The organism is Nonomuraea thailandensis, from assembly GCF_024172165.1.
Taxonomy (GTDB): domain Bacteria; phylum Actinomycetota; class Actinomycetes; order Streptosporangiales; family Streptosporangiaceae; genus Nonomuraea; species Nonomuraea thailandensis.
Genome location: NZ_JAMZEB010000002.1, coordinates 8144455 through 8255283, shown reverse-complemented (window position 1 = coordinate 8255283; position 110829 = coordinate 8144455). Strand labels below are relative to the sequence as shown.

115 protein-coding genes, 1 tRNA gene and 2 riboswitches (1 of these 118 only partly in view) are annotated in these 110829 nt (G+C 71.0%); of the genes, 72 read left to right on the top strand and 44 right to left on the bottom strand.

All coding sequences use genetic code 11. From position 1 onward, the window contains the following. The first annotated feature begins 32 nt into the window (after positions 1-32). The 12 genes from HD597_RS41695 (at position 33) to HD597_RS41640 (ending at position 9628) form a co-directional block, all read left to right on the top strand. The gene (locus tag HD597_RS41695; RefSeq protein ID WP_253750431.1) at positions 33-1322 is read left to right on the top strand and encodes a glycosyltransferase family 4 protein; all 1290 of its coding nucleotides are present in this window, start codon (positions 33-35) and stop codon (positions 1320-1322) included. Positions 1323-1452: 130 nt separating this feature from the next. Next, positions 1453-1875: a Cg1360 family ATP-synthase-associated protein gene (locus tag HD597_RS41690; protein ID WP_253750427.1), complete on the top strand. Its 423-nt coding sequence runs from the start codon at positions 1453-1455 to the stop codon at positions 1873-1875. A gap of 65 nt (positions 1876-1940) precedes the next feature. Then, positions 1941-2156, top strand: coding sequence for an AtpZ/AtpI family protein (locus tag HD597_RS41685; RefSeq protein WP_253750424.1), 216 nt, complete (start codon positions 1941-1943; stop codon positions 2154-2156). Between the two features lie 67 nt (positions 2157-2223). After that, a complete protein-coding gene (gene atpB, locus HD597_RS41680) occupies positions 2224-3018 on the top strand; it encodes a F0F1 ATP synthase subunit A (protein WP_253750421.1) in 795 nt (264 codons plus the stop codon). A 72-nt stretch (positions 3019-3090) separates the two neighbouring features. After that, positions 3091-3321: an ATP synthase F0 subunit C gene (gene atpE / locus HD597_RS41675; RefSeq protein ID WP_103955992.1), complete on the top strand. Its 231-nt coding sequence runs from the start codon at positions 3091-3093 to the stop codon at positions 3319-3321. A gap of 34 nt (positions 3322-3355) precedes the next feature. Then, on the top strand, positions 3356-3910 hold the full coding sequence (locus HD597_RS41670) for a F0F1 ATP synthase subunit B (RefSeq protein WP_253750418.1): 555 nt from the start codon (positions 3356-3358) through the stop codon (positions 3908-3910). Continuing rightward, positions 3910-4719 carry a F0F1 ATP synthase subunit delta gene (locus HD597_RS41665; RefSeq protein WP_253750415.1) on the top strand — a complete coding sequence of 270 codons (810 nt, stop codon included), beginning with the start codon at positions 3910-3912 and terminating at the stop codon, positions 4717-4719. The genes HD597_RS41670 and HD597_RS41665 overlap by 1 nt, the downstream gene beginning before the upstream one ends. 23 nt (positions 4720-4742) lie before the next feature. Next, a complete protein-coding gene (atpA, locus tag HD597_RS41660) occupies positions 4743-6392 on the top strand; it encodes a F0F1 ATP synthase subunit alpha (protein WP_253750412.1) in 1650 nt (549 codons plus the stop codon). 3 nt (positions 6393-6395) lie between these two features. Next, positions 6396-7298 (top strand): F0F1 ATP synthase subunit gamma, encoded by a 903-nt coding sequence (locus tag HD597_RS41655; protein ID WP_253750409.1) that lies wholly within the window; start codon positions 6396-6398, stop codon positions 7296-7298. 1 nt (position 7299) lies between these two features. Then, positions 7300-8748, top strand: coding sequence for a F0F1 ATP synthase subunit beta (atpD, locus tag HD597_RS41650; RefSeq protein ID WP_253750407.1), 1449 nt, complete (start codon positions 7300-7302; stop codon positions 8746-8748). A gap of 67 nt (positions 8749-8815) precedes the next feature. Next, on the top strand, positions 8816-9217 hold the full coding sequence (locus tag HD597_RS41645) for a F0F1 ATP synthase subunit epsilon (RefSeq protein ID WP_080042501.1): 402 nt from the start codon (positions 8816-8818) through the stop codon (positions 9215-9217). Positions 9218-9262: 45 nt separating this feature from the next. Beyond that, positions 9263-9628 carry a DUF2550 domain-containing protein gene (locus HD597_RS41640; RefSeq protein WP_253750404.1) on the top strand — a complete coding sequence of 122 codons (366 nt, stop codon included), beginning with the start codon at positions 9263-9265 and terminating at the stop codon, positions 9626-9628. A gap of 13 nt (positions 9629-9641) precedes the next feature. Here the strand turns inward: HD597_RS41640 and HD597_RS41635 are convergent, their stop codons facing one another. Beyond that, a complete protein-coding gene (locus HD597_RS41635; protein ID WP_253750401.1) occupies positions 9642-10232 on the bottom strand; it encodes a cob(I)yrinic acid a,c-diamide adenosyltransferase in 591 nt (196 codons plus the stop codon). A gap of 127 nt (positions 10233-10359) precedes the next feature. Here HD597_RS41635 and HD597_RS41630 point away from each other — a divergent pair, with 127 nt between their 5' ends. Genes HD597_RS41630 through HD597_RS41615 form a run of 4 tightly spaced genes read left to right on the top strand, consistent with a single transcriptional unit; the run spans position 10360 to position 13887 of the window. After that, entirely contained in the window at positions 10360-11256 is an 897-nt protein-coding gene (locus tag HD597_RS41630; RefSeq protein WP_253750398.1) for an ABC transporter ATP-binding protein, read from the top strand. Then, on the top strand, positions 11253-12362 hold the full coding sequence (locus HD597_RS41625) for an ABC transporter permease (protein WP_253750395.1): 1110 nt from the start codon (positions 11253-11255) through the stop codon (positions 12360-12362). Before HD597_RS41630 ends, HD597_RS41625 begins: the two co-directional genes overlap by 4 nt. Further along, positions 12363-13529, top strand: coding sequence for a sensor histidine kinase (locus HD597_RS41620; RefSeq protein ID WP_253750392.1), 1167 nt, complete (start codon positions 12363-12365; stop codon positions 13527-13529). Positions 13530-13569: 40 nt separating this feature from the next. Then, on the top strand, positions 13570-13887 hold the full coding sequence (locus HD597_RS41615; RefSeq protein WP_225272131.1) for an STAS domain-containing protein: 318 nt from the start codon (positions 13570-13572) through the stop codon (positions 13885-13887). Positions 13888-14008: 121 nt separating this feature from the next. On the opposite strand, the gene HD597_RS41610 is transcribed toward HD597_RS41615, so the two are convergent. The 5 genes from HD597_RS41610 to nucS form a co-directional block, all read right to left on the bottom strand. Further along, on the bottom strand, positions 14009-14551 hold the full coding sequence (locus HD597_RS41610) for a TetR/AcrR family transcriptional regulator (protein WP_253750388.1): 543 nt from the start codon (positions 14549-14551) through the stop codon (positions 14009-14011). A 144-nt stretch (positions 14552-14695) separates the two neighbouring features. After that, entirely contained in the window at positions 14696-16168 is a 1473-nt protein-coding gene (locus tag HD597_RS41605) for an aldehyde dehydrogenase family protein (RefSeq protein ID WP_253750385.1), read from the bottom strand. A gap of 38 nt (positions 16169-16206) precedes the next feature. Further along, entirely contained in the window at positions 16207-16755 is a 549-nt protein-coding gene (locus tag HD597_RS41600; RefSeq protein ID WP_253750382.1) for a GNAT family N-acetyltransferase, read from the bottom strand. 5 nt (positions 16756-16760) lie between these two features. Further along, positions 16761-18059, bottom strand: coding sequence for a carotenoid oxygenase family protein (locus tag HD597_RS41595; protein ID WP_253750379.1), 1299 nt, complete (start codon positions 18057-18059; stop codon positions 16761-16763). Positions 18060-18165: 106 nt separating this feature from the next. Continuing rightward, a complete protein-coding gene (gene nucS, locus HD597_RS41590; protein WP_253750376.1) occupies positions 18166-18828 on the bottom strand; it encodes an endonuclease NucS in 663 nt (220 codons plus the stop codon). A gap of 104 nt (positions 18829-18932) precedes the next feature. On the opposite strand from nucS, the gene HD597_RS41585 reads away from it, so the two are divergent. The 4 genes from HD597_RS41585 (at position 18933) to HD597_RS41570 (ending at position 24249) form a co-directional block, all read left to right on the top strand. After that, the gene (locus tag HD597_RS41585) at positions 18933-19223 is read left to right on the top strand and encodes an Rv1322 family protein (protein ID WP_080042489.1); all 291 of its coding nucleotides are present in this window, start codon (positions 18933-18935) and stop codon (positions 19221-19223) included. Between the two features lie 12 nt (positions 19224-19235). Further along, complete coding sequence (locus tag HD597_RS41580) at positions 19236-19940, top strand: alpha/beta hydrolase (RefSeq protein WP_253750361.1); 705 nt, start codon at positions 19236-19238, stop codon at positions 19938-19940. A 222-nt stretch (positions 19941-20162) separates the two neighbouring features. After that, positions 20163-23372, top strand: coding sequence for a LamG-like jellyroll fold domain-containing protein (locus HD597_RS41575; RefSeq protein WP_253750358.1), 3210 nt, complete (start codon positions 20163-20165; stop codon positions 23370-23372). Between the two features lie 118 nt (positions 23373-23490). After that, a complete protein-coding gene (locus HD597_RS41570) occupies positions 23491-24249 on the top strand; it encodes an SDR family NAD(P)-dependent oxidoreductase (RefSeq protein ID WP_253750355.1) in 759 nt (252 codons plus the stop codon). On the opposite strand, the gene HD597_RS41565 is transcribed toward HD597_RS41570, so the two are convergent. Then, positions 24250-24732 carry a CAP domain-containing protein gene (locus HD597_RS41565; RefSeq protein WP_253750352.1) on the bottom strand — a complete coding sequence of 161 codons (483 nt, stop codon included), beginning with the start codon at positions 24730-24732 and terminating at the stop codon, positions 24250-24252. A 219-nt stretch (positions 24733-24951) separates the two neighbouring features. On the opposite strand from HD597_RS41565, the gene HD597_RS41560 reads away from it, so the two are divergent. Continuing rightward, positions 24952-25695 carry an alpha/beta fold hydrolase gene (locus tag HD597_RS41560; RefSeq protein ID WP_253750349.1) on the top strand — a complete coding sequence of 248 codons (744 nt, stop codon included), beginning with the start codon at positions 24952-24954 and terminating at the stop codon, positions 25693-25695. 29 nt (positions 25696-25724) lie between these two features. Here the strand turns inward: HD597_RS41560 and HD597_RS41555 are convergent, their stop codons facing one another. The 3 genes from HD597_RS41555 to mce form a co-directional block, all read right to left on the bottom strand. Continuing rightward, the gene (locus HD597_RS41555; RefSeq protein ID WP_253750347.1) at positions 25725-26861 is read right to left on the bottom strand and encodes an AI-2E family transporter; all 1137 of its coding nucleotides are present in this window, start codon (positions 26859-26861) and stop codon (positions 25725-25727) included. Positions 26862-26998: 137 nt separating this feature from the next. Beyond that, the gene (locus tag HD597_RS41550) at positions 26999-28291 is read right to left on the bottom strand and encodes a DivIVA domain-containing protein (RefSeq protein WP_253750344.1); all 1293 of its coding nucleotides are present in this window, start codon (positions 28289-28291) and stop codon (positions 26999-27001) included. A 201-nt stretch (positions 28292-28492) separates the two neighbouring features. Beyond that, the gene (gene mce, locus HD597_RS41545) at positions 28493-28918 is read right to left on the bottom strand and encodes a methylmalonyl-CoA epimerase (RefSeq protein WP_253750342.1); all 426 of its coding nucleotides are present in this window, start codon (positions 28916-28918) and stop codon (positions 28493-28495) included. A gap of 86 nt (positions 28919-29004) precedes the next feature. Here mce and HD597_RS41540 point away from each other — a divergent pair, with 86 nt between their 5' ends. Beyond that, positions 29005-30192, top strand: coding sequence for an acetyl-CoA C-acetyltransferase (locus HD597_RS41540; protein ID WP_253750339.1), 1188 nt, complete (start codon positions 29005-29007; stop codon positions 30190-30192). Between the two features lie 24 nt (positions 30193-30216). On the opposite strand, the gene HD597_RS41535 is transcribed toward HD597_RS41540, so the two are convergent. Next, positions 30217-30615, bottom strand: coding sequence for a nitroreductase family deazaflavin-dependent oxidoreductase (locus tag HD597_RS41535; protein ID WP_253750336.1), 399 nt, complete (start codon positions 30613-30615; stop codon positions 30217-30219). A gap of 95 nt (positions 30616-30710) precedes the next feature. Between HD597_RS41535 and HD597_RS41530 the strand changes: the two genes are divergently transcribed. From HD597_RS41530 to HD597_RS41520, 3 genes are all read left to right on the top strand, one after another. Further along, positions 30711-31364, top strand: a complete 654-nt coding sequence (locus tag HD597_RS41530; protein ID WP_253750333.1) for a TetR/AcrR family transcriptional regulator — start codon at positions 30711-30713, stop codon at positions 31362-31364. A 217-nt stretch (positions 31365-31581) separates the two neighbouring features. Further along, on the top strand, positions 31582-33003 hold the full coding sequence (locus tag HD597_RS41525) for a PI-PLC domain-containing protein (RefSeq protein WP_253750330.1): 1422 nt from the start codon (positions 31582-31584) through the stop codon (positions 33001-33003). A 165-nt stretch (positions 33004-33168) separates the two neighbouring features. Continuing rightward, a complete protein-coding gene (locus HD597_RS41520; RefSeq protein WP_253750327.1) occupies positions 33169-34257 on the top strand; it encodes a terpene synthase family protein in 1089 nt (362 codons plus the stop codon). Positions 34258-34436: 179 nt separating this feature from the next. Here HD597_RS41520 and HD597_RS41515 read toward each other — a convergent pair whose 3' ends face one another. The 3 genes from HD597_RS41515 to HD597_RS41505 all read right to left on the bottom strand — a co-directional run bounded on the left by HD597_RS41515 (position 34437) and on the right by HD597_RS41505 (position 37084). Then, the gene (locus HD597_RS41515; protein ID WP_253750325.1) at positions 34437-34589 is read right to left on the bottom strand and encodes a hypothetical protein; all 153 of its coding nucleotides are present in this window, start codon (positions 34587-34589) and stop codon (positions 34437-34439) included. A gap of 154 nt (positions 34590-34743) precedes the next feature. Continuing rightward, positions 34744-35415 carry a DUF4230 domain-containing protein gene (locus HD597_RS41510; RefSeq protein WP_253750322.1) on the bottom strand — a complete coding sequence of 224 codons (672 nt, stop codon included), beginning with the start codon at positions 35413-35415 and terminating at the stop codon, positions 34744-34746. Positions 35416-35443: 28 nt separating this feature from the next. After that, positions 35444-37084, bottom strand: a complete 1641-nt coding sequence (locus HD597_RS41505; protein WP_253750319.1) for a hypothetical protein — start codon at positions 37082-37084, stop codon at positions 35444-35446. Between the two features lie 229 nt (positions 37085-37313). Here HD597_RS41505 and HD597_RS41500 point away from each other — a divergent pair, with 229 nt between their 5' ends. From HD597_RS41500 to HD597_RS41475, 4 genes are all read left to right on the top strand, one after another. Then, positions 37314-37865 (top strand): MarR family winged helix-turn-helix transcriptional regulator, encoded by a 552-nt coding sequence (locus tag HD597_RS41500; RefSeq protein ID WP_253750317.1) that lies wholly within the window; start codon positions 37314-37316, stop codon positions 37863-37865. Next, on the top strand, positions 37849-38790 hold the full coding sequence (locus HD597_RS65130) for a tetratricopeptide repeat protein (RefSeq protein WP_276083152.1): 942 nt from the start codon (positions 37849-37851) through the stop codon (positions 38788-38790). The genes HD597_RS41500 and HD597_RS65130 overlap by 17 nt, the downstream gene beginning before the upstream one ends. 9 nt (positions 38791-38799) lie before the next feature. Next, positions 38800-39429 (top strand): cytidylate kinase-like family protein, encoded by a 630-nt coding sequence (locus tag HD597_RS41480; protein WP_253750314.1) that lies wholly within the window; start codon positions 38800-38802, stop codon positions 39427-39429. A 77-nt stretch (positions 39430-39506) separates the two neighbouring features. After that, positions 39507-40916, top strand: coding sequence for an NAD-dependent malic enzyme (locus HD597_RS41475; protein WP_253750311.1), 1410 nt, complete (start codon positions 39507-39509; stop codon positions 40914-40916). Here HD597_RS41475 and HD597_RS41470 read toward each other — a convergent pair. From HD597_RS41470 to HD597_RS41455, 4 genes are all read right to left on the bottom strand, one after another. Further along, a complete protein-coding gene (locus HD597_RS41470) occupies positions 40913-41407 on the bottom strand; it encodes a hypothetical protein (RefSeq protein WP_253750307.1) in 495 nt (164 codons plus the stop codon). The two genes, HD597_RS41475 and HD597_RS41470, sit on opposite strands and share 4 nt — an antisense overlap. A 79-nt stretch (positions 41408-41486) precedes the next feature. Then, entirely contained in the window at positions 41487-43037 is a 1551-nt protein-coding gene (locus HD597_RS41465; protein WP_253750304.1) for a glycerol-3-phosphate dehydrogenase/oxidase, read from the bottom strand. 5 nt (positions 43038-43042) lie between these two features. Continuing rightward, positions 43043-44521 carry a glycerol kinase GlpK gene (gene glpK, locus HD597_RS41460; RefSeq protein WP_253750301.1) on the bottom strand — a complete coding sequence of 493 codons (1479 nt, stop codon included), beginning with the start codon at positions 44519-44521 and terminating at the stop codon, positions 43043-43045. Between the two features lie 74 nt (positions 44522-44595). After that, a complete protein-coding gene (locus HD597_RS41455) occupies positions 44596-45342 on the bottom strand; it encodes an IclR family transcriptional regulator (RefSeq protein WP_253750283.1) in 747 nt (248 codons plus the stop codon). Positions 45343-45434: 92 nt separating this feature from the next. Here HD597_RS41455 and HD597_RS41450 point away from each other — a divergent pair, with 92 nt between their 5' ends. Beyond that, the gene (locus HD597_RS41450) at positions 45435-46061 is read left to right on the top strand and encodes a TetR/AcrR family transcriptional regulator (RefSeq protein ID WP_253750279.1); all 627 of its coding nucleotides are present in this window, start codon (positions 45435-45437) and stop codon (positions 46059-46061) included. A 160-nt stretch (positions 46062-46221) separates the two neighbouring features. Here HD597_RS41450 and HD597_RS41445 read toward each other — a convergent pair whose 3' ends face one another. Then, entirely contained in the window at positions 46222-46749 is a 528-nt protein-coding gene (locus tag HD597_RS41445; RefSeq protein ID WP_253750263.1) for a hypothetical protein, read from the bottom strand. A 110-nt stretch (positions 46750-46859) separates the two neighbouring features. Between HD597_RS41445 and HD597_RS41440 the strand changes: the two genes are divergently transcribed. Next, positions 46860-47438, top strand: a complete 579-nt coding sequence (locus HD597_RS41440; RefSeq protein ID WP_253750261.1) for a YqgE/AlgH family protein — start codon at positions 46860-46862, stop codon at positions 47436-47438. Positions 47439-47506: 68 nt separating this feature from the next. Here the strand turns inward: HD597_RS41440 and HD597_RS41435 are convergent, their stop codons facing one another. After that, positions 47507-48115, bottom strand: a complete 609-nt coding sequence (locus HD597_RS41435) for a TetR/AcrR family transcriptional regulator (RefSeq protein WP_253750258.1) — start codon at positions 48113-48115, stop codon at positions 47507-47509. A 159-nt stretch (positions 48116-48274) separates the two neighbouring features. Here HD597_RS41435 and HD597_RS41430 point away from each other — a divergent pair, with 159 nt between their 5' ends. The 8 genes from HD597_RS41430 to HD597_RS41395 all read left to right on the top strand — a co-directional run bounded on the left by HD597_RS41430 (position 48275) and on the right by HD597_RS41395 (position 56832). Then, entirely contained in the window at positions 48275-49870 is a 1596-nt protein-coding gene (locus HD597_RS41430; RefSeq protein WP_253750255.1) for an MFS transporter, read from the top strand. A gap of 89 nt (positions 49871-49959) precedes the next feature. After that, entirely contained in the window at positions 49960-50220 is a 261-nt protein-coding gene (locus HD597_RS41425; RefSeq protein WP_253750252.1) for a DUF3039 domain-containing protein, read from the top strand. A gap of 78 nt (positions 50221-50298) precedes the next feature. Then, positions 50299-51393: a zinc metalloprotease gene (locus HD597_RS41420; protein ID WP_253750249.1), complete on the top strand. Its 1095-nt coding sequence runs from the start codon at positions 50299-50301 to the stop codon at positions 51391-51393. Between the two features lie 27 nt (positions 51394-51420). Further along, on the top strand, positions 51421-52806 hold the full coding sequence (locus HD597_RS41415; RefSeq protein ID WP_253750247.1) for an MFS transporter: 1386 nt from the start codon (positions 51421-51423) through the stop codon (positions 52804-52806). Between the two features lie 82 nt (positions 52807-52888). Further along, a complete protein-coding gene (locus HD597_RS41410) occupies positions 52889-53983 on the top strand; it encodes a hypothetical protein (protein ID WP_253750230.1) in 1095 nt (364 codons plus the stop codon). Positions 53984-54107: 124 nt separating this feature from the next. Then, the gene (locus HD597_RS41405; RefSeq protein ID WP_253750227.1) at positions 54108-55859 is read left to right on the top strand and encodes a DEAD/DEAH box helicase; all 1752 of its coding nucleotides are present in this window, start codon (positions 54108-54110) and stop codon (positions 55857-55859) included. Between the two features lie 130 nt (positions 55860-55989). Beyond that, on the top strand, positions 55990-56271 hold the full coding sequence (locus HD597_RS41400; protein WP_253750224.1) for a hypothetical protein: 282 nt from the start codon (positions 55990-55992) through the stop codon (positions 56269-56271). A 183-nt stretch (positions 56272-56454) separates the two neighbouring features. Beyond that, positions 56455-56832 (top strand): STAS domain-containing protein, encoded by a 378-nt coding sequence (locus HD597_RS41395; RefSeq protein WP_253750221.1) that lies wholly within the window; start codon positions 56455-56457, stop codon positions 56830-56832. A gap of 17 nt (positions 56833-56849) precedes the next feature. Here the strand turns inward: HD597_RS41395 and HD597_RS41390 are convergent, their stop codons facing one another. The 3 genes from HD597_RS41390 to HD597_RS41380 form a co-directional block, all read right to left on the bottom strand. Further along, positions 56850-57398 carry a hypothetical protein gene (locus tag HD597_RS41390; RefSeq protein ID WP_253750218.1) on the bottom strand — a complete coding sequence of 183 codons (549 nt, stop codon included), beginning with the start codon at positions 57396-57398 and terminating at the stop codon, positions 56850-56852. Between the two features lie 126 nt (positions 57399-57524). Then, entirely contained in the window at positions 57525-58094 is a 570-nt protein-coding gene (locus HD597_RS41385) for a nicotinamidase (protein ID WP_253750215.1), read from the bottom strand. 15 nt (positions 58095-58109) lie between these two features. Continuing rightward, positions 58110-59393 (bottom strand): nicotinate phosphoribosyltransferase, encoded by a 1284-nt coding sequence (locus HD597_RS41380; protein ID WP_253750213.1) that lies wholly within the window; start codon positions 59391-59393, stop codon positions 58110-58112. Positions 59394-59439: 46 nt separating this feature from the next. Between HD597_RS41380 and clpS the strand changes: the two genes are divergently transcribed. From clpS to HD597_RS41355, 5 genes are all read left to right on the top strand, one after another. Further along, a complete protein-coding gene (gene clpS / locus HD597_RS41375; protein ID WP_253750210.1) occupies positions 59440-59733 on the top strand; it encodes an ATP-dependent Clp protease adapter ClpS in 294 nt (97 codons plus the stop codon). Positions 59734-59770: 37 nt separating this feature from the next. After that, positions 59771-60295, top strand: coding sequence for a DUF2017 domain-containing protein (locus HD597_RS41370; protein ID WP_253750207.1), 525 nt, complete (start codon positions 59771-59773; stop codon positions 60293-60295). Between the two features lie 9 nt (positions 60296-60304). Beyond that, the gene (locus HD597_RS41365; protein WP_253750204.1) at positions 60305-60706 is read left to right on the top strand and encodes a M67 family metallopeptidase; all 402 of its coding nucleotides are present in this window, start codon (positions 60305-60307) and stop codon (positions 60704-60706) included. A gap of 141 nt (positions 60707-60847) precedes the next feature. Next, the gene (locus HD597_RS41360) at positions 60848-61120 is read left to right on the top strand and encodes a MoaD/ThiS family protein (RefSeq protein WP_253750202.1); all 273 of its coding nucleotides are present in this window, start codon (positions 60848-60850) and stop codon (positions 61118-61120) included. A gap of 1 nt (position 61121) precedes the next feature. Further along, on the top strand, positions 61122-62069 hold the full coding sequence (locus HD597_RS41355) for a PLP-dependent cysteine synthase family protein (RefSeq protein ID WP_253750199.1): 948 nt from the start codon (positions 61122-61124) through the stop codon (positions 62067-62069). Positions 62070-62129: 60 nt separating this feature from the next. On the opposite strand, the gene HD597_RS41350 is transcribed toward HD597_RS41355, so the two are convergent. After that, complete coding sequence (locus HD597_RS41350; protein WP_253750196.1) at positions 62130-64037, bottom strand: DUF3352 domain-containing protein; 1908 nt, start codon at positions 64035-64037, stop codon at positions 62130-62132. 85 nt (positions 64038-64122) lie between these two features. Further along, the gene (locus HD597_RS41345; RefSeq protein ID WP_253750193.1) at positions 64123-64449 is read right to left on the bottom strand and encodes a hypothetical protein; all 327 of its coding nucleotides are present in this window, start codon (positions 64447-64449) and stop codon (positions 64123-64125) included. Between the two features lie 102 nt (positions 64450-64551). Between HD597_RS41345 and HD597_RS41340 the strand changes: the two genes are divergently transcribed. The 3 genes from HD597_RS41340 to HD597_RS41330 all read left to right on the top strand — a co-directional run bounded on the left by HD597_RS41340 (position 64552) and on the right by HD597_RS41330 (position 67035). Beyond that, entirely contained in the window at positions 64552-65343 is a 792-nt protein-coding gene (locus HD597_RS41340) for a thioesterase family protein (protein WP_253750190.1), read from the top strand. A 118-nt stretch (positions 65344-65461) separates the two neighbouring features. Then, positions 65462-66286 (top strand): glutamate racemase, encoded by an 825-nt coding sequence (murI, locus tag HD597_RS41335; RefSeq protein ID WP_253750187.1) that lies wholly within the window; start codon positions 65462-65464, stop codon positions 66284-66286. Beyond that, positions 66283-67035 carry an MBL fold metallo-hydrolase gene (locus HD597_RS41330; RefSeq protein ID WP_253750184.1) on the top strand — a complete coding sequence of 251 codons (753 nt, stop codon included), beginning with the start codon at positions 66283-66285 and terminating at the stop codon, positions 67033-67035. Before murI ends, HD597_RS41330 begins: the two co-directional genes overlap by 4 nt. A 7-nt stretch (positions 67036-67042) precedes the next feature. Here the strand turns inward: HD597_RS41330 and HD597_RS41325 are convergent, their stop codons facing one another. Beyond that, complete coding sequence (locus HD597_RS41325; RefSeq protein ID WP_253750182.1) at positions 67043-68281, bottom strand: MFS transporter; 1239 nt, start codon at positions 68279-68281, stop codon at positions 67043-67045. Between the two features lie 68 nt (positions 68282-68349). Between HD597_RS41325 and rph the strand changes: the two genes are divergently transcribed. The 5 genes from rph (at position 68350) to HD597_RS41300 (ending at position 72658) form a co-directional block, all read left to right on the top strand. Further along, the gene (gene rph / locus HD597_RS41320) at positions 68350-69069 is read left to right on the top strand and encodes a ribonuclease PH (protein WP_253750179.1); all 720 of its coding nucleotides are present in this window, start codon (positions 68350-68352) and stop codon (positions 69067-69069) included. Next, positions 69066-69656 carry an RdgB/HAM1 family non-canonical purine NTP pyrophosphatase gene (gene rdgB / locus HD597_RS41315; protein ID WP_253750176.1) on the top strand — a complete coding sequence of 197 codons (591 nt, stop codon included), beginning with the start codon at positions 69066-69068 and terminating at the stop codon, positions 69654-69656. The genes rph and rdgB overlap by 4 nt, the downstream gene beginning before the upstream one ends. Positions 69657-69703: 47 nt before the next feature. Continuing rightward, positions 69704-71461 carry a molybdopterin-dependent oxidoreductase gene (locus tag HD597_RS41310; protein WP_372513470.1) on the top strand — a complete coding sequence of 586 codons (1758 nt, stop codon included), beginning with the start codon at positions 69704-69706 and terminating at the stop codon, positions 71459-71461. Positions 71462-71585: 124 nt separating this feature from the next. Then, positions 71586-72392 carry a toxin glutamine deamidase domain-containing protein gene (locus HD597_RS41305; RefSeq protein ID WP_253750172.1) on the top strand — a complete coding sequence of 269 codons (807 nt, stop codon included), beginning with the start codon at positions 71586-71588 and terminating at the stop codon, positions 72390-72392. Continuing rightward, positions 72389-72658: an SUKH-4 family immunity protein gene (locus tag HD597_RS41300; protein ID WP_253750169.1), complete on the top strand. Its 270-nt coding sequence runs from the start codon at positions 72389-72391 to the stop codon at positions 72656-72658. The genes HD597_RS41305 and HD597_RS41300 overlap by 4 nt, the downstream gene beginning before the upstream one ends. A gap of 215 nt (positions 72659-72873) precedes the next feature. On the opposite strand, the gene HD597_RS41295 is transcribed toward HD597_RS41300, so the two are convergent. The 4 genes from HD597_RS41295 to HD597_RS41280 form a co-directional block, all read right to left on the bottom strand. Then, the gene (locus HD597_RS41295; protein ID WP_253750166.1) at positions 72874-75354 is read right to left on the bottom strand and encodes an ABC transporter permease; all 2481 of its coding nucleotides are present in this window, start codon (positions 75352-75354) and stop codon (positions 72874-72876) included. Position 75355: 1 nt separating this feature from the next. Next, positions 75356-76108, bottom strand: coding sequence for an ABC transporter ATP-binding protein (locus tag HD597_RS41290; RefSeq protein WP_253750163.1), 753 nt, complete (start codon positions 76106-76108; stop codon positions 75356-75358). A 107-nt stretch (positions 76109-76215) separates the two neighbouring features. After that, complete coding sequence (locus HD597_RS41285; RefSeq protein ID WP_253750159.1) at positions 76216-76872, bottom strand: response regulator transcription factor; 657 nt, start codon at positions 76870-76872, stop codon at positions 76216-76218. Further along, a complete protein-coding gene (locus HD597_RS41280; protein ID WP_253750156.1) occupies positions 76873-78042 on the bottom strand; it encodes a sensor histidine kinase in 1170 nt (389 codons plus the stop codon). Between the two features lie 166 nt (positions 78043-78208). Here HD597_RS41280 and HD597_RS41275 point away from each other — a divergent pair, with 166 nt between their 5' ends. After that, positions 78209-78706: a hypothetical protein gene (locus HD597_RS41275; RefSeq protein WP_253750153.1), complete on the top strand. Its 498-nt coding sequence runs from the start codon at positions 78209-78211 to the stop codon at positions 78704-78706. Between the two features lie 6 nt (positions 78707-78712). Here HD597_RS41275 and HD597_RS41270 read toward each other — a convergent pair. Next, a tRNA-Leu gene (locus HD597_RS41270) sits at positions 78713-78795 on the bottom strand. 118 nt (positions 78796-78913) lie between these two features. Continuing rightward, positions 78914-79387 (bottom strand): thioredoxin-dependent thiol peroxidase, encoded by a 474-nt coding sequence (gene bcp / locus HD597_RS41265; protein WP_253750150.1) that lies wholly within the window; start codon positions 79385-79387, stop codon positions 78914-78916. 146 nt (positions 79388-79533) lie between these two features. Between bcp and HD597_RS41260 the strand changes: the two genes are divergently transcribed. Then, positions 79534-79866 carry a DUF3618 domain-containing protein gene (locus HD597_RS41260; protein WP_253750146.1) on the top strand — a complete coding sequence of 111 codons (333 nt, stop codon included), beginning with the start codon at positions 79534-79536 and terminating at the stop codon, positions 79864-79866. Between the two features lie 47 nt (positions 79867-79913). Here HD597_RS41260 and HD597_RS41255 read toward each other — a convergent pair whose 3' ends face one another. Further along, positions 79914-81101: an amino acid deaminase/aldolase gene (locus HD597_RS41255; RefSeq protein ID WP_253750143.1), complete on the bottom strand. Its 1188-nt coding sequence runs from the start codon at positions 81099-81101 to the stop codon at positions 79914-79916. A 137-nt stretch (positions 81102-81238) separates the two neighbouring features. On the opposite strand from HD597_RS41255, the gene HD597_RS41250 reads away from it, so the two are divergent. Together HD597_RS41250 and HD597_RS41245 are read left to right on the top strand one after the other, a co-directional pair. After that, the gene (locus HD597_RS41250) at positions 81239-81838 is read left to right on the top strand and encodes a DUF6286 domain-containing protein (RefSeq protein ID WP_253750123.1); all 600 of its coding nucleotides are present in this window, start codon (positions 81239-81241) and stop codon (positions 81836-81838) included. A gap of 108 nt (positions 81839-81946) precedes the next feature. After that, positions 81947-82441 carry a hypothetical protein gene (locus HD597_RS41245; RefSeq protein WP_253750120.1) on the top strand — a complete coding sequence of 165 codons (495 nt, stop codon included), beginning with the start codon at positions 81947-81949 and terminating at the stop codon, positions 82439-82441. On the opposite strand, the gene HD597_RS41240 is transcribed toward HD597_RS41245, so the two are convergent. Genes HD597_RS41240 through gcvT form a run of 3 tightly spaced genes read right to left on the bottom strand, consistent with a single transcriptional unit; the run spans position 82438 to position 85339 of the window. Beyond that, positions 82438-83814 carry an L-serine ammonia-lyase gene (locus tag HD597_RS41240; RefSeq protein ID WP_253750117.1) on the bottom strand — a complete coding sequence of 459 codons (1377 nt, stop codon included), beginning with the start codon at positions 83812-83814 and terminating at the stop codon, positions 82438-82440. The genes HD597_RS41245 and HD597_RS41240 overlap by 4 nt on opposite strands. A 53-nt stretch (positions 83815-83867) precedes the next feature. Then, entirely contained in the window at positions 83868-84257 is a 390-nt protein-coding gene (gene gcvH, locus HD597_RS41235) for a glycine cleavage system protein GcvH (protein ID WP_253750114.1), read from the bottom strand. Then, entirely contained in the window at positions 84254-85339 is a 1086-nt protein-coding gene (gene gcvT / locus HD597_RS41230; protein ID WP_253750111.1) for a glycine cleavage system aminomethyltransferase GcvT, read from the bottom strand. Before gcvT ends, gcvH begins: the two co-directional genes overlap by 4 nt. A gap of 34 nt (positions 85340-85373) precedes the next feature. Next, positions 85374-85469: riboswitch (glycine riboswitch) on the bottom strand. Further along, positions 85470-85567, bottom strand: a riboswitch (glycine riboswitch). A gap of 124 nt (positions 85568-85691) precedes the next feature. Here gcvT and HD597_RS41225 point away from each other — a divergent pair. Further along, positions 85692-86486 (top strand): hypothetical protein, encoded by a 795-nt coding sequence (locus tag HD597_RS41225; protein ID WP_253750108.1) that lies wholly within the window; start codon positions 85692-85694, stop codon positions 86484-86486. Between the two features lie 25 nt (positions 86487-86511). On the opposite strand, the gene HD597_RS41220 is transcribed toward HD597_RS41225, so the two are convergent. Genes HD597_RS41220 through HD597_RS41205 form a run of 4 tightly spaced genes read right to left on the bottom strand, consistent with a single transcriptional unit; the run spans position 86512 to position 90704 of the window. Next, complete coding sequence (locus HD597_RS41220) at positions 86512-87198, bottom strand: gamma-glutamyl-gamma-aminobutyrate hydrolase family protein (RefSeq protein WP_253750106.1); 687 nt, start codon at positions 87196-87198, stop codon at positions 86512-86514. 9 nt (positions 87199-87207) lie between these two features. Next, on the bottom strand, positions 87208-87972 hold the full coding sequence (locus tag HD597_RS41215; RefSeq protein ID WP_253750103.1) for a 3-oxoacyl-ACP reductase: 765 nt from the start codon (positions 87970-87972) through the stop codon (positions 87208-87210). 8 nt (positions 87973-87980) lie between these two features. Next, positions 87981-89324: an aldehyde dehydrogenase family protein gene (locus HD597_RS41210; protein ID WP_253750100.1), complete on the bottom strand. Its 1344-nt coding sequence runs from the start codon at positions 89322-89324 to the stop codon at positions 87981-87983. Positions 89325-89333: 9 nt separating this feature from the next. Then, positions 89334-90704, bottom strand: coding sequence for a glutamine synthetase family protein (locus HD597_RS41205; RefSeq protein ID WP_253750079.1), 1371 nt, complete (start codon positions 90702-90704; stop codon positions 89334-89336). Between the two features lie 124 nt (positions 90705-90828). Here HD597_RS41205 and HD597_RS41200 point away from each other — a divergent pair, with 124 nt between their 5' ends. The 4 genes from HD597_RS41200 to HD597_RS41185 are packed head-to-tail and all read left to right on the top strand — an operon-like array spanning position 90829 to position 93350. Next, positions 90829-91533, top strand: a complete 705-nt coding sequence (locus HD597_RS41200; RefSeq protein WP_253750075.1) for a FadR/GntR family transcriptional regulator — start codon at positions 90829-90831, stop codon at positions 91531-91533. A gap of 45 nt (positions 91534-91578) precedes the next feature. Next, on the top strand, positions 91579-92331 hold the full coding sequence (locus tag HD597_RS41195) for a hypothetical protein (protein WP_253750072.1): 753 nt from the start codon (positions 91579-91581) through the stop codon (positions 92329-92331). Positions 92332-92334: 3 nt separating this feature from the next. After that, positions 92335-92658 carry a hypothetical protein gene (locus tag HD597_RS41190; protein ID WP_253750069.1) on the top strand — a complete coding sequence of 108 codons (324 nt, stop codon included), beginning with the start codon at positions 92335-92337 and terminating at the stop codon, positions 92656-92658. Then, positions 92658-93350: a nucleotidyl transferase AbiEii/AbiGii toxin family protein gene (locus tag HD597_RS41185; RefSeq protein WP_253750065.1), complete on the top strand. Its 693-nt coding sequence runs from the start codon at positions 92658-92660 to the stop codon at positions 93348-93350. The genes HD597_RS41190 and HD597_RS41185 overlap by 1 nt, the downstream gene beginning before the upstream one ends. Here the strand turns inward: HD597_RS41185 and HD597_RS41180 are convergent. From HD597_RS41180 to HD597_RS41170, 3 genes are all read right to left on the bottom strand, one after another. Further along, positions 93347-94888: a nickel/cobalt transporter gene (locus HD597_RS41180; protein WP_253750062.1), complete on the bottom strand. Its 1542-nt coding sequence runs from the start codon at positions 94886-94888 to the stop codon at positions 93347-93349. The two genes, HD597_RS41185 and HD597_RS41180, sit on opposite strands and share 4 nt — an antisense overlap. Next, positions 94885-96084, bottom strand: a complete 1200-nt coding sequence (locus HD597_RS41175; protein WP_253750059.1) for a tetratricopeptide repeat protein — start codon at positions 96082-96084, stop codon at positions 94885-94887. The genes HD597_RS41180 and HD597_RS41175 overlap by 4 nt, the downstream gene beginning before the upstream one ends. 156 nt (positions 96085-96240) lie before the next feature. Continuing rightward, positions 96241-97617 carry a DUF4331 domain-containing protein gene (locus HD597_RS41170; protein WP_253750056.1) on the bottom strand — a complete coding sequence of 459 codons (1377 nt, stop codon included), beginning with the start codon at positions 97615-97617 and terminating at the stop codon, positions 96241-96243. Positions 97618-97834: 217 nt separating this feature from the next. On the opposite strand from HD597_RS41170, the gene HD597_RS41165 reads away from it, so the two are divergent. The 10 genes from HD597_RS41165 (at position 97835) to HD597_RS41120 (ending at position 108755) form a co-directional block, all read left to right on the top strand. Further along, positions 97835-99556 (top strand): ABC transporter ATP-binding protein, encoded by a 1722-nt coding sequence (locus HD597_RS41165; RefSeq protein ID WP_253750053.1) that lies wholly within the window; start codon positions 97835-97837, stop codon positions 99554-99556. A gap of 159 nt (positions 99557-99715) precedes the next feature. Continuing rightward, positions 99716-101365: a urocanate hydratase gene (hutU, locus tag HD597_RS41160; protein ID WP_253750050.1), complete on the top strand. Its 1650-nt coding sequence runs from the start codon at positions 99716-99718 to the stop codon at positions 101363-101365. A gap of 76 nt (positions 101366-101441) precedes the next feature. After that, positions 101442-102245: a MurR/RpiR family transcriptional regulator gene (locus HD597_RS41155; protein WP_253750047.1), complete on the top strand. Its 804-nt coding sequence runs from the start codon at positions 101442-101444 to the stop codon at positions 102243-102245. 10 nt (positions 102246-102255) lie between these two features. Next, positions 102256-102942: an SDR family oxidoreductase gene (locus HD597_RS41150; protein WP_253750044.1), complete on the top strand. Its 687-nt coding sequence runs from the start codon at positions 102256-102258 to the stop codon at positions 102940-102942. Positions 102943-102974: 32 nt separating this feature from the next. Next, entirely contained in the window at positions 102975-104141 is a 1167-nt protein-coding gene (locus HD597_RS41145; RefSeq protein WP_253750041.1) for an allantoate amidohydrolase, read from the top strand. After that, positions 104132-105457 (top strand): formimidoylglutamate deiminase, encoded by a 1326-nt coding sequence (locus tag HD597_RS41140; protein ID WP_253750023.1) that lies wholly within the window; start codon positions 104132-104134, stop codon positions 105455-105457. The genes HD597_RS41145 and HD597_RS41140 overlap by 10 nt, the downstream gene beginning before the upstream one ends. Continuing rightward, the gene (gene hutI, locus HD597_RS41135) at positions 105454-106602 is read left to right on the top strand and encodes an imidazolonepropionase (RefSeq protein WP_253750020.1); all 1149 of its coding nucleotides are present in this window, start codon (positions 105454-105456) and stop codon (positions 106600-106602) included. The genes HD597_RS41140 and hutI overlap by 4 nt, the downstream gene beginning before the upstream one ends. Before the next feature lie 106 nt (positions 106603-106708). After that, the gene (locus HD597_RS41130; RefSeq protein ID WP_253750017.1) at positions 106709-107650 is read left to right on the top strand and encodes a sigma-70 family RNA polymerase sigma factor; all 942 of its coding nucleotides are present in this window, start codon (positions 106709-106711) and stop codon (positions 107648-107650) included. Between the two features lie 101 nt (positions 107651-107751). Continuing rightward, positions 107752-107973: an alpha/beta fold hydrolase gene (locus HD597_RS41125; RefSeq protein ID WP_253750014.1), complete on the top strand. Its 222-nt coding sequence runs from the start codon at positions 107752-107754 to the stop codon at positions 107971-107973. Between the two features lie 20 nt (positions 107974-107993). Continuing rightward, positions 107994-108755: an MOSC domain-containing protein gene (locus HD597_RS41120; RefSeq protein WP_253750011.1), complete on the top strand. Its 762-nt coding sequence runs from the start codon at positions 107994-107996 to the stop codon at positions 108753-108755. Positions 108756-108895: 140 nt separating this feature from the next. On the opposite strand, the gene HD597_RS41115 is transcribed toward HD597_RS41120, so the two are convergent. Beyond that, positions 108896-109822, bottom strand: a complete 927-nt coding sequence (locus tag HD597_RS41115; RefSeq protein WP_253750008.1) for an ABC transporter substrate-binding protein — start codon at positions 109820-109822, stop codon at positions 108896-108898. 210 nt (positions 109823-110032) lie between these two features. On the opposite strand from HD597_RS41115, the gene HD597_RS41110 reads away from it, so the two are divergent. Continuing rightward, positions 110033-110829, top strand: the 5' portion of a protein-coding gene (locus HD597_RS41110; protein ID WP_253750006.1) for an ammonium transporter. 556 nt of this gene lie beyond the right edge of the window; only the first 797 of its 1353 coding nucleotides appear in the window; it begins with the start codon at positions 110033-110035; its stop codon lies off the right edge, out of view.

Sequence of the window (110829 nt, the reverse complement as noted above, 5' to 3'; positions counted from 1 at the left end):
CAGCTGGCCGGAGCATCCGGGAAACTAGGTTCGTGCGCGAATACCTCTTCATGGCGCTCATCTCAGCGGCGGTCACGTATCTGCTGGTCCCGCTGGTGCGTCGCTTCGCCATCCGCATCGGCGCCATGCCCGAGGTCCGCGAGCGCGACGTGCACACCACGCCGACGCCCAGGCTGGGCGGTCTGGCGATGTACGGCGGCCTGGTCATCGGTCTGCTGACGGCCAGCCAGCTCACCCACACCGGCGAGGCGCTGGCCGGGTACGACGCCGACGTGGTCACGGGATTGATCGTGGCCGGGGGCCTCATCACGGTGACGGGGTTCCTCGACGACTGGTGGGGCATGGACGCCTTCATCAAGCTCGGCGGGCAGATCGCGGCGGCGGGCGTGCTGGTCTTCTTCAACCTGCGGCTGCTCTACATCCCGCTGCCCAAGGACTGGGGCGGCTCGATGAGCCTCGACTACACGCTCAGCACGGTGATCACCATCCTGGTCGTGGTCGTGACCATCAACGCGGTCAACTTCGTCGACGGGCTCGACGGGCTCGCGGCCGGCATCGTGTGCATCGCGGCCATGGCCACCTGGGCGTACTCCATCTTCCTCGCGCAGAGCATGAGCGCGGGCAACATCACCACGACGGCCGCCATCGCCGCCGTCCTCATCGGCACCTGCCTGGGGTTCCTGCCGCACAACTTCCATCCGGCGAAGATCTTCATGGGTGACACCGGGGCCATGCTGATCGGCCTGGTGCTCGCCTCCTCCATCGTGACGGTGACCCCGCTCGACCCGGCCGCCATCGACGACATGAACAAGGTCGGTGTGCTGGTCCCGCTGATGCTGCCGGCCGCGGTGCTGGTCCTGCCGCTGGTCGACCTGATCACGGCCGTGGTGCGGCGCACCTCGCAGGGCCTCTCGCCGTTCGCGCCGGACCGCGGCCACCTGCACCACCGGCTGCTCGACATCGGCCACTCGCAGCGGCGGTCCGTGCTGATCATGTACGCGTGGGCGTTCCTGTTCGCCTTCGGTGTCGTGCTGATGTCCCGCGAGGGTGTGCCGGTGCTGCTGTTCCCCGTCGTCATCGTGCTGGCGCTGGCCGTGCTCGTGCTGATGGCGGCCCCGCGCTGGCGCGGCAGGGGCGGCGCGCACTCGGCGCCGCGGCGCAAGCAGCCCGACAACGACGACGGCCCGCCCACGGGCCCGATGCCGCCCATTTTGCCGGATACGCAGGTCAGACCTCAGATGCCCCCGACCGATGGTCCGTCACGCGAACGCGCGACGGCCGAAGGGAATCCGGTCATTCCCGTCTTTCCGAGCCGTTCTTGATCGCGAACTAGAAACGGCAGGTAAAAGCGGTCTTCCGTGAGCTTGTGATATCTTTCACGAGCAGGGACTCCAGACTTACCGGTTCTGGAGGTAGCAAACGCTCGCTTGATAACTCGCTGATGGAGCACCGATGCAGGCCAACGACGTGCGCGTACTCAAGAGCGCCGCGATTCCGACCGCACTGGTTGGACTGGTCACCGTGGTCGTGGCTTTCCTCACCGCAGCGGGCAAGGGAGCGCTGGGCGCGGCCATCGGCACCTTGCTGGTCGGGGTTTTCTTCAGCATCAGCGTGGTAGCGGTGTCCTATGCCGCCCGCGTCTCACCGCAGATGATGGCGATCGCCGCGATGCTGAGCTACCTCGTCAAGGTTGTCGCCATCATGATCGTGCTGAGCGTTTTCGGTGACACGACCGCCTGGAACTCCAAGGCTTTCGCCTGGTCGGTCGTGGTCTGCACGCTGGTGTGGACGGCCTTCGAAGTGCGCGCCTTCATCAAGACCAAGATGCTTTACGTCGACCCCGAAGCCAAGGTCCCCGGTAAGGGCGACTCATGAGGCTGGTTCACGGACGGGGTCCGATATGACTAGTCCTCTACTCGCCTGCTATCGTCGGGGCCGCGATGAGCGCACAGGAACGCCGACCGGAAGAAGACGGTCGCGACTTCGCCGATGCCATGTGGTCGATTCCCAGTCATTTGCTCGCGGGGATGGCCATCTACGGTGGCATCGGCTGGTTGCTGGACCGCTGGCTCGACACGTCCGCGTTCTTCCCCATAGGCACCGTCCTGGGGCTGGTGCTTGCCGGCTATCTGGCCTACCGGAAGTTCTCTCGCTAGTCCGACGTAGCGAAAACTTCGCCGAGGAAACCCTTGTGATCCACTACGACGTTGAAGGGAACGCCGCGTGATTACGCTGACGGCCCCAGCCCACGGCGACGAGTTCACCGCGCCGACGCCGAACGAGCTCTTCGACCTGGCTCCGATCATTCCCGGGGTCGAATGGTTCACCAAGCCGGTCCTGCTGGCGGTCCTCAGCGCCATCATCGTGATCGGCTTGACCTGGGCCGCCTTCTCCAAGCCGAAGCTCGTGCCCAGAGGCATGCAGAACGTCGTCGAATACGGCTACATGTTCGTCCGCGACCAGGTCGCCCGGCCCTTCCTGGGCAAGGACGCCGACCGGTTCATGGGCCTGCTGGTGACGCTGTTCTTCCTGGTCCTCGTCTGGAACCTGATGGGTGTCGTCCCGATCGCCCAGTTCCCCGTGGCCTCGCACATCGCCTTCCCGGCGGTGCTCGCGATCTCCATCTACGTGCTGAAGATCTACCTCGGCGTCAAGCACCAGGGCGCCGGCGGCTACTTCAAGAACATGATGTTCCCGCCCGGGCTGCCGAAGCCGATCTACCTGCTGCTGTCGCCGATCGAGTTCCTCTCGAACATGATCATCGCGCCGTTCACGCACGCGGTCCGACTCTTCGCCAACATGTTCGCCGGGCACATGCTGCTCGCGTTCTTCAGCATGGTCGGCTTCTGGTTCCTGTTCGAGAAGCTCACTCCGCTGGGCGCCGGTGTCGGTGTGGTCGGCGTGGTCATGACGATCATCTTCACCGGGTTCGAGATCTTCATCCAGTTCCTGCAGGCGTTCCTCTTCGCGATGCTGGCATCGATGTACATCGGTGGCTCCTTGCACGCAGAACACTGAGAACCACATACCGGAATATCCATGACCGGTGAGACTCCGCTTCACCGGCCGTCCAGTAAAGGAATAACAGTAATGAGCGTTCTCGCTGAGGTCTCCGGCAACGTCACCGCCATCGGTTACGGTCTCGCCGCCATCGGCCCCGGCATCGGCGTCGGCATCATCTTCGGCCAGGGCGTGCAGGCCATCGCCCGTCAGCCGGAGGCTTACGGCCTGATCCGCCAGAACATGCTCCTCGGCTTCGTCCTCACCGAGGCCCTCGCCCTGATCGGTCTGGTCGCGCCGTTCCTCTTCGCGAACCTCTAAAGGCCAGAAGAATCCCTGACGAAAGGCTGCACCAATGAAACTGGCAGCTACGCTCCTCGCGGCGGAGGAGGGTGAGTTCAACCCGCTCCTCCCGCACACGTACGAGCTCGTCGTCGGTATCTTCGCGTTCCTCGTCGTCTTCTTCGTCGTCGGCAGGATGCTCGTCCCGCGTATCCAGAAGACGCTGGCCGAGCGGACCGACGCGATCGAGGGCGGCATCAAGAGGGCGGAGGAGGCTCAGGCGGAGGCTCAGGCCCTGCAGAAGCGCTACTCCGAGCAGCTCGAAGAGGCCCGTCGCGACGCGGCCAGGCTGCGCGAGGAGGCTCGCGAGCAGGCCGCGCAGATCAAGGCAGAGCTTCGTGAGGAGGCGCAGGCCGAGGCCCGCCGCCTCGTCGAGGCCGCGCACGCGCAGATCGAGGCCGACCGCCAGGCGGCCTTCGCCCAGCTCCGCACCGAGATCGGTCGCCTGTCGACCGACCTGGCAGGCCGCATCGTCGGCGAGTCCCTCGAGGACGAGGCCCGCCAGAGCCGGATCGTGGACAGGTTCCTCGACGAGCTGGAGAGCTCCAACGCGCAGGCGGTGCGCTGATGCGCGGTTTGAGCAGGACCTCGCTGGCCGACGTCGAAGAGCGCTTCAACGCGGTCGCCGGTAGTGCCGACCTCGGTGCGCTCTCCGACGAGCTGTTCGCGGTCGCGGATCTGCTCGACCGCGAGCACGGCCTGCGCCGCGCCCTGTCCGACCCGGCCAGACCGGCCGAGCAGAAGGCGGGCGTCCTGCGCTCGCTGCTCGACGGCAAGGTCGGCGCCGCGGCCCTGGCCACCGCCGAGGCCGCGGTCTCGGCGAAGTGGTCGCGGGCCGGCGACCTGGCCGACGTGCTCGAACGGCTCGGCGTCGTCGCCGCCGCGGCGGAGGCGGAGAGCCAGAGCCGGCTCGACGACGTGGAGGACGAGCTCTTCCGCTTCGGCCGCATCGTCGCCGCCAACCCCGCCCTGCGCCGCGCGCTCGCCGACGCGGCCGCTCCCGAGGAGGGCAAGCGCGAGTTGCTGCGCAGCCTGCTCGAGGGCAAGGTCGCCCCGTCCAGCCTGCGCCTCATCACGCAGCTGGTGGTGCACCCGCGTGGGCGTAGCCTGGAAGTCGGCCTGGAAGAGGTCGGTCAGCTCGTGGCCCAGCAGCGCCAGCGCCTCGTGGCGGTGGTGCGCAGCGCGGTCGAGCTGACCGAGGGGCAGAAGCAGCGCCTGGAGGCGTGGCTGCGCACCTCGTACGGCCGTGACGTGCACCTGAACGTCGAGGTGGACAAGCGAGTGCTCGGTGGGTTCTCGGTCCGCATCGGCGACGAGATCATCGACACCACCATTGTGGGACGAATCGAAGAAGTCCGCCGCCGGTTGGCCGGCTAGGCGAAGAGGGAGACAGAGTAGAGATGGCGGAGCTTACGATCCGGCCGGACGAGATCCGGGACGCGCTTGAGCGCTTCGTCCAGGCGTACGAACCGGAAGGCGCCGCGCGCGAGGAGATCGGGACCGTCGTCGACGCCGGCGACGGCATCGCCCATGTCTCCGGCCTTCCCTCGGCGATGGCGAACGAGCTGCTCGAGTTCGAGAACGGTACGCGCGGCCTGGCACTGAACCTCGACACCCGCGAGATCGGTGTCGTCATCCTGGGCGAGTTCAGCGGCATCGAGGAGGGCCAGACGGTCCGCCGGACGGGCGAGGTCCTGTCCGTGCCCGTCGGCGACAACTTCCTCGGCCGCGTGGTCGACCCCCTGGGCAACCCGCTCGACGGCAAGGGCGCCATCGAGGCCGAGGGCGTGCGCGCCCTCGAGCTGCAGGCCCCCACGGTCGTCCAGCGCCAGCCCGTGAAGGAGTCGCTGGCCACGGGCATCAAGGCGATCGACGCCATGACGGCGATCGGCCGTGGCCAGCGCCAGCTCATCATCGGTGACCGCGGCACGGGCAAGACCGCGATCGCCGTCGACACCATCCTCAACCAGCGCGAGAACTGGGCCTCCGGCGACCCCGCCAAGCAGGTCCGCTGCGTCTACGTCGCGGTGGGCCAGAAGGGCTCGACCGTCGCGCAGGTGCGCGCTCGCCTGGAGGAGGCCGGCGCGATGGAGTACACCACCATCGTCGCCGCTCCCGCCTCCGAGGCCGCTGGTTTCAAGTACATCGCCCCCTACGCGGGTTCGGCGATCGGCCAGCACTGGATGTACCAGGGCAAGCACGTCCTGATCGTCTTCGACGACCTGACCAAGCAGGCGGACGCCTACCGCGCCGTCTCGCTGCTGCTGCGCCGTCCGCCGGGTCGTGAGGCCTTCCCCGGCGACGTCTTCTACCTCCACTCCCGGCTGCTGGAGCGCTGCGCCAAGCTCTCCGACGACCTGGGCGGCGGCTCGATGACGGGTCTTCCGGTCATCGAGACCAAGGGCAACGACGTCTCGGCGTTCATCCCGACCAACGTCATCTCCATCACCGACGGGCAGGTCTTCCTCGAGACCGACCTGTTCAACGCCGGTGTGCGCCCGGCCATCAACGTCGGTGTGTCGGTCTCCCGAGTCGGTGGTTCCGCTCAGGCCAAGGCCATGCGCAAGGTCGCGGGCACGCTGCGTCTGTCGCTGTCGCAGTACCGTGACCTCGAAGCCTTCGCCGCCTTCGCCTCCGACCTGGACGCCGCCTCCAAGGCCCAGCTCGAGCGTGGTCAGCGTCTGGTCGAGCTGCTCAAGCAGGCCCAGTACAGCCCGTTCTCGCTGGAGCGCGAGGTCGCCTCGATCTGGGCGGGCACGACGGGTGAGCTCGACGAGGTGCCGATCGAGGACGTGCGCCGCTTCGAGGGCGAGTTCCTCGACTACATCCAGTCGTCGCACAAGGGCATCTTCGACACCATTCGTGAGACCCGTGAGCTGGCCGACGACACGGTGACCGCTCTCAAGGACGCCATCACGGAGTTCAAGAAGGGCTTCACCACCTCCTCGGGTGAGCTGCTGGTCAAGGACGAGCCGGTGGCGCCGCTGGGAGCCGACGAAGTCGGCCAGGAGAAGATCAAGAAGGTCGTCCGTCCGGCGGCGGAGAAGTAGGACATGGGTGCCCAGCTAAGGCTGCTGCGGCGGCGGATCACCTCGGTCAAGTCGACCGCGAAGATCACGCGCGCCCAGGAGCTCATCGCCTCCTCACGGATCGTGAAGGCGCAGCAGCGGATGCAGGAGGCGCTGCCGTACGAGCGCGAGATCACTCGCGCCGTCACGGGCGTCGTCAGCAACGCTGCCAGCGTCGACCATCCGCTGACCGTGGCGAAGGAGAACCCCGCCAAGGCGGGCGTCCTCATCGTCACCAGCGACAGCGGGTTCTGCGGCGGCTTCAACGCCAACGTGCTGCGCGAGGCCGAGGCCCTGCGCGGGCTGCTGGAGGGCCGCGGGATGACCGTGGTGCCGTTCGTGACCGGGCGCAAGGGTGTCACCTGGCACACCTTCCGCAACCGCGACATGGGCGGCAGCTGGGTCGGGTTCTCGCGGAAGCCGGCCTACGCCGACGCCAAGGAGATCGCGAACACGCTGATCGACTCGTTCAAGGACGAGAACGGGATCGACGAGATCCACATCGTCTCGACCGAGTTCGTCTCGATGCTCACGCAGAACGTCGTGGTCAAGCGGGTCCTGCCGCTCGAGGTCGAGGAGACCGAGGCGACGGACTCGACGGTGATCCCGCCGTACTTCGAGTTCGAGCCGACCGCCGGCGACGTGCTGGAGTCGCTGCTGCCGAGGTACGTGGAGTCGCGCATCTTCACCGCGCTGCTCCAGTCGGCGGCCTCCGAGGAGGCCGCGCGGCGGCGCGCGATGAAGTCCGCGACCGACAACGCCAACGAGCTGATGCGGGTGCTCACCCAGCAGATGAACCAGGCTCGCCAGGCCGAGATCACCCAGGAAATCAGCGAGATCGTCGGTGGCGCCAACGCGCTCGCTGACGCCGCAGCGGGGAAAGAGTGAAATGACTGCAGAGGCTGTTGAAACTGTAGAAGCCCCCGCGGCCGGCACTGGCCGCGTGGCACGTGTCACCGGCGCCGTCGTCGACGTGGAGTTCCCCGTCGAGGCGATGCCCGACATCTATAACGCGCTCAAGGTCGAGGTGACCCTCGGCGGCGAGACCAAGACCCTGACGCTCGAGGTCGCCCAGCACCTGGGTGACAACCTCGTCCGCGCCATCTCCATGCAGCCCACCGACGGCCTGGTCCGCGGCCAGGCGGTCACCGACACCGGCGCGCCGATCTCGGTGCCGGTCGGCGACGTCGTCAAGGGCCACGTGTGGAACGCGCTCGGCGAGACGCTCGACGTCCCGACCGCGTCGCTGAAGATCGAGGAGCGGTGGGGCATCCACCGCCCGTCGCCGCCCTTCGACCAGCTCGAGTCCCGTACCGAGCTGCTCGTCACCGGTATCAAGGTCATCGACCTGCTCACCCCGTACGTGCAGGGTGGGAAGATCGGCCTGTTCGGCGGCGCCGGCGTGGGCAAGACGGTTCTCATCCAGGAGATGATCCGCCGAGTCGCCCGTAACTTCGGTGGTACGTCGTGCTTCGCCGGTGTGGGCGAGCGCACCCGTGAGGGCAACGACCTCTGGCTGGAGATGGAGGAGGCGGACGTCCTCAAGGACACCGCGCTCGTCTTCGGCCAGATGGACGAGCCGCCGGGCACGCGTCTGCGCGTGGCCCTGTCGGCCCTGACGATGGCGGAGTACTTCCGCGATGTGCAGAAGCAGGACGTGCTGCTGTTCATCGACAACATCTTCCGCTTCACGCAGGCCGGCTCCGAGGTCTCCACGCTGCTCGGCCGTATGCCGTCCGCCGTGGGTTACCAGCCCACGCTGGCCGACGAGATGGGTGTGCTCCAGGAGCGCATCACCTCGACGCGTGGCCACTCGATCACCTCCATGCAGGCGATCTACGTGCCCGCGGACGACATCACCGACCCGGCCCCGCACAACGCGTTCGCGCACCTCGACGCGCAGACCGTTCTGTCCCGGCCGATCTCGGAGAAGGGCATCTACCCCGCGGTGGACCCGCTCGACTCCTCCTCCCGGATCCTCGACCCGCAGATCGTGGGCGAGGAGCACTACCGGGTGGCCCAGGAGACCAAGCGGATCCTGCAGAAGTACCGCGAGCTCCAGGACATCATCGCGATCCTCGGTATCGACGAGCTCTCCGAGGAGGACAAGGTCACCGTCCAGCGCGCCCGCCGCATCGAGCGATTCCTGTCGCACCCGATGTACGCGGCCGAGGCCTTCACCGGCCAGCCCGGCGAGACCGTGCCGCTCGACGAGACCATCGCCTCCTTCAAGGGCCTGTGCGCCGGCGACTACGACCACCTGCCTGAGCAGGCGTTCTTCATGGTCGGCGGCATCGACCAGGCCATCGCGAAGGCCGAGGAACTCAAGCGTCGCTAATCGCCCCACGGTGGTGGTGCGGCGATGACCGCCGTACCACCACCTGATCGGAAAGGAACCTACACAAGTGGCGAAGCTACGCGTAGGGGTTGTCTCACCCGAGCGTGAGATCTGGTCGGGCGAGGCCGACATGGTGATTGCCAAGACCGTGGACGGCGAGATCGGTATTATGCCGCAACACGCACCTGTGCTCGGTGTCCTCGTCGAGGGCGGAGTGCTGCGCGTGAAGCGGGAGGGGGAGCCGGAGCTGGTGGCGGCGGTGCACGGGGGGTTCATCTCCGTGGCCGACGACGAGGTCTCCGTGCTCGCCGAGGTGGCCGAGCTCGGTTCCGAGGTCGACGTCGCGGCTGCCCGCGACGCTCTCGACCGGGCCCAGGCCTCGATCGAGGCCAACCAGGAAGACGCCGACGCGGCAATCGAGGCCAAGCGTGCCAGGGCTCGGCTGCGCGCGGCGGGCGAAGAGGTTTAATACATATCAAGCGGCGTTCAGGGGGGCGGCATGGTAGCGACGGTTGTGATTCTCGTAGTGCTGCTGGCCGCCCTCATCGTGCTGCGCGGGGTGACGCTCGCCAGATCGCGCGGCAGTGTGCCCTGTCGCCTGCGGGTGGGGGACCGCGGATGGCAGAGCGGGGTAGCCCGGTACGCCGACGGGGAGCTCCATTGGATCCCGCTGCTCGGCGTTCGACTCCGGCCGCGTCACGCAATCGCGAGACGCGGCCTTGTTGTATCCGCCCGGCGGGAGATCGAGGGCGGGCTCTACGCGGTGGACTGCACGGGGAGCACCCGCGGGATCTCGCTGGCGATGAGCGCCGATGCGATGACCGGGTTCCTGGCGTGGCTGGAGTCCGCGCCGCCCAGCGCCTATCTGGACGTCGCGTAGGCGGCCCTCGCGGTCAGCGGGTGCCGCCGGGCTTCCACAGCAGCTCGTTGCCGGCGTGAGCCACGCGGCAGGCGACGAACAGCAGGTCCGACAGCCGGTTGAGGTATCTGGCCGTCAGCGGGTTCATGTCGTCGTGGGCCTCCAGGGCGGCCCAGGCCGTGCGCTCGGCCCTGCGTACCGTGACCCGGGCCACGTGCAGCGCCGCCGTGGCGGGGTCGCCGCCCGGCAGGATGAAGCTGCGTAGCGGCTTGAGGCCGGCGTTGAAGCGGTCGATCTGCTCCTCCAGCCGGTCGATGTACGACTGCTCCACCCGCAGCGGCGGGAACTCCGGATCGGGGACGACAGGCGTGGCCAGATCGGCCCCGACGTCGAAGAGTTCGTTCTGCACCCGGACCAGGCACTGGGCCAGGTCGTCGGGGAACGTGCCGTGGGACAGCGCCAGACCCAGGTGGGCGTTGGCCTCCTCCACGTCGGCGTAGGCCGCCAGCCGGGAGTCGGTCTTGGCGGTGCGGCTCATGTCGACCAGCGCTGTCGTGCCGTCGTCGCCACCCCGGGTGTAGATATGTGAGAGAACGACAGGCTTGTCCTTGTCGGCGCGCGTCATGGTTTCAGCGTAGTGACAAATGTCATCCGAATCCTCCGCGGGATCCACATCGGGTCGGTGATTTCCACGACTACCTGGGCGAACCCGGACGAAGCCACTATTGACCCATGACGAAGGAGATGACCTGATGCTCGAGATCAGCGAGCTGCGCAAGCGTTTCGCGGGCGGCCCCGACGCCCCAGGGGGCAAGGTCGCCCTCGACGGGATCAGCTTCACGGTGCGGCCGGGTGAGATGTTCGGTTTCGTCGGTGCGAACGGCGCGGGCAAGACCACGACGATGCGCATCGTGATGGGCGTGCTCCAGGCGGACTCCGGCTCGGTGAGCTGGCAGGGCAGGCCCCTCGGCTACGACGACCGGCAGCGGTTCGGGTACATGCCCGAGGAGCGCGGCCTGTACCAGAAGATGCGGGTCGCCGATCAGATCGAGTATTTCGGCCGCCTGCACGGGCTGAGCGCGGCGGCGGCCAAGCGGGCCACCGACGACCTGCTGCAGCGGCTCGGGCTGACCGAGCGCAGGGGCGACATGGTGCAGGCGCTCTCGCTGGGCAACCAGCAGCGCGTGCAGCTCGCCGTGGCACTGGTGCACGACCCCGAGGTGCTGATCCTGGACGAGCCGTTCTCGGGCCTGGACCCGATCGCGGTGGACGCGCTGGCCACGGCGCTGCAGGAGCGGTGCAGGGGCGGCGTGCCGGTGATCTTCTCCAGCCACCAGCTCGAGCTCGTCGAGCGGCTGTGCGACTCCGTGGGCATCGTCTCCGCGGGCCGGATGGTGGCCTCCGGCACGGTGGCCGACCTGCGGGCCGCCGAGAGCGACACGCTGCGCGTGGTCGTCCGTGAGCCGGCCCCCGGCTGGGCCGACGGCCTGCCCGGCACGGTGACCGTACAGGGCGACAGGCAGATCCTGCTGACGACAGAAGGCGACGACCAGGAGATCCTGCGCCGCGCCATGAAGGCCGGCCACGTCGAGCACTTCGGCGTCCAGCAGCCTTCCCTCACCGAGATCTTCAAGGAGGCCGTGGCATGAACGGATTGTTGCTGGTCGCCCGGCGCGAGGTCAGCACGCAGGTCAGGACCAGGGCGTTCGTGATCGGCCTGCTGGTCACGGCGCTGCTGGTGGCGGCGGTGTCCTTCCTGCCCAGGATCATGGGCGGGGGCGACTCCTACACCCTCGGCCTGGTCAACTCCCAGCAGCTCCCGCTGCACACCGCCGCTCCCGACATCGAGTTCGAGTGGCGCAAGTTCGCCGACGAGGCGGCGGCCAAGCAGGCCGTGCTCGACGGCGACCTGGACGCGGCGCTGGTCGACGACGCCAGGGTGCTCACCGACGGGGAGATCGAGACCGAGCTCGGGGTGCTGCTGCAGAGCGTGAACCGGGAGTTCAAGCTGGGTGCCGCGGGCGTGGCCATCCCGCCGCTGGAGATGCAGTCCGTGGGCGCCGACACCCGGTACGAGGCCGCGCGCCAGGGCATCGCCACCGTGCTCGTGCTGCTGCTGTTCATGCTGCTCATGGGGCAGATCGTGATGGTGGCCATGGGCGTGGTCGAGGAGAAGGGCAGCCGGATCGTGGAGATCCTGCTCGCCTCGGTGCGGCCGTGGCAGCTCCTCGGCGGCAAGATCCTCGGGCTGGGCGTGCTCGGCCTGATCAACCTGGTCACGATCCTGGTGATCGGCCTGGCCGCCTCGTCGGTCTCCGGCCTGGCCGCCGACTTCCCGCCGGGCATGGTGGGGCTGGTGGTCGCGGTGCTGCTGTGGTTCGTGCTCGGGTACGCCTTCTTCGCCACGCTGTCGGCGGCGTTCGCCTCGCTGGTCTCCCGCCAGGAGGAGGTGAACAGCGTGCTGACCCCGCTCACCATGATGATCATGGCGACCTACTTCGTGTCGTTCTACGTCACCAACGAGCCCACGAGCACGCTGGCCACGGTGCTGTCGTACGTGCCGCCGTTCTCCTCGATGGTCATGCCGGTGCGGATGGCCGCGACCGAGGTGCCGATGTGGCAGGTGGGCGCCTCGATGGTGGCGATGTTGCTGGCCGTGCTGGTGGTGCTGAAGCTCGGCGCCACGGTGTACGAGCGGGCCGTCCTGCGGACGGGTGCGAGGCTGAAATTCGGCGAAGTGCTGCGCAGCCGGTAGATGAATGAGATCGAACGGGCACGGCGCTACACCTGGCACGTCCTGGTCTCGGGCATCGCCGCCACGTGGGTGGTCATCGCCATCAGCATCGGCGTCCGGCTCGAGGAGGGGCTGCTCGACTGGTGGCGCATCGGGCCGGCGCTGATCGCCGCGATCGGTTTCACCTCTCTGTGCCCGCGCATCATCCGTGCGGTCCTGGACCGCCGCTACCCCACCAGTCTGGTGGTGGTGGCGGCGGTCCTCGCGTTGGCGGCCGCCGTCCTGGGCGGGCCGGATCCCGCCGCGTGGGGCTTCGTCATCGTGGCCTGGCTGTCCATCGCCACCCTGCACATCACCCGCCGTGCCTCGCTGATGGTCGCGCTGGGCACGTGGCTGGCCTGCGTGGGGGCCTCGGCCGCGACCTGGCAGGACAACCTGTTCGCCCGCGGGCTGGAGCTGACGTTCCAGGAGGCGCTCTTCGTCAACACGCTGATCTACGGGGTCTTCTGCGTCGTGGTGCCACCGTCCAACCGGCTCTGGGTGTGGATCTGGATGCTGGCGGAGGAGGCCCACAAGGGCCGTGCGGCGCACACGAAGCTGGCCCTGGCCGAGGAGCGGCTGCGCTTCGCCAGGGACCTGCACGACCTCGTGGGGCACCAGCTCTCGGCCATCGCGGTCAAGACGGAGCTGGCCGTGCGGCTGTCGGACGTGGACGGGGACGCAGCCAAGGCCGAGATGGCCGAGGTGAACACGCTGACCAGGAAGGCGCTCAAGGAGCTGCGGCAGGCCGTGCGCGGCTACCGCGAGCTTGACTTGGCCGCTGAGGTGAATAGCGTGAAAGGTGTGCTCGAAGCGGCGGGGGTCCGCTGCGAGGTGCGCCTGCCCTACCGCGACCTGCCGCCCGGCGTCGCGCCGGTGTTCGCCTACGCGGTGCGCGAGGCGGTGACGAACGTGCTCAAGCACAGCACGGCGACGTTCTGCGAGATCACCATCCGCTTCACCGAGCAGGAGGCGGAGCTGGGCGTGCGCAACGACGGGGTGGCCCGCCGGCAGGCGGTGGATCTGGGGAGCGGCCTGGCGGGCATGGGCGAGCGGCTGGCCGCCGTGGGCGGCAAGCTGGCGGCGCATCCCACGGGCGACGGACAGTTCCTGCTCACCGCGGTCGTGTCATTGCCGCTGACGGGGTAGGGGAGTACTACGCACGTGCGTACGTGACTGAGGAGGTGGCATGCGCGTCCGGGGCAATCCGGGTGCCCAGGTGGTGCGGATCGGGGCCCGGCTCGACGCCGGCACGTCGGCCGGAGTGCGCGAGCGCCTGCACAAGGCGCTCGACTCCGGTGAGGGCGATCTGATCCTGGATCTCTCCAAGCTGGAGATGATCGACGCCACCGGCCTCGGCGTGCTCGTGGGCGCGCACAGGCGCGCGCTGAGCGTCGAGCGCCGACTCGTTCTTCGGGGGGTGCCACCGAGGATCATGCGGATACTCGCGGTGACCCGGCTGAATCGGGTGCTGCACGTGGAGGCTCCGGCAGCCGCGGTGGCCTGAGGTGCCATATCGGAGCGGGTGACGATCAGCCGTTACCCGCTCTTTCCATACTTAGACAAAATGTAGATTTCGGTTGGCCGAGTCCGCTAAACATCCGCTGAATGACAGGTGGATAACGCGTTCACCCGGTGCCGAGGCTGCGATTGAAGATGTGCACGGCCACCGCGACGAGTTCGTCGATGTCCGGCTGGTCCTCGGCCAGCAGCCATTCGATGAGCAACTCTTGTAACGCCCCAATTACTCCGAGTGCCACCAGGCGGCGATTCAGCCCGGTGCCGAGGGGGAAATCGGCGGACGCCTCCTCGACCAGCCGCGCGAACGCGGCCACCGCGCGCTGACGGGAGAGTGTCAGGACGTCTCCCGACCTGCGCACCTCGACGTGCATGATCCGGGCCCGCCGCCAGTCGGCCGTAGTGAACTCGATATAGGCGCGAATCCCGGCCTTGACTCTCCCGTCAAGCGTGTTCGGCGCCTCCTCCAGTGCCTTGGCGACGACCGACAGGCTTTCCTCCACGCAGCGCTCGTGCAGCGCCTGGAGGAGCTCCTCGCGCCCGCCGAAACATTCGTAGAAGGCGCGGTTGGAGATCCTGGCCTCCGAGCACAGCCTTTCGATGGTCGTCGCCGTGAATCCCGGCTTCGCGTATAGCGTGTACGCGGCCGTCATCAGCCGCTCGCGTCTGTCTGCCAGCCTTTGCTCAGCCGACATTCCCCGGTAAGACCGGTTCACATTCCACCCGTCCAACATGATCGTGGCCCCCAGAGCACACAATTATGGACGGATGATCCGCTTAGGAAAAGGGTAAGAAGATTATCTTTTACGTCGGCCGTGCAAGAACGTGACGAGTCTGACCAGTCGCTCAAGCTCCGCGGGCCCCCGATTGAACGATGTCAGGTTCATCCCGGGCATCGCGAAGCGCTGTCTGGCGATCGCCTTCGGCCGCGCGAACTCGCGCAGGCCGTCGGCTCCGTGGATCCTGCCGAACCCCGAGTCGCCGATTCCGCCGAAGGGCAGCGAGGGCACTCCGGCGAAGGAGATGACGGAGTTGATCGCGGTCATCCCGCTGCGCATGAGCCGCGCCAGCTCCGTCGCGCGGCGGGCGTTCCGGCTGAAGATGGTGCCGCCCAGCCCGTACGTCGAGGCGTTGGCCAGCGACAACGCCTCCTGCGCGTCGCGCGTGCGGCGCACCGTGATGGTGGGGCCGAACGTCTCCTCGCGTACGGCGGGGGAGTCCTCCGGCACGTCCTCGACGATCACCGGATCCACGAACGGCGCCCGCACCGAGTCGGGCCCGCCCGTGATCACCTTGCCCGCCTTCGTGGCGTCGTCGATGTGCCGCTTGATGATCTCCACCTGGCCCGGCATGGTGATCGGCCCGTACTGCTCGCCGGCCTTCACCTTCGTCACCCGCTCGGACAGCTCGCGCATGAAACTTTCATAGACGGCGTCCACGACGTAGACGCGCTCGACGCCGACACAGGTCTGGCCGGCGTTGGCCATCGCGCCCCACAGGCAGGCGTCGGCGGCGGCCCCCAGATCGGCGTCGGCGTCGACGATGAACGCGTCCTTGCCGCCGCACTCGGCCACGATCGGCGTGAGGTTCTCGGCGCAGGCGGCCATGACCCGCTTGGCCGTGGCGGTGGAGCCGGTGAAGGCGACCTTCTTCACCCGGGGGTCGGCCGCCAGCGCCGCGCCGGTCTCGCCCAGCCCCGTCACGGTCTGGAAGACGGGGTGCTCGGGCACCGACTCCGCGAAGAGCTCGGCCAGCCGGACGCCGACGCCCGGGGTCAGCTCGCTGGGCTTGAAGACGATCGCGTTGCCGGCCGCCAGCGCGTACGCGATGGAGCCCATGGGGGTGAAGACCGGATAGTTCCACGGGCCGATGACGGCGACGACGCCGAGGGGGAGGTATTCGAGGGTGGCGGCCAGGTTGAGGCCGATCATGCCGGTGGCCACCCGGCGGCGGCCGAGCACCTTCTGGGCGTTGCGCGCGGCCCAGTCGAGGTGCGTGAGCGTGAGGACGAGCTCCAGCGTGGCGTCACCCACCGGCTTGCCCGTCTCCTGGTGGATCAGCTCGGCCAGCTCCCTGAGGTGCTGGGTGAGGACCGCCTTGTAGTCGAGCAGCCGCCGCCGGCGCTCGGCCGGGCCGAGCGCGGCCCACCACGCGGCGGCCTCCTCGGCCCGGCCCACCGCCTGGTGGACGGCGTCGGGAGTCTGTTTGGGGTGACTGCCGACGATCTCGCCGGTCGCCGGATTGAGTGAGTCGAACGTCAGCGTCGTCATGGCGTCACGATAATCCGGTAAGGCGTCACTTACCAGAATCAGGGGGCAGGTCGCCACATTCCCCATACGGGCGGGCCGTCGGGCAGCGTGAAGCGCTCGGTGACCTGGAAGCCGTACCTCTCGTAGAACGGCACGTTCGACTCCTTGCTGCTCTCCAGGTATACCGGCCCGTCGCAGCGGGCCAGCCCCTCACGCATGAGGGCGCTGCCCACGCCCGTGCCCTGCAGCTCCGGCACCGTGCCGACCTGGGCCAGGTACCAGTGCGGCTGCTCGGGCCGGTGCCTGGCCATCGTCTCGTCGAGCGTGATCCCGTACGAGACCCGGTCACCCATCGCGGCGATCAGCCCCGGGACGGCGCTGTCCTCGTCGGGGCGGTGACCGGGCGGGTCCCAGACCGCGACGCCGGCGAGGTCGCCGGCCACGTCGGTGACGGCGTGGATGTGCCGGGCGAGCGCGACGAACATGGCCGCGGTGCCCTTCTCCTCGGGCAGCAGCCACCGGATCACCGGGTCGTCGTGGAACGCCCTGGCCAGCGCGTCGCCGATCGCCTCCGCCTCGTGCTCCCATCGAGCGGCTCTGATCTGCATCGTCCTCACTCCTCTCCCAGCCAGGACCCGTGGAAGCCGGCGGGCACGCGGCGCGGCAGCCGCACCGAGGCCACGTCGGACAGGTCGCGGGCGTCCAGCACCAGCAACCGCGAGGAGTCGCCCGCGGTGACCACGGACAGAAGCCAGCCCTCGTCCTCTGCGGACGCCCCCTCGGCGGGCACGAACACCGCCTCGCCCGTGTCGCCCCCGGTCTTCCTGACCTGCGAGCTTCCGTCGCGCTGGTCGTACTTGACCAGGCTGTCCTCGCCGACCGTGTAGAGGTAGCGGCTCTGCCGCCCGAGCAGGTCCTCGTTGAACGTCGGGAACTCCACGTTGCGGTCGTCCAGCGGCTCCTCCTTGGCCACGCCCGTCGCCGGGTCGAGCGTCCACCGGTGCAGCACGGCCGCTCCCGAGGCGGCGGCCGACGCCGCGGGGTCGGCCTCGCTGCCGATCTCATCCCACAACGGCGTGAAGCGGTCGCGGGTGTAGCGGGCCGCGTTGAGGACGATGCGCCCGTGAGCGTCCTCCCAGGCGTTCCCGACGTGGAAGACGTAGCAGGGGTCCACCTCGAACCAGCGCGTCGGCCCGCCCGCCCTGGGCGTCACGCCGATCCTGGCGCCGTAGTCGTCCTCCCACGCGTACGGCATGCCGCCGCGTTCCAGGCGGAAGACCACCGGCAGGTCGAGCCAGACGAGGTGGTGCTCGGTGACGGCGAAGTCGTGCATCATCGTCGGGCCCGGCACCTCGATCTGCCTGCTCTCCACCAGCTCGCCGCCCGCCGACAGCCGGTGGTAGGTGAGATACGGCGGGAAGAAGCCGTAGCCGAAGAAGTGCAGCTCTCCGGTGAGCGGGTCCTGCTTGGGGTGGGCGGTCATCGCCGTGGTGAGCCGCCCGCCGAAGTCCACCGGGCCGACGGTGTCCAGCTCGGGTGTCACCTCGTACGGGAAGCCGCTCTCGACCAGGGCCAGGATGCGGCCGGAGTGCCGGACGACGTGGGTGTTGGCGGAGACGGCCGCCAGGTCGACGCCGTTCTCGCCGACGAACGGGGCGTTCTCGGTGAACAGCTTCGTGCGCACCCACCGGTTGCGGTACCACTCGGCGCGGCCGTCGCGCAGCCGCACGCCGTGCAGCATGCCGTGGCCGGCGAACCAGTGGCCCGGGTCCTCGCCGGGGCGAGGGTTGGGGCCGTTGCGGAAGTAGCGGCCGGTCAGCTCCTCCGGCAGCGCGCCGTCGACGGTCAGGCCGTGGGCGTCGATCTCGTCGGGGACGGGTGCGAGGGTGCCGCTGAGGTACTTGGGGGTCATTGATCCTCCAACGTTGATAGGTCGAAGGTAAAACGTCCAGCCATGACCTGTCAACATTGGAACGTCTTGGCAGGGGTAGGGCCGTCCCGCCCTGGCGGGGGGACGGCTAGAAGAGCGTCGGGTTCTCCGGCTCGATGCCGCGCAGGGCGTCGTAGTCGAGAGTCACGCAGTCGATGCCCCGGTCGGTGGCCAGCACGCGGGCCTGGGGCTTGATCTCCTGAGCCGCGAAGACGCCGCGTACGGGCGAGAGCAGCGGGTCGCGATTGAGCAGCTCCAGGTAACGCGTGAGCTGCTCGACGCCGTCGATCTCACCGCGCCGCTTGATCTCCACCGCCACCGCCGCCCCCGTGGCGTCCCTGCACAGGATGTCCACGGGCCCGATCGCCGTCATGTACTCGCGCCGCACCAGCGAATATCCCTCGCCCAGCGTCGTGATGTGCTCGGCGAGCAACTCCTGGAGGTGCGCCTCCACGCCGTCCTTGATCAGCCCCGGGTCCACCCCGAGCTCGTGGCTGGAGTCGTGGAGGATCTCCGCCATGGTCAGGACCAGCTTCTCGCCGGTCTTGCCGTGGGTGACCGTCCAGGTCTCGCCGTCCTCCTTGAGCTTGCACGGCGGATTCATCCAGTTGAGCGGCTTGAAGGCGCGGTCGTCAGCGTGGATGCTCACGCTGCCGTCCGCCTTGATGAGGACGAGCCTCGGCGCCATCGGCAGATGTGCCGTGAGCCGTCCGATGTAATCCACGCTGCATCGCGCGATGACCAGCCGCATGACCGTCCACCTTAGTGCCTCTGGAAAACTGGACGCATGGCGTTCGAACGGGTGGGTGTGGTCGGTCCTGGCACGAGGGGCGCCGTGGGCGGGTTCCCCCGCCGATGAGCCCCCGCCGTGCCCGCCGCAGGGAGTCCTCCCGCCCCTTCGGCTTCCCGACCGGCCTGGACAAAGTGGAGGAATGGCCCGACGGGGAGTGGAAGGTGCGCATGCTCACCGGCGCCTCCTCGACCAAGAACTACCGGTGCCCCGGCTGCGACCAGGAGATCCGCAGCGGCCAGCCGCACCTCGTGGCCTGGCCCAACTGGCCGGGCGGCGACGAGGAGCGCCGCCACTGGCACCAGACCTGCTGGCGTAAGAGACTCGACCGCGGCCCCGGCCGCACCCGTTACTGAAGGGACCTATCGGTGGAGATTCGCGCGGCGACCGTGCTGCCCGCCCGGCGGGAGCCGATCGAGCTGCACACGGCCGACGGCCTGACCCTGGTCGGCGAGCTGGCCCAGCCCCTCGACCGGCCGCCGGTGGCGACGCTGGTCACCCTGCACCCGCTGCCCACCCACGGCGGGTTCATGGACAGCCACGTCTACAAGAAGGCCGCCAACCGGCTGCCCGCGCTCGCCGACCTGGCCGTGCTGCGCTTCAACACCCGCGGCACCTCCTCCGAGCGCGGCACCTCCCAGGGCGCGTTCGACGGCGGCGAGGGCGAGCGGTACGACGTGGCCGCGGCGCTGGAGTACGCCGAGTACCACGACCTGCCGCGCGTGTGGGTGGTCGGCTGGTCGTTCGGCACCGAGCTGACGCTGAAGTGGGCGCACGACCCGCTGGTGGAGGGCGCGATCCTGCTCTCGCCGCCGCTGCACAGGGCCACCGACGCCGACCTCGACGCCTGGGCGGCGTTCGGCCGGCCGCTGACGGCGCTGGTGCCGGAGTTCGACGACTACCTGAGGCCGGAGGAGGCCCGCGCCCGGTTCGCCAGGATCCCGCAGGCCGAGGTGATCGGGGTGGACGGGGCCAAGCACCTGTGGGTGGGGGAGCCGTACGTGCGGATCGTGCTGGACGAGATCGTCAGGCGGGTCAATCCGGCCGCCTCGCCGCTCCCGACGGAGGTCTGACGAAATCCTCGCGCCCATGGTGCGGTCATGAAGAAATATTTGAGCATAATGACCAGAACTATGGACCCCGCGGACGGGCCGGAGTGAGAATCCGATCGTCAACAGAAGATCGTGGAGACGCCGGGCGGCCTCTCGCCCCGGGCGTAATCCCTGCTCGGCATGGGCGAGGCACGTATGCGGGTAGTGCATGGACTGGTCGCGGCGGCGTTATCTATCACGGCATTGACGGCCCCCCAACCGGTGGCCGCGCAGGACGAACCCGAGCGGCCCGCGGCCGCTCGGCCAGCGCAGGAGCGGGCCGCGGTGGCCGCGGCGCGCACCGCGGGCAAGCCGGTCGAGGTGGAGTCGATGCGCAGCGAGACGCGCACGGTCTTCGCCCAGCCCGACGGCACGATGACCATGGAGCTGAACGTCCGGCCCGTCCGGGTGCGCAAGGAAGGCCGCTGGGTGCCTGTGGACACCACGCTGCGCCTGCGCCCCGACGGCACGGTCGAGCCGGTCGCCGCCGCGGTCGACCTGGCCTTCTCCGGCGGCGGCAGCGCCCCGCTGGCCCGCCTGTCGCGCGGCGCCAAGACGATGGAGCTGGGCTGGACCGGCGCGCTGCCCAAGCCCACGCTGAGCGGTGACACCGCCACGTATCCCGAGGTCATGCCGGGCGTGGACCTCCAGGTCACCGCCGACGTGGACGGCTTCTCACACCTGCTGGTGGTCAAGTCGCGGGCCGCCGCCGCGGGGCTGACCGAGCTGACCTACCCCCTCACCGCCGACGGCCTGACGCTGGCGGCCGACCGGGCGGGCAACCTGGAGGCCACCGACGAGAACGAGGGCACGATCTTCATCGCGCCTACCCCGAAGATGTGGGACTCCCGGGGGATCACCAGCCCGAAGGCGCTGAAGGAGGGCCGCTCGCCCGAGGCCCGCGAGGCCACGATGGGCGTGGAGCTGAAGGGCAGGAACCTGCGGCTCAAGCCCGACCTGCGGATGTTGTCCGACACGAAGACGAAGTTCCCCGTCTACCTGGACCCGTACTTCTCGGCCGCGCGCGGCTCGTGGACGGCCGTCTGGAGCAACTGGCCCAACTCCAACTACCTCAACTCCAGCGACGTCGCGCGGGTGGGCCACGTCGAGTCGCAGAAGAACCGCTCCTTCTTCAACATGGCCACGGGCTCGACCATCCACGGCAAGCAGATCATCAAGGCGACGCTGCGCACGTACGAGACGTGGGCGTACTCGTGCAGCGCCCGCAAGGTGGAGGCGTGGGGCACCGGGGCCGTCAGCAAGAGCACCACGTGGAACAACCAGCCGTCGTGGAGCAGGCTGCTCGCCACGGTGAACATCGCCAAGGGCTGGAGCTCGAGCTGCGCGCCCGGCGGCGTGGAGTTCGACGTCACCTCGTGGATCGCCGACGCCGCCGCCAAGAAGTGGACGCAGGCGACCATCGGCCTTCGGGCCACCAGCGAGACCGACGTCTACGCGTGGAAGAAGTTCAAGAACAACCCGAGCCTGGTCATCGAGTACAACTCGCTGCCGGCCGACCCGGTCGCCGCCGACGTGTGGTCGGACCCGGGCGGCCCCTGCGTCTCCGGTGACGGCCGCCCGGTCATCGCCACCGCCGCGCCCAAGCTGTGGGCCAAGCTCAAGGACTCCGACAACTCGGTCAAGGGCCGCTTCGAGTGGTACAACGCCGCCGGCGTGAAGACCGGCGAGTACGTCACCCCGCTCGGCTCCACCGGCACCGCGTTCTCCGCCACGATCCCGCAGACCCTGTACGCCGACGGCGCGCTGATCCGCTGGCGCGTCAGGGGCGAGGACGGCAAGGCCACCAGCGCGTGGAGCCCCTGGTGCGAGGCCACCGTGGACGCCACCGCCCCCGGCAGGGAGCCCGAGGTCTCCTCGCCCGAGTACGTCGAGAACGGCTGGAGCGACGGCGTCGGCCTGCCCGGCACGTTCTCCTTCGGCCCGAACGGCGTCGCCGACGTGGCCTCCTACGTCTGGGGCCTGGACTCCACGCCCACGACCGTGGTCGCCCCGGGCGCGGACGGCAGGGCCACGATCGCGGTGACCCCGCGCCACGACGGCCCGAACGTGCTGGCCGTGCGCAGCAAGGACCGCGCGGGCCAGCTCGGCCCCATCCGCACCTACGTCTTCAACGTCAACGCGGGCGGCGGCCCCAGCGGCCACTGGACGATGGACGACGGCCAGGGCGCCACGGCCGCCGACGCCACGGGAGCGCACCCGGCCACGCTCAGCGGGGCCACGTGGACCACGGGCAAGACCGGCACCGCGCTCAGGCTGGCCAACTCCTACGCCCAGACCGCGGCCCCCGTCATCGACACCGGCCGCAACTTCACCGTCACCGCCTGGGCCCGCCTGACCGGCAACGCGGCCTCCGCCACCGCCGTCACCCAGGAAGGCGGCAGGACGGGCGCGTTCGCCCTGCAGTACGCCAAGACCAACGACCGCTGGGCGCTGACCATGGCCGGCTCGGACACCGACGGCGCGCCCGCCGTGCGTGCCCTGTCGTCCGCCGCCCCGCGGCTGAACGAGTGGACCCACCTGGCCGGCGTCTACGACTCGGCGGCGCGCCAGATCTCGCTCTACGTCAACGGCCGGCTGGAGGGCACGGCCGCCGTCACCACCCCATGGAACGCCACGGGCCCCCTGACGATCGGCCGAGGGAAGGTCGGCGGGGCGGCTTCGGAGCACTGGCCCGGAGACGTCGACGAGGTGCGCGCCTACGGCCGCGCGATGTTCGCCGACGAGGTCGCCGATCTGGTCAACAGCGCTGCCACGCTGGTGGGCCACTGGACGCTGGACGAGGAGTCCGGCACGTCGGCGGCCGACTCCTCGGGCCGGGCGACCGCCGCGACGCTGTCCGGAGCCGCCTCGTGGACATCGGGCTGGCTGGACGGGGCGCTCGCGCTCGACGGCGTGAGCGGCTACGCCCAGACGAGCGCCCCCGCCGTCAACACCAGGACCGGCTTCACCGTGGCCGCCTGGACCCAGCTCGACTACCTGCCGGTCAAGGACACCGCGGCCGTGGCGCAGCCGGGGAGCCGGGCCGCCGGGTTCCAGCTCGGCTTCGACAAGGAGCAGGGGCGGTGGACGCTCGGCATGGCCGCCGCCGACACCGACACCGCGGCCCTCGTACGGACCCGCTCCGACGCCATCCCGAACCCGCTGGAGTGGACGCACGTCGCCGGCGTGTACGACCCGCTGGCCGGTGAGCTGCGCGTCTACGTCAACGGCCGCCTGTCCACCACCACCGTCACCGATCACCTGAGCACCTGGAACGCCACCGGCCCGCTGCAACTGGGCCGGACCAAGGCTGCGGGCGTCTTCACCGGCCACTGGCCGGGGACCGTCGACGACGTCCGCACCTACGACGGCGTCCTGAGCGCCGAGCAGATCGCCCAGCTCGCCGCCCAGTAGGTCGCACGGGCTTCGGCAGGAGTCACCGGCGCGGGACCTTCACGGTCTCGCGCCGGTGGCGCTTTGCGGGGAGATGTCCATAGAATCTTGTTCGGTTTTCCGGCATGGAGGAGGCGGCGTGGGCGCGTTCGATCTCGCGGGCAAGCAGGCCCTGATCACCGGGGCGTCGAAGGGGATCGGGCGGGCCATCGCGCTCGCGTACGCCGAGGCGGGGGCCGACGTGGCGCTCGTCTCGCGCTCCGCCGACACGCTGGCCGAGGTGGGCAAGGAGATCGAGGCGCTGGGGCGGCGCGCGGTCGTCGTCCCCGCCGACCTCACCGACCGCGGGGCCGCCGCCTCCGCCGTCGCCGCCGCGATCGACGGGCTGGGGCACCTCGACATCGTCGTCAACAACGCCGGTGGGTCGAACTTCCTGGTCGAGTTCAAGGACCTGCGGCTGTCCGGGTGGGACAAGCTGATGCGGCTCAACCTCGACTCCGCCGTGGCCGTCTGCCACGCCGCCGCCCCGCACCTGCTCGGCCGGGGCGACGGGGTCGTCATCAACGTGGCCTCCGTGGCCGCGCTCGGCGCGCCCCTGCTCGCCCCCTACGCCGCCGCCAAGGCCGGGCTGGTGGCGCTGACCAAGACGCTGGCCGTGGAGTGGGCGGGCTCCGGCGTGCGGGTCAACGCCCTGTGCCCCGGGTGGACGGCCACCGACCTCAACCGCAACCTGTGGGAGGACGAGGCGTCGAGCGCCGCTACGGTGGCGGGCGTGCCGATGCGGCGGTGGGGGACCGCGGAGGAGATGGCGCAGCCGGCCGTGTTCCTGGCCGGCGCGGCGTCGGCGTACATGACCGGGCAGGTGCTGTTCATCGACGGGGGCGCGACCGCTATCTGATCACTGCGGCAGCACGTTCTCCTCGAACTCGCCGTCCACGTTGCCCGCGGGCTCGAAGACGAAGACGATCACCGTCTCGTGATGGGCCCGGCCCTGACCGGCCACCCGGGCGGCGCCCATGGCCTTGCTGGCCTTCCAGACGAGCTGGCTGAAGTGGCAGGCGCGCGGATCGTTCCAGTCGTAGGCCATGCTCTGGGCGTACCAGCCGGCCACCGCTTCGGCGGCCTCGCACAGGTGCTCGCCCTCCCTCCGGTACGCGACCTCGCCGGTGCCCGCCCGCACCGGCCCGTAGCCGATGCGCCGGGACATCTCGGCCGCCCTGGTCTTGGCGTACTCGACCAGCAAGGGGTCCATGACGAGAGGCGGGACGTGGTGGCGCTCGCGGTGGGCGTTCGTCTCGCGCAGCGCCTGGAGGAGGAAGTCGGCGTTGGTGGCGTCGGGAAGTGCGGGACGGATGCCCGCCCTGCCTCTGGGACCTGTCATGCCTTGTCACCTCGGAATGCACGTCGCTGTGCCTGGATTGTGCGCGTGAATTATTCGTCGGGCAATGTCAGATTTATGGCGAACATTGGCTGAGTGTGGCTTTTGTCGGTGTAGTCGGGAGCGATCGGCATCGGCCATTGAGTGATTGTCGCCGTGAACCGGGCTACCGTGTGATCCGTGCAGCTCTACACGAGATCTGCCGGGACCGGGGTCCCGGTTGTGCTGCTTCACGCGTTCCCCCTGTCGTCGGCCATGTGGCTGGCCCAGCGGGAAGGGCTGGCCAGGGTCTGCCGGGTCATCACCCCTGACCTGCGCGGCTTCGGCGGGTCGCGGCTGGGCGAGGATGAGCCCTCGGTGGACCTGATGGCCGACGACGTCGCCAGGCTGCTCGACGAGGAGGGCATCGACAGGGCGGTCGTCGGCGGGCTGTCGATGGGCGGCTACGTGACCATGGCGTTCTGCCGCCGGCACCCCGACCGGGTGCTCGGGGTGATCCTGGCCGACACCAAGGCCGGTGCGGACCCGCCCGCGGCGCGCGACAACAGGGAGCGCATCGCGCAGGCCGTGGTGTCCGGCGGCAGCGAGGTGCTGGTCACCGAGGTGCTGCCGGCGCTCATCGGGCGGACCACCCGGGAGCGCCGGGCCATGGTGTTCGGCCGGGTCAAGGGGCTGGTGCAGTCGGCGCCGCCCGGCGCCGTGGCCTGGGCCCAGCGCGCCATGGCCGCCAGGCCCGACTCCTTCGAGACGCTGAGCGGGCTCAAGGTGCCGCTGCTGATCATCGTGGGGGAGGAGGACGAGCTGTCGCCGCCCTCCGACGCCGAGGCGATGGCGCAGGCCGTGCCCGAGGGCAAGGTGGAGATCATCCCGAAGGCGGGGCACCTCAGCGCGGTCGAGCAGCCGGAGGCGTTCAACACGGCCGTGATCCGGTTCCTCAAGGCGGAGCTCGGAGGGGCCGCGACCTGACGCCGGCGGGCCGCATCAGGTCGCGAGGATCACGCCTGGTCCTGGTGCGGCAGCACCAGCTCGCGGATGATCAGCGCGATCGCCGCGGCCACCGGGATGGCCAGCAGGGCGCCGACGATGCCGAGCAGCGCGCCGCCGAACAGCGCGGCGATCACCGTCACCGCCGGCGTCACGTTCACCGAGTGCTTCATCACCCTGGGGTAGATGAGGTAGTTCTCCACCTGCTGGTAGGCCACGAAGAAGATGGCGCACGCGATCCCGGCGGGCCAGGAGTCGAGCAGCGCGACCGCGGTGACCAGCACCGCGCCGATCGTCGCGCCCACCAGCGGGATCAGGTCCGTCAGCGCCACGACCAGGGCGAGCGCGAGCGCGTACTGCACGCCCGCGATCGACAGGAAGATCCAGGTCACCACGCCCGCGATGACCGAGATGAGCACGTTGCCCGCCACGTACCCGCCGATGCCGCGCAGGATCTCCTCCGTGATCGCGCGCGTCCGCGTCCTGCGCGAGGACGGCACCAGCTTGAGCAGGTAGTCCTTGATCGTGTGCAGCGAGCCGAGGAAGTACAGCATGAGCACCAGCAGCGTCACCGTGGTGAACACGCCGTTCAGCACCACCAGCCCCGCGCCCATGATGCCGGTGGCCAGCGACGGCCCCAGCGTGCCCGTCACGAACGTCCTGAGCTGCGGGAGGATCTGGTAGTCCTGGTCGAGCTGGCGCAGCGTGGGATGGTTGCTCAGTTCCGTGATGTAACCGGGCACCGCGTCGATGAACTCGGTGAGCTGCTTGCTGACCGGCGGCACGATCGCCAGCCCGAACAGCACGAACGCCACGATGACCCCGGCGAACACGATGGAGATCGCGCCCCGCCTGGCCAGGCCGCGCCGGTGGAGGGCCTCCACGGCCGGGTTCAGGCCGACGGCCAGGAACATCGCCACGACGATCAGGATGATCGTGCTCAACGAGGCCACGATCATCTGGGCCAGCGCGATCGCCGTCAGCACACCGAGGCCGCCGACCAGACCGAAGAGGAACGGGCCGCGGGAGAGCGGCTTGCCGGGCAGCCCGTACGACTCGGGGCCGGTCTCGTCCGGTGCCTTCGGCGCCTGGGGGCGGTCTTCTTCCTGCTTGGTCGCCGGCTCGACGTCTGCGGACAAGGGGGACACTCCAGGGGGATCGGCAACACAGCATGACGGACCCGTACCACTTCGTACACGCCCGACGGCAAAGAGAGAGCCTAGCGACCATTCGGCCGCCAGGCTCTCCCCAGCCGTCGTTCAGCCCCGTGTCGTGATCGCCGGCCTTACTCCTGCCACCACTCCGCGTCGTCGTCGGCCTTCTTGACCTCCACCTTGGGCGCGGGGGTCGTGGCCGGCGCCATCGGCTCGGCCGCGGGCGCGGCGAGCGCGGGCTTCGGCGGGGCCGCGGTGACCGCGGGCTCGGGCTCCATGCCCGGCAGCGCGGCGCCGCCGAGGAGCTGGCGGAGCTGGGCCAGGTGGCTGGTGATGCTGTCACGCTGGCGGGTGAGCTCGTCGACCTGGCGCTGCATCGCCGAACGGGTGCGCTCGGCGTCGTTCTTCGCCTCGGTGACGATCGTGTCGGCGCTGCTCTTGGCGTCGGCCACGATGGTCTCGGAGCTCTTGCGGGCGTTGGCGACGAGCTGCTTGGCGTGCAGGTCGGCCTCGCGGCGGGTCTGCTCGGCCTGCTGCGTGGCCTTCGTGGCCCGCGACTCGGCGGTGGCGGCGCGCTGCTCGGCCTCGGCGACCAGCTTCTGCGTGGCGGCCTGGGCGGTGGCGTGGCGCTCGGCCTCCTGGCGCTCGGCCTCCTCGCGGCGGGAGGCGAGCTGGATCTCGAACTCCGCCTCGTCCTGCGCCCGCTTGGCCTCCGACTCCTCCAGCACCCGCTGCGCCTGCGCGCGCATCTCGTCGGCCTGCCGCTTGGCGGTGGTCAGCACCTCGTCACGCTCGCGCTTGGTGGAGGCCCGCAGCTGGGCCACCTCGCGCTCGGTGGTGGTGCGCAGCTTGGCGATCTCCCGCTCGGCGTCGGCCCGCTTCTCCGCCACCTCGTGGTCGGCGGTGGCGCGCAGCTTGGCGGCCTCCCGCTCGGTGGTGTTGGTCAGCTCGTCGGCCTCGCGGCGCGCGGTCGAGCGGATGTCCTCGGCCTCCCGCTCGGCGGTCGTCCGCATCTCGTCGCTCTCGCGCGTGGCCTGGGCGCGCTTCTCGGCGGCCTCGGCCTCGGCGGCGGCGCGCACGTCGGCGGCCTCGACCTTGGCGGCGGCCTTGATCTCGTTGGCCTCGGACCTGGCGGCCTGGACGAGCTCGGTCGCCTGCTCCTCGGCCAGCCGGAGCAGCTGCTCGATGCGGGCGCCCAGGCCGGAGTAGGTGGGGCGCTCCTGCTCCTGGAGCTGGCGCTGGGAGTCGGACAGGTCGCGCTGGAGGCTGGCAACCTGCTCGCGGGCCTGGCGTAGCTCCCCGTCGAGCTGCTTGAGGTGATCGTGGACCTGGTGCCGGTCGTAACCCCGGAGCACCACGTCGAACTCGCGTGCGGGGGCGTCCTCGAAGAAGTTGTTGAGCTGGGCGTCGATGTCGGACTGCATGGAGGCTCGATCCTGGGTTGTCGAGACGGCTACACGGGCCGGACGGGGGGTTCGGGGCATCCGTACCAGGAGCCTGTGCCTCTCGGCAGGCCCCATGTCCGGTGGAAGGTCAAGCGTACTCCGCTGGTGCCACCTGCGAAGCCCCGTCCATCTTTATGCGTGACTAGTTACATATGAACGTTTTTTACGTTTTGTGGGGGTTTACTGTCGCTTGGCCGCTTGGACCAGCTCCGTCAGCATCCCGCCCACATCTTTCGGGTGCAGGAACGCGATCTGCGAGCCCATCGACCCGTGGCGGGGACGCTCGTCCAGCAGCCTCACACCCTTCTCGCCGATCGTGGCCATGGCCTCCTCGACGTCCGGAACCCCGAACGCCACGTGATGGACGCCTTCGCCCCGCTTAGCGAGGAATTTTCCCACAGGAGAGTCGTCGGAGAGAGGCTCCAGGAGCTGAATGTAGGAGCCCCCGCCTTCGCCGTCGGCGATGTGCAGCATCGCCTCCTTCACGCCCTGCTCCTCGTTGACCTCCCTGGCCACGACCGTGAGGTCGAACGTGCGGGAGAAGAGCTCGATCTTCTCCTCCAGGTCACGACAGGCGATCCCGATGTGGTCGATCCGCATGAACATGTGTGGCCTACCTCCATGGCGAGCGACGTCGTACTCGTGGGTATCGTGTCAAAAGACCGGACGCGCGAGCACAGGAGGCCGTTGTCATGTCCAGTTCCGTCATCGTCGCCGGAGCTCGCACCCCCATCGGAAAGCTCCTCGGCTCCCTCTCCGGCCTGCCGGCCGTCGAGCTCGGCGGCATCGCGATCAAGGCCGCCCTGCAGCGCGCCGGGGTCGCGCCCGAGGCCGTCGAGTACGTCATCATGGGCCAGGTGCTCCAGGCCGGCGCCGGGCAGATCCCCTCCCGCCAGGCCGCCGTCAAGGCCGGCATCCCCATGACCGTCCCCTCGATCACCATCAACAAGGTGTGCCTGTCGGGCCTCGACGCCATCGCCCTGGCCGACCAGCTCATCAGGGCCGGCGAGTTCGAGATCGTGGTGGCCGGCGGCATGGAGTCCATGACCAACGCCCCCCACCTGCTGCCCGGCCTGCGCAAGGGCGTCAAGTACGGCGGCTCGCAGGTCGTCGACTCGATGGCGCACGACGGCCTGTTCTGCGCCTTCGACCAGTGCGCGATGGGCGAGTCGACCGAGCGCTACAACAGCCGCCTCGGCATCGGCCGCGAGGAGCAGGACGCCGTGTCGGCCCGCTCCCACCAGCTCGCCGCCGCCGCCGTCAAGAACGGCGTCTTCGAGGACGAGATCGTCCCCGTGGAGATCCCGCAGCGCCGCGGCGAGCCGCTGATCGTCAAGGAGGACGAGGGGGTGCGCGGCGACACCACGGCCGAGACCCTCGCCAAGCTGCGCCCCGCCTTCGCCGCCGACGGCACCATCACGGCCGGCTCGGCCTCCCAGATCTCCGACGGCGCCTGCGCGGTGGTCGTCATGTCCAGGGCGAAGGCCGAGGAGCTGGGCCTGCCCTGGCTGGCGGAGATCGGCCGCCACGGCAACGTCGCCGGCCCCGACGCGTCCCTGCAGTCGCAGCCGGCCAACGCCATCAAGCACGCGATGTCCAAGCAGGGCGTCACGGCGGCCGACCTGGACCTGGTGGAGATCAACGAGGCGTTCGCCAGCGTGGTGCTGCAGTCGGCCAAGGAGCTGGGCGTGCCCCTGGACAAGGTCAACGTCAACGGAGGCGGCATCGCTCTGGGGCACCCGATCGGGGCGTCAGGGGCCAGGATCGTGCTGACGCTGGCGTACGAGCTGAAGCGGCGGGGCGGCGGGCTGGGCGCCGCGGGCCTGTGCGGAGGCGGCGGCCAGGGCGACGCCCTGCTCATCACCGTCCCCAAGTCCTGACGCGCGTCGCGCCGGCGCCTTCGATCAAGGCGCCGGCGCGGTACGCCCCTGGCCGGCGGCCAGGTCCATGCGGAGGAACTCGGTGATCCGCAGCACCTTCGGCGGCCGGGTCACCTCCTGCGGCAGAGCCCGGAAGGCCTCGTCCCTTCCGACGACCCGCGGAGAGGTCAGCTCCACCTCCTTCCCGTCGACGCTGAGCCGCGCGCTCTCCGCCGCGAGCACGTTGCGCACCCAGTCCGACCGCGACCCGTACACCAGCACGAACAGATAGCCGCCCGCGACGGGATGCGCGTCGAGAGGCGTGTGGTAGGTCGCGCCGGAGACGCGCCCGACATGGATCAGCACCGGCGACTTCCCGCGGGCGAGCGTGAGGGGGTTGAACACCCGCTTGTTCACGTGCCCCCACCACAACGGCATCGGCATCGCGATCTCCTTTTCTTACGCCCGTAAGGTGGCTTACGTCTGTAAGGCTGGCTTACGCTCGTAAGGCTGTCAACCCTTCGATGCCCGGAGCCGTCGTGTCGCCATCACCGCAGCCACTCAGCAGAGCTCTCGTGCTGGAGGCGGCGATCCGGGTCGCCGACCGTGGCGGAGCGGAGGCGATCACCATGCGCCGCGTGGCGACGGAGCTCGGCGTGGAGGCGATGTCGCTCTACCACCACGTGCCGAACAAGGACGCGATCCTCGACGGCGTGGTCGACATGGTGTTCGCGGCGATCGAGCTGCCCGGCGCCGATCACGCCGACTGGCGGGAGGCGATCCGGGCGCGTGCCTGCTCCGCGCGGGCGGTCCTGTCGCAGCACAGCTGGGCCCTCGGCCTCATGGACTCCCGCCGCAACCCGGGGCCCGCGACGCTGCGCCACCACGACGCCGTCCTCGGCGTCCTGCGCAGGGCCGGGTTCACGCTGGCGATGGCCGCGCACGCGGTCTCGATCATCGACAGCTACATCAACGGGTTCGTCATCCAGGAGGCGAACCTGCCGGTGATGACGCCGCACGACGTGGAGGAGGTGGCCGGCAACATCCTGGAGCACCTGCCGGCCGACGAGCTGCCGTACCTCGCCGAGATCATCGTCGACCACGCCATGCGGCCCGGCTACGACTACGCCGCCGAGTTCGGCTACGGCCTGGACCTGATCCTGGACGCGCTGGAAGCCCGGCGCGGCCTGTGAACGCCGTCTCTCGTTGCTCGTCTGGTCGCGACCGGCCTGGTAGACGCGCCCCTGGCCGGACGCCTCGGCGCGCATGCGTACGTCGGCCGCGCCGTCGCCGGTGGAGCTGACGCCGGACCGCCACCCCCGGCGGCCACGGGCCCGGGCTCGTCGTCCGCCGGGGCCGGACGGCTGCGACCGCCTTGTCGGCGCGGGCCCCCGAGACGAAGATCAGGGAGTGCCTCACATCGCAGCCATCCCCGCAGCGCTCACCCTCGCCGCATCCACCCTGCTGACCAGCGCGAACATCGACACGACCGCGGACGTCCCGTTACCCTCGGCGGTCTTCCGCGCCACCCACAACAGCTACTCCGGCAACCTCGGCGGCGCCCGCGACTCGATCGCCCACCAGCTCGACCACGGCATCCGCTTCATCGAGCTCGACATCCACGACAACGGCTACGCCACCTCCCGCGACTACGCCGTCGGCCACGACTCCCCGGGCAACCAGGTCGACCACGCAGGAAACCCCGCCTCGAACCTCCTGCGCGACTGGCTCGGCGTCATCGACACCTGGTCCGCGCAGCATCCGGCCGCCGCGCCGATCGTCGTCGCCCTCGACGTCAAGGACGACCTTACGGACAACACCTCGTACGCCGCCGGCAACCTGGCCGCGCTCAACCAGCAGCTCACCTCCGTCTTCGGCGCGCGGCTGTACCGGGCCGAGGAGTACCCGGCGAGCCCGCCGACGGTGGACGAGCTGCGCGGGCGCGTCCTCGCGGTGATCTCCGGCGACGGGGGGACGCGCAGCGCGTACCGGCGCGACCTCGGCCACAACCCGGCCGTCGCGATCAACGGCCGCGGCCAGGTGGTGGAGGTGCACGACTCCGGTTCAGGCGACCTGTGGTACTGGACCGGCGTGTACGGCGCCGACGGCCGCGTCACCTGGCTGCGCCACGGCAGGTACGACAGCGGCGTCACCCCCGCCGTCGCGCTGAACGACAACGGCGACCTGGTCGAGGTCCACCAGTCGCAGAGCGCGACCACGCTGTGGTACCGCGTCGGCCGGCTCGGCGCCGACGGCGAGATCACCTGGTCGGCCAGCCGCAAGTACGACGACGGCGTCCTGCCCACGATCAGGTTCACCGACCCGTCCGGCACGCGGCTGCGCGAGATCCACCGCAGCCAGGGCTCCAGCCAGAACTGGGAGTGGGCCGGCGTGCTCGACGCGGGCGCCATGTCGGTCGCGTGGGGCGGCAACGCCAGGACCTCCGACGCCCGCCACGACAAGGCCACCTCGGTCAGCGGCACGTCCCGCGTACGCGTGTGGACCGGCGCCGACGGCCCCACGCCCGCGCAGACGCTGCGCGTCGACACCGACAGGCGCACCGGCGACCGCGTCCGCTACCCGCAGATCGCCTTCGGCGAGTTCCAGCAGGGGGACGGCGCGGAGCTCCAGGAGGGGGCGCTGTTCCACGCGGCGCCGGCGGGCCAGTCCTCGTTCATCACGGCGGCTCTGAGGGCGGGCAAGCTCGCCCGTGGCTGGGGCTTCGACTCGGCGGGCGACGCCACCGACCCGCCGGCCACCTATCCGGCGACCGACCGGCCGTACGACGGCTGGTACCGGGATCTGCTGACGCGGGCCGGCGCCGTGGAGTAGTCACATCAATGATCCGTCACGGACAGTATTCATTGATTACTCTATGTGTTCATACTGGAGTCTCAACGACCAGACAAGCCACAACAGGAGCGCCGGTTCCATCAGCCTCGTCCCCCGGCAGAGGTCGTCCGTTCTCGTCGGGAGCACCAGCGGAGGATCGCCCCCATGCCCCCTGATGATCCGTTCGTCCTCCCCGCCCCGTACCAGCCCGATCCGGCCCGCCTGAGCCCGCACGCCGACGCCGCGCACACCCACTCCACGACCTGGGCCAGGACGATGGGCCTGCTCGACTTCGTGGACGGGCGAGGCGCGCGGGTCTGGGGCGAGGCGCGGTTCGCGTCCATGGCGATCCCGCTGCTGGCGGCGTACGGTCATCCGGACGCCGCCCCGGCGGAGCTGCGGCTGGCCTCCGACTGGTACGTCTGGGCGTGCTGGTTCGGCGACCACTTCACCCAGGTGTTCGCGCGGCCGGGGGCCCACCGGCAGGCGAAGGCGTACCTGCACCGGCTGCGCCGCTTCACCCCGCCGGGCTCCCCGCGCACGCCGCGGCCGGTGAACCCGGCCGAGAGCGGGCTCGCCGACCTGTGGCCCCGCACGTTCGCCGGGTCGTCGCCGGAGTGGCGGCGCAGGTTCGCCGACGGCACGCAGGCGCTCATGCGGGGCTGCCTGAGCGAGCTGGAGGACGCCGGGGACGCCCGCGTCCCCGGGCCCGTCGAACGCGTCGGCCTGCGCCGCACCTCGGGCGCCGCCCTGTGGGTGGCGGATCTCGTCGAGCGGGTCGCCGGTGCGGAGGTGCCCGGGAAGGTCGCGGGCACGCGGCCGATCGAGGTGTTGCGCGACACGTTCTCCGACGGGGTGCACCTGCTCAACGACCTGTATTCGGGCCGGCAGCAGAGCGGGCACGACAACGGGGTGGTGGTGCTGCGGCGGTCCCTGGGCTGCGGGGCGCAGGAGGCCGCCGACCGGGTGAACGACCTGCGGACGTCCCGGTTGCGGCAGTTCGAGAGCACGGTGCTGGCGGATCTGCCGCCGCTGGTGGAGGAGTGCGGGCTGGACGCGGAGGAACGGGGCAGGATCGCCCGGTACGTCCAGGGGCTGCGGGACTGGCAGGCCGGCGCGTGCGCCTGGCACCAGCGCTCCGGCCGCTACCATGGCCCCGTCTCCCGGGCGGTCCGGCAGGCGGAGGCGCCGGCGGGGCGCGCCAGCGCGGCGCCCGCGCCCAGCGACCAGGGCATGCAGCGGCAGCCGCTCTGATCCGCCCGCGCTCGTCGCCCGGACAGCGCGAAGCCCCGGTCCGACCAGGAACGGACCGGGGCCTCGTGGCGTCGTGCCACCGGCTCGACCAGGAATGCGGGCCGGGGCGCCGTAGCCCCCCTAAGGGGGCGTTTCAGCCCGGCCGCGAGGGAGGGTGCGGCCGGGCTGCTTGTGGGCGGTCACGAGACGAGGAACCGGGCGAAGACCGAGCGGTGACGGCGCTCGGCCGGCCGGCTCTTGCTCGCCTCGCGTACGCGCCGCTGCTCGGCGGCGGCCTGGCGCAGCTCGGCCGCGTGATGCTGCATCACGGTGTATTCGAGTTCGGCGTTCATCCGACGTGCTCCCTTGTCTTGTTCCCTGCACTCTCAAGGTTCGTCCTAAGGCCCCTGCCGGCGCATCGGGCGTATGCCTTATCTCTCGGCACGGGCGCAGACAGGGAGGTACTTAGGCGGGTGCAAGGGATGCCTAAGGCGCAGGTGAGGATGCTTAGGGCTCGTCGGTGAACTTGACCGTGACCTTGGTGAAGCCGAGCGATTTGAGCATGCCCGACAGCATGGCCTTGGTGTTGGCGTCGGCCCTGGCCCGCAGGTCACTGGCCACGGCGGCCTCCGTGATCTTCTTCTCGGCCAGGAGGTAGAGCTCCCGCTGGTCGGTGGGGGAGCCCGACAGGAAGTCGCTCACCCGGTCGAACAGGCCGCGCTGGTGGGCGAAGACGTAGGAGCGGCTGTTGTCCAGGTTCGGCTTCTCGAGCTGGGCGCGCGGCAGGCGCACGGTCGCCTGCGTGCGGTCCTGCGAGACGCTCACGCCGTTCGCCGCCAGGCCGGAGAAGTCCACGTACGCGTCCACCCCGCCCGCGCCCACGAACAGCGTGCGGGTGCCCTTGATCGCGTCGGGCAGGAAGTTGGCGTCCTTCTCCAGGTCCACCACCACCTGGAAGTTCCCCGTCGCCGCCTCGAACCGGCTCAGGTCCTTGATGGACTGCAGCAGCACCGGCTGGCTGCGGTCGATGCTCTGCTCGCCCATCGGGTCGAGCCAGGACCAGGCCAGCCGGCCGCCCACGACGAGCAGGACCGCCAGCACCAGGAAGCCCGCCAGATATCGCCACCGGCGGCGCCGCCCGGGGGTCACCGCGGGCGACGCCGTTTGGGAAGTCGTCATGCGAGCATGACTACCCGTCAGGCGATCATCAGTGCCAGCCCTTTGGTGACATCTTCGCTCCCCAGCCGTGGCCGTTTCCTTGCGGGCCGTGCCCCGGGTGCTCGGAGGAGGCGGGGAGCTGCTCGGACGTCCCCGTGGCGTCGGGGGCCTGGGCCTGCGCGGCGTCCTGAGGCTCCTCCTGCGCCGGCGCCTGCTCCGGCGGGGTCTCCCCGGCCTGTGCGGGGGTGACCTCCTGCGGCCCGGGATCGAGCACCGGCCAGCTCACCCCCGACGTGTCGGGAGTCCACCGCTCGGCCGGGGCCTGCCGGGTCTGTGCCGGCGTGGAGCCCGCCCCCGGCAGGGAGCTCGCCGACGTCGTGCCGGCGGGGCCCGGATACACCGGGTAGACGTGGCTCGACTCGGGGGTGGGCCGCACCTGCGGCGCCACCTGCGCCTGCGAGGGGCCGCCGCCGAAGTGCGTGCTCGACAGCCGGCAGCCCTGGAAGTCGCTGTAGAACATGCGCAGCCACTCCCTGCGCTGGTGCTCGCTCCACGAGGAGAACGACGTCGTCGCGTAGTGGTGCTCCGGCAGCGGCGTGCCGGGCAGCGGCTCGCCGCGCAGCCAGGCCACCACGATCTGCCGGTAACCCTCCGTGACCGCGCTCTGGCACCTGGGGGCCAGCGCCTCGATGTACTCGTGCGCCGCCTCCTCGGCGAACCCCGCCGACAGGTCGGGCACGTGCACGGGCGCCAGCCCGTTCGACGGCTTCAGCGGGTCGTCCAGCGGGCGCTGCTCCACCCGCGTGAACGCGGCGGGGGTCCCGGCGAGCCGCGAGGCGATCTGCGTGAACGCCGCACCCAGCTCGGTCAGCCCCGCCCGCATCCCCGGGTGCACGCACACGGTGATCGGCCACTCCTGGCAGGCGTAGGCGATGTCCACGGCCGCGGCCGGCTTCGGCTGGGCCAGCACCCGTGAGACGCCCATCCCCGCGGCCAGCACCGCCAGCAGCGCGCACGCCAGCACCAGGGCCTGCCTGGTGACCAGGGCCGCCCAGCCGAGCAGCAGCGCCGCCGTGATGCCCAGCAGCCAGATCGTCTGGTCGAAGAACGGCGCTCCGTTCAGCCCCTGGAACAGGTCGTACGGCTCGCCGGTCCCCGGCGCCAGCTTGTCGGCCCAGCCGCGGTCGTCGGCCAGCCACGAGAACAGCCCGTAGCAGGCCAGCCCGGCCAGCGGCGGGGTGAACGGCCGCGGCAGCACCCAGCCGGCCACCCACCCGATCACCGAGTACAGCGCCAGCCCCGCCATGCCCATCGCCAGCCCGGTCAGGCTCAGCCGGCCCGCCTGGTCGGTGAGCACCGTCTTGACCGCCAGCACCAGCACCGTGGCTCCGAACGAGCCCACCACCACCATCACGATCGCCAGCGGCGCCTTGAGCGCGCGCCAGGTCGTGAGCGAGCGCCCGCGCAGCGCCCGGCGCTTGCGCAGGGCCACCCAGGCGGCGAAGGCCGCCGCCACCGGCCCGGTCAGCCGGAGCGATCCGATGACCGCGGCCACGATGTTCTCCCACGCGTCCACGCCTGGAATCAGGACGTTCCACGCCGCGAACAGGCCGACAGCCAGCAGCACGGCAACCGTGACGGCCGCGCTGTGCTTCAGCTCCTCTCGTGAAACGCCCGCGTGCTCACGCACCCTTTTCCCCGTTGAAGTTCATCAAGCGCACCCCCCGTGCCCTCGGTGATGCGGAACACGCGCGGTCCCGGCCGTCCCCACGGCCGCTGGACTTGGCATCCGCGTCACCATACGTAGGAGAACCATAACTGAGCGTGATGATTGATGTCCGGATTCTTGGTCAAGCGAAGAAGCCTGTCGCAGAGAGTGACCAGACGAACCGGGACGAGAGGCGCGCTACCGTAGCGCTGTGTCGCAGCCGAAGCCGCTCAACCTGCCGTTCGACCCGATCGACCGCGCCGCGGAGAGCTGGCGCGCTCACTTCGGGCCCTCCGCCGCCATGGCGGCCGTTACCTCGATCATGAGAGCGCATCAGATCCTGCTGTCGCAACTTGACTCGCTCCTGAAGCCATACGACTTGACCTTCGCGAGGTACGAGGGATTGGTCCTGCTGACCTTCAGCAAGACCGGCGCGCTGCCACTGTCCAAGATCGGCGAACGTCTCATGGTTCATCCCACCAGCGTGACGAACACGGTGGACAGGCTGGAGAAGTCCGGGTTCGTCCGCCGGCTGCCCAATCCGCGCGACGGACGCGGGGTGCTGGCCGAGATCACCGAGGCGGGCCGCGACGTCGTACGGCGGGCCACCGCCGATCTGATGGGGGCCGAGTTCGGCCTGACGATGTACGCCGAGGACGAACTCCACCAGATGTTCGACCAGTTGCGCACCCTCAGGGTGGCGGCGGGTGACTTCCCGGCCTCGTCCATGCGGCAAGATGAAGGGCATGGCGGACTTCTCTAGACCCGGGTCCCTCTACGGAGCGGTGGACCTGGGCGCGCGCAAGCAGGCTCTGGAGGCGCAGGCCCGGCGGGAGGCGGCAGGTCCCCAGGCGGCCTCGTCGGCCTCCGTCGTCGACGTGACCGAGGAGACGTTCACGACCGATGTCATCGACCGGTCGATGACCGTGCCGGTGGTCCTCGACCTCTGGTCGCCCCGGGCGCCGGGCAGCGCCCAGCTCAGCCCGGTGCTGGAGAAGGTCGTCGGCGACCTCGGCGGCAGGGTCGTCCTGGCCAAGGTCAACGTCGACGCCAGCCCGCAGATCGCGCAGGCGCTGCGCGTGCAGGCGGTGCCGACCGTGCTGGCGATCTTCCAGGGGCAGGCCGTCACCGGCTTCCAGCAGGTGCTGCCCGAGCAGGAGGTGCGCCGCTGGCTCGACGAGCTGATGGGCGCGGTCGAGCAGTTCTACCAGGCCAACCCGGGCGCCCGGCCGCCCGATGACGAGCAGGACGGGCAGGAGGCGCCCGCGGGCCCGCCGGCCGACCCCGACCTGGTGGCGGCCGAGCAGGCCATCGACCAGGGCGACTTCGACGCGGCGATCGCGGCCTACCAGCGGTTGCTGGCCCGCGCCCCGGGCAACGAGGACGCCAAGATGGGCCTCGCGGGGGTCAACCTGATCAAGCGGACGGCCGAGGCCGACCCCGCCGACGTGCAGCGGCGCATGCAGGACCCGTCCGACATAGACGCGCAGCTGCTCGCCGCCGACCTGGAGATGCTCTCCGGCGCCGTGGACGAGGCGTTCGAGCGGGTCATCGCCGTGGTCAAGCGCACCTCGGGTGACGATCGCGACCGGGCCAGGCGGCATCTGCTCAGCCTGTTCGAGGCATTGCCCGCAGAAGACCCATCTTTGGCGAAAGCGCGCAGGGCGTTGGCCAGCGCTCTGTTCTAACCTGGAGATATGCGGGTCGTCACTATATCGGCGACATACGGCACGGCCGGCAGCCAGATTGGCCCGGCCGTCGCCGAGCGGCTCGGCGTGCCCTTCGTCGACCGGGCCATCCCCAGCGCCGTGGCGCAGGAGCTGGGCTGCACGCTGGAGGAGGCGCTGGCCCACGACGACCGCGCCGAGCACGGCCTGGCCCGGCTGTTCTCGGGCGCCGTGCGGCTGCCGACGGTCACGTTCGGCGGCGTGGACATGTACGTCCCCGGGGTGATGCCGCTCGCGCCCGAGGAGTTCGTCCGGCGCACGGAGCGCATGCTGACGGAGATGGCCCGCAACCAGGGCGGCGTCTTCCTGGGCAGGGCCGGCGCGGTGGTGCTGGCCGACCATCCGGGCGCGCTGCACGTCAGGCTCGACGCCCCGCTCCGGCGCCGCGTGCGGCAGACGGCCACGCTGGGCGAGCTCAGCGAGCGCGAGGCCCGCCGGATCATCGAGGACAACGACCGGGCCCGCAACGCCTACGTGCGGCACTTCTATCGTGCCGATCCCGGCGATCCCTGCCGATATCACCTGGTTCTCGACAGCACGACGATCCCGGTGCCGGCGTGCGTCGAGATGATCGTTCTGGCGGCCGAGGCGCTCGATTGACCGAGCGTCGAGTCAGGCCACAGTCAACAGCCCCTAACATGGATGCATTCTTGGTCAGTCCCGAAGGAGCGATTGACGTGGCGACCGTCCCGAGTGTGTCGTACTCCATCACCGTGCGTCTCGAGGTGCCGGCCGGCGGCAAGGCCGTCAGCCAGCTCACCCACGCCGTAGAGTCGGCCGGGGGCGTCGTGACCGCCCTCGACGTCACCAACGCGGGGCACGAGAAGCTCCGTATCGACGTCACCTGCGCGGCCCGGGACACCGACCACGCCCAGGCCATCGTCGACCAGCTCGAGGCCGTCGAGGGCGTCGTCATCCACAAGGTGTCCGACCGCACGTTCCTCATGCATCTCGGCGGCAAGATCGAGATGAAGTCCAAGGTGCCGCTGCGCAACCGCGACGAGCTGTCGATGGCGTACACGCCGGGCGTGGCGCGCGTGTCGATGGCGATCGCCCGCAACAAGGAGGACGCGCGGCGCCTGACCATCAAGCGCAACACCGTGGCCGTGGTCACCGACGGCTCGGCCGTCCTGGGGCTGGGCAACATCGGCCCCGAGGCGGCGCTGCCGGTCATGGAGGGCAAGGCGGCGCTGTTCAAACGCTTCGCCGGCATCGACGCGTGGCCGATCTGCCTCGACACGCAGGACGTCGACGAGATCGTCCGCACCGTGCAGGTGATCGCGCCCGGCTTCGGCGGCATCAACCTGGAGGACATCGGCGCCCCGCGCTGCTTCGAGGTGGAGCGGCGGCTGCGCGAGCTGCTCGACATCCCGGTCTTCCACGACGACCAGCACGGCACCGCCATCTGCGTGCTGGCCGCGCTCACCAACGCGCTGCGCGTGGTGAACAAGAACATCGAGACCGTCAAGATCACCATGGCGGGCGCGGGCGCGGCGGGCAACGCCGTGCTGCGGCTGCTGCTGGCCGCCGGCGCCCGCAACGTCGTCGTCTGCGACTACCTCGGCGCCGTGCACAAGGGCCGCGACGACCTCGACGAGTCGCTGCGCTGGATCGCCGACCACACCAACGCCGAGGGCTACTCCGGCGACCTGCGCGGCGCCGTCAAGGGCGCCGACGTGTTCGTGGGCGTCTCCGCGCCGGGCATCCTGACCAGCGACGACATCGCCGCGATGGCCACGGACGCGGTGGTGTTCGCGCTGGCCAACCCGGAGCCCGAGGTGTCGCCCGACGACGCCCGCGAGCACGCCGCCGTCGTCGCCACGGGCCGCTCCGACTACCCCAACCAGATCAACAACGTGCTGGCCTTCCCCGGCGTGTTCCGGGGGCTGCTCGACGCGCAGGCGAGCGGGGTGACGCAGGAGATGCTGCTGGCCGCCGCGAACGCCCTGGCGGCCGTGGTCACGCCCGAGGAGCTGGGCCCGAACTACATCATTCCCAGCGTGTTCCACCCGGATGTCGCCACCGCCGTCGCCGCGGCGGTGCGTGAGTCCGCGGGCGGCCGGGCGCGGGGCTTCACCGAGGCCTAATGGTGCGCCGGCGTGGTGATCGCGGGCATCAGGCGGTAGCTCTCCTGGAAGACCAGGTTGTGCGCGTCGCCGGCCGCGATCACCCGTAGCGTGTCGAGCTGGCCGGCCGCGTCCGACTCGTCGAAGACGTTCAGCGGCCAGTCGCCGACCGTGTTGCCGCGCAGGTGCGGGTGATGGAAGTCGCAGCCGAAGTGGGCCACCACGGCGATCGGCTGGACGCCGCACTCGCGCTGCTGCGGCCACGTCAGCGACCACATGGCGTTCAGGCCGCCCTCGCGTGAGCGGGTGACCCCGCTGGCCACCACCTCCCCGGTGCCGAGCAGCAGGTCGGCGTTGGCCTCGTCGAGCGCCCGGCGCGCCACGGGGTCGAGGAGCTCGACGGCCCTGGTGAACACGCGTTCTTTGTCCTCCCGCGTGACGGCGTGGCCGTGGTCGCCGTCGCGCAGGTCCGTGAAGTGCCTGAGCAGGGCTTCGTTGATGGGAGTGCGCATGCCCACCCCCTGCCCAGGCTGAGCGCCTGACCACCTCCTGGCGCGACTCAGGCCGGCAGGGCCGCGATCCTGGCGCGGGTCAGGCCAGCAGGGCCGCGATCCTGGTGCGCACGTCCTGCGTGTCGAGGCCGCGTACGGTGAGCGTGGTGCGGCGGCGTACGACGTCGTCCACCGTGGCCGCCCACTCGTGGTCGCGGGCGTAGACCGCCTGGGCCCAGATGTCCGGCCCGTCCGGGTGGATGCGCTCGCCGAGCGCCGGGTCCTCCCTGATGAGCCGGGCCAGCTCGAACGCGATCGACCCGTAGTGCGTGGCCAGGTGCCTGGCCACCAGGGGGTCCATGCGGGTGCCAGGGTCGCGGTCGGTCCACAGCCGCATGGCGACGGCGTCGGGGCTGGCCAGGCCGGGCAGCGGCACCGCCGGCAGGATGTCGGCCAGATCGTCGCCGAGGGGCCGCCCCGGCAGGTGGGCGAGGATGTCGAGCACGTGCTTGCCGATGTGCCGGTAGGTCGTCCACTTCCCGCCGGCCACCGACAACATGCCGCCCGAGCCGCGGGACAGCACCGTCTCGCGCTTGGCCGCCGTCACCTGCCCCGGGCCGCCGGGCAGCACGCGCAGGCCGGCGAAGGCGTAGGTGATGTCCCCGCGCCTGAGCTGCTCGTCGCGCACGGAGTGGCCCGCCTCGTCGAGGATCTGCGCGATGTCGGCGTCCGTCGGGCTCACGGCGCCGGGATCGCCCTCGTACGGCTCGTCCGTGGTGCCCAGCAGCAGGTGGTCCTCCCACGGGATCGCGAACGACACCCGGTACTTGTCGATCGGCGTGGTCAGCGCCGCCTTCCACGGCTCGTGCCGGCGCAGCACCAGGTGGGCGCCCTTGGACAGCCGGATGCTGGGCGCGGCGTCCGGGTCCTCCATGCGGCGCAGGTGGTCCACCCAGGGGCCGGTGGCGTTCAGCACGAGCCTGGCGGACACGCCGAACTCCGCGCCGTCGAGCCGGTCGCGCAGCTCGGCGCCCGTCACGCTGCCGGACGACTTGCGCAGCCCGACGACCTCGGCGTGGTTGAGCACCGTGGCGCCCGCGTCCACCGCGGCCCGCACGGTCATGACCGCGACGCGGCTGTCGTTCATCTGGTGGTCGCCGTAGACGGCGGCGGCCCGCAGGCCCTCCGTACGCAGCGCGGGCACCTTGGCCAGCGCCTGGTGCGGCGTGATCACCTTGCCCATGCCGTCGCCGAACACCGACAGCGCCGAGTACAGGAACACGCCCGCGCCCAGCTTGGCGGCCCCGTGCGGCCCGCCCTTGTAGATCGGGACCAGGAACGTCAGCGGCTTGACCAGGTGCGGCGCGATGTCGGCGGCCAGGGCCCGCCGCTCGCGATGGTTCTCCGCCACCAGCTTGACGTTGCCGGTCTGCAGGTAACGCAGGCCGCCGTGGACGAGCTTGGAGGAGGCGCTGGAGGTGGCTCCGGCGAAGTCGCCGGCGTCCACCATCGCCACCCGCAGGCCCGCCTGGGCGGCCATCCAGGTCACCGACGTGCCGAGGATGCCGCCCCCGATCACGAGCAGGTCGTAGGCGGTGGCGGACAGCTCCTGCCGGACCTCCGCCCGGTCGGTGCCGATCGCGGTCGTCATCGCTGTCATCCCTCCTGCTCGACCCAGCCCAGGGTGCGGGCCACGGCCTTCTTCCAGTTGCGGTACTCGCGTTCGCGAGCCGCCTCGTCGATCGCGGGCCGCCATTCGGCGGCCTTGTGCCAGTTGGCGCTCAGGGTGCCGAGGTCCGGCCAGTAGCCGGTGGCCAGGCCCGCCGCGTACGCGGCGCCGAGCGCGGTCGTCTCGGCCACCATCGGCCGCACCACCGGCACGGCCAGCACGTCGGCGAGCGTCTGCATGAGCAGGTTGTCGGCGGTCATGCCGCCGTCGGCCCGCAGCGTCGTCAGGTCGAGCCCCGAGTCGGCGTTCATGGCGTCCACGACCTCGCGGGTCTGCCACGCCGTGGCCTCCAGCACGGCCCGCGCGATGTGCCCCTTGTTGACGAACCCGGTCAGCCCCGTGATGACCCCGCGCGCGTCGGAGCGCCAGTGCGGCGCGAACAGCCCGGAGAAGGCCGGCACGAAGTAGCAGCCGCCGTTGTCGTCGACCGTCCTGGCCAGCGTCTCGATCTCGGCGGCGCTGGAGATCAGGCCCAGGTTGTCGCGCAGCCACTGCACCAGGGAGCCGGTGACCGCGATGGCGCCCTCCAGCGCGTACGTGGCGGGCCCGTCGCCGATCCGGTAGCCGACGGTGGTCAGCAGGCCGTGCTTGGAGACGACCGGCTCCTGGCCGGTGTTCATCAGCAGGAAGCTGCCCGAGCCGTAGGTGCTCTTGGTCTCGCCCGGCGCGAAGCAGGTCTGCCCGAACAGCGCCGCCTGCTGGTCGCCGAGCGCCGAGGCCACCGGGACGCCGGCCTCGGTGTGGCCGTAGACCTCGGCGGACGGGCGGATCTCGGGCAGCATCGCGCGCGGCACGCCCATCGCGTCGAGCAGCTCGTCGTCCCAGGCCAGGGTGCGGATGTTCATCAGCATCGTGCGGCTGGCGTTGGTCACGTCGGTGATGTGGCGGCCGGTGAGATTCCACAGCAGCCAGCTGTCCATCGTGCCGAACAGCACCTCGCCGCGCTCGGCCCGCTCGCGCAGCCCGTACGAGTCGAGCAGCCAGCGGATCTTGGGCCCGGCGAAGTAGGTGGCCAGGGGCAGCCCGGCCCGCTCCTTGAACAGGCCCTCGTGCTCGGCCAGCGCGCGCGTGAGCGCGTCGGTGCGGGTGTCCTGCCAGACGATCGTGGGGCAGACCGGGCGGCCGGTGGCGCGGTCCCACAGGACGGTGGTCTCGCGCTGGTTGGTGATGCCCAGGGCGGCGATCTGGCCGTTCTCGATCCCGGCCCCGCCGACCGCCTCGGCCAGGACGGTCCGCACGTTCAGCCAGATCTCGTCCGCGTCGTGCTCGACCCAGCCCGGCTTGGGGAAGATCTGGCGGTGCTCGCGCTGGGCGACGGAGATGATGTTGCCGGCCTCGTCGAACACGATGCACCGGCTGGACGTGGTGCCCTGGTCGATGGCTGCGATGTAGTGCGGTCGAGGCACTGGGTTCCTCGCAAGGCTTATGGTTCGACAATGCCGAACGAATGGTATGTGGTCCGTCGAAGCTTGTTCAAGTGTCATCGGGCGAGGTCGCGGGTTATGGCACGGGCGGCGTCGCGTACGTAGGAGACGAACTCCATGTTCAGCCGGCCGTCCGCGGCCAGCCGCTCGACCGCGCCGCGGATGCCGATGGCGCCCACCACGATGCCGCGCGGGTCCTTGATCGGGGCGGCGATGGCCACCTCGCCCTCCGTCAGCTCCTCCATCTCGGCCGCCCAGCCCCGCGCCCTGACCTGGTCGAGCTCGCTCTCCAGGGCTGCGGGGTCGACGATCGTGCGCCTGGTGCGGGCCTCCAGCGGCGGCGTGCCCTCCCCGTACGGGTCATGGGCCAGCAGGACCTTGCCCAGGGCGCTGGCGTGCGTCGGCAGGTATGTGCCCACCTGCAGCGTCTGCATGCTGTCGTCGGGCCGGAAGACGTGGTGGATGACCAGCACGTGCCCCTCGTGCAGGGTGCCGATCCAGGCGCTCTCCCTGCTGCGGCCCGCCAGCGCGTCGGCCCAGTTGATGGAGCGGGTGCGCAGCTCGTTGACGTCGAGGTAGCTGCTGCCCAGATGGAGCAGCGTGGGGCCGAGCCGGTACTTGCCGGTGGCCGCGTCCTGCTCGACGAAGCCCACGTGGACCAGGGTGCGCAGGATGCCGTGCAGTGTGCCCTTCGGCAGGCCCAGAGCCCGGGCCAGCTCGGCCACCCCGAGTTGCCGTGGACCGGAGGCGAGCAGCCGTAGGATCGCGGCGGCGCGCTCCACCGATTGAATCGTCTCTCCCACACCGGGAACCCTAGCGCAGTTCGACAATGCCGAACACTGGCTTAAACGGGAAAAGTGTGCCGATAATGTGTCTGTCGCGAGAAGGAGACTTGATGGACCAACTTTCCCGCTCGGCGGGAACCGTGCGGCCGGGGGGTCGCACAGCCCGGGTGCGCGCGGCCGTCCTGGAGGCCACCCAGGACGAGCTGGTCGAGCGCGGCTTCCACGGCCTGACCATGGACCAGGTCGCGGCCAGGGCAGGCGTCGGCAAGACCACCGTCTACCGGCGCTGGGGGAGCACCCCCCGGCTGGTGGCCGACCTCATGAACGAGCTGGCCAACCAGTCCTCCGACCATGCCGACACGGGAAGCGTCGAGGAGGATTTGCGCGCCAACGCGCTGGCCGTGCTCGACGCGCTCAACGACGATCGGCTCGGGGTGACGTTCCAGGCGGTCATCGCCGCCGCCACCTCCGACGAGCAGGCGGCCCAGGCGTTGCGCGCCTTCTATCTGCGGCGCATCGAGGAGTGGGCCAAGGTCGTGGAGCTGGCCGTGCGGCGGGGCGAGCTGCCCGAGGGCACCGACGGCGGTGAGGTGATCAGGGCCGTCTCGGCCCCGCTCTACTACCGGCTGGTGGTCACGAGGGAGCCGGTGACGCGGGTGGTCGCCGAGCAGTCCGTGGCCCGCGCGCTGGCCGCCGCCAGAGCCGGCGCGTTCGTCGTGCCGCCCCCGCCGGGCTGAGCCGGGGTCCGGGCGGCCGTGGCAGGGCCGCCCGGGCGAGTGGGCAGATGGGCGGGCCGGGCCGCCCGGCCGTGCGCGGGCTGCGCGGTCGGATCGGGCCCGTCTGTACGCGGGCCGCGCGGTCGGATCGGGCCCGGCCGTGCGCGGGCTTCGGTGTCGGTCACATGCTCGATCGCGGCCAGATGGAGCCGTACCACCACAGGATCCCGCCCACCACCACGAGGCCGCCCGCCGTGGCCAGCTTCCCCATCAGGTCGGCGGGCGGGCCCGTGTAGGGCAGGTGGCCGTGGCGGCGATGCCCCCAGGGGCAGTCGTTCTGCACGTGGCTGGAGTCGATCAACGTCTCCGGCTCGTGGTCGCTCACCGAGTACGCCTCGATCTCGGCGCCGCTGCCCTTGCCCACCGGCACGTGCCGGACGATGGTCTTGCGGGCCGGGATGGAGCCGCTCGCCACGCTGCTGCCGTCGGCCTTCAGGTCGAAGCGGGCGAGCTGGCGGGTCTGGTTGTGCAGCCGTACGGCCGCCTTGCCCGAGCGGCACCCCACGTCGTCCACGGTCATCGTGAACGGGTCGCCGCCGTCGTGCCGGGGCCAGGGCCAGTCGCGCGCCTGGGCGTCGGAGACGGACGGGAGCAGCGCGATCGCGCCCAGCGGCAGTGCGGCCAGGATGAGGCGGATTCCGGTACGCATATGATCCCCCAAGCGCGATATTCGCTACCTAAAGTTCCCAAGCGTGTACGAAAAGTAACATCGACACACTGGGGGAGCGCGCACCCCCGCAGGTACTTCATGATGGATGTATGGCGGAAGCGATCTACGTCGGCGGGTTGCTGGTGGCGACGCCACTTCTCGACGACCCCAACTTCCGGCGTAGCGTCGTGCTGATCCTCGAACACGACCACGACGGCGGCACCCTGGGCGTCGTGCTCAACCGGCCCAGTGACATCTCGGTGACGCAGGTGCTGCCTGTGTGGGACCCTCTGGTGACCGGCCCCTCCGTGCTCTTCGAGGGCGGGCCCGTACAGACTGACAGCGCGCTGGCGCTGGCGGCGGTGCCGAGCGGCGAGGAGCCGCTGGGGTGGCGCCGGCTGCACGCGGGCACCGACGCCGTGGCCCGGCTGGGCACGGTCGACCTGGACGCGCCACCGGAGATCCTTCAGGGTGAGATCGCGCAGATGCGCATCTTCGCGGGGTACGCGGGCTGGACGTCGGGCCAGCTGGAGAGCGAGATCGCCGAGGGCGCCTGGTACGTCGTGGACTCCGAGGCCGGCGACACCTTCCACGCCGACCCGACCTCGCTGTGGCGGCAGGTGCTCCGGCGCCAGCGCGGCGAGCTCGCCTTCGTGGCGACCTGCCCCGACGACCCCACGATGAACTAGCCCCCGGCCGCCTCGGCGGCGTCGAACGCGGCCACAGCTCCCGGCCCGGCCGCAGGGCGTCGGATCGGTTAGAGGTCCCAGCCCGGCCGCAGGGAGCGCTCGGCGAGGGCGACGCACTCCGCCATCCGCCGCCCGACCTCCGCCATCGTGCCGTCGTTGCGCGGGCACTCGAACCCGACCCGCATGGTGGACATCGCGAAGGCCACGATCAGGTGCGTGAGCTGGTCCTGGTCGGGGTCCACGCCCCGGCGCGCGGCGATCACCTCGGCCAGGTGCCGCTCGGTCCGGGCGCCCCTGGCGGCCGACAGGCCGACCAGGCGGGGATGCTCGTCGAGCAGCCGCCGCAGCTTCAGGAAGCGTTCCGCGTCCGCGGGCGTCGCGCCCTCGAGGTCGGCCAGGACGGCGCGCATCGCCTGGATCAGGCAGGCGAAGGGCGGCTCGTCCGGCGGCCGGTCCGCCAGGGCCTCCAGCATGAGGTCCTCGGCGTGGTCGTGGAACAGCAGCACCAGGTGGTCCTTGCCGGTGAAGTAGCGGAAGAAGGTGCGGGGGGAGATCTCGACGGCCCCCGCTATCTGCTCGACGGTGGTCGACTCGTATCCTTGTTCGAGGAACAAATCGAGCGCCGCGTCGAGGATCGCCAGGCGCGTCTTCTCCTTCTTGCGTTCCCGAAGACCCACTGTGGTCACTCCCTCGAAACCTTTCTGTCACAGTGTGCCATAAGTCATAAGGCGACTAATAAAAGTCGTTTGTCACACGTCACAGGCTGACAGTAGATTACCGGAGACTTACGAGATCTATGCCCCGACGAGGGGCAATACGGGCACTTAGGGGGATTCATGGCTGATACGAAGGCGGTCGCCGCACCGTCCTCGTCCGGCCCTGGCAAGCCGGGGACGGGGGGCAACCCGTGGCTGGTGCTGCTGGCGGTGAGCCTTGGCGTGATCATGGTGATGCTCGACGGCACGGTCGTCGGCATCGCCAACCCGGTCATCCAGGCCGACCTGAAGGCGACACTTTCCGACCTGCAGTGGGTGACCAGCGGTTACCTGCTCGCGCTCGCGGTCTTCCTGATCACCGCCGGCAAGCTCGGCGACCTGTTCGGGCACAAGCGGGTGTTCCTCATCGGTGTGGCGGGCTTCGCGCTCACTTCTGTGGGCATCGGGCTCAGCGCCGAACTGGCCGACATCATTCCCGGCGTCACCCCGATCGGCGCGCTGATCGGTCTGCGTGTGCTGCAGGGCCTGTTCGGCGCGCTGCTCCAGCCGGCCGCCCTGGCGCTGCTGCGTGGAGCGTTCCCGGGTGAGAAGCTGAACCAGGCCATGGGGGCCTGGGGCGCGATCATCGGCCTGTCCAGCGCCGCCGGCCCGATCGTCGGCGGCGTGCTGGTGGAGAAGGTGAGCTGGGAGTCGGTCTTCTTCATCAACGCGCCCGTCGGCGTCATCGCCCTGATCATGGGCTTCCTGCTGATCAAGGAGAACCGCGCGCAGACGTTCGCGCGCATCGACTGGCTCGGCGTGGTGCTGCTGTCCGGCGCGATGTTCTCGCTGGTCTGGACGATCATCAAGGCCCCCGAGTGGGGCTGGGGCGACAGCACGACGCTGACCTTCGTCGGGGCGTTCGTGGTGCTCATCGCCGCGTTCGTCTTCTGGCAGAGCAGGGCCAGGCAGCCGCTGGTGCCGCTGTCGTTGTTCGCGAACCCGTCCATCTCCATCGGCACCTTCCTGATGATGATGGTGGCCTTCGCGATGTTCGGCGCGATGTTCTTCCTGGGCTTCTTCTTCCAGGGGGTGCACGGGCTGTCCCCGCTGCAGGCCGGCCTCTACATGCTGCCGATGAGCGCGGGCATGATCGTCGCCTCGCCGCTGGCGGGCATGGCGCTCGGCAGGCTCGGGCCGAGGATCACGATGGCGTCCGGCCTGCTGATCACCGCGCTCGCCATGTTCCTCATGTCCCGGCTCGGCATCGACGCCTCCTTCATCGAGAGCGGCATCCCGTTCGTGCTGCTGGCCTTCGGCCTCTCGCCGGTCTTCGTGGGCGCCACGGAGATCATCGTGGGCAACGCGCCGGTCGGGCTGAGCGGGGTCGCGGGCGGCCTACAGCAGTCGGCCATGCAGGTCGGCGGCGCGCTCGGCACCGCCATCCTGGGCGCCGTGATGGCCGCCGAGATCTCCGGCACGCTGCCGGGCCACCTCGGCCCCGCGGCGGCGGGGATCCCGCCGGAGCAGCTGGCGCTCCTGGAGAAGGCCGCCGCCTTCGGCCAGGCGCCTCCCGGGCTGCCGGAGCAGATCGGCGACGCCGTCCATCTGTCGTTCATGGACGGCATGCACCTCGCCTTCCTGGTGAGCACCTGCATCGCGGTGCTGACCGCCGTGCTGACGCTCTTCGTCAGGGCCGGCCGGAAGACCGAGGGCGCGCCGGTCCACATGGGCTGACAGGCGTTCCCCGTACGGCCTCCGCTCATCCGGGCGGGGGCCGTACGGCGTTGCGGGGGGCGGTCGCGGGCGGGCATAAACTCGGTGGGGTGAGCACGAAGATCCTCCCAGAGCAGGAGACCACTCCGCGGACGTCGCACGGCGACGGCGATCACGAGCGGTTCGCCCACTACGCGGACAAGCACAAGATCACCGAGAGCATGGTGACCGGCACGCCCATCCGCGCTCTCTGCGGCAAAATCTGGGTGCCCAGCCGCGACCCGAAGAAGTACCCGGTCTGCCCGGAGTGCAAGGAGATCTACGAGGGCCTGCCCCCGGGTGGCGGCGAAGGCGACGGCGACAAGCAGTGAGTGTTGCTGTGCGGTAATCCTCCCGTATGGAGCTACGGTCTGTAGCCAGACCAGCTCGTATCGTCACGGGAGGACCGCATGGCTCGGCGCGCGACCGCCGTCTCATTGGCATGCCTGCTCGCGGCCGGGTTCACCCCGCCGCTCCGGCCCGCCGCCGCCCTGGCGGCCGGCTGCGAGGCGGTGACGCCGCACCCTGCCACCCCTCGGGCGGCCGCACACGCGCACGAGCACGAACCGGCGGCCGGCCACGCGATGGCGCCGGCCCACGCGCACGGGCCCACCCACCCGACGGCGGCGGCCCATGCGCACCGGCCCGCACACACGACGGCGGCAGCGCATGCCTACGGGCCCGCCCATGCGACGGCGGCTCGCACGCGGGGCCACGGCCCGTGGCGGGCGCCGGAGCGGCCGGGGCCGCGCTCGCCGAGCCCGCAGGACGTCGCCATGGTGATGGCCGAGCTGGGCAAGCGGCTGAGCGGAGTCACGCCACCGGCCGAGATCATCGTGCCCACGCGGGTCCACGTCATCTCCCCCGGCTCCGAGCGCCGGGTCTCCGACGAGGCGGTCCAGACCCAGATCGACACGCTCAACTCCGCGTACGGCGGCAAGTTCGGCGGCGTGGACACCGGTGTGCGCTTCCGCCTCGACGGCATCTCGGTCAAGGAGCAGGCCGCCTGGTTCCGTGACCCCGTAAGCCACGAGAGAGCCATGAAGAGCGCCCTGCACCTGGGCGGGGCCGACACGCTCAACCTCTACATCGCCCAGCTCAGCGAGTTCATGCTGGGCTTCGCCAGCTACCCCTACTGGTACGCGGACGCGCCGGAGCTCGACGGCGTGGTGATCGACTGGCGCAGCCTGCCCGGCGGCGCGATGAGCGACTACAACAAGGGCTTCACCGGCGTGCACGAGATCGGCCACTGGCTGGGCCTGTTCCACACGTTCGAGAACGGCTGCAAGGCGCCCGGCGACGGCATCGACGACACCTCGCCCGAGGCCAGCCCGACCGAGGCGTGCCCGCAGAGCAAGGACACCTGCCCCGGCCAGCCCGGCCAGGACCCGGCGCACAACTACATGGACTACGCCCCCGACCGGTGCATGTGGGAGTTCACGGTCGGGCAGGCGGACCGTATGCAGGAGATGTGGGCGGCCTACCGCAGCTCACCCGCTGTCTGACATGCCGGACCCGTCTACGATATGTAGGTGACAGCACCAAAAGCACTCGACGCTCCCCACAAGCCCGCGGGAATCCTCGGCCCCGAGTACCGCACGGCGACGTTAGGCATCCTGCTGGTCGTCACGCTGATCGCTTTCGAGGGCATGTCCGTCGGTGTCGTCATGCCCGACATCGCCAAGGAGCTCGACGCCCTCGACCTGTACGGGCTCAGCTTCTCAGCCTTCCTCATCGCGAGCCTGTTCATGAACGTGGTGGCCGGGCTCTGGTCGGACCGGCGCGGCTACGCGGTGCCGTTCCTGGCGGGCGTGGTGCTGTTCGCGGCCGGCATGGCGCTGGCCGGCGCGGCGGGCTCCGCCGAGATGTTCCTGCTGGCGCGCGCCGTGCAGGGGCTGGGCGGCGGGGCCTCCATCGTGGCGCTGTACGTGATGATCGCCCGGGTCTACGCCATGGAGGTGCGGCCGAAGGCGTTCGCCGCCGTCTCGGCCGCCTGGGTGGTGCCCGCGATGGTGGGGCCGTCGGTGGCCGGGTTCGTCGGGGAGCAGTGGGGCTGGCGGTACGTCTTCTACGGCATCGTGCCGCTGGTCGTGCCCGCTCTGGTGATGCTCGTGCCGGCGCTGCGGATGGGCTCGGCGGCCGACGCCCGGCCCGGTACCGGGCCGCGGTCCAGGCCGGTCGAGATGACGCTGGCCGCCACCGCGACGGCGGGCGGGGCGGGGCTGCTGCTGCACGGCGTGGACCGGCTGCACGTCAAGGGCGTGGAGGCCGGCGTGGAGACCGTGGTGGGGCTGGCCCTGCTGGTCTACGGCCTGTACAGGCTGCTGCCGCCGGGCGCGCTGCGCTTCCGGCGCGGGCTGGCCACGACCGTGCTCATGAGGGGCTTCTTCTCGGCCGCCTTCTTCGGGGTGAACGCCTACATCCCGCTGGCGTTGCAGGAGGTGAAGTCCTTCGACCTCAAGTCGGCCGGCATCGCGCTGACGACCGGGGCGCTCGGCTGGTCGGCGGGCTCGTTCCTGCAGAGCAGGCGGGACGGCGAGGCCTACAAGCGGATCCGGCTCGGCGCGGGCTGCGTCACCGTGGCGATCCTGGTCTGCATGCTCTCGGTCGTGCCCGGGATGACCGGATGGATCTCCGTGCCCGCGTGGATCGTGGCGGGCTTCGGGATGGGGTTCGGCCTCACCACCATCAGCATCACGGCCATGAGGCAGTCGCCGGTGAACGAGCAGGGCGCGAACTCGGCCGCGCTCTCCGTCACCGACCAGCTCGGCTCGGCGCTGTCGATCGGCATCGGCGGCGCGCTGGTGAACGTGATCGGGCACTCCTCCTCCCAGATCGCCACCGGGTTCCTGGTCATCTGCGCCCTCATGGCGGTCATCTCGCTGAGCGCGACCCTGCTCGCCGGCCGCGTCCGCTGAATTCCGTCCCTCCCGTCACAGCGATCACGGTTCTGCTGATCGCCGTGACGAGGAGTGATAGGACAGCGGGCAAGGAGGTGCCATGGAGGGTGATCACCGGGTCTGGCCCCCTCAACCGGGGCCCAGGCATCGCCGTACTCCTCCTTCCGAGGACACGGAGCCCGCGTGGGGCGCGCGCCGTGACGAGGAGCCGCGACAGGGGCGCGCGAGCCCTCCGGACGCGCGCCAGGACCCGCCGCCGGGCCCGGCCCGCTCTCCCGCACCGGACCCGCCGTGGGATCCGGCGCGATCCGCCGCACAGGACCCGCCGCCGGGGCCCGGCCGGGCCCGCCCTCCCGAACCGCCGCCGGCCTGGGGGCGCCGCGGCAGGCCGTACGCGGAGGAGCCGGGCTGGGGGCCGCCGGCGCCGCCCGGTCAGCTCCCACGGCGGCCGCATCCGCTGGACCTGGACCTGGAGCCGGAGCCGGGACCGGAGGACGAGGAACCCGGGTGGAACCCCCGGATCCGCAGGACCGTCCCCCGCGACCCAGTGCCCGCCAGAGGACACGAAGATCCGTGGGACGACGCCCTGCCCCCGTCCGCCCGCCTGCACGGCACTCCACGCGACCCCGGGGCACGCGAGGGACGCCCAGGCGGGGGACGGCTGTGGCGGCGCGCGGGGCTCGCGCTGGCGGCGCTGGCGGCGGGCGCGGGGCTGGTGGCCGGGACGACGGCGGTGGCGCTGCGGCTCACCGCGCCACCGGGGGACACGGGGAGGCTGAGCGACGCGCTGGCGGGGGTGGCGGCGACGCTGCCGCAGGGCTGGAGCGCGGGCGCGGTGCCGCCCGTCACGGGGTTCACCTCGGTCGTACGCGACGGTCGCGGGGGGCTCGTGATGGCCAGGCCGGTGCCGGGGCCGGTGAAGGACGCCGAGCAGGCCACGCAGGAGGCGGCGGACCTGTACTCCAGGCTCCTGCTCAGGGGCGACCGCGTGACGGTCGTCGAGGACCGGCGGCTGCCCGACGGGCACACCCGTGCGCTACGAGCGGAATACCAGGACGTGGCGAACCGCCCGGCGTACCTCAGAGTGATGCTGCTCACCCGGGAGAGCCGCCCCGTGCTGCTGGTGGGGCTGCTCCAACCTGAGGAAACCAGCCGCAGGCAGGCGCTCGACGCGGTGATGACGAGTCTCCGATAAGCCGCATAGCACGTGAGGAAGACCTTGGCCAGAATCCCCGGCTCACGGCACGTCTTGTCAGTGGGCCCGATTACTCTTGGGTCACTGTGAGAGAGCGAAGCACACGAACCCCAGAGGTGATGCGGTGAGCACCTTCGCCGCGTCCCACCTATCGCCTTCCTATCCCGACCGGGCCGCGTGGGGCACCGCGCCCAAGTTGCGCGCCTGGCAGCAGGAGGCGTTCGACCTCTACTTCCGGCGCGAGCCGCGTGACTTCCTCACCGTGGCGACGCCGGGCGCGGGCAAGACGACCTACGCCCTGCGCATCGCCAGCGAGCTGCTCGCCAACGGGGTGATCAGGGCCGTCACGGTCGTGACGCCCACCGAGCACCTCAAGCGCCAGTGGGCCGACGCGGCCGGGCGCGTGGGCATCGCCATCGACCCCGAGTTCAAGAACAGCCAGGGCGCCACCTCCCGCGACTACACCGGCGTGGCGGTGACGTACGCGCAGGTCGCCATGCACCCCGCGCTGCACAGGGCCCGCACGGAAAACCGCAAGACGCTCGTCATCTTCGACGAGATCCACCACGCGGGCGACGCCAAGTCGTGGGGCGACGGCGTGCGCGAGGCGTTCGAGCCCGCCACGCGCCGCCTGCAGCTCACCGGCACGCCGTTCAGGTCCGACGACAACCCGATCCCGTTCGTGGCCTACGAGGAGGACGCGGAGGGCTTCAAGCGCAGCGTCGCCGACTACTCCTACGGCTACGGCCCGGCGCTCGACGACAACGTCGTGCGGCCGGTCATCTTCCTGGCCTACTCCGGCGAGATGAAGTGGCGCACGCGGGCCGGCGACGAGATCGCCGCCACGCTCGGCACCCCGCTCACCAAGGACCAGCTCTCGCAGGCGTGGCGGGCCGCGCTCGACCCGAAGGGCGACTGGATCCGCCAGGTCATGCAGGCCGCCGACCGCCGGCTCACCGAGGTGCGCAGGGGCGTGCCCGACGCGGGCGGCCTGGTCATCGCCACCGACCACGAGACCGCCCGCGCCTACGCCCGCCACCTGCGCAGCATCACCGGCGAGGGCGCCACGGTGGTCCTGTCCGACGACCCCGGCGCGTCCAAGAAGATCAAGGCGTTCGCGGCGTCCGAGGACCGCTGGCTGGTGGCCGTGCGCATGGTGTCGGAAGGCGTCGACATCCCGCGCCTGTGCGTCGGGGTCTACGCCACCTCCACCTCGACCCCGCTCTTCTTCGCCCAGGCCGTGGGCCGTTTCGTGCGGGCCCGCAAGCGCGGCGAGACCGCCTCGGTCTTCCTCCCCTCGGTGCCCACCCTCATGGGCCTGGCCAACGAGATGGAGGTCGAGCGCGACCACGTGCTCAACAAGCGGCCTCCGGAGGACGGCCTCGACGACTCGCTGCTGGAGCAGGCCAACCGCAAGCAGGACAATCCAGACGTCCTGGGTGACGAGCTCCCGTTCGAGACGATGGAGACCTCGGCCACCTTCGACCGGGTGCTGTTCGACGGGGGCGAGTTCGGCACCGGCGCGGAGATCGGCTCCGCCGAGGAGGAGGACTTCATCGGCCTGCCCGGCCTGCTGGAGCCCGACCAGGTGGCCCAGCTGCTGCGCAAGCGGCAGTCCGACCAGCAGGCGGCCAGGCGCAAGCAGCAGGTGGAGGAGCCCAGGCAGGAGCTGGCGCCGCACGAGCAGATCGCGGAGCTGCGGCGCGAGCTCAACGGCCTGGTCGGCGCGTGGAACCATCGCACGGGCCAGCCGCACGGAGTGATCCACTCGGAGCTGCGCCGCGCTTGCGGCGGCCCGCCGATCGCGCAGGCGACGGTGGAGCAGATCCAGGAGCGCATCGCCACGATCCGCCGCTGGGCCACGCAGCGGCGCTGAGCGAGAAGGTGAGCACGCCCCCCGCCCCGGGGCGGGGGCATAATTCCCGTGCGGCGAACTTCGCCTGTGTTCGGTGAATGAGGGTAGAGAAGGGCTCATTCAACTTCATTCACCGGAAAAAGGTACGTGCTTGCTCGCTCGATCCCTCGATGAATCGAGCAAAGGGCGCGGCCGGCAGGAGGAAGAAATGCAGGCGCTGTCCCTCGCATTCGCGGCGGGGATCTTCACGGCCTTCGACTCCAGACAGGTGTCCCTCGTCATCCTGACCGTCCTGATCGGGCTGACGGTGGCCGGGATGCGCAAGATGTTCCGCCATACGCATGTTGTCATGGTGATCGGCGGCACGAGTGTCCTGCTCGGGGTCCTCGCGGTACTTACCCTCGCGTACCTGGTCACCTATCGGGCGGTATGACGGCGCAGGCCCGGTGACGCGCGTTTCCACAGGTCGGACCGCGTAAGACGGTCACCGGGCCGGTGATTACGGTGCGTGACTCTGCGTATTTGGACACAGAGCAGTGGCCTTCTGTTAGAAGCTCGACGGAAGCGGCAACAACCACTCTTGGCTGTCTTGCGGATATGCAGAAGGACTTTGCCCATGTCGTCTGAGGCCACCGGTAAGTCGACGCTCGCCGTCACTTCCGGCCTCTCTCGAAACGCCATCATCATCAGGCTCGAGGGCGAGCTCGACGTCAACGCGCTGCCGATCCTGCGGGAGCACCTGCAGCGCATCTGGGACCTGCCTCCCAAGCCCTTCCTGATCCTGGATCTCGGCGAAGTCTCCTTCTGCGACTCCATGGGGATGAACGAGCTCGTCGACATCATGCATCTGTGCGAGTCCAGGCAGACGAGGCTGCTGCTCGGCGGAGTTCAGGGGGTGATGGCCCGGGTGCTGTCGATCACCGGGTTGCGGCACGCCTTCGAGGTGTTCGCCCTGTTCGACGACGCGCTGCGGATGGCCGTCGCGCATCCCTGAACTCCTCTCGCGGCCTCCTAGACTGCCGGCTCCGGGATGGGGCGGCCGCTGCGGCCGTCCACGGGGACGTGCCGGGCCTTGCCGTGCAGCGGGACCTTCAGCGACGCCGTGCCGTCCTTGACGCGGACGGGCAGCGTGAGCACGCCCTGGCGGGTCTCGTGCTCCCCGGTGCGCCGGGTCGGGTGCAGCCAGATGAGCAGCTTCCCGTCCCGGGCGAGAAGCCTGACCTCGGCGCGGTCGCACTCGCGCGGCACCGCCGGCCAGCTCAGCAGCAGCTCACCGCCGGCCTTCACCTCGGCGGCGCGGGGAATCTCGGCCCGCTCGTCACAGGAGGCCGGGATCGGCGCGGGAGCACTGCCGGCGGGCGGGGCCGGCAGGGTGTGGGCGGCGGCGGACCGGACGGGGACGGCGGGGTGGAGGAGCGCGTTCATCGCGATCGTCCCGGCCTCCAGCAGGACTAACGTCACGATCGCGCCCGCTCGCTCGGTATTGCTGCCCCTGATCAGCAACCACAGGCAGAGGGGAGCGAGAAGGAGCCAGGCCATGCCGAGGGAGAGGGGCAGCATGAGGAACCTCCACTGGTGGGAAGAGTTGTCACTCTCCGTGTTACTCCGCCTTCGGAGTGGGTTCGCCCTCTTCGATATCACATGACCTGAGCGTTGCCCAGTGTGTACACTTCGTGATCGCCGGGCTCAGCCCAGCGCGGGCGCTCCCCGCAGGACGGCGCCCGCGTCACGCAGCTCCGCCATCGCCGCCTCCGTCGTCGTCGGGGCGACGCCGGCCGTCAGGTCCAGCAGCACCCGCACCGCCAGCCCGTGCTTGACCGCGTCGAGGGCCGTGGCGCGCACGCAGTGGTCGGTGGCGATGCCCACCACGTCGACCTCGCGCACCCCGCGCTCGCGCAGCCAGTCGGCCAGCGTCACACCGTCGCCGGAGGTGCCCTCGAAGCCGCTGTACGCCGCCTCGTACGCCCCCTTGCTGAAGACCTCCTCCACCGCCGACACGTCGAACGACGGGTGGAAGTCGGCTCCGGGCGTGCCGGCGACGCAGTGGGCGGGCCAGGTGGCGACGTAGTCGGGGGATCGCGCGAAGTGATCGCCGGGGGAGATGTGGTAGTCGCGGGTCGCCACGACGTGGTCGTAGCCGTGGTCGGCCACGTGGCGGGTGATCCCCGCGGCCACCTCCGAGCCCCCGGCGACGGCCAGGCTGCCACCCTCGCAGAAGTCGTTCTGCACATCGACGATGATCAACGCGGTGCCCATAGGTAGCACGATACGTCAGGAGAATTCCGTGGGGATCGCCGCATACCCGCGGCCGAGGTGGAGGGCTTCCTGGGGGAGGGTGGCGACGGCGGCGGCGTGGCGGTCGCGGGCGGCGGTCAGGGGCTCGCGGCCGACGACCTGGCCGTCGCGGACCAGCTCGTGCAGCAGGGGGATGCCGCCCTCGGGGACGAGGCCGCCGGTGGTGATCAGCTCGGTCTCGGCGTGGCCCTGCTCGTCGAGCAGCCGGTACGCCTCCTTGCGGCCCCCGCGCGACGGCTTGCCCACCGAGCGCTTGGCCACGGCCTCCAGCTTGCCCGTGGCCGTCTCCCGCGCCACCAGCTTGTACACCAGGGCCGCCGTCGGCACGCCCGAGCCGGTCACCAGGGAGGTGCCGACGCCGTAGCCGTCCACGGGGGCGGCGGCCAGCGCGGCGATGGCGTACTCGTCGAGGTCGGAGGTGACCAGGATGCGGGTGTCGAAGGCGCCGAGCGCGTCGAGCTGCTCCCGGACCTCCTGCGCGGCGGCGGCCAGGTCGCCGGAGTCGATGCGGACCGCGCCCAGCTTGTCGCCTGCCAGCTCCACGGCGATCCGTACGGCGGCGGCCACGTCGTAGGTGTCCACCAGCAGCGTGGTCTCCGGCCCCAGGGAGGCGATCTGGGCCTCGAACGCCGCCCGCTCCGAGTCGTGCAGCAGCGTGAACGCGTGCGCCGCCGTGCCGGCCGTGGGCACCCCGTACAGGCGCCCGGCCATCAGGTTGGAGGTGGAGGCGAACCCGGCGATGTACGCGGCCCTGGCGGCGGCCACCGCGGCGGCCTCGTGCGTGCGGCGCGAGCCCATCTCGATGAGCGGCCGTTTGCCGGCGGCGTTCGTCATGCGGGAGGCGGCGGAGGCGATCGCGCAGTCGTGGTTCAGTATGGACAGCGCGACGGTCTCCAGCAGCACGGCCTCGGCGAACGTGCCCTCCACCACCATGATCGGGGAGGCGGGGAAGTAGAGGTCGCCCTCGCGGTAGCCGAAGATGTTCCCGGAGAAGCGGTAATCGGCCAGAAACGCCAGGGTGGTCTCGTCCACGACCCCGTGCTCGCGCAGATAGGTGAGTTCATCGTCACCGAAACGGAAGCGTTCGAGCTCGTCCAGGACACGTCCGGTGCCGGCGACGACTCCGTAGCGGCGGCCCCCCGGCAGGTGGCGGGCGAACACCTCGAAGACCGCGCGCCGGTGGGCCGCGCCGCTCCGCAGGGCCGCCTGCAGCATCGTCAGCTCATAGTGATCTGTGAGCAACGCAGTGCTCATGGTCATTGTCACGACTCGAAGACTACGGCCCAGATAGGGCAGACTCGGGGATGTGGGTAGCACCGCTCCAATCACCGTCGAGCGTCCGTCATCGGACGTCCGGCCCGATTTGCCATGGGTGACCATCGTCTGGAATGACCCGGTCAACCTCATGTCCTACGTGACCTATGTCTTCCAAACGGTCTTCGGCTACACCCGCGAGAAGGCCGAGAAGCTGATGCTGGACGTGCACCAGAAGGGCAAGGCTGTCGTGTCCAGTGGCACGCGCGAGGAGATGGAAAGGGATGTGCAGATTCTCCACTCCTACGGCCTGTGGGCGACGCTCCAGCCGGATTCGGTCAAGTGATCCAGGTCAATCGCACGAGGTCAGTGAGGCGGCACCGGTGAGTTCGGGGTTCTCGCGGGGGAGAAACGGCAGCGTCGTGGCGGTGTTCGAGGCCGCCGAGGTCTCCCTGCTGCGCTCCCTCGTCTCCATGATGCTGGGCATCGTCCCGCCGGGGCAGACCAGCGACGACCCGCTGGAGCGGGCGCTGGGCATCGGTGACGGGGAGGCGCCGTCGGATCCGGTGCTGGCCAGGCTGTTCCCCTCGGCGTACGAGGACGAGAAGGAGTCGGTGGAGTTCCGCCGCTACACCGAGGCGACGCTGCGCGACGGCAAGCGGGCCGACGCGCGGACCGTGCACGAGACCGCGCGGTCGGGGCGGTTCGAGCTGTCGCCCGAGGAGGCCCAGGCGTGGCTGCGCTCGCTCAACGACCTGCGCCTGACGCTCGGCACCAAGCTCGACGTGACCGAAGAGGTGCACGACGAGATCGCGATGATGTCCGAGGACGACCCCCGTTACCCGGCCTACGTGACCTACGACTGGCTGACCTACCTCCAGGACAGCCTGGTCCGGGCGCTCTGGTAGCTTCCGGGCATGCTGTCGATCTCGCAGGAACTGGCTGACAAGATCGTCGCCCATGCCCGGGCCGATCACCCGGACGAGGCGTGCGGCGTCATCGCGGGGAAGAGCGGCGTGCCCGAGCGGTTCATCCCCATGGAGAACGCCGAGCGTTCCCCGACCTTCTACCGCTTCGACTCGATGGAGCAGTTCCGGGTGTGGCGGGAGATGGACGACCTGGACGAGGAGCCGGTCGTGATCTACCACTCCCACACCGCCACCGAGGCTTACCCGTCGCGCACCGACATCTCCTACGCCTCCGAGCCCGGCGCCCACTACGTCCTGGTCTCGACCAGGGACGAGAACGAGGTGGAGTTCCGCTCCTACCGCATCCTCGACGGTGTCGTCACGGAGGAAGAGGTAAGGTTTCTCCCATGATGGTCAGGCCGGTGCAGAGCTTCCTCTTCGCCCATACTCCTGCTGTCGTCGTCTACGACTGTCGCTGACTCGGAATCCGCATCCAGCCATCGGCGTTGCACGCCGATGGGACGACGACCTGATCTGAGGAGACTGACCGCGATGGCCATCGAGGTTCGCATTCCGACCATCCTGCGTAACTACACCGACGGCGCCAAGGCCGTGAGCGCCGAGGGCGCCACGCTCGAAGAGCTGATCAGCAACCTCGAGGCCGCTCACCCCGGCATCAAGGAGCGCCTGGTCGACGACGGCAGCCTGCGCCGCTTCGTCAACGTCTACCTGAACGACGAGGACGTGCGCTTCCTCGGCGGCCTCGGCACGCCGGTGTCCGACGGCGACACGGTGACCGTGCTCCCCGCAGTCGCCGGCGGGTGACATGCGTTTCGACTCACTGATCGACTCGGTCGGCCGCACCCCTCTGGTGGGGCTGCCGAGGTTGTCACCCTCCGCCGACGTGCGGGTCTGGGCCAAGCTGGAGGACCGCAACCCGACCGGCTCGATCAAGGACCGGCCGGCCCTGTGGATGATCCAGGAGGCCGAGAAGGACGGGCTGCTCACCCCGGGCTGCACGATCCTTGAGCCGACCAGCGGCAACACCGGCATCTCGCTGGCCATGTCGGCCAAGCTCAAGGGCTACAGGCTGATCTGCGTGATGCCGGAGAACACCTCGGAGGAGCGCCGTCAGCTCCTGCGCATGTGGGGCGCCGAGATCATCTCCTCGCCCGCCGCGGGCGGCTCCAACGAGGCCGTCCGGGTGGCCAAGGGGCTGGCCGCCGAGCACCCCGACTGGGTCATGCTCTACCAGTACGGCAACCCGGCCAACTGGCGCTCCCACTACGAGACCACGGGCCCCGAGATCCTCGAGGACCTGCCCACGATCACCCACTTCGTGGCCGGGCTCGGCACGACCGGCACGCTGATGGGCGTCGGGCGGTTCCTGCGCGAGCGGGTGCCGGGCGTGCAGATCGTCGCCGCCGAGCCGCGTTACGGCGAGCTGGTGTACGGCCTGCGCAACGTGGACGAGGGGTTCATCCCGGAGCTCTACGACGAGTCGGTGCTGACCACCCGCTTCTCGGTGGGCTCGGCCGACGCGCTGCGCCGCACCCGCGAGCTGCTGGCCTCCGAGGGCATCTTCGCCGGCGTCTCGACCGGGGCCGCGCTGCACGCCGCGCTGGGCGTGGCCAGGAAGGCGGTCAAGGCGGGCGAGCGCGCCGACGTGGCGTTCGTGGTGGCCGACGGCGGCTGGAAGTACCTGTCCACGGGCGCCTACGAGGGCACCCTGGAAGAGGCGGAAGAGCGCCTGGAAGGCCAGCTCTGGGCCTAGCGGGACAAGAGGAAGGGCGGCCGGTCCCCGTCGACCGGCCGCCCTTTCGTTCCATCCGCCTCAGTTGAACAGCAGCCGCAGCGAGAACGTCGCCTCGGTGTCGGTCTGCGTGCCGCTCAGCCCGACGGCGCGCAGCACCTGGGCGTTGGCCTTGTCGTCGCCCTGCATGGAGGCCAGGTACAGCTTCTCGACCTTGTCGAGGTCCACGAAGAGCGCGTAGTTCACGTCGGCCGCGTTGGGGATCGCGGTCTGGAACGTCTCGGAGTCGCCGAGCGTGCCCTCCGCGGCCAGCTTCTTGGCGTACTCGTCGGTCGTCGCCGCGGTGAAGACGCCGTCACCGGTGACCTTGGCGATCTGCGGGGCGGTACCGCCGTTCTGCGTGAGCGCCGTCAGCACCTTGTCGAGGACCGCCTGCACCTTGGCCGGGTCGTCGGTCGTCACGCGCACGCCGCCCTTGACCTGGTCGCTGTCCAGGCCCTCGCTGTCGAGGGCGATCGTGAAGTTCTTGCCGAAGACCGTGGCCAGGTCGCCGGGCAGCTGCAGGCCGAACTGGGTCTTGGCCTGCTGCAGCAGCTGGCTGATCTGGGTGCCGCCGGCCGCCGTGGCCTGCTTCTCGATCTCGGCCCACTGCTTGGTGATGGCCTGGTCGACGCCGGAGATGGACAGCGCGCCGGCCGTGGAGGCGGGCAGGGTGCCGAGGCCGGCCTTGGGCAGGTCGCCCTGCGGGGTCAGGCCCTTGGCGCCGCGCACGATGCCGGCGAGCTCGACGTAGGCGCTGTCGAAGCGCAGCGCGCCGGCGAACCTGGCGTCCTTGGCCTGCTCGACGGCCGCCTGCTGCTCGGCCGGGATCTCCTTCTTGGCCAGCTCGATCAGGCCGCCCATGTCGGCCCAGAACGACAGCACGCCCTGCTCGCCGACCGCGCCCATGTCCTCGCTGAACTCGGCGTTGTCGGACAGGCTGCCCTCGCCCTGCGCGTACTTGTCGGCCAGGGCCTGGGTGGAGCTCAGCAGCGCGTAGTCCTCGCGGAAGGCCAGGCCGTACTTGTCGCCCTCCATGAGCTTGGCGATGCCGGCCTTGGCCAGTTCCTGGTCCTTGACCTGCACGGCCACCGCGAAGTCGGGCTCCTCCTTGCCGGAGGGGACGGCGGCGAAGCCGACGCGGCTGCCCAGCCACGGGTCGACGTCCTTGGCGAAGTCCAGCTTGCTGTCGGAGTCCTGGTCGTTGATCAGGTCGAACAGCGCCTTGCGCGGGTCCTCGCCGGAGAAGGAGTCCTTGGTGACCGTGAACTTCCTGGCGAGCTGGAACAGCGCGAGCTTCTGGTTCGCGGCCGGGTCCAGGTCGAGGCGGGCGTAGGCGATCGAGTCGGCGGGGAGCACGTCGTTCGGCTGGGTGCCGCCGCCGCCGAAGGCGCCCACGGCCCAGACCGCTCCGCCGCCGAGCAGGATCACGGCGAGTGCCGCCGCGATGGCGATCACCCAGCTCTTGCGGCCCTTCTTCGGCGGCTCCTGCCGGCCGAAGCCGTCGGGGCCCTGCTGCTGCCAGCCGCCCTGGGCGTACTGGCCCTGCTGTTGCTGCTGCCAGCCCTGGTCCTGCTGCCAGCCGACCTGCTCCTGCTGCCAGCCCTGCTGGGGTTGCTGCTGCTGCCAGCCGCCTTGGTCCTGCTGCCAGCCCTGCTGGGCCTGCTGGCCGCCGTACTGGGGCGCGCCGCCGTAGGAGGGCTGCTGCTGCCCGTACTGGGAGCCGTAGTCGGGCTGCTGGCCGTAGGACGCCTGCTGACCGTAGGCGGCCTGACCTTGGGCGTCGTACTGCGGCTGGCCGTACTGCTGCTGCTGGTACGGCTGCTGCGGCGGGTAGGGCGGGCCCGGATACTGAGCCGTCGGCTGCTGCTCCGGCTGCTGCCCCTGGTTCCAGTTGTACGCCGTGGTCCGGTCAGGATCCTGGCCATAGGGGGGATTGTTCGCAGACATCACTCAACTCACAATGTGGACTTTTGACCACAGAGAAAGTAGCTGATGTTGCTAGACGGGCGCTTGCAATGTGCTGAAGTTGGAATTAGACGCGGTTCAGCTCTTTTCTCAGGACATCGATGTGGACCTCCCCGTCTCCGTAGTCCGTGACGTGCTCCCACGGCACGAACGTGCACCCGGCGTAGACCGTCCGCGCCACTGCCCGCGAGAGCCAGGCCGATCGGCCCTGGCGATCACGGGTGAGGCCGAGCAGGAGCGGAGCACGGCGGCTGGAGACGATCAGGCCGTAGACCGTGTGGCTCTGCTGGAGCTCTCCCTTGTGCCTGACCACCCGGATGTCCACCACGAAACCGACCCACACCCCGTTGGAGTCCCAAACGGACTGACCGATGAGTTCGGTGACACTTGCCATGATCAAACGTTGTCAGCCGAATCATGTTTTCGCAGGTAGGCGCGCTGAGGGAAGAATGCTCTAGAGTGTCTAGAACATAGTTCCAGAAGTGAGGCAGGGCGGATGACCAAGTTCGACGAGGCCACGCAGGCGATCAGGGTGGACGAGAACACCTATGACGTGTGTCTCGACCCTGGATACGCGATCGGCGGCCCGCTCAACGGCGGCTACCTGATGGCCGTGATCCTGCGCGCGGCGGTGGACGCCTCGCCGTTCGAGCATCCCGTGAGCCAGACGGCGCAGTTCCTGAAGGCGCCGGTCGCCGGGCCTGCGCAGGTCAGGATCGAGCCGCTGAAGGCGGGCAGGACGGCCGCGTTCGCCAGGGCGACGCTGGTGCAGGACGGTGTGGCGCAGATCGAGGGCCTGATCACGACGGCCACGCTGCAGGACGTCGAGCCGGTCTACCGCGACGAGCCGGCCCATGAGCTGCCCCCGATCGGCGACTGCCTCAAGCTCCCCGAGCCCAAGCCCGAGTCGGGCATGACCCTGAACGCCCAGATGGACCTGCTCTTCGACCCGCCCACGATCGGGTGGCTGAAGGGCGAGCCCACCGGCAGGCCGGAGTCGCGGGCCTACTTCAGGATGGCCGAGCCGCAGGACCCCGACCCGTACGTGCTGGCGATGGCCGTGGACGCGCTGCCGCCCGTGGTGTTCTCCGCCGGAGGGCGCGGCTGGGCGCCGACCGTGGATCTCACCTGGCACCTGCGCGCCCTGCCCGCGCCCGGCTGGCTCACGCTGCTCGGCAGCGGCCGACTGGTCTCCGACGGCTGGTTCGACGAGGAGGTCGAGGTGCGCGACTCCACCGGTCGCCTCGTCGCCCAGTCGCGCCAGCTCGCCCGCGTCGGAAGAGGCTGAAATATCGCGTTAAATGCGCGCCTTCTGTGAGGAAGGCAACATCGTTTCCCGCCACACGTGTCGCAGTGTGAGCATTCTTACGCAGTGTTGATCGTGCAGGTCGCCTACCCTCTAGAGCGTGCCGGACGCGAGTATTGGGATCTTCGACAGCGGGGTCGGCGGCCTGACGGTCGCACGCGCGATCATCGATCAGCTGCCCCAGGAATCCATCACCTACGTGGCCGACACGGCCCATCAGCCCTACGGGCCCAAACGCCTCGCGGAGCTGCGCGCCTACGCCCTGGAGGTCATGGACCACCTGGTCGAGCAGGACGTCAAGATGCTCGTGATCGCGTGCAACAGCGCCAGCTCCGCCGTGCTGCGCGACGCCCGCGAGCGCTACGACGTCCCCGTCGTCGAAGTGATCATGCCGGCCACCAGGCGCGCGGTGCGCGCCACCCGCAACGGCAAGGTCGGCGTGATCGCCACCAGGGCCACCATCGAGTCCATGGCCTACCACGACGCCTTCACCGCGGCGCCCGACGTGCAGCTCACCGGCGTGGCCGCCCCACGCCTGGTGGAGTACGTCGAGCGCGGCGAGACGATGAGCGACGAGCTGATCAAGGTCGTGCGCGAGTACCTGGAGCCCATCAGGGCCGCCGGGTGCGACACGCTCATCCTCGGCTGCACGCACTACCCGCTGCTCACCGGCGCCATCTCCTACGTCGCCGGTGAAGGGGTCACGCTCATCTCCAGCGCCGACGAGACGGCCAAGGACGTCTACCGGATCCTGCACGACCGCGATCTGGCGGCGGGAGGCGAGGCCACCCCCCGGCACCGCTTCCGCGCCACCGGCGACTCCCTGCTCTTCGCCCGGCTCGGGCGACGATTCCTGGGCCCGGAGATCGATGTGGTCGAAGTCGCACCAGTGGGGGGTACTACCTATAACGGGAGGCCCACATGAAGGTGACCATCGTCGGATGCTCCGGGAGCTATCCCGGCCCCGACAGCCCCGCATCCTGCTACCTTCTCGAAGCCGACGGGTTCAGGCTGCTGCTCGACCTGGGCAGCGGATCGCTGGGTGCGCTGCAACGCCACATCGGCCTGTACGACGTGGACGCCATCTGCCTATCGCACCTGCACGCCGATCATTGTCTCGACATCTGCGGCTACCACGTGGCGCGGACCTACGGGCCCGCGGCGCCGTACCCCGTCGTGCCGGTCTACGCGCCCGCCGGCGCGCCCGCCCGGCTGGCGGCCGCGTACGGGATGCCCGAGGAGCCGGGGCTGGAGACGGCCTTCGAGTTCCTGCCGCTGACGGCCGGCTCGTACGAGATCGGGCCGTTCACGCTCACCGCCGGCCTGGTCAACCACCCGGTCGAGGCGTACGGGTTCCGGGTCGTCAACGGCGGCAGGAGCATCGCCTACTCGGGCGACACCGGAGAGTCGAACGAGCTGGTCAAGCTGGCCGCGGGCGCCGACCTGCTGTTGTGCGAGGCGTCGTTCGTGGAGGGCCCCGACCTGCCTCCCGACCTGCACCTGACCGGCCGCCAGGCGGCCGAGCACGCGGCCAAGGCCGACGTGGGCAGGCTCGTGCTCACCCACCTCGTCCCGTGGAACGACCAGGCCACCGTGCTGGAGGAGGCCTCGGGCGGCGGCTACGCGGGGCCGGTGGAGCTGGCCCGCAGCGGCGCGGTGTACGACCTGGCCTGACGCGGCATCAGGCGTTGGCCTGGAGGTCGGTGTAGTCGCGCACGCGCGGCAGCGGCGAGAACAGCAGCGGCACGAACGCCGCCATCCGGGCGATCATCAGCAGCCACAGCGCCTCCCGCACCCCGATCTGCTGCGCGACGAGCCCGCCGAGCAGCGCCCCCAGCGGCATCACGCCCCACGTGACGAAACGCACCGAGGCGTTGACCCGGCCGAGCAGATGGTCGGGGGTGACGGTCTGCCGGTAGGTGGTCTGGCCGACGTTCGACATGGTCGCGGCCCAGGAGATCATGATCGAGGTGACGACGAAGCACACCATCCGCCAGTCGGCCTGCGTCAACGGCAGGAGCAGGCCGGACGGGGCGCCGATGGCGACGGCCAGCAGGGTCGCCCTGGCGCTGCCGACCCGCCTCGACAGCCAGCCGCCGGTCAGCCCGCCCAGGATCCCGCCGATCCCGCCGGACATGAGCAGCGCGCCGACCGCGCCCGGCGACAGCTTGACGGTCTCGGCCAGGAACAGCACCGACAGGCCCAGCACGCCGCTCACGCACAGGTTGTTGATGCCGGACGAGGCCACGAACGCCCGTAACAGCCGGTCCCGCCACACGTACGCCAGGCCCTCGCGGATCTCCCGCAGCAGCGGCCCGCGCGTGACGTCGGCGGGCGGCTTGTCGGGCACCTTGATGGACAGCAGCAGGAAGACCGAGGCCAGCGCGCCGAACGCGGTGGCGACGACCGTGCGCGGCGCGCCGAGCAGTTGCACCAGCGCGCCCCCCACACCCGGGCCCGCCAGGAACGCTCCCGCCCGCACCACCTCCAGCTTGGCGTTGCCGTCGCTGAGCTGCGGCGTGCTGACCAGATGGGGCAGGTACGTCTGGTCGGCCACGTCGTTGAAGACCTGGGACACCCCCACCAGCAGCGCCACCGCGAACATCATCTCGATCGTCAGCACGTCGAACGCGGCCGCCGCCGGGATGCTCCCCAGCATCGCGAACTTGAGCACATCGGACGCCATCATCACCCGGCGCTTGCGCATCCGGTCGACCCACACCCCCGTGGGCAGGCCGATCAGCAGGAACGCCGCCGTCTGCAGCGACGACAGCACCCCCACTTCCGCGGGCCCCGCGTGCAGCACCAGCACAGCTACCAGCGGGAGGGCCACGCGCGAGATATTCGCCCCAAGTTCGTTCGCCACATGCGAACTGAGGAACCGGAGGAAGTCAGGGTTTCGCAACACCCCCGTTGTCATTGCGTAAGGATCCATGTGGCGGACACATTTGGTCAAGAGTGTTGTGGCGCGGAGATAGGGTGATCTGCATGTCCCGACAGGATGGCCGCAACCCTGACCAGCTACGTCCCATCACCATCACCCGGCGATGGCTGGCGCATGCGGAAGGGTCCGTGCTGGTCGAATTCGGCGGCACGCGCGTGTTGTGCGCCGCGTCGGTCCAGGACAGTGTGCCCCGCTGGCGCAGGGGCAGTGGCCAGGGATGGGTTACGGCCGAATACGCCATGCTGCCGAGAGCGACCAATACGCGTAACGATCGCGAATCGGTCCGCGGCAAAATCGGCGGGCGCACTCACGAGATTTCCCGGTTGATCGGGCGTTCGCTGCGCGCCTGCGTCGATTACAAGGCGTTGGGCGAAAACTCCATTCTGCTCGACTGCGACGTGCTGCAGGCCGACGGCGGCACCAGGACGGCCGCCATCACCGGCGCCTACGTCGCGCTGGCCGACGCGGTCGCCTGGATGCGCGAGCGCCGCATGTGCCCCGGCGACCCGCTCATCGGCTCGGTCGCGGCCGTCTCCGTCGGCGTGGTCGGCGCGGTGCCGATGCTCGACCTCTGCTACACCGAGGACGTCGCCGCCGAGACCGACATGAACGTCGTGATGACGGGCGACGGCAAGTTCGTCGAGGTGCAGGGCACGGCCGAGGGCGCGCCGTTCGACCGCGGGGCGCTCGACCAGCTTCTCGGCCTGGCCGTGGCCGGCTGCGAGGAGCTGACCCTGATCCAGCAGGAGGCCCTGGAGTCATGAAGATCGTGCTGGCCACCCGCAACGCGGGCAAGATCGCTGAGCTGCGCCGCATCCTCGCCGGGTTCGACATCGTCGGGCTGGAGGAGTTCCCCTCGATCGGCGAGATCGCCGAGACCGGGGTCACGTTCGAGGAGAACGCCCTGCTCAAGGCGCACGCGGTCGCGCAGGGCTCGGGGCTGCCCGCCGTGGCCGACGACTCGGGGCTCTGCGTCGACGTGCTCAACGGCATGCCCGGCGTCTTCTCGGCCCGCTGGGCGGGCCGGCACGGCGACGACACCGCCAACCTGGAGCTGCTGCTCGCCCAGGTCTCCGACGTGCCGGACGGCAAGCTCACCGCCCACTTCGCCTGCGCCGCCGCGCTGGCGCTGCCGTCCGGGCAGTTCCGGGTGGTGGAGGGCACGCTGCCGGGCAGCCTCGTCCGCACGCCCCGGGGGTCCGGAGGGTTCGGGTACGACCCGATCTTCGTGCCCGAGGGGGAGTCGCGTACGACGGCCGAGCTGGCCCCCGAGGAGAAGGACGCGATCAGCCACCGCGGGCGGGCCTTCCGCGCGCTGGCGCCCGTCGTGCGCGAGCTGCTCGGGTCGTAACCCCCGCGTAAGAATTGCGCTGCTCGGGGGGACGTAGCGTCGTTCTTGTGCAGAGGAACACGATGGTCCCCGCGTGGGCGGGGGCGCTGGCGGGATTGGTCTCCGGGGGCGTGGCCCTCGGGGTCGCACAGCTCGTCGCCGGGGTCGTCGGGCCCACGACGTTTCCCGTGGTGGCCGTCGGCGACGCGACCGTCGACCTGACGCCCGCCCCGGTCAAGGACTTCGCCATCAGGGCGTTCGGCGAGAACGACAAGGCCGTCCTGCTGGGCGGCGTGCTCGTGGTGCTGGCCGCCGTGGCCGCGCTCATCGGGCTGCTGTCGCGGCGCCGGCCCGCGGTCGGCCACCTCGGGTTCGTGCTGTTCGGGGTGATCGGCGTGCTGGCGGTGGTCACCCGGCCGGACGCCGGGGCCCTGGACGTGGTGCCGACCGTGGTGGGGGTGGCCGCCGGAGCCTGGGCGCTGGGCCTGCTGCTGCGCCGCGCGCAAGGCGCGCCCCACCCCGCAACGGCCCCTGCCATCGCTGCGCCCCGTCATGCCGCGCCTGGCGGCGCCGATCCGCGCGTGCCCGCCGCCGCTCCTGCCGGCGCCGGTGCCTCCGGCGTGCCGCGGCAGGACGGCGCTGCCGAAGGGCAGGAGGGCGGTGGAGGGCCGGAGGGCGAGGCCGGCGCCGGGGTGTCGCGGGGCGGCGGGGGCGCGGTGGAGCGGCCTGCGGTGATGCGTGCCGGCGGGCAGGTGCCGGCCTTCGACCGCAGGCGGCTGCTGACCGGCGTCGCCGGGGGTGTGGTGGTGGCCGGGGCGGGAGCGGTGCTGGGGCAGCAGCTCGGGGGGCGGCGGGCCGTGGACGCGGCGAGGGGCGGCGTGACGCTGCCCAGGGCGGCGACTCCGGCCAGGCCCGTCCCCGCAGGGGCGGACCTGCGGATCGGCGGGCTGTCGCCGTTCGTCACCCCGAACAAGGACTTCTACCGCGTGGACACTGCCCTCGTCGTCCCCCAGGTGGACCCGGCCGACTGGACGCTGCGCATCCACGGCATGGTCGACCGCCCCGTCGAGCTCACCTTCGCAGACCTGCTGAAGCTGCCGCTCACCGAGGCGGACGTCACGCTGACCTGCGTCTCCAACGAGGTCGGCGGCCCCTACGTGGGCAACGCCCGCTGGCTGGGCGCGCGGATGTCCGACGTGCTGCGCCGGGCCGGGCTGCGGGCCGACGCCGACATGCTGCTGTCCACCTCGGCCGACGGCTTCACCTGCGGCACCCCGGTGGACGTGGTGATGGACGGCCGCGACGCGCTGTTCGCGGTGGCGATGAACGGCGAGGTGCTCCCGGTCGACCACGGCTTCCCCGTGCGGCAGGTGGTGCCCGGCCTGTACGGATACGTCTCGGCCACCAAGTGGGTGGTGGACATCAAGGTGACCAGGTTCGACCGGGACCAGGCGTACTGGACCCCGCGTGGCTGGTCCGCCATGGGCCCGATCAAGACGCAGTCGCGCATCGACGTGCCGAAGCAGGGCGGCTCGCTGAAGGCGGGCCCTGCCACGATCGCCGGGGTGGCCTGGGCGCAGCACACCGGCGTGGACGCGGTGGAGGTGCGGGTGGACCGCGGGCAGTGGCGGGAGGCGAGGCTGGCCGAGGTGCCCGGGCCCGACACGTGGCGGCAGTGGGCGATCGACTGGGCCGCGACCCCCGGCGGGCACACGATCGAGGTGCGGGCGACCGACGCCTCCGGGCGTACCCAGACCGAGCAGCCCGCCCCGCCCGCGCCCGACGGCGCGAGCGGCTGGCACTCCGTCACCGTGCAGGTGGCCTGAGCCCTGGTTTGAGGCGTTTTCGCAGGTAACAGCCTTGGCGCGGACGGAGAATCTCCGCCGAGTTCGCCCCCTTGACACGGCGTCGCCTCTACGATCGTTCGTCGAGCATGACAGGAGGCAGGCCGTGTCCCACGAGCGCAAGCCGAGTGTCCGGTGGGCCCTTCAGGACGGGCACTACAACCCCGTGGTGGCCGAGGGCGTGCGGTGGCTCGACTACGAGCTGGCCGCCGACCCGGCGCGGGCCGGTGACATGCCCGACGCCGGCCGGGCGCTGGACGAGGGCCCGCGGCCCGGCGTGCCTGCCGCCGAGGAGGACTGGTTCGACGGGCCCCGGCGGCCGCCCAGGCTCGCCGACAGCCGCCCGTACGGGGTGCCCGGCGGGCTCGCCCAGCCGGACCCGCAGGTGGAGCGGGATCTCGCCGAGGCGCTGCGGCCCGGCTCCCGCTTCCCCGACCCGCGCGGCACCTGGGTGCGCCTGGTCAACGGCGGCGGCCCCGCCGACGACCCGTTCCGCTCGTCCAACGCCGCCGACTGCGCGCTGGCCGTGCTGTCCACCTGGCACGGCGAGCCCGCGACGGCCGCGCCGAGGCTGCCCGAGTACGACCGGATCGGCCGCCCTGTGCTGACCGGCGAGCAGGGGAGCGTGGCCAGGATCGAGCGGTGGGCGGGGCATCGCCTGCAGTACGCGGGTCAGGGCCGGCACGCCTACCCGCTGATCGCGCGGCGGCTGCTCGACGCCGGGCACGGCGCCGCGGCCGTCATCGTGGTGCGCTGGCCCGGCGGTGGCTCCCACGTCTGGAACGCGGTCAACTTCGACGGCGAGGTGATCTGGATCGACGCCCAGCGGGGGCACATGTCGGTCGAGCCGCCGTACCGGACCGTGACCGGGGTGTTCTGCGTGATACTCGATCGCCGGGGGCGGCCGCGATGAACCTGGAGGAGGCCAGGGCGCTGGCCGAGGAGTACTACAACGGGGTGCGGCCGGCCGCCGAGGCGCTGCCGGTGGGGGTGTTCGGGTTCGACGGCGGGTACGTGGCGTGGATCCGCGACCTGGAGCCCGACGATCCGGCCAGGTTGCCGGAGACGGCCGGGGGCGGCTGCGTCGTGATCGACCGGGCGACGGGCGAGGTGGTGGCCCGGCCCCTGCTCGACCCGGAGACCGTGGCCGAGCTGTGGCCCGGCCGCACACCGCGCTGACCGCTGGGGTTGCGGGCCCGGCCGCGCGCCCCGGGAGATCGTCGGAGCGGGGCCGGGCCGCGTGCTCCGCGGGCCGCCCGAGCGGGGTCTGGCCGAACGCCCCACCGGCGCGCCGCAGAGCAAGGCCGGGCGCCGCCCCCATAAGACGCCCGACCCACAGATACCCTCTATCCGGGTTTTTCGGATTTATTCGACTTCGGGGCGTCTGTCCGGAGTCACCCTGTGGCCAGGGAGCCCACGATCGAGGCCCGCGCGGCCCGGCGGGCGGGCAGCACCGCCGCCAGCACCCCCGCCAGCCCCGACAGCACCACGAACAGCGCGATCTGCGCCACCGGCGCCGAGAAGAGCGCCCCGCTCAGCATCGCCCGCATCGCGGCCCAGCCGAAGACGACCCCCAGCACCACCCCGACCAGCGCCCCGATCAGCCCGAGAACCAGCGCCTCGACCGACAACATGCGCCGGAGTTGCGGCCGGGTGAGGCCGAGCGCCCGCAACAGGGCGGACTCCCTGGTCCGTTCGTGGACGGAGAGCGAGAGCGTGTTCGCGATGCCCAGCAGCGAGATCAGGATCGCCAGCCCGAGCAGCCCGGTGATGATCATGAGCATCATGTCGAGGGTCTCGTCGAACTGCCCGCGCACCTCCGTCGAGCTGCTCACCTGCACGTTCGGGTACGGCTCCGCGGCGGCGTCCACGACCGCGCGGGCCCTGTCCGGGGACACGCCATCCGCGATGGTCACCATCACGCGCGAGTCGGGCACCGCCCCGAAGTAGGAGTCGAACGGCTGCTCCGCGACCGTGACGGGCGTCAGCGTCGACTCCGAGCTGTCGAGCAGCGCGACCACCTTCAGCGACACGGTGCCCGCGCGTTCGGTCCGCATCGAGACCGTGTCGCCGACCTCGGCGCCGAGCCGCTCGGCCGTGACGTCGTCCAGCGCCACCTGTCCCGGGCCGAAGTCGCGCATGGAGCCGGCGGAGACCTGCGGCTCCATGCCGCCGCTGAACGTGCCCGCGTCCACGCGCTTGCCGTCGACCGTCGTCCGGACCTCGCGGATCTGCGCCACCGAGGCCAGCTCCGGCCGGCCGCGCAGCTCCCCCGCCACGGACCTCGGGATGACGGAGTCGCGCTCCTGGCCGGCCAGCAGGTAGTCGACGGGGAACTGCTCGTCCAGCTTGGCCGTCATCGTCACCCTGGTGGACGCGGTGACCACCGTGATCAGCGTCATCAGCGTCACCCCGATCGTCAGCGCGACCGTGGTGGTGGCGGCCCGCTTCGGGTTGCGTCCCGAGTTGTCCACCGCCAGCCGGCCGGGCACCCCGAACAGCCGCCCCGGGACCCAGCCCACCAGCGCGCTCAGCGGCCTGACCAGCACCGGGCCCAGGATGAGCACCGCCAGGAAGGTCAGCGTGCCCCCGCCCATGACGGCGAAGAGCGCGGCCTCGCCGGGTTCGAGCGCGAACACGCCGAAGCCCGTCGTGCCCAGGCCCGCCACCAGGAACAGCGCCGCGAAGCCGGCGCGCACCAGGCCCGCGCGGAACGTCTGCTCCTCCGCCTGGCTGCGCAGCGCCGCGATCGGCGGCACTCGGGTGGCGGAGCGGGCGGGCAGCAGCGCCGCGCACACCGTGACGACCAGCCCCACGGCCAGGCCGATGGCGATCGTGGACGGGGTGAGCGAGACCGCCGCGTCCGTGGGCAGCGGGGCGTCGAGCGCGCCGAGGACGCTCAGCGTGAGCGCCGCCAGGCCGTACCCGATGAGCAGGCCCAGCGCGGAGGCCAGCGACCCCACGACGGCCGACTCCAGCACGATCGAGCCGAACACCTGCCCGCGCGTGGCCCCGATGCAGCGCAGCAGCGCCATCTCGCGCGTGCGCTGGGCGACGAGGATGTTGAAGGTGTTGTAGATGACCAGCGCCGCCACCATCATCGCCACGACGCCGAACAACAGCAGGCCCAGCGTGAACATCTGGGTCTCCACGCCGGCCGCGGCGGCCAGGTCGTCGGCCAGCTCGGCGCCGGTCTTGACGGTGTACGAGCCGCCGGCGGCCGCCGCGACGGCCTGCTTCGACACCGTGCCCGCCACGTCGATCTCGGCGTACCCCTTCGCGCCCGTCATGCGCTGGGCGACGGCGGGGGTGAAGCCGACCGCGCCGGTGTAGGTGAGCATCTGGTCAACGCCGGTGTCGATCAGGCCGACCAGCCTGAACCGGTGCGGTCGCCGCTCGTGGTCGAGCACCGTGATCGTGTCGCCGAGCCGGTAGCCCTGGGCCTTGGCGGTGTTCTCGTCCAGGACGGCGGCCCCGTCGTCGGTGCCGGGGCCGGTGCCTGAGACGACGTCGGTGCGGTCGAGCGGGCCGCGGACGATCGACAGGGCCGTGGTGGGGAGGTTGCCGGCGACCTTGCCCCGCTTGTCGAGGACGGGCGCGCTCGCCCTGATCAGCCCCTGCGCCTCGGTCACGCCGGGCAGCGCGCGCACGCGCTCCAGCACCTCCTCGGGGACCGTCTCGTCGTTCCCCGACGGCAGCACGGCCACGTCCACCTTGCCCGCGTCGGCCGTGACCCGCTGGGCGAAGCCGGCCTCGACGGTGTCGTTCAGCACGAACGTGCCCGCGATGAACCCCACCCCGAGCGTGATCGCCACCGCGGTGAGCAGCAGCCTGAGCCGGTGCGCGCGCAGCCCGGCCAGCGTGGTCCTGAGCACCTCACGCCTCCAGCCGGACGAGGGTGTCCAGCACGCTCTGCGGCGTCGGCGCGGCGAGCTCGGTGACCAGCTCGCCGTCACGCAGGAACACCACGCGGTCGGCGTACGAGGCCGCCACCGGGTCGTGCGTGACCATGACGATGGTCTGGCCCAGCTCGCGCACGGAGGTGCGCAGGAAGGACAGGACCTCGGCGCCGCTGCGGGAGTCGAGGTTACCCGTGGGCTCGTCGGCGAAGATCACCTGCGGCTTGCTGATGAGCGCCCTGGCCACGGCCACCCGCTGCTGCTGGCCGCCGGACAGCTCGGTCGGCCGGTGCGAGAGCCGGTCCCGCAGGCCGACCGTCTCGATCACCCGGTCGAAGAGCACCTGGTCGGCCTGGTTGCCGGCGATGTCGAGGGGCAGGCGGATGTTCTGCTCGGCGGTGAGCGTGGGCAGCAGGTTGAAGGCCTGGAAGATGAAGCCGATCCGCTCCCGGCGCAGCAGCGTGAGCTGCTTGTCGCTCAGCCCGGTCAGCTCCACGTCACCGATGTGCACCGTGCCAGACGTGGCGGCGTCGAGGCCGGCCAGGCAGTGCATGAGCGTGGACTTGCCGGAGCCCGACGGGCCCATGATGGCGGTGAACGCGCCGGTGGCGAAGGACACGTCCACCCCGCGCAGGGCGTGCACCAGGGTGTCGCCCTGGCCGTACACCTTGGTCAGATCGGTGGCCACCACGGCGGGCGGGGCCTGGCGCCGGGTCTCAGTGAGCGTCACTTTCACTCCTTGTCGTGATTTGCTGCCGCGACTCACGCTAGGAGTGGAAATCTCGAATCTTGTGGGCCTTGAGGAGGGACTTCGGCTGCGCCGGTGGATGACCCCTGTCAGCCTTTCGGCCGATGCGAGGGCACGACCAGCCCGGCCTCGTACGCGAAGACCACCACCTGAGCCCGGTCCCGCAGCCCCAGTTTGGCCAGCACCCGCCCCAGATGCGTCTTCACCGTCGCCTCCGCCACCTCCAGGCGCGCCGCGATCTCCATGTTCGACAGGCCGCGCGCCACCATGAGCAGCACCTCCCGCTCGCGGGGCGTCAGCTCGCCCGCCGCCGACGCCAGCGGGGCGTCGGTCGGGAGCTGCGCGGCGAAGCGGTCCAGCATCCGCCGCAGCGTGGTCGGCGAGACCACGGAGTCGCCCGCGTGCACCACCTTGATCGCGTTGACCAGGTCGGCCGGCGGCACGTCCTTCAGCAGGAACCCGGCCGCGCCCGCCTTGACCGCCGCGAAGGCGTACTCGTCGAGGTCGAACGTGGTCAGGATGAGCACCTTCGGGCCTTCGACGTGCCTGGTGGCCTCCACGCCGTCCATGCCGGGCATGCGGACGTCCATCAGCACCACGTCCACCTCGGTGGTCTTCAGGATCTCCAGCGCCGCGGCGCCGTCGCCCGCCTCGGCCACGACCTCGATGTCCGGCTGCGCGCCGAGCACCATCCGGAACCCGGCCCGCAACAGCTCCTGGTCGTCGACCAGCATCACCCGGATCATCTACGCCGCCTTCGCCATCGGCAACCTGGCCAGCACCTCGAAGCCGCCGCCCTGCCGGGGGCCCGCCGACACGGCGCCACCGTACATGCCGACGCGCTCGCGCATGCCGATCAGGCCGTGCCCGCCGGGGCTCGCCTGGGCCGCCGCGCCCCGGCCGTTGTCCGTCACGCGGACGACCAGCTCGGCGCCGAGGTAGTCGATCTCCACGGCGGCCTTCACCCCGGGGCCGCCGTGCTTGAGCGCGTTCGTCAGCGCCTCCTGCACGATGCGGTAGACCGTGAGCTGCTGGCCCTCGGGCAGCTCGGCCGGCGCGCCGCCGACCCGCAGGCTGGCCGGCACGGCGGAGCCGCTCACGAGCTCCTCGAGCTGGCCCAGGCCCGGCTGGGGCGTGTAGTCGGTGCTCGCGGCCTCGTTCTCGCGCAGGACGCCCACCAGCCTGCGCATCTCGGCGAGCGCGGCGCGGCCGGTCCTGGAGATGTTCCTGACGGCCAGGCGGGCCTGGTCGAGGTCGCTGTCCAGGGCGTAGCCGGCGCCGTCGGCCTGCACCACCATGACGCTGACGTTGTGGGCCACCACGTCGTGCAGCTCCCTGGCGATCCTGGCGCGCTCGGCCGCCGCCGCCATCCTGGCCTGCTGGTCGCGCTCGCGTTCGGCGCGCTCGGCGCGCTCCTCCAGGCCCTCCAGATAGCGCCGGCGCGTGTTGGCGTACAGGCCGGTCAGCCAGACCGTGACCACGAAGATCGAGCCGCTGAAGAACATCCCGAACGTCGCCAGCTCCCAGTTGAGCAGCGCCAGGAACACCCCCAGCTCCGCCGTCAGGCACGCGGCCAGCGCCCACCGGAACGAGCACTGGTAGGCCACCCCCCACAGCGCGACCAGCACCGCGATGTTGGCGGGCTGCAGATCGACCTGCGCCAGCCACTGCCCGAAACTGACCAGCGACACGAGGGCGAACGAGGTCAGCGGCCGGTCCCGCCACCACAGCGGCACGATCAACGCCGCCGCCAGCCCCAGGTAACCGGCCAGGTGCAGCGCGACGCTCGCGCCCGGCGGGGTCGCCGACGCGTACGGCGCCACCGTCAGGGCGCACAACAACGTCAGGGGGCCCACCCGGAGGACGCCCGCCAGCTTCGTGTGGCGCCTGGACCACGCCCGTACCCTGCCGAACACATCATCACGATATGTAGGCCCAGCGGGACATTGGTCCACCTGGAGGCGGAAGTAGGACTACGACCCAGGTCTTACATGGATTTGCTCTTACATGGGGCTTACGGTGGCTTTGGCATCCTCTATTACTGGGAGCGCCCCCTGTGGGGGCGAGTAAAGGGAGATCGTGATGGCGGATCATGATCGCGACGCCGGGTCGCGCGGCGAAGAGGAAGCGCCGCGCGACCCGACCCCGTCGTCGGAGCCGACCCAGGAGCTGCACGAGCCGGCCCCGCTCAAGTACGGCGAGCAGGCCGACCGGGCCTACACCTACATCCCGCCCACCCAGCCGGACCCCGCCTCATGGGAGCGCGAGCCGTCGCCCTTCGGCGACTTCCTGCGCCGCAGGCGGACCCAGGTCATGGGCGCCGGGATGGCTGGGCTCCTCGTCGGCGGCCTGCTCGGCGGCGTCACCGTGGCGGCCCTGAACGACGTCGCTCACGACCGGCACGAGATGTGGATGGAGGCTCCGGGCTGGGGGCACCATCGCGGCTGGGAGCCCAGGCTGCAGGGGCCGGGCTGTTACGCGGGTGAGGACCACGGCTACTGTGTGCTGCCGCCGCCTGCCGAGGTGCTGCCCGACGAGCCGGCGGAGCAGCTGGAACCGGAGCCTGCCTACCGGGGCTGACAGGTGTGCGGGCGGGGGGACTCGAACCCCCACAGTGTCTCCACCAACAGGACCTAAACCTGCCGCGTATGCCATTTCGCCACGCCCGCGCCTTTCCCGCCGCAGCGGGCCGGACACAAGTTTAGCGCTCCGCATGCGAGCCGGAAGCGTTTGCGCGCAGAGAAGACGATCGTCCGGGCCCTCCTGGGCGGAGGGCCCGAGCGGCGGTCAGGACAGGCCGAGCTTCTTCTTGAGCGAGGCCACGTGCCCGGTCGCCTTCACGTTGTAGAGCGCCTGCTCCACCTTCCCGTCGCCGTCGATGACGAACGTCGACCGGATCACCCCCACGACCTCCTTCCCGTACAGCTTCTTCGTGCCGTACGCCCCGTACGCCTGGTGCACCGCCAGGTCGGGGTCGGACAGCAGCGGGAAGGTCAGCGCGTCACGCTCGGCGAACTTGGCGAGCTTGGCCGGCTTGTCCTTCGACACGCCGAGGACGGCGAAACCCTCGGCCGTGAGCTGCGCGAGGTTGTCGCGGAAGTCGCAGGCCTGCTTGGTGCAGCCCGGAGTCATGGCGGCAGGGTAGAAATAGAGGATCACCCGCTTGCCGCGAAAGGTGTCGAGCGAGATGGTGCCGCCGTCGGCGGTGGGTAGCGTGAACTCCGGCGCGGCGTCGCCGGGCGTGAGTCTGGTCTCGGTCAATGGGCCCTCCTACGTTCTTCCCGCCAACCTACCGGCCCGGCCGTTGTGCCGTCCGACGCGCCGACCTGACAGACTGATCACGACCAGAACGGACGGAGCCCGCTCGGCACGCGGCGCGGGGCCCGCGTACGGTCGAAAGGAGAGCCATGGCTGACACCGATCCCGACGAGCTGGAGCGGCGGATCGCACGGACGCGCGCGGAGTTGGCGCACACGGTCGACGCCATTGCCGACCGGGTGAGCCCCAAGCGGGTCGCCGAGCGTACGGTGGCCGACGTCAAGAGCAGGGCCGGTCACTTCGTGGCGTCCGTGGGCGACGCGCTCGGGGTGACGCCGCGGCCGGTCGAGTTCGGCGACGACCCCGAGCGGGTCTGGGACGACGAGCGGCCGGAGCTGGGGCCGCTGCTGATCGGGGTCGGCGCGGTGCTGGTCGTGGGGGCGGCCGTCGTGCTGTGGCGCCGCCGGCGCAGGCGTCGCTAGAACGCCGGAGCCGCTGGAACGTCGGCGCTGCTGGAACGCCGGAGCCGCTAGAGGAACGTGCGGCCCTCGCCCCGGTAGGTCGGGACGGGCTCCACCACGGTGTCGCCGTCGACGAGGTGCAGCGCGTCGAAGTGCTCGCACAGCTCGCCCGCCTTGGCGTGCCTGAACCACACCCGGTCGCCGAGCCGCAGGTCCTCGGCCGCCTGGCCGAGCAGCGGCGTCTGCACCTCGCCCGCGCCCTCCTCGGGCGCGTAACGAAGCCCGGCCGGCAGGTACGGCTGGGGCGCGCGGGCCGGCCCCGGAGGCCCGGAGGCGAGGTAGCCGCCGCCGAGCACGGTCACCGTGCCCGGCCCTGGCCGCCGCACCACCGGCAGGGCGAACAGCGCGGCGGGGCGCCCGGTGAAGCGGCGGTAGAAGTCGAACAGCCGCGGGTGGAAGAAGCCCGAGCCGGCCGCCAGCTCCGTGACGGCCTTCTCGCGCGTGGTGAGCTCCACCGAGCCGGTGCCGCCGCCGTTGACGAACTCGAGGTCGGCGAACTGGCGCACGGCGTTCACGACTCGGCCGCGGCGCAGGATGAGCTCGCGGGCCGAGAGGGCCTGCATGAGCCGGATGAGGCGGGCGCGGGCGGCGTTCGAGGGCGGGGCGTCGCCGACGCCGGCGATCTGCGCCTCGTAGGCCAGCAGCCCCACCAGCCTGAACCCCGGCCGCTTGGCGATCTCGGCGGCCAGGTCGGCGGCCTCGTGCGGCTCGCGGACGGGGGAGCGCAGGGCGCCGGCCCTGCGGCCGAAGGCGACGTAGGCGGCGTCGAGGTCGAGGCAGAGCCGGAGCTCGGCACGCGGGCGGACATCGGCCACGGCCGCCTCGATGTAGTCGAGGTGGGCGGCCGAGTCGACGGTCACGGTGATGTGCCCGGCTGCGCGCGCGTCCCCCGCCAGGGCGGCCAGCGCGTGCCGGTCGGCCGTGGGGTAGGCCACGAGGATGTCGGTGATGCCGTTCGCGGCCAGCCAGAGCGCCTCGGGCAGCGTGTACGCCATGACGCCGCGGAAGCCGTCCATGGCCAGGACACGTTCGAGCAGGGCGCGGCTGCGGATGGACTTGCTGGCCACCCTGATGGGCTTGCCCGCGGCCCGGCGTACGAGGTCCGCCGCGTTGGCCCGCAGGGCGGCGAGGTCGACGACGGCGAACGGGGGTTCGAGGGCCGCTGTGGCGCGGTCGTAGCGCTGGCGGTCATCCATACCGGCAGCGTAACCGCATAACGGGCAAAATAACATGAGACTTGTTCGCGTTAGTCGCCGTCCCCGTAATGTTCGGGCAAATCGGCGGCGAGGACGCGGTTCAGGCCATGCGGGGTGCATGTACGTCTGTCGTTGTGATGACCACGCTTCAGCAGATTCTGCCCGGCGCCGTCGTCGCCCCGCGGGACACCGGGCTGCGCCGGGCGCGCAGGGTGCTCAGGCCGGCTCGCACCGTCCCTGGAGCCCTGGTCGCGCTCACGCTGGCCGCCGGGCTGGGGGCGACCGCGGCCGAGGTGGTGTCGGCGCTGCTCGGCGCGCCGCTCGGCTGGGTCCCGGTGAACGAGGTGGTCGAGCTCGCGGGCAGGACCACCTGGCCCGACACGGCCACCGCGGCCCTGGTCGCGGCGGGGGCCGGCACGCTCATGCTGCTGCTGGCGATCGTGCCGGGCCGCGCGGGGCTGGTGCCGGTGGAGACCTCCGACCCGCTGATCGTCATCGGCATCACCCGCTCGGGCCTGCGCCGCACGCTGTGCGCGGCGGCGCAGCAGGTGGCGGGCGTGGACCGGGCCCGCGTACGGCTGCGCCGGCGCACCATCGAGGTCACGGTCACGACCGGCGCGGAGAGCACCGGCCAGATGCTCAGGCAGGTCGGCACCGCCGTGGGCGACCGCCTGGCGGGCGTCGGCACGCTGGGCACGGGCGAGGTCGTGGTACGCCTGCGCAGGAGGGGCGCGTGAGCCCGCGCCGGCCGTCTTTCACCACGCCGGCCGGAAGGGGCCGCGCGAGTGCCACGCCGGCCGGAAGGGGCCGCGCGAGCACCACGCCGGCCGGGAGGGGGCTGTGTGATGCGTCAGTACGCGGGTAACCGCGCCGGCCTGGCCATCGTCGGGGCGACGCTGCTGGGGGCCGGAGGGTACGCGTGGCTACGCGGCCACGACCGCTTCTTCGACCTTCCGCCCACCGCCAAGGTCCTGCCCGGCCCGGCGCACCGCGCGCTGGCGCAGGACCCGTGGCCGCTGTGGTTCCTCGCGCTGGGCCTGCTGCTGCTGGCCCTGGTCGCGCTGCGCTGGCTGCTGGTCGGCCTGGGCTGGGGCCGCCGCGGCACCCACAACGGCACCGGCACGGCCATGCTGTTCGTCGGGCTCAAGGGCGTGGACGGGCTGAGCAGGACGGGGGTGCGGGTCGCCGAGGACGGCCTGCGCATCGGCCTGACCTGCCCGGCGGCGGCCGACGTGGGCGCGGTGGTGAGCAAGCTGGACCAGGACATCGTGGGCCGCGTCCGGCGTGAGGTCCGCGACGACGAGACCCCCACGGTGGTGCGGCTCCACGTGCGGCGCTAGCACTCGATGACGTTGACGGCGAGCCCGCCGCGCGAGGTCTCCTTGTACTTGTCGAGCATGTCCCGCCCGGTGTCCCGCATCGTCTTGATGGCCTTGTCCAGCGCCACGTAGTGCTTGCCGTCGCCGCGCAGCGCGATGCGGGCCGCCGTGATGGCCTTGTTGGAGGCCACGGCGTTGCGCTCGATGCACGGGATCTGGACGAGGCCGCCGATAGGGTCGCAGGTCAGGCCCAGGTTGTGCTCGATGCCGATCTCGGCGGCGTTCTCCACCTGCTCGGGCGTGCCCCCGAGCACCTCCGTGAGCGCGGCGGAGGCCATCGAGCAGGCCGAGCCCACCTCGCCCTGGCAGCCCACCTCGGCGCCCGAGATCGAGGCGTTCTCCTTGAACAGCACGCCGATCGCGCCGGCCGTCAGGAGGAAGCGGGCCACGCCGTCGTCGTCGGCGTGCGGGACGAAGCGGGTGTAGTAGGTCAGGACGGCCGGGATGATGCCGGCGGCGCCGTTGGTGGGGGCGGTGACGATGCGGCCGCCGGCGGCGTTCTCCTCGTTGACCGCCAGGGCGAACAGCGTGACCCAGTCCATGGCCTGCAACGGATCCTTCTCCGGCGGCTCGGACTGCAGGCGGCGGTGGAGCTGGTTGGCGCGGCGCTTGACCTTGAGCCCGCCCGGCAGCACGCCCTCCTTGGAGATGCCGCGGCGCACGCACTCGGACATGACCTGCCACAGGCGCAGCAGGCCCTGGCGGATCTCCTCCTCGGTGCGGCCGAACGCCTTCTCGTTCTCCAGCATCAGGGCGGAGATCGACAGGCCGGTGTTCGAGCAGTGCTTGAGCAGCTCCTCGCCGGTGGTGAAGGGGTAGGGCAGCACGGTGTCGTCGGGCTTGATGCGGTCGGCGCCGGTGGCCTTCTCGTCCACGACGAAGCCGCCGCCGACCGAGAAGTAGACCTTCTCCCTGAGCCGCTCGCCGGAGGCGTCGAAGGCGGTGAAGCGCATGCCGTTCGGGTGCTCGGGCAGGGAGATCTTGCGCTCGAAGACGAGGTGCTCGCCGACGACGAAGGGGATCTCGCGGGTGCCGTAGAGCTTGACGGTGCCCGACTCGCGCATCCCGGCGATGCGGGCGTCGACGGTGTCCACGTCCACCAGCTCGGGCTTCTCGCCGGACAGGCCGAGCAGGACCGCCTTGTCGCTGCCGTGGCCCTTGCCGGTCAGGCCGAGCGAGCCGTACAGGATGGCCTCCACGCGTGCCACGCGCTCCAGCAGGCCGTCCTCGTGCAGGCCGCGCACGAACTTGTGCGCCGCCGCCATCGGGCCGCCCGTGTGGGAGCTCGACGGGCCGATGCCGATCTTGAAGAGGTCGAAGACGCTGATCGCCATTGATGTGCGCCCTTCTCGAGAGGCCGGGGCCCGCGCGGGCCCCGGCGGTTACATCAGGACTCGCCCGAGGTGAGAGCGGTGTACTCCTCGGGCGACAGCAGGTCCTCGGGGTCGCCTGCCACGCGCACCTTGAACATCCAGCCCTCGCCGTACGGGTCGCTGTTGACCAGGCCCGGGTCGTCCACGACGGACTGGTTCACCTCGGTGACCTCGCCGCCCACCGGGGCGTAGATCTCGTTCACGGACTTGGTCGACTCCACCTCGCCGACGGAGTCGCCCTGCTCGACGGTCGTGCCGACCTCGGGAAGCTGCACGAAGACGACGTCACCAAGGGACTCGGCGGCGAAGGCCGTGACGCCGACCGTCACGGTGGCGCTGTCGTCCAGCCCGGCCACCCACTCGTGCTCCTTGGTGTAGCTCAGGTCGTCAGGGATGTTGCTCACTTGTTCCTCCTGTAAAAGGGCAGCTCAACCAGGTCCATAGGTTCATGGCTGCCCCGGATGTCCACGGCCAGGCCTGATTCGGCGCCGGTGTCCACGTAGGCCATCGCGATGGGCTTTCCCAGGGTCTGGGAGGGCGCACCGCTGGTGACCTCGCCGACGACGACGCCGTCCTTGGTGACCGGGTAACCGTGGCGCGGCACCCGGCGGGTCCGCGCCACCAGGCCGACGAGCCTGCGCCGCGGCGTGTCGTCCTTGACCGCCTCGAGCGCCGACCTGCCGACGAAGTCGCCCGGCTTGTCGAATTTCACCACCCTGCCCAGCCCCGCGTCGAACGGAGTGAGCTCGGCGCTCAGCTCGTTGCCGTACAGCGGCATGCCGGCCTCGAGCCGGAGCGTGTCGCGGCTGGACAGGCCCGCGGGCCTGAGCCCGTGCGGCTCGCCGGCCGCCGTGATCGCGTGCCAGAGCGGCACGGCGTCCTGGTTCGCCACGAACAGCTCGAACCCGTCCTCGCCGGTGTACCCGGTACGGGCGATCAGCGCCTGCCGGCCGTCCACCTGTCCGGGCAGGCCCGCGTAGTACTTGAGCCCGTCGAGGTCGGCGTCGGTGAGCGTGGCGAGGATCTCCTGGGCGCGCGGGCCCTGGACGGCGATCAGCGCGTACTGGTCCGAACGGTCATCCACCACCGCGTCGTACGACTTCGCGCGCTCCCGCAGCTCGCCGGCGACCTTCTGGTAGTTCGAGGCGTTGGCCACGACCATGAACTCCTCGTCACCGAGCCGGTAGACGATGAGGTCGTCGAGCACGCCGCCGCGCTCGTTCACGATCATGGTGTATCTGGCGCGGCCTGGCGTCAGCGCCGACAGGTGCCCGACCAGCGCGTAGTCCAGCGCCTGGCCCGCCTGCGGCCCGGTCAGGAAGATCTCGCCCATGTGCGAGAGGTCGAACAGCCCGGCCGCCTCGCGGACGGCCCGGTGCTCCGCGGACTCGCTGCCGTACCGGAGCGGCATGAGCCACCCGGCGAAGTCGGTGAGGGTGGCGCCGAGGCTCTCGTGAACGTCGCGTAGCGGTGTCGGTCGGGACATTTGTCGCACCTCGGGACAGGAGTGGATGCCAGCATCCTCCCCCTCTGTCATCGATGCCTGAGAGCTTCGCCCGACTTTTGCCGGACTTTCACCTTCGGCGAGGCCCACGGGCCTGCTTTCCAGAGGACACCTCGTCCGCGCGGTCCTTTTCCTTGAGAGGTTCGCGGGGAGGGCTTGCTCCTTCAGGGACCCTGACCGGCTGCCAGGGTGCTCTCCCGCGCGGTTTCGACGGTGATGTCCGTCAGCCTAGTGCCGTTACGGGGCTGTTGTCGCGTCCCGGGCCGTACGTGAACCACGGGGGGAGCGATCACGTCTTGAAGGTATGCGTCCGTTACTGGGGATCCTGGCTCTGATGACCGTGGCGTCCTGCGGTGCGCAGCCGTCCGCGCCGGCCCGCTACACGGCGAGCATGACCGTGCTCGAAGGCGGCGGGCACGGGCCGCAGCTCTGCAACGTCGTGATGGAGTCGAACCCGCCGCAGTGCGAGGGGCCCGACGTGGTGGGCCTGGACTGGGGCAAGGTGGCGCACGAGTCGCTGAACGGGGTGAAGTGGGGCCGGTACCGGCTGGTCGGCACCTGGGACGGCACGCGGCTGACCCTGACGGAGCCGCCGGGCGAGCCCGTCGAGGAGCCGGACAAGGGCGACCGCTTCGCCAGCCCCTGCCCGGAGCCCGAGGGCGGCTGGCGGCCCGCCGATCCGGCCAGGGCGACGGAGCAGACCATGAAGGACGCGCTCGCACGGGCCAGGTCGGCCCAGGACTACGCGGGCTCCTGGCTCGACCGGTTCACCCCGGAGCCGGAGCATCCCGAGGAACAGATGGAGATGGACGCGCACAACTACGTGCTCAACCTGCGCTTCACCGGCGACCTGGCGGCGCGGGAGAGCTGGATCCGCGAGGTGTGGGGCGGCGCGCTGTGCCTGAGCGGCGCCGAGCGTACGGAGGCCGAGCTACGGGCCGTCCAGCGGGATCTGGAGGACGAGCTGGGCAAGCAGGGCGCGGAGATCATCTCTGTCGGGGCCGACGAGCTCGCCAACCTGGTGCGGGTCTCGGCGTGGGTGGCCACCGACGAGCTGAGGCAGCGGCTGGAGGACGAGCACGGGGCCGACGTCATCTCCCTGGAGGGGGTGCTCAAGCCGGTCGGGTGACCCCCGACCGGCTTGGGCGTCGTGCTCAGCAGGCCTGGACGAGCGCCTCGAACAGCGCGTGGTCCTCGCCCGCCTCCGGATGCCACTGCACGGCCATGGTGAACGCCCCGGAGGACTCCACGGCCTCGATCGTGCCGTCCTCGGTGGTGGCGGTGACCGTCAGGCCGGGGGCGAGCCGGTCCACGGACTGGTGGTGGTAGTGCGGCACCGGCACCGGCTCCTCGCCCAGCACCTTGGCCAGGCCGGTGCCGGGGACCGGGGTGACGGGCAGGTGCCCGAAGACGCCGGGCCCCGGGCAGTGCTCCGTGTGGCCGACCACGTCGGGCAGGTGCTGGTGCAGGCTGCCGCCGAGGGCCACGTTGAGCACCTGGAGGCCGCGGCAGACGCCGAGGAAGGGCAGCCCGGCGTCGAGGGCCGCCCCGAGCAGGGCGAACTCCGCCTCGTCCCGGAACCTCCTGACGTAGCCGCTGCGTTCGTGCGGCCGCGCGCCGTACCGCGCCGGATCGATGTCGCCGCCCCCGGCCAGGACCAGCCCGTCCAGGCGGCGTACCAGCCCGGCCGGCTCGCCGGCCGGCGGCAGCAGGACCGGCTGGCCGCCCGCCCGCACGACCTGCTCCACGTACGTGTACGGCAGCAGCGCGGCGCGGGTGTCCTGCCAGACCGTGAACGAGGCGGTCTCGGCGTAACACGTGATGCCGATGACGGGACCCATGACCATCACCTACAGCGGCGTGACGTAGGCGCCGGAGATGCCGCCGTCCACCAGGAACTCGCTGGCCGTGATGAACGAGGCGTCGTCGCTGGCCAGGAACGCCACCGCGGCCGCGATCTCCGAAGCCTCGGCGAAGCGGCCCACGGGCACGTGCACCAGCCGCCGCTGCGCCCGCTCCGGATCCTTGGCGAACAGCTCCTGCAGCAGCGGCGTGTTCACGGGGCCGGGGCACAGCGCGTTGACCCGGATGCCCTCCCTGGCGAACTGCACGCCCAGCTCCCGCGACATCGCCAGCACCCCGCCCTTCGAGGCGGTGTAGGAGATCTGCGAGGTCGCCGACCCCATCACGGCCACGAACGACGCGGTGTTGATGATCGAGCCCTTGCCCTGGCGGCGCATGTACGGGATGACGTGCTTGCAGCACAGGTAGACGCTGGTCAGGTTCACCTCCTGGACGCGGCGCCAGGCGTCGAGGCCGGTCTCCAGGATCGAGTCGTCGTCGGGCGGCGAGATGCCGGCGTTGTTGAAGGCCACGTCCACGCTGCCGTAGGTGTCGAAGGCCGTCCGGAACATCCTGACGACGTCGTCCTCGCTGGTCACGTCGGCCTTGACGAACAGGCCGCCCACCTCGGCCGCGGCCTTGACGCCGGCCTCCTCGTCGACGTCCGCGCAGACCACCCTGGCGCCCTCGTCGGCCAGGCGGCGGGCCGTGGCCAGCCCGATGCCGCTGCCCGCGCCGGTGATGACCGCCACCCGATCCTGCAACCGCTGCATGTGTGCACTCACTCCGTTGAGATGAAGACGTTCTTGGTCTCGGTGAACGCCGCCAGCGCGTCAGGGCCGAGCTCCCTGCCGAGGCCGGACTGCTTGAAGCCGCCGAACGGGGTCCAGTAGCGGACCGAGGAGTGGGAGTTCACCGACAGGGCGCCCGACTCGACGGCCCTGGCCACGCGCAGCGCCCGCCCGACGTCGCGGGTCCAGATGGAGCCGCTCAGGCCGTAGGGGGTGTCGTTGGCGATCCGTACGGCCTGCGCCTCGTCCTCGAACCTGACCACCGACACCACGGGCCCGAAGATCTCCTCGGTGAACGCCCGGTCGGTGACCTCGGGGGTCAGGACGGTCGGCGGGAACCAGTAGCCCTTGCCCTGCGGGCAGGAGCCTTGCAGGTAGGGAGCGCCGTCGACGAAGCCGCGGACGCGTTCGAGGTGCTCGGCGCTGATCAGGGGGCCCATCTCGGTGGCCTCGTCGAGGGGGTCGCCGACCACCACGCCGCGCACGGCCTCGCTCAGGCGCTCCATGAACGCGTCGTACACGCTCGCCTGGACCAGGATCCTGGATCGGGCGCAGCAGTCCTGCCCCGCGTTGTCGAACACGGCGTAGGGCGCTGTCCGCGCCGCCTTGTCCAGGTCGGCGTCGGCGAAGACGATGTTCGCGGACTTGCCACCCAGCTCCAGGGTGACCCGCTTGACCTGCGCCGCCGCCTTGGCGGCGATCTCCTTGCCCACCTCGGTCGAGCCGGTGAACACGATCTTGGCCACGCCGGGATGCTCCACCAGGCGGGCCCCCGCGACCTCCCCTGCTCCAGGCAGGACCTGGAGCACCCCCTCGGGGAGGCCCGCCGCCAGGGCCAGCTCTGCCAGCCTCAGCGCGGTCAGCGGAGTCCACTCGGCGGGCTTCACGATCACCGTGTTACCCGCCGCGAGAGCCGGGGCCACGCCCCACATCATGATCACCATGGGGAAGTTCCACGGCACGATGATCCCGACGACGCCCAGCGGCTCCTGGAAGGTGAGGTCCACGCCGCCCGGCACCGGGATCTGCTTGCCGTGGTTCCGCTCGGGCGCGCCGGCGTAGAAGTGCAGCACGTCGCGGACGTTGCCGGCCTCCCACCGGGCGTTGCCGATGGTGTGCCCGGCGTTCGTCAGCTCCAGCCGCGCCAGCTCCTCCCCGTGCTCGTCCACCAGGCCGGCGAACCTGCGCAGCAGCCGCGCCCGGTCGCCCGGCGCCACCTCGCGCCAGGCCGCCTGCGCCTTCCTGGCACGCTCCACGGCCCGGTCGACCTCGGCCGCGCCGGCGAGCTCGACGTCGGCGACGACTTCCTCCGTCGCCGGGTTGACGATCTTCATGCGCTCCCGTCACATCCGTTCGAAACCACGGAACAGCTCCCAATCCGTCACCGCCGCGTCGAACGCGGCCAGCTCCACCCGCGCGTTGTTCGCGTAGTGCTCCACCACGTCCTCGCCGAACGTCTCGCGTGCCAGCTTCGACCCCTCGAACAGCGCCAGCGCGTCGCGCAGCGTGTGCGGGACGGTCTCGGCGCCGGAGTCGTAGGCGTTGCCGTCGTACGGGTCCTCCAGCGGCAGCTCGGCGTCGATGCCGTGCAGCCCGGCCGCGACCAGCGCCGACACCGCCAGGTACGGGTTCACGTCGCCGCCCGGCACCCGGTTCTCCACCCTCAGCGAGCTCCCGTGGCCGACGAGCCGCAGCGAGCAGGTGCGGTTGTCCACGCCCCACTTGACGGCCGTGGGGGCGAAGCTGCCCGGCACGTACCGCTTGTAGGAGTTGATGTTGGGGGCGTACAGGAGGGTCAGCTCCCGCATGCAGGCGAGCTGGCCCGCGACAAAGCGGGCCCCTAGCGGCGAGAGCCCGTACGGCCCCTCGCCCGCCATCACCGGATCCCCGTCGACGCTCCGCAGGGAGACGTGGATGTGGCAGGAGTTGCCCTCGCGCTGGTTCGGCTTGGCCATGAACGTGATCGACCTGCCCTCCTGGGCGGCGATCTCCTTGGCGCCGGTCTTGTAGATCACGTGGTTGTCGCAGGTGCGCAGCGCCTCGTCGTAGCGGAAGGCGATCTCGTGCTGGCCCAGGTTGCACTCGCCCTTGGCGGACTCGACGTAGAGGCCGGCGCCCTCCATCCCGCGCCTGATGCGCCGCAGCAGCGGTTCGACGCGGGCGGTGCCCAGCAGGGAGTAGTCGACGTTGTAGAGGTTCGCGGGGGTCAGGTCGCGGTACGCGCGCCGCCAGGCGTCCTCGTAGCTGTCGTCGTAGACGACGAACTCCAGCTCCGTGCCGACGTACGCGGCCAGCCCCCGGTCGGCGAGCCGGGCGAGCTGCCTGCGCAGCACCTGGCGCGGGGAGGCGGTCACGTCGCCGCCCTCCTCCCAGGCCAGGTCGGCCATCACCATCGCGGTCCCCTCGTGCCACGGCACCCGGCGCAGCGTGCCGAGGTCCGGCTTCATCACGAAGTCGCCGTACCCGCGATCCCAGGACGACATCGCGTAACCCGGGACGGTGTTCATGTCGACGTCCACCGCCAGCAGGTAGTTGCAGCCCTCGGAGCCGTGGTGCAGCACCTCGTCGAGAAAGTAGCGCGCCGACAGCCTCTTGCCCTGCAACCTGCCCTGCATGTCGGCGATCGCCAGGAGCACGGTGTCGATGCGGCCCGCCGCCACCTCGTCGCGCAGCTCGGCGACGGAAAGGAACCCGGTGCTCGCTCGATCGTCCACGCTGCGCAGCTCCGATCTGGCCTGAAGCGCTTTCCCGTTAATTGGGCTAGTCTCAGACCATTGATCAGCATGGCGGGATCGCTTGTCAAGACCTGAGGACACGTTGGACGAGTCGGCGCGTTTGATGACGGTGTTGCGCCCTGTCAGGGCGGGCAACGCCTTCGAGGAGACCGTGGAACGGCTGCTCCAGGCGATCAAGCTGGGCGTGGTCCCGCCCGGTCACAAGCTGCCCCCCGAGCGCGAGCTGGCCGTCCAGCTCGGCATCAGCCGGGTGACGCTGCGCGAGGCCATCCGCGCGCTGTCCGACGCCGGCTACCTCGACGTACGGCGAGGGCGGTACGGAGGAGCGTTCGTCACGTACGTGCCGCCCAAGCCGGACGCCGGCGACCTGCGCCAGGCCGTCAACGAGATGGGCATGGCCGAGCTGTCGGACGCGCTGACCTTCCGGCTCGCCGTGGAGTGCGGCGCGGCCCAGGTGCTGGCCGCCTCCGAGCTCGCGGAGGACAGGCGGGCCGTGCTCACGCGCCGGCTCGCCGAGCTGAACGGGGCGGGGCTGGAGGACTACCGCCGCCTCGACACGGCCTTCCACCTGTCCATCGCGGAGCTCACCGGCTCCACCCTGCTCGCCACCACCTGCGCCGACGCCCGCTCGCGGGTCAGCGACCTGCTCAACGCCATCCCGATGCTGCAGGTCAACCTCGACCACGCCGCCGTGCAGCACCAGGCCATCGTGGACGCCATCCTCGCCGGGGACCCCGAGGCGGCCCGCCAGGCCGTGGCCGAGCACCTGGAGGGGACGGCCGCGCTGTTAAGGGCGTTCCTGTCCTGAGCCCGGGAACTTCCGCGGGCCTCGTACCATCAGAACCAGGGTCATATGGGCAACTGGTTTCAGCAAAGCATCGTCGCCACGGGACGGCTCCCGCTGTTCTGCTACTTCGTCATGCTCATCGCCGCCTTCATCGCCACCCGCATCAACGTGCGGCTGATCAGGGCGAAGATCGGCTGGTTCCGCAACGTCAACGTGGGCGAGATGCACATCCACCACGTGGTGTTCGGCGTGGTGCTGATGTTAGTGGGCGGGGTCACGCTCATCGTCTCGCCCGGCTCCCAGATCGGCACCGCCGTCGCGGCCTCCGTGTTCGGCGTCGGGTCGGCGCTGGTGCTGGACGAGTTCGCGCTCATCCTGCACCTGCACGACGTGTACTGGGAGGAGGAGGGGCGCACCTCGGTCGACGCGGTCTTCATCGCGGTCGCCGTGACCGGGCTGCTCCTCATCGGGCTGCGCCCGCTCACCTGGGACTACGGCACCCCGGTCAACCCCGCCGCGCTGATCGTGGCCAACCTGGCGCTGGCCGTCGTCACGCTGCTCAAGGGGAAGATCTGGACGGGGATGGCCGGGCTGTTCGTGCCGCCGATGTTGCTGGTGGGGGCGATCCGGCTGGCGCGGCCGGGGTCGCCGTGGGCCCACTGGTTCTTCGCCAGGCGGTCGCCCAGGAAGATGGCCCGGGCGATCCATCGGGAGGAGCGGTGGCGCAGGCCGGTGATCAGGGCGAAGATCGCGTTCCAGGAGTTCCTGTCCGGGCGTCATGATCTGCCTTCCACGCGGCGGGGTCGTCGGCATACTTGAGCCATGGCGCTCCCCTCGCGGTACGAAGGACTGGACGAGAAGATCCCTGGTTCCCTGGGCGACCTTCGTGGTCCGGCCGAGGGGGTGGTGCCCCTGCCACCGCACCTGGTGTGGTCGGGGATGACCGAGTTCGACCTCGCCGAACCCATGATCCGGATGTCGATGTACCGCATCGTGATCACGACAGGGTGCAGGACCGACTACGAGACCTACCTCAACGCGGGCCACCTCAGGGGTGACTGGGCACTGCTGCGCAGGGGGCTCGGGCCGGCCTACCGTCACGCCTGGGAGAAGAAGCTCCCGCTGTGGCGGGAGGCGGCCGTCTGATGCGCCTGCCGCCTTTCCAGGAGCGGCTGCTCGATGCCGTCGCGCCGATGTGCGAGCGTTTCGGGCTGGTGCTCGCGGGTGGTTACGCCATCAGAGCGCACGGGTTCACCGATCGGCCCAGCAGGGATCTCGACTTCGCGACCGGCGCGGAGATCCCTCTGCCCGACGTGGCCGAGGGCGTGGTGGGAGCCTTCCACGCGGCCGGGCTGCGCACCTCGGTCATCGAGATCACGCCGCGCATGGGCCGGCTGATGGTGGAGGACCCCGCGACGGGCGAGACCTGCGAGTTCGACCTCATGCGCGAGGCACTGCAGCAGCGGCCCGTCACCTGCGGGACGGTCGGGGTGCTCGGTCTGGACGACGCCGTCGGCCTGAAGATGCGTGCCCTGCACGAGCGCTGCCTCCCGCGCGATGTCATCGACGTCGCCGCCGTCTCCCATCTGTACACCTACCGGGCGCTCGAACGGCTCGCCGCCGTGCACCACGAGCACTTCTCGGTGCACGAGCTGCTCATGCGGCTGGAGTTCGTCGACCTGATGGGCGACGAGGGGTTCGAGGCCTACGGCCTGGACGAGGAACGGGTCAAGGAGATCCGGCGGTTCGCGCAGGGCTGGATAGACGACATCAAGCTGCGCCGGGCCGACGACGGTGACGTCGACTACGACTCCGACGACGTCCCGGAGCTCGACTAGAGGGACGCCACCGAGCGCAGGGCCAGGCCCGCCCCCAGCAGGACGACCATGGCGGCCGTGCCCAGCGGAGCCAGGCCCGAGACCCTGGCCGCCAGGCGCCGGCCGGCCGAGGCGCGGGCTTCCAGCCGGTCCACGAGCTTGACCAGCAGCAGGCCCGTGACGGTGAGGGTGGCGGCCATGCCGACGCCGTAGGCGGTCACCAGCGCCACGCCGAACCACGTCCGGCCGAGCGCGATGGCGCCGAGGAGCACGATGAGGGCCGAAGGGCTGGGGACGAGGCCGCCCGCGACCCCGAGCCCGATCAGGCCCGCCCGCTTGCTCTTGCCGGAGTCCGGCCCCTGCTCGTCACCCCCGTGCCCATGCCCGTGCCCATGCCCATGCCCGTGCCCATGCCCGTGCCCATGCCCATGCCCGTGCCCATGCCCATGCCCATGCCCGTGCCCGTGGCCGTGCCCGTGGCCGTGCCCGTGCCCGTGCGGGGAGGGACGGCGGGAGTTGAGGAGGAGGCGCAGGCCGATGGCGGCGATCAGCACGCCGCTGGCCACCCCCAGCCAGGCCAGCACCGACTCCCCGGCCAGCGCCGTGAACACCGTCAGCAGCAGCCCCACCACCAGCACCCCTGCCGTGTGCGTGGCCGTCACCGTCGCGCCCACCACCAGCGCGTCGCGCGGGCGGCCGCGGCGACCCGCCAGGTACGCCGCCATGATGGTCTTGCCGTGCCCGGGGATCAGCGCGTGCCCGGCCCCGAGCATCACGGCCAGCCCCACCGCCAGCAGCCCCAGCGGCACCGTCAGCGAGTCCGAGCCGATCAGCTCCGTGAACGTCCGGTCCAGGGCGGACAGCGCCTCGCCGAGCGGGCCGCCGATCTCGACGCCGAGCCCGCTCCCGCCGGACGGCGTGCCGCCGGTGGGGGCCTCGGGGCCGGCGGGCAGGCCCAGGGCGGGACCCGAGGCGGTGAACGTGGCCACGCGCTGGTCGAGCGGGGCCGACAGCAGGTCGTCGGGGTAGGCCCACAGCTCCTGGCTGATGCTGGTCCCGGGCACCGAGGAGCCGGTCAGGCGCACGCCGTCCCCGATCGCGGTGATCTCGCGCCAGCCGATCCTGTCCTGCTCGAACCCGTCGGTGAACCTCACGGCCCCCGAGGCGCGGACTTCCGCCACGAGCTCACAGGACAGGCGGCTGGTCTCCAGGCCCCCTTCTCCGGGGGCGTAGGCGAACGCGGAGCCGGTCACGCGCCACGGCACCGCCCGGCCGGCCACCTCCAGCCGCTGGGCGCTCGCCAGGGCGGCGCAGCGGCGGGTGGCGTAGGCGGCGTCGACCTCCGGCCTTGCCTGCCGGGTCGGCAGCTCGGCCAGGTCCACTACGGCGTGGTTGCGCACCTGGGAGGGCGAGACCCGCAGGCCGTTGTAGTGGTTGACGGTGAACCACCCGAGCGGGTGGAGGGCCGTCCCTGTCCGGGCCTGGGCCGTGCCCGTGAGCAGGACGGTCGCGGACAGCGTGAGGAGCAGGGCCGCCAGGGCGAGCCGGACCGCCCTCATGAGAACCTCGCCAGTGCGGACAGCGCCGGGTCGAAGCCGGGGTCCACCCGCGCGTCGCGGCCGAGTGCCTGCTCGATCTTGGCGCGGTGGTAGGTGATCAGCGGGTTCCGCCAGCCGGTGGCGGTGGCCTCCTTGGCGTAGCGGAGCGCCTCGGCAGATCTGCCCGCCTTGTGCAGCGCCCATGCCAGGGCGTCGGCGGCGACGAGGTTCGGGTTGCGGGCGTACTCGGCCCTGGCGTGCTCGACGGCCTGCTTCGGGTCGCCGTGGTCGGCCAGGAACTCGGCCCGCGTCAGGTCGTCGCGCACGCCCGCGGCCTCGAAGAGCTCGCGCTGGGCGTCGAGCAGCGTCCAGTCGGCCGGCAGGCCCGCCTTGATCCGGGTCTCGCCCTGCTCGATGAGGTACTGGGGCAGGGGCAGCCGCTGGACGACGCTCTCGTAGAGGTCGAGCGCCTCGGTCAGGCGGCCGCCGAGCGCCGCCGCCCTGGCCTGGCCGGCGAGGGCGGGGGTGTAGGCGGGGGAGGCCTGCAGGGCCCTGGCGTACCAGCCGGTCGCCGTCTCCAGGTCGCCCGCGTGCAGCGCCAGCTCACCCAGGTAGTAGCGGCTGTAGGCGAGGTCGGCCGGCGACCAGGCGTCGGCGTGGGCGTACTCGAGGTACCTGCGCGCCCCGTCGCGGTCGCCGCGCAGCTCCGCCGCGTACGAGGCGCGGGCGAAGGCGGCCACCCCCGGGCGCAGGCCCAGCATCTTGTCCACGGCCTGCTGCGCGCCCTTCAGGTCCCCGAGCTGGGTCCTGGCGTCGGCCAGCACGCCGTAGGCCCCGGCCCCGTACGGGTTGGCGCCGATGGCGCGCTCGGCCAGCCGTACGGCGTCGCGGAACTCGTGGCGGCCGGCGGCCAGCGCGGCCTGGCCGGTGAGGACCGCGTCGTCGCGGTCGTTCAGCTTGGCGGCGGTGGCGAGCGCGCCTTCCGCCTTGGTGTAGAACGCCGGGTCGCCGGTGACCCTGGCCTGGTCGACGTACTGGAGGCCGAGCTCGGCCCAGCCGCGGTGGTCGGCGGGCAGGCGCTTGAGCCGCTCCTGCAGCGTCTCGCGGCGCGGCTGGCCCGCCGCCGGTTCGGTGGCGGGGGAGGAGGAGAAGGAGACGATCGTGAAGATCAGCGCCCCGACGAGGGCGATGCCGGCGAATATCGCGAACGTGCGCATGTGCCACGGCTCCGAAGCTGGGTGTGGGGCCGGCCGGCCGTGACGGGGAGCACGGCCGGCCGGCCCTTTTCTGTGGCGGCAGACGATGGGAGACGGGAGGTCTGCCGCCTGGGGAGTGACCGGCCGGCTTGGAGAGGGAACCGGCAGGTCAGGTGGTCATCGCTGGTTCACTGCCACGTTGCTCGGCAGCGGGATGTACGGGAACGTCTTGTCGAAGGGCTTGTCGTTCGCGTCCACCTTGTCCGTCAGGCCGGGGATGAGCTTGCCGCTCTGGGCGGCGCCGGCCACGGCCTGCAGCTCGATGTCCACGACGTCGTCGGCGAGCCGGCGGCCGTTCGGGAAGCCCTGCAGGTCGCCGCCGAGGACGCCGAGCCTGTTCGGGTCCTTGGTGACGGGGATCGACATGTTCAGCCGGAGCTGCTCGGAGCCGCGCTGCTTGCCGGCGTCCTTGTTGAGCGACTGGGCGTTGAGGTCGGCCTTGATGGGGCCGTTGTTCTTGGCGATGCCGCTCAGGAAGATCTGGACCAGGTCGTTGCGCGGGGTCGCGGGCGCCTTGATGCCGTAGATGGACTCCAGGAGCCTGGCGACCTCGGGGTTGGTGACCCGGTCGACCAGCGCCTTGACGTCCGCGTCCTTGGACGGGTCGAGGGCGTTGTAGGCGTCCTTCATGCCGGAGGCGGCCACCAGCTCGTTCACCAGCGGGTTGCACAGGCGGGAGACCTGCACGAACGAGTTGCCGTTGAACTTGTCGGTGGTGGAGCAGACGCCGATCACCGGGTTGCGCTTGGGGTCGCCCTTGAGCGCCAGGTCGGCCTGGGGAACCTGGATGGCCACGGTGTTGACGTTGTACCCCTTGAGGGTGTCCTGGCCGACGAGCGACAGGTCGCCGCCGTAGAGCAGGTCGAACACGCGCAGGTCGAGGAAGAAGGCCTCGTCCGCCTGCCCGGAGTAGGTCTTGCCGCCGCCGGGGAGGTTCCTGATCGCCTGGTTGCGCAGGGTCGCGTAGTTGGGCATGGAGGCGGCGCCGACGTTGCTGGGGGCGACGATGCCGTCGCTGACCAGGGTCTTGGAGCCGCCGGGCGTGATCCGCTTGAGCGTGTAGCGCTGGCGGAAGAGCAGGTTCTCGTCGTTCAGCGAGGTGACGGGGCCGTTGTTGTACAGGAACGTGGTGTTGCCGCGCTTGTCCTCGTTGCGGAACGTCCACTCGTACACGATGTCGGACTTGCCGTCGCCGTCGTTGTCGATCTTTATGTTGTGCCGCGACCTGGTGGCGAACGGGTAGAAGTTCGGGCCGCCGTTGGGCTCCTCGAAGGGGATCCAGTTCGAGATCAGGGTCACGGAGTCGGGCTTGTCAGGGCTGACGAACGCGTACACGTCGGTGTTGTCGTGCTGCGGGTCGTTCGAGATCGCCGGGGCCTCGCGGTGTGAGGAAGCGGTGCCGGAGTCGGTGCGGAGCACGGCCATCGACGAGGCGGCGACCGCTACGGCGAGACCAAGTCCGACTAGAGCGCGCCGGTTGATCCGGAGCTCCATGTTCGGTCCTTTCGGGAAGGGCTGATCGTGACGTTCGAGGTTCCGGCCGGATTCCTCGACGCCCTATTCGTCCGCGGGCCGCTGCCGGATGTCGGTCTCCTCCTTGAGAATGAGTGTCAACCAAAGTTGACATACTTAGGTCGTCAATTTAGGTTGACTCTGTCTCGGGGGTGCAGAACGGGACGCTCTGTTCGTTGGAGAGAAGTCGAGAAATATCGTGAGAGGAGATGTGGTGGTCAAGGAGCTGCTGGCCTACGTCCGCCCGCACCGGAGAGTCCTCGTCCTGGGCGGGTTACTGAGCCTGATCGGCTCGGCGGCGGGCCTGTCGATGCCGTTGCTGGCCAAGTACGTGGTGGACGCGTTCGGCCAGGGTGGGTCGATGGCCGGGCCGCTGATCTGGCTGACCGTGGCGGTGCTGGTCGGCGCCGTCGTCTCGGCCGGGGGAAGCTACCTGATGGAGCGCACGGGCGAGGGCATCGTGCTCGGCGCCCGGCGCAGGCTCGTGGACCGGCTGCTGCGGCTCAAGGTCGCCGACGTGGACCGGCTCAAGCCCGGCGACCTGCTGTCGCGGGTGACCGGTGACACGACGTTGCTGCGCGCCGTGCTGACCAACGGCATCGTGGAGTCCGTCAGCGCGGCGTTCATGCTGGTCGGCGCGATCGTCTTGATGGCAGCGATGGACGGCGTGCTGCTGCTGGTCACGCTGCTGATCGTGGTGCTGATCGGCGGGCTGGTCGCGCTCATCATGCCGAAGATCCAGCGGGCGCAGTCGCACGCCCAGGAGGCCGTGGGCGAGATGGGCGCGGTGCTGGACCGGGCGCTGCAGGCGTACCGGACGGTCAAGGCCAGCGGCGCCGAGGAGCGGGAGATCGCCGTGGTCGGCGAGGCCGCCACGCGGGCCCGTGACCGCGGGCTGCAGGTCGCCGGCTGGACGTCGCTCGCGGGGGTGGCGACGTGGATGGCGGTGCAGATCGCGTTCCTGGCCGTGCTGGCGGTGGGCGGCGCGCGGGTCGCCTCCGGCACGCTGGAGGTGTCGTCGCTGATCGCGTTCCTGCTCTACCTGTTCTACCTGGTGCCGCCGATCGGGCAGCTCGTGCAGGGCGGGGTGCAGCTGCAGCAGGGGCTCGCCGCGATGAAGCGGATCAAGGAGATCGAGGAGCTGCCGGCGGAGCCGGTCAGCGTCGCGGCGGCGGAGGACGGCCGGCCGGCCGGGGTGCGCTTCCAGGACGTGGTCTTCAGGTACGGCGACGACCGGCCCGTGGTGCACGACGGCGTGAGCTTCGAGGTGCCGCCCGGCGGCATGACCGCGCTGGTCGGGCCCTCGGGGGCGGGCAAGTCCACGGTGTTCGCGCTGCTGGAGCGCTTCTACGAGCACCAGGACGGCACGATCCTCGTCGACGGCAGGGACATCCGCGACTGGCCGCTGGCCGAGCTGCGGGCCGCGCTCGGCTACGTCGAGCAGGACGCGCCCGTGCTGGCCGGCACGCTGAGGGAGAACCTGTTGTTCGCCGCCCAGGACGCCACGGAGGACGAGCTGCGCCGCGCGATCGCACGCACCCGGCTCGACGACCTGGTCGCCAGGCTGCCCGACGGGCTGGAGACACCGGTCGGGCACCGGGGCGTGCTGCTGTCGGGCGGCGAGCGGCAGCGCGTGGCGATCGCCAGGGCGCTGCTGCGCAAGCCCAGGCTGCTGTTGCTCGACGAGGCCACCTCGCAACTCGACGCGGTCAACGAGCTGCGCCTGCGCGAGGTCATCGCCGAGGTCGCGCAGGAGACGACGGTGCTGGTCATCGCGCATCGCCTGTCCACGGTGACCAACGCCGACCGGATCGTGGTCATGGAGGCGGGCGGCGTGCGGGCCGTGGGCACGCACGACGAGCTGGTGGGCGAGGACGAGCTCTACAGGGAGCTGGCGGCCACCCAGTTCCTGGTAGGTTGACGCCCCCGCCGAAGCCGAGTCCTGCGGCGGCAGGCTGGTCGACGGCATCGCCGCCAAGAAGGGCGGCCAGACCTACGGCCCGGTCTTCCACTGCGGCTGAAGCCGGGATTCGGGTTAGTCTCTTCGTGAATGGGTTCATTCACGAAGGGACCACCACCCATGAGCAGGACAGTCCGCGCCCCGCGAGGCACCACGATCACCGCGAAGGGCTGGCCTCAGGAGGCCGCGCTGCGCATGCTCCAGAACAACCTGGACCCCGAGGTGGCCGAGCATCCCGAGCAACTCGTCGTCTACGGCGGCTCGGGCCGGGCGGCGCGTGACTGGCCGTCGTTCGACGCGCTGGTCAGGACGCTGACCACGCTGGAGGGCGACGAGACGCTGCTGGTGCAGTCCGGGCGCCCCGTGGGCGTCTTCCGCACCCACGAGTGGGCGCCCCGGGTGCTCATCGCCAACTCCAACCTGGTGCCCGACTGGGCGAACTGGGAGGAGTTCCGGCGGCTGGAGGCGGCCGGGCTCACCATGTACGGGCAGATGACCGCGGGCTCGTGGATCTACATCGGCACCCAGGGCATCCTTCAGGGCACCTATGAGACGTTCGCCGCGGTGGCCGAGAAGCGCTTCGGCGGCACGCTGGCCGGCACCGTCACGCTCACCGCCGGGCTCGGCGGCATGGGCGGCGCCCAGCCCCTGGCGATCACCATGAACGGCGGCGTGGCCATCTGCGTCGACTGCGACCCGCGCTCGGTGTCGCGCCGCATCGAGCACCGCTACCTCGACGTCGAGGCGGCCTCACCGGAGGAGGCGCTGCGGCTGGCGTACGAGGCCCGCGACGCCCGCAGGCCGCTGTCGATCGGCGTCGTCGGCAACGCCGCCGAGATCGTGCCCGGCCTGCTGGCCCGCGGCGCGGAGATCGACATCGTCACCGACCAGACCTCCGCCCACGACCCGCTGATGTACCTGCCGCTCGGCGTGGCCTTCGAGGACATGGCCGCCGAGCGCGACAAGGACCCGGCCGGCTTCACCGAGCGGGCCCGCACCTCGATGGCCAGGCACGTCGAGGCCATGGTGGGCTTCAAGGACGCCGGGGCGGAGGTGTTCGACTACGGCAACTCGATCAGGGGCGAGGCCAGGCTGGCCGGCTACGCGCGCGCCTTCGACTTCCCCGGCTTCGTGCCCGCCTATATCAGGCCGCTGTTCTGCGCCGGCAAGGGCCCGTTCCGCTGGGCCGCGCTGAGCGGCGACCCGGCCGACATCGCCGCCACCGACCGGGCCGTCCTGGAGTTGTTCCCCGAGAACGAGGCGCTGGCCAGGTGGATCACCAAGGCGGGGGAGAAGGTGCACTTCCAGGGCCTGCCCGCGCGCATCTGCTGGCTCGGCTACGGCGAGCGCGACGTCGCAGGCGAGAGGTTCAACGACATGGTGGCCTCCGGCGAGCTCCAGGCCCCGATCGTGATCGGCCGTGACCACCTCGACAGCGGCTCCGTCGCCTCCCCCTACCGCGAGACGGAGTCCATGGCCGACGGCTCCGACGCGATCGCCGACTGGCCGCTGCTCAACGCCATGCTCAACACCGCCTCCGGCGCCGCCTGGGTGTCCATCCACCACGGCGGCGGTGTCGGCATCGGCCGCTCCATCCACGCCGGCCAGGTGACGGTGGCCGACGGCACCGCCCTGGCCCGCGAGAAGCTCAACCGGGTGCTCACCAACGACCCAGGCACCGGCGTGATGCGTCACGTGGACGCGGGTTACGAGGAGGCCGCCAGGGTGGCCGAGGACAAGGGTGTACGTATTCCGATGCGGGAGTCGTGACTCTGTAACGGGATGAGAATGTCGGGTCTGCGGCGTTGGAGGTGGCGTGGCGGACGGATATCACGGTGGGCTTGACGTGCTCCTGGATGGCCGGAGGCTGTCGCCCGTACAACGGAGGATCGCGCACTATCTCGGCGAGCACCTGGACGAGGCGATCTTCCTGTCCAGCGTGGAGCTGGCGGAGCGGGCCGGCGTCAGCCAGCCGTCCGTGACCAGGTTCGCCATGGTGCTGGGCTTCGCCGGCTACCCCGAGCTGCGGCAGGCCCTGCGGCCGCTGGTGCTCGGGGGCGGGGTCGAGGCGCCGCAGGAGAGCCTGCTGCGCGGCGCGATCGACTGCGAGATCCGCAACCTCGCCCTGGTCAGGGAGCGGCTGGCGGCGTTCCCGCTCAAGGAGCTGGGCGAGCACCTGGCCGCCGCCGAGCCGCTGCCCGTGCTCGGGCTGCGCGTCTCGTGCGGGCTGGCCACCACGTTCGCCTACTACGCCCGCCGCATCCACCCCGACGTGCGGCTGCTCACCCACGGCGGCTCCGAGCTGGTCGACGGGCTGCACGCGGCCCGCAGGGCCGGGGCCGAGTGGGTGGTGGCCGTGGTCCTGCCGCGTTACCCGGTGGAGGTGCTGCAGGGCCTGGAGTACGCGGAGAAGCTCGGGCTCCGCGTGGCCGCCATCACCGACAGGCCCGACTTCCCCGCCGAGATCGTGCTGGACGCGCCCGTGGGCGACCGGCTCGTGTTCGACTCGCACGCGGCGCCGCTGGCGCTGGCCATGGCCCTGGTGGAGGCCATGGCCGACGCGGCGCCGCTGCGCACCCAGGCCAGGCTCGACGAGTACGAGCGGATGACCGAGGAGACCGGCACCTTCCACCCCGGCGAGCTTCAATAAGCTGCCTCCCATGACTGATCGACCGAAGGCGCTGGTCACCGGCGCCTCCAGGGGTGTCGGCGCGGCCGTCGCCAGAGCCCTGGCCCCGACCCACGACGTCCTGCTCGGCGGACGCGACGAGGCGGCGCTGGCCGCCCTGGCCGCCGAGCTGCCCGGCTCCCGGCCGTGGCCGGTGGAGCTGACCCGGGTCACGGCGGCCGACGTCGAGGGCGTCGAACGGCTCGACGTCCTCGTGCACAGCGCCGGCGTCAGCGTGCTCGGCCGGATCGCCGACACGCCCGCCGAGGTGTGGCTGCGGACCATGGAGGTCAACGTCGTCGCGGTCGCCGAGCTGACCCGGCTGCTGCTGCCCGCGCTGCGCGCCGCCGGGGGGCACGTCGTGTGCGTCAATTCGGGCTCGGGCCAGCGGGCCAACCCCGACTGGGCCTCGTACGCGGCCAGCAAGTTCGCGCTCAAGGCGTTCGCCGACGCCTTGCGGCTGGAGGAGCCCGCGCTCCGGGTCACCACCGTCTACCCGGGCCGGACCGCCACCGACATGCAGCGCGGCGTGCGCGACTACGAGGGAGGGGAGTTCGAGCCGGAGAAGTACCTCAAGCCGGAGACCGTCGCCAGGGCCGTGCTGGCCACCGTCACGGCCGGGCCCGACGCCCACCTCACCGAGCTGACGCTGCGCCCCCGGGGAGGGCCGGTCAACTGAGGTGAATGGATCCATTCACTAGAGTTGGGTCCATGCTTGAGCAACTCGCGCACCTGGGACGAGATCCGGAGACCGGCGGTTATGTTCGCGACGCGTGGTCGGAGGCCGACCTGGAGCTGCGCGAGTGGTTCGCGGGCGAGGCGGGGCGGCGCCGGCTGACCTTGCGGGAGGACCGCAACGGCAACCTGTGGGCCTGGTGGGGCACCCCGTCGCCGGAGCGCCCCGGCGTCGTCACCGGCAGCCACCTCGACTCCGTACGGCAGGGCGGCGCGTACGACGGCCCGCTCGGCGTCGTGTCGGCCTTCGCCGCGCTCGACCTGCTCCGCGAGCGGCACGTGACACCGTCCGTCCCCCTGGGCGTGGCCTGCTTCACCGACGAGGAGGGCGCCAGGTTCGGCGTGCCGTGCGTGGGGTCGAGGCTGCTCACCGGGGTGCTCCCGCCCGAGCGGGCGCTCGCGCTCACCGACGACGACGGCGACACCCTGGCCGACGTGCTGAAGCGGGCCGGGCGCAGGCCCGGCGGGCTCGGGCGCGACGACGAGACGCTGGCCGCCGTCGGCACGTTCGTCGAGCTGCACGTGGAGCAGGGCCGCGGGCTCGTCACCGAGGGCCGTCCCGTGGGGGTGGCCAGTGCGATCTGGCCGCACGGGCGGTGGCGCTTCGACTTCCGCGGGCGGGCCGACCACGCGGGCACCACCAGGCTGGCCGACCGCGACGATCCGATGTTGCCGCTGGCCCGCATGGTGCTGGCCGCGCGCGAGGCGGCCGAGCGCCGCGGGGTGGTGGCCACGATCGGCAAGGTGCGCGTCTCTCCCGGCAACGCCAACGCCATCCCCGGCCTGGCCTCGGCCTGGCTGGACGCGCGCGGCGCCGACGAGGACGCCGTGCGCGCCCTGGTGGCCGAGCTCTCCGAGGGGGCGCAGGTGCGCGAGGAGTCGTGGACCCCGGTCGTCGCCTTCGACACCGCGCTGAGGGACCGGATCGCCCGGGCCGCCGGCGGCGACACGCCCGCGCCGATCCTGCCCACGGGCGCCGGTCACGACGCCGGGATCCTCGCCGCGGCAGGCGTACCGAGCGCGATGTTGTTCGTCAGGAACCCCACCGGCGTGTCCCATTCCCCCAGCGAGCACGCCGAACGGGCAGACTGCGAGGCGGGAGTCGTGGCACTCGCGGACGTGCTGGAGGAGCTGTGTCGCTGACCTACTGGTGCGAGCGGGCCTGGCTGCCCGACGGAGTCGCCGACGACGTGCTCGTCGAGATCGACGGCGCCAGGATCAGTCGCGTCGACCAGGGCCCGCCCGGGTCGGCCGAGCGCCTGCCGGGGCTGACGATCCCCGGCCTGGCCAACGCCCACTCCCATGCCTTCCACCGCGCGCTGCGCGGCGCCACCCAGCGCGGCCACGGCGACTTCTGGACCTGGCGCGAGCACATGTACGAGGTGGCCGGCCGCCTCGACCCCCACTCCTACCAGCGGCTGGCCACGGCGGTCTACGCCGAGATGGCGCTGGCGGGCATCACGTGCGTGGGCGAGTTCCACTACCTGCACCACGACCAGGGCGGGCGGCCGTACCAGGACGATCCCAACGCGATGGGCCACGCCCTCATCCGCGCGGCCCGCGCCGCCGGCCTGCGCATCGCGCTGCTCGACACCTGCTACCTCTCCGGGGGCATCGGCGTGCCCCTGTCCGACGTGCAGCTCCGCTTCAGCGACGGCGACTCCGAGCGCTGGGCGGCCCGGGCCGAGCTGCTGGCGGCGGCCTACGAAGGGCAGCCCGACGTGGAGATCGGCGCGGCCGTGCACTCCGTGCGGGCGGTGCCGCCCGAACAGATGCCGGTCGTCGCGGACTTCTCCCACCGGCACGCGGCCCCGCTGCACATGCACGTCTCCGAGCAGCGGGCGGAGAACACCGCCTGCGTGGAGCGATACGCCGCCACGCCCGTCCAGGTCCTGCACGAGCACGGGGCACTCGGGCCGCGCTCGACCGCCGTGCACGCCACCCACCTGACCGACGTGGACCTCGAACTCCTCGGGCAGTCGGGCACCTACATCTGCATGTGCCCCACCACCGAACGCGACCTCGCCGACGGCATCGGCCCCGCCAGGGCCGCCGCCGACAGGGGCGCGCGCATCACGCTGGGCTCCGACAGCCACGCCGTGATCGACCTGTTCGAGGAGGCGAGGGGCATGGAGCTGAACGAGCGGCTGGCCAGCAGGAAACGCGGCCACTGGCCCGCCGCCGACCTGCTCGCCGCGGCCACGGGCGCGGGCCACGCCTCGCTCGGCTTCCCCGACGCCGGCCTGCTCGTGCCCGGCGCCTGGGCCGACCTGGTGTCGGTGCGGCTCGACTCCGTACGCACGGCGGGCGCGTCCGGGCTGGAGGCCGTGGTGTTCGCGGCCACGGCGGCCGACGTGCACTCCGTGGTGTCCGGCGGCCGGCGGGTGGTCGCGCAGGGCAGGCATGTGCTGGGCGACGTCGCCGCCCTGCTGACCAAGGCGATCGAGGAGCTGCGATGAACACCACCACGCTGATCGACCGGATCGGGCTCCTCTATACGGGCGACCCCGAACAGGAGGAGATCGCCGACGCCGCGCTCGTTCTCGAGGACGGCCTGGTCGCCTGGTGCGGCCCGGCCGCCGAGGCTCCCGCCGCCGACGAGCGCGTGGACGCCGGAGGGCGGGCGGTGATCCCCGGGTTCGTGGACAGCCACGCCCACCTGATCTTCGCCGGTGACCGCACGGCCGAGTTCCAGGCCCGCATGTCCGGCGAGCCGTACACCGGTGGCGGCATCAGGACCACGGTCGCCGCCACCCGCGAGGCCGGCGAGGCCGAGCTGGCCACGCACGCCTACTCCCTGGTACGCGAGATGCGCGCACAGGGCACGACCACCGTGGAGATCAAGAGCGGTTACGGCCTGTCCGTCGAGCACGAGCGGCGCTCGCTGGAGATCGCCACCACGCTCACCGACGAGACCACCTTCCTGGGGGCGCACGTCGTGCCGGCGGACCAGGACGCCGACTCCTACGTGCGGCTCGTGGCCGGGGAGATGCTGGAGGTGTGCGCGCCGTACGCCAAGTGGGTGGACGTGTTCTGCGAGCGGGGCGCGTTCGACGGGGACCAGACGCGGGAGATCCTGTCGGCCGGGCTGAAGGCGGGGCTCGGCGCGCGCGTGCACGCCAACCAGCTCACCGAGGGGCCCGGCGTGCGCATCGCCTGCGAGCTGGGCGCCGCCTCCGCCGACCACTGCACCCATCTGACGGCGGCCGACGTGGACGCGCTCGCCTCCGCGGAGACGGTGGCGACGCTGCTGCCGGGCGCCGAGTTCTCCACCCGGTCGCCGTACCCGGACGCGCGGCGGCTGATCGACGCCGGGGCGACCGTGGCGCTGGCCACCGACTGCAATCCGGGCTCGTCGTTCACCTCGTCGATGGCGTTCTGCGTGGCGCTGGCCGTGCGCGAGATGCGCATGACGCCGCTGGAGGCGATCAGGGCGGCGACGTACGGAGGGGCGCGCGCGCTGCGCCGTACGGACGTAGGCTGGTTGCGGCGCGGAGCTCGCGCGGACCTCGTCATCCTCGACGCCCCCTCCTACGTGCATCTGGCCTACCGGCCCGGCGTTCCCCTCGTTCACCAGGTGTTCCACGGCGGTCTCCTCCTTTAGGAGGACATCCAGAACCATCCCGCAGGCGTAGTTGTTGAGGGAATCTTTGCTTCTGGCCGGACGTTGGCCGGGTATAGAACGCAGCTGCGGAACGAGGTGCCTGGGGATGGCAAGGCCTACGGGGAGTCGCACGCAGGAGCAGCACGTCGCTGATCGCGATCTGCTGGGGACATATCTGGCCGAGATCGGCCGGGTCCCGCTGCTCACGGCGGAGGAAGAGGTGGAGCTCGCCAAGCGGATCGAGGCGGGCCTCTTCGCCGAGCAGCTGCTCGACAGCGGGGGCTCGGAGCCGCGGATCGGGGACGCGGCCGACGAGGAGCTGGAGCGCCTGGCCATCTCGGGCCAGCGGGCCAAGGACGAGTTCATTCAGGCCAACCTGCGCCTCGTGGTGGCGGTGGCCAGGAAATATTCGGGGCGGGGGATGCCGCTGATCGACCTGGTCCAGGAGGGGAACCTGGGCCTGGTACGCGCGGTGGAGAAGTTCGACTACCGCCGGGGGTACAAGTTCTCCACCTACGCCACGTGGTGGATCAGGCAGTCGGTGGGGCGGGCCATTCACGAGCAGGCCCGGCCGGTGCGGCTGCCGACGCACGCCGGGGAGCAGATGACCCGGCTGATGCGGGTGCGGCGCGACATGCTGGCGGAGTTCGACGCCGAGCCCACCGATGACGATCTCGCCGGGATCCTCGACCTGCCGATCGAGCGGGTCCGCGAGCTGCGGCGCTGGGCCTCCGACCCGGTCTCGCTCCAACTCGGCGTGGGCGACGAGGACGAGACCGAGCTCGGCGACATGATCGCCGACGAGACGTGGGCCGATCCCGAGCAGCAGGCGATCGACATCCTGGAGCGGGAGCGGCTCGACCAGTGGCTCACCGGGCTGGAGGGGCCCACCAGCGAGATGCTGCGCTGGCGGTACGGGCTGGTCGACGGGCGCGAGCACACGTTGACCGAGGTGGGCGAGCGGTACGGCATCGGCCGCGACCGGGCCCGCCGCATCGAGCGGGACGCGCTGGCGCGGTTGCGCAAGATGGCCACCGCGGCCGCCTGACAGGCTTTTCCGGCGGGCTGTCGCCGACGCACCTGGGGAGGTGGCGCGTCGGCGGCGGCCCGTCCTTCGTTTCCCGGCCGGCCGCCATCGACGCCAAGGACATGATCGCCATCGAGCCGCAGCTCACCGTGCTGACCGTGCCGACGCTCCTGGTGTGGGGCACGGGCGACACGTTCTTCGACCTGAGCTGGGCGCGCTGGCTGCGCGACACGATCCCGGGCGTCAGGGAGATCGTGGAGATCGAGGGCGGGCGGTTGTTCTTCCCCGAGGAGCGGGCCGGCGAGCTGGTGCCTCACCTGCGGAGGTTCTGGGCCCAGGGATAGGCGGGCATAAGATCGGCGGCATGCGGGTCGAGACACTGCGCCGTTATCCGGTCAAATCCATGCTGGGGGAAGAGGTCGCCGAGGGCCGGGTGACCGAGCGCGGGCTCGCCGGGGACCGGGCGCGGGCCGTGCTCGACGTCGCGACCGGGAAGATCGCCAGTGCCAAGAACCCCCGGCTCTGGCGCGGCCTGCTGGCCGTCGAGGGCGCGCGGGCGCCCGGCGACGCGGAGCTGTCGGAGCTGCTCGGGCGCGAGGTCCGGCTGATCGACGTGCCGCCGGAGGGCGCCGCGCTGGAGCGGTCGGTGCCGGAGCGGGTGCTGGCCGAGGGCATCGAGGCCGAGGTGCCGCACACCATCACCACGCTCGGGACGGGCTCTCCCGAGGGCACGTTCTTCGACTTCGCGCCGATCCACCTGATCACGACCTCCACCGTCGAGCGGATCGGCGTCCTCGGCCCGCGCGGGCACGTCGAGGCCCTGCGCTACCGGCCGAACCTGGTGATCGCGACGGAGCCCGAGGGCTTCGTGGAGAACGACTGGGTGGGGCGGGAGCTGCACGTCGGCGAGGACGTGGTGCTGCACGTCATCGTGGCCAGCCCGCGCTGCGCGGTGCCGACGCTGGCGCACGGGGCGCTGGAGCGCGACACCGACGCGTTGCGGACGGTGGCCAGGCACAACCGGGTGCCGGTGTTCGACCTGGAGCCGCAGGCCTGCGCGGGGGTGTACGCGCGGGTCCTGCGGCCCGGGGTCGTCAGGAAGGGTGACCCTGTACGACTCGGCTGACCGCTGACGTCGTCAGTGCTCGGCCGACAGGCTTCGTCAGCACTCGCCCGCCGGGCGGCGTCGTTCGCACCCGGCCGGCCGGCGGTGTCGTTCGCACGCGTCGGCCGGCGTCGTCAGGGCGGGCGGCCCGGTGGCGCGGCTCAGGCGAGCGGCGTCAAGTGCTTGTCCAGGTCGTCGAGGATCTTGCCGGCCGCGGTGACGCCGATCCCGGTCATCCAGATCTCGTCGTCGACGTTGAAGGCGTGGCCGGCCTCGACCGCCTTGAGGTTCTTCCACAGCGGCCCGGCCGTGATCTCGGCCTGGGACTTGGCCGCCGCCTCGCCGTACGCGGTGTAGAAGATCGCGTCGGCGTCGCCCTTGGCGACGTTCTCCTGGCTGATCTTGCCGAAGCGCTTGTCCTCCTGGTCGGCGAGCTGCTGCGCCTCCGGCCGCGGGATGCCCGCGTCGCCCAGGACGATGCCGCTGAACGACTCGGGGCCGTACAGGCGGATTTCGGTCGGCATGAAACGCACGATGCCCACCTGGAGCTTCGAGAACCTGCCGCCCACCTCCTTGGCCCGCGTCTCGTACCCGGTCAGGAGCTGCTGCGCCTGGTCCTTCTTGCCCAGCGCCTCGGCGTCGAGCAGGAAGTTCTCCTTCCAGGTGATGCCGACCTTCTCGGTGAACACGGTCGGGGCGATCTTGGCGAGCTTGTCGTAGAACGCCGCCTGCCGGAACTTCGAGCCGAGGATGAGGTCCGGCTTGAGCGCCATGATGGCCTCGATGTTGAGCTGCTGGAGCGTGCCGACCGGCTTGGTGTCCGCCAGGGCGGAGCCGAGGTATTCGGGCCAGGTCTGGTTCTCCTGGGCCTGGGCCGCGCCGACGGGGGAGAGGCCGAGGGAGACCATCGTGTCGAGCTTGTCCGTGTCGAGCACGACGACGCGCTTCGGGGTCATGGGCACCTTGGTCTCGCCCATGGCGTGCTTGACGGTCCTGGTGGGACCGGCTTCCTGGCTGGTGGTGGAGGTCCCGCACGCGGTAAGCGCTAACACGGGGAGCATGGCGGCGATGGCCAGGCGGAGGCGCATGAGCTGTTCCTTGATCGCTTAGGTTAGGCAAGCCTAAGTATCGCATGCCCGGTTTGGCAAAGCCGAAATAGGCCCGGTGATGAGCCCGAAACGAACGTGAAACACCAGCGCGGCGAGATTCACGAATGTGAAACACGCCTGGTCGAGCCACGAAACCCCAGGAGAACACGCTGTGGCCACACGTCACATGTAAGAAGGAGGGTCGCTTCGATGATCGACAGCGGCACTACCGCCTGGATGCTGGTATGCACCGCCCTGGTGCTGCTGATGACTCCGGGCCTCGCGTTCTTCTACGGGGGTATGACCCGGGCCAAGAGCGTTCTCAACATGATGATGATGTCGTTCGTCGCCATCATCGTCGTGACGGTCGCCTGGGTCCTGTACGGCTACTCCCTCGCGTTCGATACTGCCGGCGAAGGCGGCGGTATCAACCAGATCATCGGAGGACTCGACTACGTCGGTCTGAGCGGGGTCTTCAACGCCGTCTATGAGGGCCTGATCGTCGAGGGCGGAAACGTGACGGCCGAGGCCGCCGCCGCCGACAACTTCCCGCTGATGGTGTTCTCCGCCTTCCAGCTCACGTTCGCCATCATCACCGTCGCGCTGATCAGCGGCGCCATCGCCGACCGGGCCAAGTTCGGCGCCTGGGTGCTGTTCTCCCTGGTGTGGGCCACGGTGGTCTACTTCCCCGTCGCCCACTGGGTCTGGGGCGGCGGCTGGCTGACGCAGCTCGGCATCGAGGACTTCGCCGGCGGCACGGTCGTGCACATCAACGCCGGCGCCGCGGCCCTCGCCCTCGCGCTCGTCCTGGGCAAGCGCACCGGCTGGCGCAAGGAGCCCATGCGGCCGCACAACCTGACCCTGGTGCTGCTCGGCACCGGTCTGCTGTGGTTCGGCTGGTTCGGCTTCAACGCCGGCTCCGAGCTGGCTCCCGACCAGACCGCCGGTCTGGCCTTCATGAACACCCAGGTCGCCACGGCCGTCGCCGCCGGCGCCTGGCTCGTGGT

Coding starts and splice junctions, on each gene's coding strand:
- HD597_RS41690 (WP_253750427.1), top strand. CDS start 1,453: ATGCAGGCCAACGACGTGCGCGTACTCAAGAGCGCCGCGATTCCGACC.
- HD597_RS41685 (WP_253750424.1), top strand. CDS start 1,941: ATGAGCGCACAGGAACGCCGACCGGAAGAAGACGGTCGCGACTTCGCC.
- atpE (WP_103955992.1), top strand. CDS start 3,091: ATGAGCGTTCTCGCTGAGGTCTCCGGCAACGTCACCGCCATCGGTTAC.
- HD597_RS41670 (WP_253750418.1), top strand. CDS start 3,356: ATGAAACTGGCAGCTACGCTCCTCGCGGCGGAGGAGGGTGAGTTCAAC.
- HD597_RS41665 (WP_253750415.1), top strand. CDS start 3,910: ATGCGCGGTTTGAGCAGGACCTCGCTGGCCGACGTCGAAGAGCGCTTC.
- atpA (WP_253750412.1), top strand. CDS start 4,743: ATGGCGGAGCTTACGATCCGGCCGGACGAGATCCGGGACGCGCTTGAG.
- HD597_RS41655 (WP_253750409.1), top strand. CDS start 6,396: ATGGGTGCCCAGCTAAGGCTGCTGCGGCGGCGGATCACCTCGGTCAAG.
- atpD (WP_253750407.1), top strand. CDS start 7,300: ATGACTGCAGAGGCTGTTGAAACTGTAGAAGCCCCCGCGGCCGGCACT.
- HD597_RS41635 (WP_253750401.1), bottom strand. CDS start 10,232: ATGACGCGCGCCGACAAGGACAAGCCTGTCGTTCTCTCACATATCTAC.
- HD597_RS41630 (WP_253750398.1), top strand. CDS start 10,360: ATGCTCGAGATCAGCGAGCTGCGCAAGCGTTTCGCGGGCGGCCCCGAC.
- HD597_RS41625 (WP_253750395.1), top strand. CDS start 11,253: ATGAACGGATTGTTGCTGGTCGCCCGGCGCGAGGTCAGCACGCAGGTC.
- HD597_RS41620 (WP_253750392.1), top strand. CDS start 12,363: ATGAATGAGATCGAACGGGCACGGCGCTACACCTGGCACGTCCTGGTC.
- HD597_RS41615 (WP_225272131.1), top strand. CDS start 13,570: ATGCGCGTCCGGGGCAATCCGGGTGCCCAGGTGGTGCGGATCGGGGCC.
- HD597_RS41610 (WP_253750388.1), bottom strand. CDS start 14,551: ATGACGGCCGCGTACACGCTATACGCGAAGCCGGGATTCACGGCGACG.
- HD597_RS41605 (WP_253750385.1), bottom strand. CDS start 16,168: ATGACGACGCTGACGTTCGACTCACTCAATCCGGCGACCGGCGAGATC.
- HD597_RS41600 (WP_253750382.1), bottom strand. CDS start 16,755: ATGCAGATCAGAGCCGCTCGATGGGAGCACGAGGCGGAGGCGATCGGC.
- HD597_RS41595 (WP_253750379.1), bottom strand. CDS start 18,059: ATGACCCCCAAGTACCTCAGCGGCACCCTCGCACCCGTCCCCGACGAG.
- nucS (WP_253750376.1), bottom strand. CDS start 18,828: ATGCGGCTGGTCATCGCGCGATGCAGCGTGGATTACATCGGACGGCTC.
- HD597_RS41585 (WP_080042489.1), top strand. CDS start 18,933: ATGAGCCCCCGCCGTGCCCGCCGCAGGGAGTCCTCCCGCCCCTTCGGC.
- HD597_RS41565 (WP_253750352.1), bottom strand. CDS start 24,732: ATGACAGGTCCCAGAGGCAGGGCGGGCATCCGTCCCGCACTTCCCGAC.
- HD597_RS41550 (WP_253750344.1), bottom strand. CDS start 28,291: ATGCAGTCCGACATCGACGCCCAGCTCAACAACTTCTTCGAGGACGCC.
- mce (WP_253750342.1), bottom strand. CDS start 28,918: ATGTTCATGCGGATCGACCACATCGGGATCGCCTGTCGTGACCTGGAG.
- HD597_RS41540 (WP_253750339.1), top strand. CDS start 29,005: ATGTCCAGTTCCGTCATCGTCGCCGGAGCTCGCACCCCCATCGGAAAG.
- HD597_RS41535 (WP_253750336.1), bottom strand. CDS start 30,615: ATGCCGATGCCGTTGTGGTGGGGGCACGTGAACAAGCGGGTGTTCAAC.
- HD597_RS41520 (WP_253750327.1), top strand. CDS start 33,169: ATGCCCCCTGATGATCCGTTCGTCCTCCCCGCCCCGTACCAGCCCGAT.
- HD597_RS41515 (WP_253750325.1), bottom strand. CDS start 34,589: ATGAACGCCGAACTCGAATACACCGTGATGCAGCATCACGCGGCCGAG.
- HD597_RS41510 (WP_253750322.1), bottom strand. CDS start 35,415: ATGACGACTTCCCAAACGGCGTCGCCCGCGGTGACCCCCGGGCGGCGC.
- HD597_RS65130 (WP_276083152.1), top strand. CDS start 37,849: ATGGCGGACTTCTCTAGACCCGGGTCCCTCTACGGAGCGGTGGACCTG.
- HD597_RS41480 (WP_253750314.1), top strand. CDS start 38,800: ATGCGGGTCGTCACTATATCGGCGACATACGGCACGGCCGGCAGCCAG.
- HD597_RS41470 (WP_253750307.1), bottom strand. CDS start 41,407: ATGCGCACTCCCATCAACGAAGCCCTGCTCAGGCACTTCACGGACCTG.
- HD597_RS41465 (WP_253750304.1), bottom strand. CDS start 43,037: ATGACGACCGCGATCGGCACCGACCGGGCGGAGGTCCGGCAGGAGCTG.
- HD597_RS41450 (WP_253750279.1), top strand. CDS start 45,435: ATGGACCAACTTTCCCGCTCGGCGGGAACCGTGCGGCCGGGGGGTCGC.
- HD597_RS41445 (WP_253750263.1), bottom strand. CDS start 46,749: ATGCGTACCGGAATCCGCCTCATCCTGGCCGCACTGCCGCTGGGCGCG.
- HD597_RS41440 (WP_253750261.1), top strand. CDS start 46,860: ATGGCGGAAGCGATCTACGTCGGCGGGTTGCTGGTGGCGACGCCACTT.
- HD597_RS41430 (WP_253750255.1), top strand. CDS start 48,275: ATGGCTGATACGAAGGCGGTCGCCGCACCGTCCTCGTCCGGCCCTGGC.
- HD597_RS41420 (WP_253750249.1), top strand. CDS start 50,299: ATGGCTCGGCGCGCGACCGCCGTCTCATTGGCATGCCTGCTCGCGGCC.
- HD597_RS41410 (WP_253750230.1), top strand. CDS start 52,889: ATGGAGGGTGATCACCGGGTCTGGCCCCCTCAACCGGGGCCCAGGCAT.
- HD597_RS41395 (WP_253750221.1), top strand. CDS start 56,455: ATGTCGTCTGAGGCCACCGGTAAGTCGACGCTCGCCGTCACTTCCGGC.
- HD597_RS41390 (WP_253750218.1), bottom strand. CDS start 57,398: ATGCTGCCCCTCTCCCTCGGCATGGCCTGGCTCCTTCTCGCTCCCCTC.
- HD597_RS41385 (WP_253750215.1), bottom strand. CDS start 58,094: ATGGGCACCGCGTTGATCATCGTCGATGTGCAGAACGACTTCTGCGAG.
- HD597_RS41380 (WP_253750213.1), bottom strand. CDS start 59,393: ATGACCATGAGCACTGCGTTGCTCACAGATCACTATGAGCTGACGATG.
- HD597_RS41365 (WP_253750204.1), top strand. CDS start 60,305: ATGCTGTCGATCTCGCAGGAACTGGCTGACAAGATCGTCGCCCATGCC.
- HD597_RS41360 (WP_253750202.1), top strand. CDS start 60,848: ATGGCCATCGAGGTTCGCATTCCGACCATCCTGCGTAACTACACCGAC.
- HD597_RS41355 (WP_253750199.1), top strand. CDS start 61,122: ATGCGTTTCGACTCACTGATCGACTCGGTCGGCCGCACCCCTCTGGTG.
- HD597_RS41350 (WP_253750196.1), bottom strand. CDS start 64,037: ATGTCTGCGAACAATCCCCCCTATGGCCAGGATCCTGACCGGACCACG.
- HD597_RS41345 (WP_253750193.1), bottom strand. CDS start 64,449: ATGGCAAGTGTCACCGAACTCATCGGTCAGTCCGTTTGGGACTCCAAC.
- HD597_RS41340 (WP_253750190.1), top strand. CDS start 64,552: ATGACCAAGTTCGACGAGGCCACGCAGGCGATCAGGGTGGACGAGAAC.
- HD597_RS41330 (WP_253750184.1), top strand. CDS start 66,283: ATGAAGGTGACCATCGTCGGATGCTCCGGGAGCTATCCCGGCCCCGAC.
- HD597_RS41325 (WP_253750182.1), bottom strand. CDS start 68,281: ATGACAACGGGGGTGTTGCGAAACCCTGACTTCCTCCGGTTCCTCAGT.
- rph (WP_253750179.1), top strand. CDS start 68,350: ATGTCCCGACAGGATGGCCGCAACCCTGACCAGCTACGTCCCATCACC.
- rdgB (WP_253750176.1), top strand. CDS start 69,066: ATGAAGATCGTGCTGGCCACCCGCAACGCGGGCAAGATCGCTGAGCTG.
- HD597_RS41300 (WP_253750169.1), top strand. CDS start 72,389: ATGAACCTGGAGGAGGCCAGGGCGCTGGCCGAGGAGTACTACAACGGG.
- HD597_RS41285 (WP_253750159.1), bottom strand. CDS start 76,872: ATGATCCGGGTGATGCTGGTCGACGACCAGGAGCTGTTGCGGGCCGGG.
- HD597_RS41275 (WP_253750153.1), top strand. CDS start 78,209: ATGGCGGATCATGATCGCGACGCCGGGTCGCGCGGCGAAGAGGAAGCG.
- HD597_RS41260 (WP_253750146.1), top strand. CDS start 79,534: ATGGCTGACACCGATCCCGACGAGCTGGAGCGGCGGATCGCACGGACG.
- HD597_RS41255 (WP_253750143.1), bottom strand. CDS start 81,101: ATGGATGACCGCCAGCGCTACGACCGCGCCACAGCGGCCCTCGAACCC.
- HD597_RS41250 (WP_253750123.1), top strand. CDS start 81,239: ATGACCACGCTTCAGCAGATTCTGCCCGGCGCCGTCGTCGCCCCGCGG.
- HD597_RS41245 (WP_253750120.1), top strand. CDS start 81,947: ATGCGTCAGTACGCGGGTAACCGCGCCGGCCTGGCCATCGTCGGGGCG.
- HD597_RS41240 (WP_253750117.1), bottom strand. CDS start 83,814: ATGGCGATCAGCGTCTTCGACCTCTTCAAGATCGGCATCGGCCCGTCG.
- gcvT (WP_253750111.1), bottom strand. CDS start 85,339: ATGTCCCGACCGACACCGCTACGCGACGTTCACGAGAGCCTCGGCGCC.
- HD597_RS41225 (WP_253750108.1), top strand. CDS start 85,692: ATGACCGTGGCGTCCTGCGGTGCGCAGCCGTCCGCGCCGGCCCGCTAC.
- HD597_RS41220 (WP_253750106.1), bottom strand. CDS start 87,198: ATGGGTCCCGTCATCGGCATCACGTGTTACGCCGAGACCGCCTCGTTC.
- HD597_RS41215 (WP_253750103.1), bottom strand. CDS start 87,972: ATGCAGCGGTTGCAGGATCGGGTGGCGGTCATCACCGGCGCGGGCAGC.
- HD597_RS41210 (WP_253750100.1), bottom strand. CDS start 89,324: ATGAAGATCGTCAACCCGGCGACGGAGGAAGTCGTCGCCGACGTCGAG.
- HD597_RS41200 (WP_253750075.1), top strand. CDS start 90,829: ATGACGGTGTTGCGCCCTGTCAGGGCGGGCAACGCCTTCGAGGAGACC.
- HD597_RS41195 (WP_253750072.1), top strand. CDS start 91,579: ATGGGCAACTGGTTTCAGCAAAGCATCGTCGCCACGGGACGGCTCCCG.
- HD597_RS41190 (WP_253750069.1), top strand. CDS start 92,335: ATGGCGCTCCCCTCGCGGTACGAAGGACTGGACGAGAAGATCCCTGGT.
- HD597_RS41185 (WP_253750065.1), top strand. CDS start 92,658: ATGCGCCTGCCGCCTTTCCAGGAGCGGCTGCTCGATGCCGTCGCGCCG.
- HD597_RS41180 (WP_253750062.1), bottom strand. CDS start 94,888: ATGAGGGCGGTCCGGCTCGCCCTGGCGGCCCTGCTCCTCACGCTGTCC.
- HD597_RS41175 (WP_253750059.1), bottom strand. CDS start 96,084: ATGCGCACGTTCGCGATATTCGCCGGCATCGCCCTCGTCGGGGCGCTG.
- HD597_RS41170 (WP_253750056.1), bottom strand. CDS start 97,617: ATGGAGCTCCGGATCAACCGGCGCGCTCTAGTCGGACTTGGTCTCGCC.
- hutU (WP_253750050.1), top strand. CDS start 99,716: ATGAGCAGGACAGTCCGCGCCCCGCGAGGCACCACGATCACCGCGAAG.
- HD597_RS41150 (WP_253750044.1), top strand. CDS start 102,256: ATGACTGATCGACCGAAGGCGCTGGTCACCGGCGCCTCCAGGGGTGTC.
- HD597_RS41145 (WP_253750041.1), top strand. CDS start 102,975: ATGCTTGAGCAACTCGCGCACCTGGGACGAGATCCGGAGACCGGCGGT.
- hutI (WP_253750020.1), top strand. CDS start 105,454: ATGAACACCACCACGCTGATCGACCGGATCGGGCTCCTCTATACGGGC.
- HD597_RS41130 (WP_253750017.1), top strand. CDS start 106,709: ATGGCAAGGCCTACGGGGAGTCGCACGCAGGAGCAGCACGTCGCTGAT.
- HD597_RS41125 (WP_253750014.1), top strand. CDS start 107,752: ATGATCGCCATCGAGCCGCAGCTCACCGTGCTGACCGTGCCGACGCTC.
- HD597_RS41120 (WP_253750011.1), top strand. CDS start 107,994: ATGCGGGTCGAGACACTGCGCCGTTATCCGGTCAAATCCATGCTGGGG.
- HD597_RS41115 (WP_253750008.1), bottom strand. CDS start 109,822: ATGCGCCTCCGCCTGGCCATCGCCGCCATGCTCCCCGTGTTAGCGCTT.